This is a genomic window from Streptomyces sp. NPDC055099 (assembly GCF_053607685.1).
Genome location: NZ_JBSGUA010000009.1, coordinates 83358 through 196560, shown reverse-complemented (window position 1 = coordinate 196560; position 113203 = coordinate 83358). Strand labels below are relative to the sequence as shown.

At 69.0% G+C, this 113203-nt stretch carries 105 protein-coding genes, 1 tRNA gene and 2 pseudogenes (1 of these 108 running past the window's edge); 66 read left to right on the top strand and 42 right to left on the bottom strand.

What is annotated here, in order from left to right; all coding sequences use genetic code 11:
• Positions 1-156, bottom strand: partial view of a superoxide dismutase, Ni gene (sodN, locus tag ACWFRU_RS23090; protein WP_160507177.1) — the 5' portion only. It extends 240 nt beyond the left edge of the window; only the first 156 of its 396 coding nucleotides appear in the window; it begins with the start codon at positions 154-156; its stop codon lies beyond the left edge, outside the window.
• Positions 157-300: 144 nt separating this feature from the next.
• Between sodN and sodX the strand changes: the two genes are divergently transcribed.
• Complete coding sequence (gene sodX, locus ACWFRU_RS23085) at positions 301-741, top strand: nickel-type superoxide dismutase maturation protease (protein WP_453689762.1); 441 nt, start codon at positions 301-303, stop codon at positions 739-741.
• On the opposite strand, the gene ACWFRU_RS23080 is transcribed toward sodX, so the two are convergent.
• Positions 645-1274 (bottom strand): CGNR zinc finger domain-containing protein, encoded by a 630-nt coding sequence (locus ACWFRU_RS23080; protein WP_453689761.1) that lies wholly within the window; start codon positions 1272-1274, stop codon positions 645-647. The two genes, sodX and ACWFRU_RS23080, sit on opposite strands and share 97 nt — an antisense overlap.
• 104 nt (positions 1275-1378) lie before the next feature.
• Here ACWFRU_RS23080 and ACWFRU_RS23075 point away from each other — a divergent pair, with 104 nt between their 5' ends.
• Positions 1379-2140 carry a class I SAM-dependent methyltransferase gene (locus ACWFRU_RS23075; protein WP_453689759.1) on the top strand — a complete coding sequence of 254 codons (762 nt, stop codon included), beginning with the start codon at positions 1379-1381 and terminating at the stop codon, positions 2138-2140.
• A 62-nt stretch (positions 2141-2202) separates the two neighbouring features.
• Here ACWFRU_RS23075 and ACWFRU_RS23070 read toward each other — a convergent pair whose 3' ends face one another.
• Genes ACWFRU_RS23070 through ACWFRU_RS23060 form a run of 3 tightly spaced genes read right to left on the bottom strand, consistent with a single transcriptional unit; the run spans position 2203 to position 4904 of the window.
• Positions 2203-2955 carry an amino acid ABC transporter ATP-binding protein gene (locus tag ACWFRU_RS23070; protein WP_453689991.1) on the bottom strand — a complete coding sequence of 251 codons (753 nt, stop codon included), beginning with the start codon at positions 2953-2955 and terminating at the stop codon, positions 2203-2205.
• 11 nt (positions 2956-2966) lie between these two features.
• On the bottom strand, positions 2967-3905 hold the full coding sequence (locus tag ACWFRU_RS23065) for an amino acid ABC transporter permease (protein WP_453689757.1): 939 nt from the start codon (positions 3903-3905) through the stop codon (positions 2967-2969).
• Between the two features lie 36 nt (positions 3906-3941).
• Complete coding sequence (locus ACWFRU_RS23060; protein WP_453689755.1) at positions 3942-4904, bottom strand: ABC transporter substrate-binding protein; 963 nt, start codon at positions 4902-4904, stop codon at positions 3942-3944.
• 539 nt (positions 4905-5443) lie between these two features.
• Here ACWFRU_RS23060 and ACWFRU_RS23055 point away from each other — a divergent pair.
• The 4 genes from ACWFRU_RS23055 to ACWFRU_RS23040 all read left to right on the top strand — a co-directional run bounded on the left by ACWFRU_RS23055 (position 5444) and on the right by ACWFRU_RS23040 (position 8624).
• Positions 5444-6658 (top strand): NAD(P)-dependent malic enzyme, encoded by a 1215-nt coding sequence (locus ACWFRU_RS23055; RefSeq protein WP_363209222.1) that lies wholly within the window; start codon positions 5444-5446, stop codon positions 6656-6658.
• Positions 6659-6788: 130 nt separating this feature from the next.
• Positions 6789-7754, top strand: a complete 966-nt coding sequence (locus tag ACWFRU_RS23050) for a zinc-binding dehydrogenase (protein ID WP_453689752.1) — start codon at positions 6789-6791, stop codon at positions 7752-7754.
• Positions 7755-7809: 55 nt separating this feature from the next.
• The gene (locus ACWFRU_RS23045) at positions 7810-8019 is read left to right on the top strand and encodes a helix-turn-helix domain-containing protein (protein ID WP_361833496.1); all 210 of its coding nucleotides are present in this window, start codon (positions 7810-7812) and stop codon (positions 8017-8019) included.
• Positions 8019-8624 carry a Clp protease N-terminal domain-containing protein gene (locus tag ACWFRU_RS23040; protein ID WP_453689750.1) on the top strand — a complete coding sequence of 202 codons (606 nt, stop codon included), beginning with the start codon at positions 8019-8021 and terminating at the stop codon, positions 8622-8624. The genes ACWFRU_RS23045 and ACWFRU_RS23040 overlap by 1 nt, the downstream gene beginning before the upstream one ends.
• A gap of 27 nt (positions 8625-8651) precedes the next feature.
• Here the strand turns inward: ACWFRU_RS23040 and ACWFRU_RS23035 are convergent, their stop codons facing one another.
• Both ACWFRU_RS23035 and ACWFRU_RS23030 read right to left on the bottom strand, forming a co-directional pair.
• Entirely contained in the window at positions 8652-9758 is a 1107-nt protein-coding gene (locus ACWFRU_RS23035; RefSeq protein ID WP_453689748.1) for a helix-turn-helix transcriptional regulator, read from the bottom strand.
• 1 nt (position 9759) lies between these two features.
• Entirely contained in the window at positions 9760-10662 is a 903-nt protein-coding gene (locus ACWFRU_RS23030; protein WP_453689746.1) for a DUF4097 family beta strand repeat-containing protein, read from the bottom strand.
• Between the two features lie 199 nt (positions 10663-10861).
• Between ACWFRU_RS23030 and ACWFRU_RS23025 the strand changes: the two genes are divergently transcribed.
• Positions 10862-11689, top strand: a complete 828-nt coding sequence (locus tag ACWFRU_RS23025; protein WP_453689744.1) for a hypothetical protein — start codon at positions 10862-10864, stop codon at positions 11687-11689.
• Positions 11690-11740: 51 nt separating this feature from the next.
• Here the strand turns inward: ACWFRU_RS23025 and ACWFRU_RS23020 are convergent, their stop codons facing one another.
• The 5 genes from ACWFRU_RS23020 to ACWFRU_RS23000 form a co-directional block, all read right to left on the bottom strand.
• Positions 11741-11923 carry a DUF6104 family protein gene (locus tag ACWFRU_RS23020; protein WP_003961784.1) on the bottom strand — a complete coding sequence of 61 codons (183 nt, stop codon included), beginning with the start codon at positions 11921-11923 and terminating at the stop codon, positions 11741-11743.
• Positions 11924-12065: 142 nt separating this feature from the next.
• On the bottom strand, positions 12066-15896 hold the full coding sequence (locus ACWFRU_RS23015; protein WP_453689742.1) for a multifunctional oxoglutarate decarboxylase/oxoglutarate dehydrogenase thiamine pyrophosphate-binding subunit/dihydrolipoyllysine-residue succinyltransferase subunit: 3831 nt from the start codon (positions 15894-15896) through the stop codon (positions 12066-12068).
• A gap of 259 nt (positions 15897-16155) precedes the next feature.
• The gene (locus tag ACWFRU_RS23010) at positions 16156-17241 is read right to left on the bottom strand and encodes a HAMP domain-containing sensor histidine kinase (protein WP_363209229.1); all 1086 of its coding nucleotides are present in this window, start codon (positions 17239-17241) and stop codon (positions 16156-16158) included.
• Between the two features lie 13 nt (positions 17242-17254).
• On the bottom strand, positions 17255-17995 hold the full coding sequence (locus ACWFRU_RS23005) for a response regulator transcription factor (protein ID WP_055555160.1): 741 nt from the start codon (positions 17993-17995) through the stop codon (positions 17255-17257).
• Between the two features lie 65 nt (positions 17996-18060).
• Complete coding sequence (locus ACWFRU_RS23000) at positions 18061-18765, bottom strand: spermidine synthase (RefSeq protein ID WP_453689740.1); 705 nt, start codon at positions 18763-18765, stop codon at positions 18061-18063.
• A 164-nt stretch (positions 18766-18929) separates the two neighbouring features.
• Here ACWFRU_RS23000 and ACWFRU_RS22995 point away from each other — a divergent pair, with 164 nt between their 5' ends.
• Both ACWFRU_RS22995 and lon read left to right on the top strand, forming a co-directional pair.
• Positions 18930-19682 carry a rhomboid-like protein gene (locus ACWFRU_RS22995; RefSeq protein ID WP_453689738.1) on the top strand — a complete coding sequence of 251 codons (753 nt, stop codon included), beginning with the start codon at positions 18930-18932 and terminating at the stop codon, positions 19680-19682.
• Positions 19683-19795: 113 nt separating this feature from the next.
• Complete coding sequence (lon, locus tag ACWFRU_RS22990) at positions 19796-22219, top strand: endopeptidase La (RefSeq protein ID WP_453689736.1); 2424 nt, start codon at positions 19796-19798, stop codon at positions 22217-22219.
• A 71-nt stretch (positions 22220-22290) separates the two neighbouring features.
• On the opposite strand, the gene ACWFRU_RS22985 is transcribed toward lon, so the two are convergent.
• The gene (locus tag ACWFRU_RS22985) at positions 22291-23133 is read right to left on the bottom strand and encodes a lysozyme (RefSeq protein ID WP_453689734.1); all 843 of its coding nucleotides are present in this window, start codon (positions 23131-23133) and stop codon (positions 22291-22293) included.
• A 278-nt stretch (positions 23134-23411) separates the two neighbouring features.
• Between ACWFRU_RS22985 and ACWFRU_RS22980 the strand changes: the two genes are divergently transcribed.
• Positions 23412-23942: a MarR family winged helix-turn-helix transcriptional regulator gene (locus tag ACWFRU_RS22980; protein ID WP_453689732.1), complete on the top strand. Its 531-nt coding sequence runs from the start codon at positions 23412-23414 to the stop codon at positions 23940-23942.
• Between the two features lie 189 nt (positions 23943-24131).
• Here the strand turns inward: ACWFRU_RS22980 and ACWFRU_RS22975 are convergent, their stop codons facing one another.
• A complete protein-coding gene (locus ACWFRU_RS22975) occupies positions 24132-24977 on the bottom strand; it encodes a protein phosphatase 2C domain-containing protein (RefSeq protein ID WP_453689730.1) in 846 nt (281 codons plus the stop codon).
• Between the two features lie 356 nt (positions 24978-25333).
• Between ACWFRU_RS22975 and ACWFRU_RS22970 the strand changes: the two genes are divergently transcribed.
• Genes ACWFRU_RS22970 through ACWFRU_RS22950 form a run of 5 tightly spaced genes read left to right on the top strand, consistent with a single transcriptional unit; the run spans position 25334 to position 31028 of the window.
• Positions 25334-28201, top strand: coding sequence for a sensor histidine kinase (locus tag ACWFRU_RS22970; protein ID WP_453689728.1), 2868 nt, complete (start codon positions 25334-25336; stop codon positions 28199-28201).
• An 8-nt stretch (positions 28202-28209) separates the two neighbouring features.
• Positions 28210-28743 carry a roadblock/LC7 domain-containing protein gene (locus tag ACWFRU_RS22965; protein WP_453689990.1) on the top strand — a complete coding sequence of 178 codons (534 nt, stop codon included), beginning with the start codon at positions 28210-28212 and terminating at the stop codon, positions 28741-28743.
• Positions 28740-29144: a DUF742 domain-containing protein gene (locus ACWFRU_RS22960; RefSeq protein ID WP_453689727.1), complete on the top strand. Its 405-nt coding sequence runs from the start codon at positions 28740-28742 to the stop codon at positions 29142-29144. The genes ACWFRU_RS22965 and ACWFRU_RS22960 overlap by 4 nt, the downstream gene beginning before the upstream one ends.
• Positions 29125-29754, top strand: coding sequence for a GTP-binding protein (locus tag ACWFRU_RS22955; protein ID WP_365820479.1), 630 nt, complete (start codon positions 29125-29127; stop codon positions 29752-29754). Before ACWFRU_RS22960 ends, ACWFRU_RS22955 begins: the two co-directional genes overlap by 20 nt.
• A gap of 41 nt (positions 29755-29795) precedes the next feature.
• Positions 29796-31028, top strand: a complete 1233-nt coding sequence (locus ACWFRU_RS22950; protein WP_365820481.1) for a styrene monooxygenase/indole monooxygenase family protein — start codon at positions 29796-29798, stop codon at positions 31026-31028.
• Here the strand turns inward: ACWFRU_RS22950 and ACWFRU_RS22945 are convergent.
• The 4 genes from ACWFRU_RS22945 to ACWFRU_RS22930 all read right to left on the bottom strand — a co-directional run bounded on the left by ACWFRU_RS22945 (position 31025) and on the right by ACWFRU_RS22930 (position 34443).
• A complete protein-coding gene (locus ACWFRU_RS22945; protein ID WP_453689725.1) occupies positions 31025-32203 on the bottom strand; it encodes an NlpC/P60 family protein in 1179 nt (392 codons plus the stop codon). The two genes, ACWFRU_RS22950 and ACWFRU_RS22945, sit on opposite strands and share 4 nt — an antisense overlap.
• Before the next feature lie 183 nt (positions 32204-32386).
• Positions 32387-32671 (bottom strand): hypothetical protein, encoded by a 285-nt coding sequence (locus ACWFRU_RS22940; RefSeq protein WP_453689723.1) that lies wholly within the window; start codon positions 32669-32671, stop codon positions 32387-32389.
• Between the two features lie 33 nt (positions 32672-32704).
• Positions 32705-33433 carry a TetR/AcrR family transcriptional regulator gene (locus ACWFRU_RS22935; protein ID WP_453689721.1) on the bottom strand — a complete coding sequence of 243 codons (729 nt, stop codon included), beginning with the start codon at positions 33431-33433 and terminating at the stop codon, positions 32705-32707.
• 71 nt (positions 33434-33504) lie between these two features.
• Positions 33505-34443 carry an AurF N-oxygenase family protein gene (locus tag ACWFRU_RS22930; RefSeq protein ID WP_453689719.1) on the bottom strand — a complete coding sequence of 313 codons (939 nt, stop codon included), beginning with the start codon at positions 34441-34443 and terminating at the stop codon, positions 33505-33507.
• Between the two features lie 207 nt (positions 34444-34650).
• On the opposite strand from ACWFRU_RS22930, the gene ACWFRU_RS22925 reads away from it, so the two are divergent.
• Both ACWFRU_RS22925 and ACWFRU_RS22920 read left to right on the top strand, forming a co-directional pair.
• Positions 34651-35757, top strand: a complete 1107-nt coding sequence (locus tag ACWFRU_RS22925) for a ferritin-like domain-containing protein (RefSeq protein ID WP_453689718.1) — start codon at positions 34651-34653, stop codon at positions 35755-35757.
• 36 nt (positions 35758-35793) lie between these two features.
• Positions 35794-36699 (top strand): ADP-ribosylglycohydrolase family protein, encoded by a 906-nt coding sequence (locus tag ACWFRU_RS22920; protein WP_453689716.1) that lies wholly within the window; start codon positions 35794-35796, stop codon positions 36697-36699.
• 35 nt (positions 36700-36734) lie between these two features.
• Here the strand turns inward: ACWFRU_RS22920 and ACWFRU_RS22915 are convergent, their stop codons facing one another.
• From ACWFRU_RS22915 to ACWFRU_RS22890, 6 genes and pseudogenes are all read right to left on the bottom strand, one after another.
• Entirely contained in the window at positions 36735-38195 is a 1461-nt protein-coding gene (locus ACWFRU_RS22915) for a penicillin-binding transpeptidase domain-containing protein (RefSeq protein ID WP_453689714.1), read from the bottom strand.
• Positions 38192-39556, bottom strand: coding sequence for an FtsW/RodA/SpoVE family cell cycle protein (locus tag ACWFRU_RS22910; RefSeq protein WP_453689712.1), 1365 nt, complete (start codon positions 39554-39556; stop codon positions 38192-38194). The genes ACWFRU_RS22915 and ACWFRU_RS22910 overlap by 4 nt, the downstream gene beginning before the upstream one ends.
• A gap of 63 nt (positions 39557-39619) precedes the next feature.
• Complete coding sequence (locus ACWFRU_RS22905) at positions 39620-39982, bottom strand: SH3 domain-containing protein (RefSeq protein ID WP_453689710.1); 363 nt, start codon at positions 39980-39982, stop codon at positions 39620-39622.
• Between the two features lie 143 nt (positions 39983-40125).
• Positions 40126-41427 (bottom strand): ATP-binding protein, encoded by a 1302-nt coding sequence (locus ACWFRU_RS22900; protein ID WP_453689709.1) that lies wholly within the window; start codon positions 41425-41427, stop codon positions 40126-40128.
• On the bottom strand, positions 41424-42227 hold the full coding sequence (locus ACWFRU_RS22895; protein ID WP_453689707.1) for a hypothetical protein: 804 nt from the start codon (positions 42225-42227) through the stop codon (positions 41424-41426). Before ACWFRU_RS22895 ends, ACWFRU_RS22900 begins: the two co-directional genes overlap by 4 nt.
• Positions 42228-42327: 100 nt before the next feature.
• A pseudogene (locus tag ACWFRU_RS22890) lies at positions 42328-42576 on the bottom strand (sortase domain-containing protein); the annotation flags it as partial.
• A 134-nt stretch (positions 42577-42710) separates the two neighbouring features.
• On the opposite strand from ACWFRU_RS22890, the gene ACWFRU_RS22885 reads away from it, so the two are divergent.
• Entirely contained in the window at positions 42711-43514 is an 804-nt protein-coding gene (locus ACWFRU_RS22885; protein ID WP_453689705.1) for a nuclease-related domain-containing protein, read from the top strand.
• A gap of 24 nt (positions 43515-43538) precedes the next feature.
• Here the strand turns inward: ACWFRU_RS22885 and ACWFRU_RS22880 are convergent, their stop codons facing one another.
• Together ACWFRU_RS22880 and ligD are read right to left on the bottom strand one after the other, a co-directional pair.
• Positions 43539-43967 carry a DUF4440 domain-containing protein gene (locus tag ACWFRU_RS22880; RefSeq protein WP_453689703.1) on the bottom strand — a complete coding sequence of 143 codons (429 nt, stop codon included), beginning with the start codon at positions 43965-43967 and terminating at the stop codon, positions 43539-43541.
• Between the two features lie 101 nt (positions 43968-44068).
• Positions 44069-44974 (bottom strand): non-homologous end-joining DNA ligase, encoded by a 906-nt coding sequence (gene ligD, locus ACWFRU_RS22875; RefSeq protein WP_453689701.1) that lies wholly within the window; start codon positions 44972-44974, stop codon positions 44069-44071.
• A 69-nt stretch (positions 44975-45043) separates the two neighbouring features.
• Between ligD and ku the strand changes: the two genes are divergently transcribed.
• The 3 genes from ku to ACWFRU_RS22860 all read left to right on the top strand — a co-directional run bounded on the left by ku (position 45044) and on the right by ACWFRU_RS22860 (position 48146).
• Positions 45044-46174: a non-homologous end joining protein Ku gene (gene ku, locus ACWFRU_RS22870; protein ID WP_453689699.1), complete on the top strand. Its 1131-nt coding sequence runs from the start codon at positions 45044-45046 to the stop codon at positions 46172-46174.
• A gap of 80 nt (positions 46175-46254) precedes the next feature.
• Complete coding sequence (locus ACWFRU_RS22865; RefSeq protein ID WP_453689697.1) at positions 46255-46539, top strand: type B 50S ribosomal protein L31; 285 nt, start codon at positions 46255-46257, stop codon at positions 46537-46539.
• Positions 46540-46718: 179 nt separating this feature from the next.
• Positions 46719-48146 (top strand): DUF1254 domain-containing protein, encoded by a 1428-nt coding sequence (locus tag ACWFRU_RS22860; RefSeq protein WP_453689695.1) that lies wholly within the window; start codon positions 46719-46721, stop codon positions 48144-48146.
• Here ACWFRU_RS22860 and ACWFRU_RS22855 read toward each other — a convergent pair.
• The 4 genes from ACWFRU_RS22855 to ACWFRU_RS22840 form a co-directional block, all read right to left on the bottom strand.
• Positions 48143-48817 (bottom strand): Rv1733c family protein, encoded by a 675-nt coding sequence (locus ACWFRU_RS22855; protein ID WP_453689693.1) that lies wholly within the window; start codon positions 48815-48817, stop codon positions 48143-48145. The two genes, ACWFRU_RS22860 and ACWFRU_RS22855, sit on opposite strands and share 4 nt — an antisense overlap.
• A 70-nt stretch (positions 48818-48887) precedes the next feature.
• Positions 48888-49835, bottom strand: a complete 948-nt coding sequence (locus ACWFRU_RS22850) for a rod shape-determining protein (protein ID WP_453689691.1) — start codon at positions 49833-49835, stop codon at positions 48888-48890.
• Entirely contained in the window at positions 49832-50206 is a 375-nt protein-coding gene (locus tag ACWFRU_RS22845; protein WP_453689689.1) for a TraR/DksA family transcriptional regulator, read from the bottom strand. The genes ACWFRU_RS22850 and ACWFRU_RS22845 overlap by 4 nt, the downstream gene beginning before the upstream one ends.
• A gap of 96 nt (positions 50207-50302) precedes the next feature.
• Positions 50303-50593 (bottom strand): TraR/DksA family transcriptional regulator, encoded by a 291-nt coding sequence (locus ACWFRU_RS22840; RefSeq protein WP_453689687.1) that lies wholly within the window; start codon positions 50591-50593, stop codon positions 50303-50305.
• A 364-nt stretch (positions 50594-50957) separates the two neighbouring features.
• Here ACWFRU_RS22840 and ACWFRU_RS22835 point away from each other — a divergent pair, with 364 nt between their 5' ends.
• The 3 genes from ACWFRU_RS22835 to secD all read left to right on the top strand — a co-directional run bounded on the left by ACWFRU_RS22835 (position 50958) and on the right by secD (position 56687).
• Positions 50958-51959, top strand: a complete 1002-nt coding sequence (locus tag ACWFRU_RS22835; protein ID WP_453689685.1) for a HAMP domain-containing sensor histidine kinase — start codon at positions 50958-50960, stop codon at positions 51957-51959.
• On the top strand, positions 51949-52608 hold the full coding sequence (locus tag ACWFRU_RS22830; protein ID WP_453689683.1) for a response regulator: 660 nt from the start codon (positions 51949-51951) through the stop codon (positions 52606-52608). The genes ACWFRU_RS22835 and ACWFRU_RS22830 overlap by 11 nt, the downstream gene beginning before the upstream one ends.
• 1712 nt (positions 52609-54320) lie before the next feature.
• On the top strand, positions 54321-56687 hold the full coding sequence (secD, locus tag ACWFRU_RS22825; RefSeq protein WP_453689988.1) for a protein translocase subunit SecD: 2367 nt from the start codon (positions 54321-54323) through the stop codon (positions 56685-56687).
• Here secD and ACWFRU_RS22820 read toward each other — a convergent pair.
• Positions 56659-57237, bottom strand: coding sequence for a dihydrofolate reductase family protein (locus tag ACWFRU_RS22820; protein WP_453689681.1), 579 nt, complete (start codon positions 57235-57237; stop codon positions 56659-56661). The genes secD and ACWFRU_RS22820 overlap by 29 nt on opposite strands.
• Before the next feature lie 121 nt (positions 57238-57358).
• Positions 57359-57634: a hypothetical protein gene (locus ACWFRU_RS22815; protein ID WP_453689680.1), complete on the bottom strand. Its 276-nt coding sequence runs from the start codon at positions 57632-57634 to the stop codon at positions 57359-57361.
• A 429-nt stretch (positions 57635-58063) separates the two neighbouring features.
• On the opposite strand from ACWFRU_RS22815, the gene ACWFRU_RS22810 reads away from it, so the two are divergent.
• Entirely contained in the window at positions 58064-58990 is a 927-nt protein-coding gene (locus ACWFRU_RS22810; RefSeq protein WP_453689678.1) for a phosphotransferase family protein, read from the top strand.
• An 8-nt stretch (positions 58991-58998) separates the two neighbouring features.
• Here the strand turns inward: ACWFRU_RS22810 and ACWFRU_RS22805 are convergent, their stop codons facing one another.
• A complete protein-coding gene (locus ACWFRU_RS22805) occupies positions 58999-60246 on the bottom strand; it encodes a hypothetical protein (RefSeq protein ID WP_453689987.1) in 1248 nt (415 codons plus the stop codon).
• Positions 60247-60644: 398 nt separating this feature from the next.
• Between ACWFRU_RS22805 and ACWFRU_RS22800 the strand changes: the two genes are divergently transcribed.
• Genes ACWFRU_RS22800 through ACWFRU_RS22790 form a run of 3 tightly spaced genes read left to right on the top strand, consistent with a single transcriptional unit; the run spans position 60645 to position 61822 of the window.
• On the top strand, positions 60645-61196 hold the full coding sequence (locus tag ACWFRU_RS22800) for a bifunctional DNA primase/polymerase (protein WP_453689985.1): 552 nt from the start codon (positions 60645-60647) through the stop codon (positions 61194-61196).
• Positions 61186-61494, top strand: coding sequence for a hypothetical protein (locus ACWFRU_RS22795; protein WP_453689677.1), 309 nt, complete (start codon positions 61186-61188; stop codon positions 61492-61494). The genes ACWFRU_RS22800 and ACWFRU_RS22795 overlap by 11 nt, the downstream gene beginning before the upstream one ends.
• A gap of 4 nt (positions 61495-61498) precedes the next feature.
• Positions 61499-61822: a hypothetical protein gene (locus ACWFRU_RS22790; RefSeq protein ID WP_453689675.1), complete on the top strand. Its 324-nt coding sequence runs from the start codon at positions 61499-61501 to the stop codon at positions 61820-61822.
• 355 nt (positions 61823-62177) lie between these two features.
• On the opposite strand, the gene ACWFRU_RS22785 is transcribed toward ACWFRU_RS22790, so the two are convergent.
• Entirely contained in the window at positions 62178-65276 is a 3099-nt protein-coding gene (locus ACWFRU_RS22785; RefSeq protein ID WP_453689673.1) for a hypothetical protein, read from the bottom strand.
• Between the two features lie 1749 nt (positions 65277-67025).
• Positions 67026-67766 carry a GntR family transcriptional regulator gene (locus tag ACWFRU_RS22780; RefSeq protein ID WP_453689671.1) on the bottom strand — a complete coding sequence of 247 codons (741 nt, stop codon included), beginning with the start codon at positions 67764-67766 and terminating at the stop codon, positions 67026-67028.
• Positions 67767-67971: 205 nt separating this feature from the next.
• On the opposite strand from ACWFRU_RS22780, the gene ACWFRU_RS22775 reads away from it, so the two are divergent.
• The 7 genes and pseudogenes from ACWFRU_RS22775 to ACWFRU_RS22745 all read left to right on the top strand — a co-directional run bounded on the left by ACWFRU_RS22775 (position 67972) and on the right by ACWFRU_RS22745 (position 74406).
• Complete coding sequence (locus ACWFRU_RS22775) at positions 67972-68319, top strand: SCO3933 family regulatory protein (protein ID WP_453689669.1); 348 nt, start codon at positions 67972-67974, stop codon at positions 68317-68319.
• Positions 68319-69635, top strand: a complete 1317-nt coding sequence (locus ACWFRU_RS22770; RefSeq protein WP_453689667.1) for an FtsK/SpoIIIE domain-containing protein — start codon at positions 68319-68321, stop codon at positions 69633-69635. The genes ACWFRU_RS22775 and ACWFRU_RS22770 overlap by 1 nt, the downstream gene beginning before the upstream one ends.
• Positions 69636-69647: 12 nt before the next feature.
• Positions 69648-69842: a hypothetical protein gene (locus ACWFRU_RS22765; RefSeq protein WP_453689665.1), complete on the top strand. Its 195-nt coding sequence runs from the start codon at positions 69648-69650 to the stop codon at positions 69840-69842.
• Positions 69843-70014: 172 nt separating this feature from the next.
• Positions 70015-71593: pseudogene (locus tag ACWFRU_RS22760) on the top strand (replication initiator).
• Positions 71583-71795, top strand: coding sequence for a helix-turn-helix transcriptional regulator (locus tag ACWFRU_RS22755; RefSeq protein WP_453689664.1), 213 nt, complete (start codon positions 71583-71585; stop codon positions 71793-71795). Before ACWFRU_RS22760 ends, ACWFRU_RS22755 begins: the two are co-directional and overlap by 11 nt.
• Positions 71792-73162, top strand: coding sequence for a tyrosine-type recombinase/integrase (locus ACWFRU_RS22750; protein ID WP_453689662.1), 1371 nt, complete (start codon positions 71792-71794; stop codon positions 73160-73162). The genes ACWFRU_RS22755 and ACWFRU_RS22750 overlap by 4 nt, the downstream gene beginning before the upstream one ends.
• A 266-nt stretch (positions 73163-73428) precedes the next feature.
• Positions 73429-74406 (top strand): restriction endonuclease, encoded by a 978-nt coding sequence (locus tag ACWFRU_RS22745; RefSeq protein ID WP_453689660.1) that lies wholly within the window; start codon positions 73429-73431, stop codon positions 74404-74406.
• Between the two features lie 205 nt (positions 74407-74611).
• Here ACWFRU_RS22745 and ACWFRU_RS22740 read toward each other — a convergent pair.
• Positions 74612-74683 (bottom strand) — tRNA-Arg (locus tag ACWFRU_RS22740).
• Between the two features lie 212 nt (positions 74684-74895).
• Here ACWFRU_RS22740 and ACWFRU_RS22735 point away from each other — a divergent pair.
• From ACWFRU_RS22735 to ACWFRU_RS22610, 26 genes are all read left to right on the top strand, one after another.
• Complete coding sequence (locus ACWFRU_RS22735) at positions 74896-75396, top strand: response regulator (RefSeq protein WP_453689658.1); 501 nt, start codon at positions 74896-74898, stop codon at positions 75394-75396.
• 170 nt (positions 75397-75566) lie between these two features.
• Positions 75567-76775, top strand: a complete 1209-nt coding sequence (nrtL, locus tag ACWFRU_RS22730) for an ArgS-related anticodon-binding protein NrtL (protein WP_453689656.1) — start codon at positions 75567-75569, stop codon at positions 76773-76775.
• A gap of 20 nt (positions 76776-76795) precedes the next feature.
• Complete coding sequence (locus ACWFRU_RS22725; RefSeq protein WP_453689654.1) at positions 76796-76927, top strand: hypothetical protein; 132 nt, start codon at positions 76796-76798, stop codon at positions 76925-76927.
• Positions 76924-78315: a diaminopimelate decarboxylase gene (gene lysA / locus ACWFRU_RS22720; protein ID WP_453689653.1), complete on the top strand. Its 1392-nt coding sequence runs from the start codon at positions 76924-76926 to the stop codon at positions 78313-78315. Before ACWFRU_RS22725 ends, lysA begins: the two co-directional genes overlap by 4 nt.
• A 138-nt stretch (positions 78316-78453) precedes the next feature.
• Entirely contained in the window at positions 78454-79746 is a 1293-nt protein-coding gene (locus ACWFRU_RS22715) for a homoserine dehydrogenase (protein WP_453689651.1), read from the top strand.
• 6 nt (positions 79747-79752) lie between these two features.
• The gene (thrC, locus tag ACWFRU_RS22710; protein ID WP_363308191.1) at positions 79753-80811 is read left to right on the top strand and encodes a threonine synthase; all 1059 of its coding nucleotides are present in this window, start codon (positions 79753-79755) and stop codon (positions 80809-80811) included.
• A gap of 308 nt (positions 80812-81119) precedes the next feature.
• The gene (gene thrB, locus ACWFRU_RS22705; protein ID WP_453689649.1) at positions 81120-82037 is read left to right on the top strand and encodes a homoserine kinase; all 918 of its coding nucleotides are present in this window, start codon (positions 81120-81122) and stop codon (positions 82035-82037) included.
• 372 nt (positions 82038-82409) lie between these two features.
• Positions 82410-84473 (top strand): transcription termination factor Rho, encoded by a 2064-nt coding sequence (gene rho / locus ACWFRU_RS22700; protein ID WP_453689647.1) that lies wholly within the window; start codon positions 82410-82412, stop codon positions 84471-84473.
• A gap of 329 nt (positions 84474-84802) precedes the next feature.
• Positions 84803-85927: an LCP family protein gene (locus ACWFRU_RS22695; protein ID WP_453689645.1), complete on the top strand. Its 1125-nt coding sequence runs from the start codon at positions 84803-84805 to the stop codon at positions 85925-85927.
• Between the two features lie 149 nt (positions 85928-86076).
• Entirely contained in the window at positions 86077-86295 is a 219-nt protein-coding gene (gene rpmE, locus ACWFRU_RS22690) for a 50S ribosomal protein L31 (protein WP_363209283.1), read from the top strand.
• A gap of 135 nt (positions 86296-86430) precedes the next feature.
• Positions 86431-87507: a peptide chain release factor 1 gene (gene prfA, locus ACWFRU_RS22685; protein ID WP_453689642.1), complete on the top strand. Its 1077-nt coding sequence runs from the start codon at positions 86431-86433 to the stop codon at positions 87505-87507.
• 35 nt (positions 87508-87542) lie between these two features.
• Complete coding sequence (gene prmC, locus ACWFRU_RS22680; protein WP_361050016.1) at positions 87543-88388, top strand: peptide chain release factor N(5)-glutamine methyltransferase; 846 nt, start codon at positions 87543-87545, stop codon at positions 88386-88388.
• A 47-nt stretch (positions 88389-88435) separates the two neighbouring features.
• On the top strand, positions 88436-89083 hold the full coding sequence (locus tag ACWFRU_RS22675) for an L-threonylcarbamoyladenylate synthase (protein WP_363209285.1): 648 nt from the start codon (positions 88436-88438) through the stop codon (positions 89081-89083).
• A complete protein-coding gene (locus ACWFRU_RS22670) occupies positions 89080-89721 on the top strand; it encodes an arsenate reductase/protein-tyrosine-phosphatase family protein (protein WP_453689640.1) in 642 nt (213 codons plus the stop codon). Before ACWFRU_RS22675 ends, ACWFRU_RS22670 begins: the two co-directional genes overlap by 4 nt.
• A gap of 117 nt (positions 89722-89838) precedes the next feature.
• Entirely contained in the window at positions 89839-91110 is a 1272-nt protein-coding gene (locus ACWFRU_RS22665) for a serine hydroxymethyltransferase (protein WP_453689638.1), read from the top strand.
• 130 nt (positions 91111-91240) lie between these two features.
• On the top strand, positions 91241-92563 hold the full coding sequence (locus tag ACWFRU_RS22660; RefSeq protein ID WP_453689636.1) for an MraY family glycosyltransferase: 1323 nt from the start codon (positions 91241-91243) through the stop codon (positions 92561-92563).
• A gap of 260 nt (positions 92564-92823) precedes the next feature.
• Entirely contained in the window at positions 92824-93261 is a 438-nt protein-coding gene (locus ACWFRU_RS22655; protein WP_453689635.1) for a hypothetical protein, read from the top strand.
• A 276-nt stretch (positions 93262-93537) separates the two neighbouring features.
• A complete protein-coding gene (gene atpB, locus ACWFRU_RS22650) occupies positions 93538-94308 on the top strand; it encodes a F0F1 ATP synthase subunit A (protein ID WP_453689983.1) in 771 nt (256 codons plus the stop codon).
• 73 nt (positions 94309-94381) lie between these two features.
• Positions 94382-94627, top strand: a complete 246-nt coding sequence (gene atpE / locus ACWFRU_RS22645; RefSeq protein WP_453452208.1) for an ATP synthase F0 subunit C — start codon at positions 94382-94384, stop codon at positions 94625-94627.
• 41 nt (positions 94628-94668) lie between these two features.
• Positions 94669-95223: a F0F1 ATP synthase subunit B gene (locus ACWFRU_RS22640; RefSeq protein ID WP_365820563.1), complete on the top strand. Its 555-nt coding sequence runs from the start codon at positions 94669-94671 to the stop codon at positions 95221-95223.
• Positions 95220-96041, top strand: a complete 822-nt coding sequence (locus ACWFRU_RS22635) for a F0F1 ATP synthase subunit delta (RefSeq protein WP_453689633.1) — start codon at positions 95220-95222, stop codon at positions 96039-96041. Before ACWFRU_RS22640 ends, ACWFRU_RS22635 begins: the two co-directional genes overlap by 4 nt.
• A 127-nt stretch (positions 96042-96168) precedes the next feature.
• Positions 96169-97767 (top strand): F0F1 ATP synthase subunit alpha, encoded by a 1599-nt coding sequence (atpA, locus tag ACWFRU_RS22630; RefSeq protein WP_363209292.1) that lies wholly within the window; start codon positions 96169-96171, stop codon positions 97765-97767.
• Between the two features lie 20 nt (positions 97768-97787).
• Complete coding sequence (locus ACWFRU_RS22625) at positions 97788-98705, top strand: F0F1 ATP synthase subunit gamma (RefSeq protein WP_453689631.1); 918 nt, start codon at positions 97788-97790, stop codon at positions 98703-98705.
• Positions 98705-100147 (top strand): F0F1 ATP synthase subunit beta, encoded by a 1443-nt coding sequence (atpD, locus tag ACWFRU_RS22620; protein WP_453689629.1) that lies wholly within the window; start codon positions 98705-98707, stop codon positions 100145-100147. The genes ACWFRU_RS22625 and atpD overlap by 1 nt, the downstream gene beginning before the upstream one ends.
• 109 nt (positions 100148-100256) lie before the next feature.
• The gene (locus tag ACWFRU_RS22615; protein ID WP_453689627.1) at positions 100257-100631 is read left to right on the top strand and encodes a F0F1 ATP synthase subunit epsilon; all 375 of its coding nucleotides are present in this window, start codon (positions 100257-100259) and stop codon (positions 100629-100631) included.
• A gap of 130 nt (positions 100632-100761) precedes the next feature.
• Positions 100762-101211 (top strand): DUF2550 domain-containing protein, encoded by a 450-nt coding sequence (locus ACWFRU_RS22610; RefSeq protein WP_453689626.1) that lies wholly within the window; start codon positions 100762-100764, stop codon positions 101209-101211.
• A 125-nt stretch (positions 101212-101336) separates the two neighbouring features.
• Here ACWFRU_RS22610 and ACWFRU_RS22605 read toward each other — a convergent pair whose 3' ends face one another.
• The 3 genes from ACWFRU_RS22605 to ACWFRU_RS22595 form a co-directional block, all read right to left on the bottom strand.
• Complete coding sequence (locus ACWFRU_RS22605) at positions 101337-103172, bottom strand: glycosyl hydrolase family 18 protein (RefSeq protein WP_453689982.1); 1836 nt, start codon at positions 103170-103172, stop codon at positions 101337-101339.
• 192 nt (positions 103173-103364) lie between these two features.
• Positions 103365-104021, bottom strand: coding sequence for a response regulator (locus ACWFRU_RS22600; protein WP_453689625.1), 657 nt, complete (start codon positions 104019-104021; stop codon positions 103365-103367).
• Complete coding sequence (locus ACWFRU_RS22595; protein WP_453689623.1) at positions 104018-105208, bottom strand: sensor histidine kinase; 1191 nt, start codon at positions 105206-105208, stop codon at positions 104018-104020. Before ACWFRU_RS22595 ends, ACWFRU_RS22600 begins: the two co-directional genes overlap by 4 nt.
• A 153-nt stretch (positions 105209-105361) precedes the next feature.
• Between ACWFRU_RS22595 and ACWFRU_RS22590 the strand changes: the two genes are divergently transcribed.
• On the top strand, positions 105362-105937 hold the full coding sequence (locus tag ACWFRU_RS22590; RefSeq protein WP_453689621.1) for a hypothetical protein: 576 nt from the start codon (positions 105362-105364) through the stop codon (positions 105935-105937).
• On the opposite strand, the gene ACWFRU_RS22585 is transcribed toward ACWFRU_RS22590, so the two are convergent.
• From ACWFRU_RS22585 to ACWFRU_RS22575, 3 genes are read right to left on the bottom strand one after another with little or no spacing between them, the layout of a single operon-like run.
• Positions 105934-106506 carry a cob(I)yrinic acid a,c-diamide adenosyltransferase gene (locus tag ACWFRU_RS22585; RefSeq protein ID WP_453689619.1) on the bottom strand — a complete coding sequence of 191 codons (573 nt, stop codon included), beginning with the start codon at positions 106504-106506 and terminating at the stop codon, positions 105934-105936. The genes ACWFRU_RS22590 and ACWFRU_RS22585 overlap by 4 nt on opposite strands.
• A gap of 13 nt (positions 106507-106519) precedes the next feature.
• Positions 106520-107275 carry an ABC transporter permease gene (locus ACWFRU_RS22580; RefSeq protein ID WP_453689617.1) on the bottom strand — a complete coding sequence of 252 codons (756 nt, stop codon included), beginning with the start codon at positions 107273-107275 and terminating at the stop codon, positions 106520-106522.
• Positions 107276-107309: 34 nt separating this feature from the next.
• Positions 107310-108092 (bottom strand): ABC transporter ATP-binding protein, encoded by a 783-nt coding sequence (locus ACWFRU_RS22575; protein WP_453689615.1) that lies wholly within the window; start codon positions 108090-108092, stop codon positions 107310-107312.
• A gap of 101 nt (positions 108093-108193) precedes the next feature.
• Here ACWFRU_RS22575 and ACWFRU_RS22570 point away from each other — a divergent pair, with 101 nt between their 5' ends.
• The 4 genes from ACWFRU_RS22570 (at position 108194) to ACWFRU_RS22555 (ending at position 113060) form a co-directional block, all read left to right on the top strand.
• The gene (locus tag ACWFRU_RS22570) at positions 108194-108835 is read left to right on the top strand and encodes a TetR/AcrR family transcriptional regulator (protein ID WP_453689613.1); all 642 of its coding nucleotides are present in this window, start codon (positions 108194-108196) and stop codon (positions 108833-108835) included.
• A 203-nt stretch (positions 108836-109038) separates the two neighbouring features.
• Complete coding sequence (locus ACWFRU_RS22565; RefSeq protein ID WP_361049968.1) at positions 109039-109887, top strand: 3-hydroxyacyl-CoA dehydrogenase family protein; 849 nt, start codon at positions 109039-109041, stop codon at positions 109885-109887.
• 163 nt (positions 109888-110050) lie between these two features.
• Complete coding sequence (locus tag ACWFRU_RS22560; RefSeq protein WP_160507247.1) at positions 110051-110374, top strand: STAS domain-containing protein; 324 nt, start codon at positions 110051-110053, stop codon at positions 110372-110374.
• Positions 110375-110588: 214 nt separating this feature from the next.
• Positions 110589-113060, top strand: a complete 2472-nt coding sequence (locus ACWFRU_RS22555) for an ATP-binding protein (protein WP_453689611.1) — start codon at positions 110589-110591, stop codon at positions 113058-113060.
• Positions 113061-113203 lie beyond the last annotated feature (143 nt).

Sequence of the window (113203 nt, the reverse complement as noted above, 5' to 3'; positions counted from 1 at the left end):
CGTCTGGAACTGCGCGTCGTCGTTGGCGGCCATCTTCTCCTGGACGGCCTTGACCGACTCCGCCTCGATGCGGGCCTGGGCCGGGTCGTACACGCCGCAGGGGAGGTCGCAGTGGGCGCTGACCTTTACCTTGGGGGCAAACAGGCGGGAAAGCATGCAGCGGTCCTTCCTCGTGATCGTCTTCTCAGGTGGGACATTACTCCGTGAGAGACGGCTTTTCGCGAGTGCCCCCATGGGCTTAGGACAAAAGTCCGGGGTCAGACTGGGACTGGTGGAGGATCGGACCGGGGAGGTGCGGGGATGCCGGAGCTGTCGCAGGAGAGCGAACGCAGAAGGGCCGTGTTGCCGTGGGGCGCGGCCGAGGTGACCGGCCCTTCGATGGTGCCCACGCTGTACCACGGGGACCGTTTGGTGGTGCAGTGGGGCGCACGGGTCCGAGCGGGTGACGTGGTGGTGCTCCGCCATCCGTTCCAGCAGGACCTGTTGGTCGTCAAGCGGGCCGCCGAGCGGCGCGAGGGCGGCTGGTGGGTCCTCGGGGACAACACGTACGCGGGAGGGGACAGCACGGACTACGGCACGGTGCCCGAGGAACTCGTCCTGGGGAAGGTGTGGTTCCGCTACCGCCCGCCCCGGTTCGGCTCCGGTCAGCGCTCGCCGTTCACCCTGCTGCGCTGGGCCGTGTCGGCCGCGCGCCCCGTGCTGGCCGACCGCTCCGTCTCCAGACGCTTGCGGGCGCGGTAGGCGGCGACATTCGCGCGGGTCGCGCAGCGGTCCGAGCAGTAGCGCCGGGAGCGGTTCGTCGACGTGTCGAGATAGGCGTTGCGGCACGGCGCTGCCTCGCACAGTCCCAGGCGGTCCACTCCGTGCTCGGTGAGGTGGAAGGCCAGGCCCATCGCGGCGATCGCCGCGTAGCCGGACGTCGCGTTCGACGGGTGGTCGGCCAGGTGCATGTGCCACAGCGGGTTGCCGTCGTCGTCGCGATGGTCGTGGCCCGAGATCTGCGGGCTGACCGGGAACTCCATGAGCAGTGAGTTCAGCAGGTCGACCGCGAGGGTCTCGTCCCCGCCGTCGGCCGCCTCGAAGACCGCCCGGAGCCTGGCCCGCACCGAGCGGAAGCGGGTGACATCGGAGTCCGTGGCGCGCCGAGCCGCCTGCGCGTTGCCTCCGAACAGTTCGCGGACCGCCTCCACCGTCGTCAGCGTGTCCTTGTTGCGACCCGGCTCCTCGCTGTTGACCAGACGTACGGCGTAGTCCGAGTAATAGGCCAGTTCCACTTGTAGTCCTTACCGGGGCGGGCTATCTTCGTCAGGTGCGTGAGTAACGGTTGCGCGTGCTTCTAGGGTATTACGAGAGCGTATTACGTACGGGAGGGCTTCTCATGACGGAAACGGTGTCCACGGCCGACTGGCGCGCCTGGCAGGACAGCTGGGACCGGCAGCAGGAGTGGTATCTGCCCGACCGCGAGGAGCGGTTCAGGGTCATGCTGGACATGGTCGAGGCCGTGGTCGGCACCACACCGCGCGTCCTCGACCTCGCGTGCGGTACGGGGAGTATTACGGACCGGCTGCTCAAGAGGTTCCCGAACGCGGTCAGCACGGGCGTCGACCTCGACCCCGCGCTCCTGGCCATCGCCGAGGGCACCTTCGCCGGGGACGACCGCGTCACGTTCGTGACCGCCGACCTCAAGGACCCGGAGTGGACGGCCCAGCTCCCGTACGACTCGTACGACGCCGTCCTCACCGCCACCGCCCTGCACTGGCTGCACAGCGAGCCCCTCACCGCGCTCTACGGCCAGCTCGCGGGACTTGTCAGGGACGGCGGCGTCTTCCTGAACGCCGACCACATGCCCGACCCCGCCACGCCCCGCCTGAACGACGCCGACCGGGCCCAGCGGCACGCCCGCATGGACCGGGCCAAGGCCGAGGGCGCCCTGGACTGGCGTGACTGGTGGGACCTCGCCGCCAAGGACCCGGTGCTCGCGGGCCCCACCGCCAAGCGCTTCGAGATCTACGGCGAGCACGCGGACGGCGACACCCCCTCGCCCGAGTGGCACGCGCGGACACTGCGCGACGCGGGCTTCGGCGAGGCGCGGACCGTGTGGGCATCACCCTCGGACGCGATGGTCCTCGGCCTCAAGTAGCGGGAAAACGAAGGGGCGGTACGGATCGACGATCCGTACCGCCCCTTCGGCGTGCGTACGCGTTACAGGACCTTCGACAGGAAGGACTGCGTCCGCTCGTGCTGCGGGTTGGTCAGGACGTCGCGCGGGTTGCCGGACTCGACCACGACGCCCTCGTCCATGAAGACGAGGCTGTCGCCGACCTCGCGCGCGAAGCCCATCTCGTGCGTGACGACGACCATCGTCATGCCGGACTCCGCGAGGTCGCGCATGACGTCGAGGACGTCACCGACGAGCTCCGGGTCGAGCGCCGACGTCGGCTCGTCGAAGAGCATCAGCTTCGGCTCCATCGCGAGCGCGCGGGCGATGGCCACACGCTGCTGCTGGCCGCCCGAGAGCTGCGAGGGGTAGTTCTTCGCCTTGTCGGCGAGGCCGACGCGCTCCAGCAGCGACCCGGCGCGCTCCCGCGCCGCCGCCTTCGTCTCGCCCTTGACCTGGACCGGCGCCTCCATGACGTTCTCGAGGGCCGTCATGTGCGGGAAGAGGTTGAAGCGCTGGAAGACCATGCCGATGTCCCGGCGCTTGAGGGCGACTTCGCTGTCCTTGAGCTCGTACAGCTTGTCTCCCTTCTGCCGGTAGCCGACCAGTTCGCCGTCGACGTAGAGTCGGCCGGCGTTGATCTTCTCCAGGTGGTTGATGCAGCGCAGGAAGGTCGACTTGCCGGAGCCGGACGGGCCGATGAGGCAGAAGACCTCACCCGACTTGACCTCCAGGTCGATGCCCTTGAGGACCTCGACGTGGCCGAAGGACTTGTGGACGCCCTCGGACTTCACCATGGCGGTGGTCATCAGCGCACACCTCCCGCGCGGTTGCCGAGCGACAACATGTTGGCCTTGATCTTCTGGAACGGGGTGTCCGGCAGGGAGCGCGACGAACCGCGTGCGTAGTAACGCTCCAGGTAGTACTGACCGACGCTGAGGATCGACGTCATGATCAGGTACCAGCACGCGGCGAGCAGCAGGGTCTCCACCGTCGCGCCGGACGAGGTGCCGATGTCCTGGGCGTACCGCAGGAGCTCGTAGTACTGGACCGCCGCGACCAGCGACGTCGTCTTCAGCATGTTGATGACTTCGTTGCCCGTCGGCGGCACGACCACGCGCATCGCCTGCGGGAGCACGACCCGGCGCAGCGTCTTGCCGTGGCTCATGCCGAGCGCGTGCGAGGCCTCGGTCTGGCCCTCGTCGACCGAGAGCAGACCGGCACGGCAGATCTCCGCCATGTACGCGGCCTCGTTGAGACCGAGGCCCAGCAGCGCCGTCAGGAACGGCGTCATGAAGTCCGACCACTCGTCCTTGTAGACGGGGCCGAGGTTCACGTAGTCGAAGACGAAGCCGAGGTTGAACCAGACGAAGAGCTGGACCAGGACCGGCGTACCGCGGAAGAACCAGATGTAGAACCAGGCGATCGAGGAGGTCACCGGGTTCCTCGACATCCGCATCACCGAGAGGATGACGCCGCCGACCACGCCGATGAGCATCGACAGGGCGGTCAGGATCAGGGTCTCGCGGACGCCCTTGAGGATGCGGTCGTCGAAGAAGTTCTCGGGGATCGCGTTCCAGTTGATGTCGCCCTGGGAGAACGCGTAGACGATCGCGGCGAGCGCCGCGATGGCGACGACGGCGGCGACGTACCGGCCGTAGTGCCGGACCGGGATGGCCTTGATGGCCTCAGGGCGGGAGGACGGGGGTGTGTCCTCCGGCCCCTTCTTGGAGATGTCGGTTGTCACGGGAGTGGCCTTTCAGCGGCGAGACGTTTTACGCGGTCACTTGCCGCCGTTGATCTGGGCTTCCTTGACCGCGCCGTCCTCGACGCCCCACTTCGAGATGATCTTGTCGTACTCGCCGTTCTTGATGATCGCGTCGAGCGCGGCCTTGATCGCGTCACGCAGCTCGGGGTTCTTCTTGGAGATCGCGATGCCGTACGGAGCGGCCTCGACCTGCTCGCCGACCAGCTCGAAGTCCTTGCCGCCGCCCGAGGTCTTCACCGCGTACGCGGCGACCGGGAAGTCGGACGAGCCCGCGTCCGCGCCGCCGGAGCGCAGCCGGGTCTGGGCCTGCTGGTCGTTGTCGAAGGACTCGATGGTGATCTTCTTGCCGCTCTTGCACTTCTTCGACTCGGCCTTGGCCAGGTCGTGCGAGACGGTGCCGCGCTGGACGACGATCTTCTTGCCGCAGAGGTCGCTCCAGGTCTTGATGCCCTGGTCGTCGCCCTTCTTGGTGTAGATCGAGACACCGGCCGTGAAGTAGTCGACGAAGTCGACGCCGTCGCCGATCTTCTTGCCGGTCTCCTCGTCGACGCCTTCCTGGCGGTTCTTGGTGTCGGTCATGGCCGACATCGCGAGGTCGTAGCGCTTGGAGCGCAGACCGCCGAGCAGCGTGTCGAAGGTGCCGTTGTCGAACTGGAACTCCACCCCGAGCTGCTTGCCGAGGGCGGCGCCGAGGTCGGGGTCGATGCCGACGGTCTTGCCGGACTTGTCCTTGAACTCGACGGGCGGGTACGCGATGTCCGAACCGACCTTGATGACACCCGCGTCACGGATGTCCTTGGGGAGCTTGTCGGCGAGCGGCGCGTTGCTCACCTTCTCGCCGCCCTCGTCCTTGCTCTTGGTCTGGTCACCGCAGCCGGTCAGCAGCAGCGCGCCGGCGACCGCGATCGCGCCGACCGTGGCCATCCGGGACTTCGCGGACTTACCGGCGGTGGAACGACAAATGGAGCGTGCGGTCATGAGGGTCCTCCGGCGGATGAGGGAGTTGCCGAGCGGTCGTGCACACACCTTCGGGTGTCGCGACCTCGTGTGATGACGGCATCTTGCCATTCGGACCGTCCGATTCTGGGTGCCAGAGATGTCAAAATCGGATAACGGGTCGCCCGGTAACCCAGACAGGCCGGGACAACAGGGCCGTACCGGTCGGGAACGAAGTACCGCCATCTGAGATCTTCCGTGAATCTCGGGTGAATCTCGCGATGTGGACCGGTGACGGGCTCGCGACGAAAAACCGGGCATCCGCCCGTCTCCCGTTGTTGTCGGGCCACTACAACGGTCAAGGGCACCTCAGGTAACCAATCCCACTCGCCCAGGCCGAGCACCGTCAGGTAGAAAGGTGCGTTACACCCCTCATCCGGGGCCCAGAGCGCGTGTGCGGCGCGCTCGCGTGTCTGTACCTCCCTCCGCCGACAGGCGGGGAACAGGCGCGGTGCCCGCCCACTTCTCAACCAGGAGTGGACACCCTCAACTGATGATTTAAGACTTAAGGGGTAAGACAAGTGGCAGCGGAGATCGTCAATCCTCGCAGCGACAGCAATACGGGTCACGAAGGCGCTGAAGAGCCCTTCGATCCGGCGTTCGCGCTGCACCGTGGCGGCAAGATGGCCGTGCAGGCCACCGTGCCCGTGCGGGACAAGGACGACCTGTCCCTGGCGTACACGCCCGGCGTCGCGAAAGTGTGCACCGCGATCGCCGAGCAGCCGGAGCTGGTGAACGACTACACATGGAAGTCGAACGTCGTGGCCGTGGTCACCGACGGCACGGCCGTGCTCGGCCTCGGTGACATCGGCCCCGAGGCCTCCCTCCCCGTGATGGAGGGCAAGGCCATTCTTTTCAAGCAGTTCGGCGGCGTGGACGCGGTCCCGATCGCGCTCGCGACCACGGACGCGGACGAGATCGTCGAGACCGTGGTGCGGCTCGCGCCGTCCTTCGGAGGCGTCAACCTCGAGGACATCTCGGCCCCGCGCTGCTTCGAGATCGAGCGCAAGCTCCAGGAGCGGCTCGACATTCCGGTCTTCCACGACGACCAGCACGGCACGGCGGTCGTGACGCTCGCCGCGCTGCGGAACGCGGCACGGCTCACCGGGCGCACGCTCGGTGAGCTGCGTGCCGTGATCTCCGGTGCCGGTGCGGCCGGGGTCGCCATCGCCAAGTTCCTCCTCGAGGCGGGCCTCGGCGATGTGGCGGTCGCGGACCGCAAGGGCGTCGTGAGCCGGGACCGGGACGACCTCACCCCGGTCAAGCGTGAGCTCGCGGAGATCACCAACAAGGCCGGGCTCAGCGGTTCGCTGGAGAGCGCCCTCGCGGGTGCGGACGTGTTCATCGGCGTCTCGGGCGGCACCGTCCCCGAGCCCGCGGTCGCCTCCATGGCACCGAACTCGTTCGTGTTCGCCATGGCCAACCCGAACCCCGAGGTGCACCCCGACATCGCCCACAAGTACGCGGCCGTCGTCGCGACCGGGCGTTCGGACTACCCGAACCAGATCAACAACGTGCTCGCCTTCCCCGGCATCTTCGCGGGCGCGCTGCAGGTGCGGGCCTCGCGCATCACCGAGACGATGAAGATCGCCGCCGCTGAGGCACTGGCCGGCGTGGTGGGCGACGAGCTGTCCGCCGACTACGTGATCCCCTCGCCGTTCGACGAGAGGGTCGCTCCGGCGGTCACCGCGGCCGTCGCCGCTGCCGCGCGGGCCGAGGGCGTGGCTCGCCGCTGACCGGTGCGCCGCACGGTGTGACCCGCGCCCCCGTCTCGTACGCACGTGTTGCGTACGGGGCGGGGGCGCGGCGCGTGTCACAGTCGTGCGAGGTTACGTGCGGGTAGGCCGCACGCCTATCGTCTGCCACATGTTCGCTGCCTACGCCGCCCGCATCGACCGTGACCAGCCGCTCAACGGACTCGAGTTGGGGGAGCGTCCCGCCCCCGACCCCAGGCCCGGCTGGTCGACCGTTAACGTCCGGGCCGCCTCTCTCAACCACCACGACCTGTGGTCCCTGCGCGGGGTCGGGCTCACCGATGCCAGGCTGCCGATGATCCTCGGCTGTGACGCCGCGGGCATCGACGAGCACGGCAACGAGGTCGTCCTGCACTCCGTCATCGGCCAGACCGGCCATGGGGTGGGTCCCGCGGAGACCCGCTCCATCCTGACCGAGAAGTACCAGGGGACGTTCGCCGAGCAGGTCGCCGTCCCCACGTGGAATCTGCTGCCCAAGCCGAAGGAACTGTCGTTCGCCGAGGCGGCCTGCCTGCCGACCGCGTGGCTCACCGCGTACCGCATGCTCTTCACCAACGCCGGGGTGCGGCCCGGGGATTCGGTACTCGTCCAGGGCGCCGGTGGCGGTGTCGCGACGGCCGCGATCGTGCTCGGCAAGGCGGCGGGGCTGCGGGTCTTCGCCACGAGCCGCGACGAGGCCAAGCGGAAGCGGGCCCTGGAACTGGGCGCGGTGGAGGCCGTCGAGTCCGGCGCCCGCCTGCCGCAGCGGGTGGACGCCGTCATCGAGACGGTGGGGGCGGCGACCTGGTCGCACTCCGTCAAGTCCCTCAAGCCGGGCGGCACTCTGGTGATCTCGGGGGCGACCAGCGGTGACCGGCCCTCGCACGCGGAGCTGACCCGTGTCTTCTTCCTGGAGTTGAAGATCGTCGGTTCGACGATGGGGTCCAAGGACGAACTGGAGGACCTGCTGTCCTTCTGCGCGGCCACGGGCGTGCGTCCCGTCATCGACGAGGTGCTGCCGCTCGACCGGGCGCGCGAGGGCTTCGAGCGTCTGCAGTCCGGCGACCTCTTCGGGAAGATCGTGCTCGAAGCCGGCTGAGCCCGGATGTCAACATTGGTTGACAATGTCTCCCTGTCAACGTAAGTTGACGTGCATGACCGAAGCTACGGATCTCGCCGAGCGTGCGGGTGACCGTGACCCACGCGTCGGACTGCGGGCCGTCTCCGCGCTGCGGAGGCTGGTGGAGCAGTTGGAGGCCGTGCAGGTGCGCAGTGCGCGCCGGCAGGGCTGGTCGTGGCAGGGGATCGCCGCGGAGCTCGGAGTGAGCAGGCAGGCCGTGCACAAGAAGTACGGGAGGCAGTGATGTTCGAGCGGTTCACGAAGGACGCCCGCGCCGTCGTCAAGGGCGCGGTCGAGCATGCCGAGGGGGAGGGCGCCGCCTCCGTCGACGACGGGCACATGCTCCTCGCGCTGCTGGACCGCGAGGCGAGCCGGGCGTCCTTCGCCCTGGCCTCGCTCGGGGCCACGCGCCGCCGCGACTCGATCGAGGGCGCCCTGGGCGAGGCACGGCGCCGCGGGGGCCTCTCGCAGGCCGACACGGAGGCACTGGCGGGACTCGGCATCGACGTGTCCGAGATCGTCTCCCGGGTCGAAGAGACCCATGGCGCCGGTGCGTTGGCGGGCGGACGCGGGGCCGGGCGCTCCGGCCGGAGCTGGAGCGGGCACCGGCCGTTCACCCGCGAGGCCAAGGACACCCTGGTGAAGTCCCTGCGCATGGCCACCGCCCGCAGGGACCGGCAGATCGGCGACGAGCACATCCTGTTCGCCCTGACCGTCCGCCCCGGCATGGTCAGCGAGGTGCTCGCGGACCATGGCGTGACCCATGAGTCGGTGGAGCGGGTGCTGTACGGCTCCGGCAATGGCCCTGGCTCCGGTAGTGGCCCCGCCTCCGGCTCCGGCCCCGTGTAGGCGGCCGGTGGCCTCGGCGTCCCCGGGTCAGCCCTTCGGGGCGCGCAGTGTCGCGGCGATGTGGGCCGCCGCCGCCGACAAGTGACGGCGGGCGTCGCGCAGTTGGTCCTCCGTCACGCCGTGGTCCCTGGCGGCGTCGCGGATGTCGTCACGGAAGCGGTCCAGGAGGCGGTCCAGGTCCCGTGACGGGTTGCCGGTGGTGTCCTCCTGGGCCCACTCCGGGACGTACTCCGTGGGGACCCCGTCCTCCGGGGCGGCGGTGAACTTGGGCTCCTCGGCGGTGGAGCGCGGCTCCTTGCGGCCGAAGTCGCCGAAGTCCTTGCCCAGGTCCTTTCCGATGTCCTTGCCGAAGTCGCCGAACTCCTTCGCCAGTTCGGTCAGGCCCTCGCGGACCCCGGTCGGCCAGTCACCCCGGGTGAAGTGGTCCTGCACCTGGTCCTGGACGCGCCGCGCGATGCGCTGCACCTCCTCCTGAACCTGGGCGCGCGCCTTCTCCTGCGCGTCCTGGGCCTGGCGGCGGGCGCGCTGGGCGTCCTCGCGTGCCCTGCGGGTCTCGTCCTTCGCCCGCCGGGCCTGCTCCTTCCACTCCGTCCTGGCGCGCTTGAACTCCTCCTTGGCCTGGCGCCAGCCCTCCTTGTCGCCCCAGGAGCCGTCGAAGAAGTCCGAGGGATCGGGGAAGGGCCTGCCGGAGCCCGAGCCGGCGCCGGAGCCCGCCCCGCTCTTGCCCTCGGCCGCGCCGCCGGACGCGCGCGCCTCCTTGGCCGCCTCCCGCATCTCCCGGCGGAGCTCACCGGCCGCGCCCCGCACACCGTCCCGGATCTCCGCGGCGAGCTCGGCGACGGAGTCACGGATCTCCAGCTCCAGGTCGGCCAGCTCACCGCTGCGGTCGGCCAGTTCGGCGCGGCCCGCGTCCGTGATGGCGTACACCTTCCGGCCGCCTTCCGTGGTGTGGGTGACCAGGCCCTCGGCCTCCAGCTTCGCCAGGCGCGGGTACACCGTGCCCGCCGAAGGCGCGTACAGCCCCTGGAAGCGCTCCTCCAGGAGGCGGATCACCTCATAGCCGTGGCGCGGCGCCTCGTCCAGGAGCTTCAGCAGATACAGGCGCAGTCGGCCATGGGCGAACACGGGGGCCATCTCAGAGCACCTTCTTGTCGGTCGGGGCGGCGTCGTCGGTCGGGGGAGTGTCCTGGGGCGAGGCGGTCGGAGGCGCCTCGTCCGACGGCTCATCCTCCGCCGGCGGCCTGCGCAGCAGCGCGATGGACCCCGACACCGTCGTCGCCCTGAGCTTTCCGCTGCCCGATCCCAGGCGGCCGGTGATCTTCTTCGCCCCCCACTGGCCGCTGACCCGCAGATCCTCGAACGCGTTGGACACCGTGCCGCTCGCGGTGTTCGCCTCGACGTCCGTGTCCGTCGGATGGGGCAGCCGGATCGCTATCTCGCCCGAGACGTTCGTCAGGCCGATGTCGGCCGGGACGCCCGCCGGGTCGAGGTCCACGACCATCGAGCCGCTCACCGAGTCGGCCCGGACGGACGACCCCGCTCCCTCGAAGACCGTCAGATCGCCGGAGACCGAGTTGAAGCGCAGGTCGCCGGTGATGCCCTGGGCCTCCACGCTGCCCGAGACCGTGTCGGCGCGGATACGGCCCGAGAGGCCGACGAACGTCGTGTCCCCGGTGACCCCCTTGACCTCCGTGCTCCCCTCGATCCCCGTCACCACGGCGCCCGCCCCGACCACGCCCACCTCGACGCGGGTGCCCGCGGGGACGGCCAGGGAGACGACCGCGCTGCGGCGCCAGCCCTTGCGGTCGAGCCACTTGAGGAAGCCCTTCCAGGGCAGGTCGTCATAGGCCACGGTCAGCACGCCGTCGGCCTGCGTGACGGTCAGGGGCGGCCCCTCGATCTCGGAGACCTCGAGGCGGGCGGAAACTTCGTCGGTGCCCACGACGTTCACCGTTCCGTTGACCACGCGCACGTGGAGGGTCTTCACGGGGGCGTCGAACGTGAGCTTCTGGGGCTCGGCGACGGACCACTCTGACATCGGGCTGACCTCCTCGGCGGGCGGGGCTGCTGCGGACGGGGCGCTGCGGGCGGAGCTGCTGTGCACGGGAGGGCCGGAAGCCCGGAGGAACAACGCGCCATATCGCGTCTCTCCAACACACGATATATCGTGGTCACGGAAAGTCAAGACACCCTTGCTCCTCTGCGCCAAATATGGCGATTTGGCCTAGCGTGGGGCCATGTCGTCCGAAGCTTTCGAGCACGCCGCCGCCGGTGCGCTGCTGCTCTGCCGGGCCGAACCCGACGCGGTCGAGCCCGCCGCCCGCCTGTTGCGCGAACAACTGCTGCTCGCCCCGGCGGGGCGCGAGTGGAGCGTGCTCGTGCCCGAGGGCAAACCCTGGGTGCACGGAGACGAACCGGTCGACCGGGTGCTCACGGGCTGGGCCACCGCGCTCGCCGTCGGGGCGCCCTGGCCCGTACTCGCGCTGTGGTGGGACTCGGACCGCTCGGGCTGCACCCTGGCCGCGGGCTTCCGGCGCACCGTCGAGTACGTGTGGCTGGCGAACGGCACGCCCGTGGGCGAGGACGAGGCGCTGCGGACCTTCGCCGCCCGGCTCGGCCTCGACCCCGTCCTGGATCTGCAGGCCCTGGAGGCCCTGGGGCGCCCCGACACGGACTCCGACGCCCGCGCGCGGCTCCTGGGGCTGCTCGCCGTCCTCGCGCGGGCGGAGGTGGCACTCCCGGCCGGCCTCGGCCCCGGTGAACCCGCGGACCGGCTGCGCGCGGTGGCACGCGTGGCGCCGGGAGTACGGGAGGTCGAGTGGTCCGGGTGGCGGGACGCGGTGCGTGCGGAGCTGGACGTGGTCGAGCGGGGGCCCTTCGGCCCCTGGCTGCGGGGACCCCGGGCGCGCGCCCTCGCGGTGGCGCAGATCGCCGCGGGACTGCCGCTGGCGGCGTGGGCCGTGCGGCGGCGCAGCGGGGGCTGGGGCGTGGCCGGCGCGCTCCTGCTAATCCACGGCTCCCTGGGGCTTGCCTACGACAGGGTGCGGGCCGGTTCGGGCCGCTGACGCCGGGTCGCCGCGGGGCTGAGACCGGCGGATGACCTGCGGATGACGGGTCTACTCGTCCTCGTCCTCGTCGTCCAGGCGGGCCAGCCAGGTCGCCAGGCGCTCCACCGGGACCTCGAAGTCCGGGTTGAGGTCCACGAAGGTGCGGAGCTGCTCGGCGAGCCACTCGAAGGTGACTTCCTCCTCGCCGCGCCGCTTCTCCAGCTCCTCGATGCCACGGTCGGTGAAGTACAAGACAGGCTCCGCGTTCGGACGGTCGACGTGTTCTGGACGGAAGTCCAGGATAAGCCGGTACGCCGGTGGGCCCGGCCCCGGGTGACAAGCACTCGGGACCGGGCCCACCGCCGTACGAACCGCTCGGACGGACCGCTCAGGCCTAGGCCTCGAAGACCTCGCTCAGGAGCTGTTCCTGCTCCTGCTCGTGGCGCTTCTTCGAGCCGACCGCCGGGGACGAGCCGTGCGGCCGCGAGATGCGGCGCAGGCGCTCGCCGTGCGGGATGTCCGCGCCGACCGCCAGGTCCAGGTGGTCGATGAGGTTGAGGGCGATGAAGGGCCACGCGCCCTGGTTCGCCGGCTCCTCCTGCGCCCACAGGTACTTCTCGGCGTTCGGGTACTTCGCGATCTCCGCCTGGAGCTCGGCACCCGGCAGCGGGTACAGGCGCTCGATGCGGATGATCGCGGTGTCCGTGACCTCGCGCTTCTTCCGCTCGGCCTCGAGGTCGTAGTACAGCTTGCCCGCGCAGAAGACGACCTTGCGGACCGCCGACGCCTCGACCGTTTCGTCGCCGATGACCGGGCGGAAGCCACCCGTCGTGAACTCCTCCGTCTTCGAGGCCGCCGCCTTGAGGCGCAGCATCGACTTCGGGGTGAAGACCACCAGCGGCTTGTGGTGCGGGTTGTGCACCTGCCACCGCAGGAGGTGGAAGTAGTTCGACGGAAGGGTCGGCATCGCGACCGTCATGTTGTTCTGCGCGCACAGCTGGAGGAAGCGCTCGATGCGGGCGGAACTGTGGTCCGGTCCCTGGCCCTCGTAGCCGTGCGGCAGGAGCAGCGTGACGCCGGAGTGCTGGTTCCACTTCTGCTCGGCGGCCGAGATGTACTCGTCCACCACCGTCTGAGCGCCGTTGACGAAGTCACCGAACTGCGCTTCCCACATGACGAGCGACTCGGGACGGGCCAGCGAGTAGCCGTACTCGAAGCCCATCACCGCGTACTCGGAGAGCAGCGAGTCGTAGACGTTGTAGCGCGCCTGGTCCTCGGAGAGGTACTGGAGCGGCGTGAAGTCCTCGCCCGTCTCGCGGTCGATGAGGACCGCGTGGCGCTGACCGAACGTGCCACGACGCGAGTCCTGGCCCGACAGACGGACCGGCGTGCCCTCGAGAAGCAGCGAGCCGATGGCGAGGGTCTCGCCCATGCCCCAGTCGATCGTGCCTTCCTCGACCATCGACGCGCGGCGCTGCAGTTGCGGCAGCAGACGCGGGTGGACGGTGACCCGGTCGGGGATGTTGACCTGGGACTCGGCGATCCGCTTGACGACTTCCTGGGTGATCGACGTGTCGACGTTCACCGGGAACTCGGCCTCGGGGGCCGGGACCTCCGCCTCGGCGGGCTGCGAGATGGCCTCGCGGACCTCCGTGAAGACCTTCTCCAGCTGCCCCTGGAAGTCCTGCAGGGCCTGCTCGGCCTCTTCCAGGGTGATGTCGCCGCGACCGATGAGGGACTCGGTGTAGAGCTTGCGCACCGAGCGCTTCTTGTCGATCAGGTCGTACATCAGCGGCTGCGTGAACGCCGGGTTGTCCGACTCGTTGTGACCGCGGCGGCGGTAGCAGATGAGGTCGATCACGACGTCCTTGTTGAACGCCTGACGGAACTCGAAGGCGAGCCGCGCGATGCGGACGACGGCCTCGGGGTCGTCGCCGTTCACGTGGAAGATCGGCGCCTCGATCATGCGGGCCACGTCCGTGGCGTACATGGAGGAGCGCGACGACTCCGGGGCGGCGGTGAAGCCGACCTGGTTGTTGATGACGATGTGGACCGTGCCGCCCGTGCGGTAGCCGCGCAGCTGCGACATGTTGAGCGTCTCGGCGACCACACCCTGGCCCGCGAAGGCCGCGTCACCGTGCAGGGCGACCGGCAGGACCGTGAAGTCCGTGCCGCCCTTGTTGATGATGTCCTGCTTGGCGCGGGTGATGCCCTCGATGACCGGGTCGACCGTCTCCAGGTGGGACGGGTTCGCGGCGAGCGAGACCTTGATCTGCTCGCCGTCCAGGCCGGTGAAGGTGCCCTCGGCGCCCAGGTGGTACTTCACGTCGCCGGAGCCGTGCATGGACTTGGGGTCCATGTTGCCCTCGAACTCGCGGAAGATCTGGGCGTACGACTTGCCCACGATGTTCGCGAGGACGTTCAGCCGGCCGCGGTGGGCCATGCCGATGACGACCTCGTCCAGACGCGACTCGGCGGCGCTGTCGATGACGGCGTCGAGCAGCGGGATGACGGACTCGCCGCCCTCCAGGGAGAAGCGCTTCTGGCCGACGTACTTCGTCTGGAGGAACGTCTCGAAGGCCTCGGCGGCGTTCAGCCTGCGCAGGATGCGCAGCTGCTCCTCGCGCTCGGGCTTCGTGGCGTGCGTGCGCTCGATGCGGTCCTGGAGCCACTTGCGCTGCTTCGGGTCCTGGATGTGCATGAACTCGATGCCGGTGGTGCGGCAGTACGAGTCGCGCAGGACGCCGAGGACGTCGCGCAGCTTCATCATCGACTTGCCGGCGAAGCCGCCGACCGCGAACTCGCGCTCCAGGTCCCACAGGGTGAGGCCGTGCTCGGTGATGTCCAGGTCGGGGTGCTTGCGCTGCTTGTACTCCAGCGGGTCCGTGTCGGCCATGACGTGGCCGCGGACGCGGTAGGAGTGGATCAGCTCGAAGACGCGGGCGGCCTTCGTGACGTCGTCGTCGTGCGAGGCGTCGATGTCCTTGAGCCAGCGGACCGGCTCGTAGGGGATGCGCAGCGCCTTGAAGATCTCGTCGTAGAAGTCGTTCTCGCCGAGCAGCAGGTTCGCGACGATCCGCAGGAACTCGCCGGAGGCGGCGCCCTGGATCACCCGGTGGTCGTAGGTCGACGTGAGCGTCATGACCTTCGAGATGCCGAGCTTGTTCAGGGTGTCCTGGGAGGTGCCCTGGAACTCCGCGGGGTAGTCCATCGAGCCGACGCCCATGATGACCGACTGTCCGGGCATCAGGCGGGGGACCGAGTGGACGGTGCCGAGGCCGCCGGGGTTGGTCAGCGAGACCGTGACGCCGGTGAAGTCGTCCATGCCGAGCTTGCCGTCGCGGGCGCGCCGGACGATGTCCTCGTAGGCCTGCCAGAACTCGAAGAAGTTCAGCGTCTCGGCCTTCTTGATGCCCGCGACGACCAGCTGGCGGTCGCCGTTCGGCTTCACGAGGTCGATGGCGAGGCCGAAGTTGATGTGCTCCGGCTTGACCAGCGTCGGCTTGCCGTCCTTCTGCACGAAGGAGTAGTTCATCGACGGCATGGCCTTGATGGCCTGCACCATCGCGTACCCGATGAGGTGCGTGAAGGAGATCTTCCCGCCGCGGGCGCGCTTGAGGTGGTTGTTGATGACGATGCGGTTGTCGAAGAGCAGCTTCACCGGGACCGCGCGGACCGACGTCGCCGTCGGGACCTCCACGGAGGCGTTCATGTTCTTCGCGACCGCGGCGGCGGGGCCGCGCAGCGTCACGTACTCGGGCCCCTGGGCCTCGGCAGCGGGCTTGGCCGGCTCAGCTGCCTTGGCGGCAGCAGCCGCCGGCTTGGAGGAAGGGGTGCCTGCGGCGCTGCTTGCCGCCGCAGGCTTCGCCGCGGCGGGAGCGGCCTTCGGCGCGGCCGGGCTGCTCGCGGCAGGGGCCGCGGGGGCGGCGGGCGCGGCAGAGGCCGCGGGCTTCGCCGGTTCGGCGGGAGCACTGGTGTCCGCAGCCCCCGCGGCTGCGTCACCCGCCGGCTTGGCCGGGGCAGCGGCAGGTGACGCGCCCGCTCCCGGCTTGTAGTCGGCGAAGAAGTCCCACCAGGCTCGGTCGACCGAATTCGGGTCCTGGAGGTACTGCTGATAGATCTCGTCGACGAGCCACTCATTGGGACCGAAGGCAGCAGCAGGGCTCTTGCCTTGCCCGTCTTGGTCGGTCGAGATGCTCGAGCTACTGGGGGACTGTGACGACACGGCGGTAACCGCCCTCTTCCGCTTCACAAGGTGATGGACAGCGGGAATCAAGGCTACGCCTCCATCGCCGCCAGGTGCAGGCCGGGCCCGTCATCCGTCGCGTAAGTCACATTGGACGGATGGTTTCGGCGGCGTAATTGGCGGGAAACAAGCGAGGTTCCGGAACGCCGGATTGCCGCGCGGGCCCTGCCCTGCGCGGCGGCTTCACCCGGGCGCGCTTCCGATGCGCCCGCGAATCGCTTCAGTTTCGAACGATACGTCAACTTCGCAGTTCGGGCAGGCCCGGAAGGGTGACCTGGATGCGGCAGCCGCGAGGGGATTCGGCCACTCCGATGTGACCGCCGTGCAGATCGACCGCCCAGCGCGCGATGGCGAGCCCGAGTCCGGTGCCGCCGTCGCTGCCGGGTCCCTGCGGAGGCGTGTTGGCGTGGCTGCCGCGGTTGAAGCGCTCGAAGACCCGGTGCCACTCCGACTCCGGGATGCCGGGGCCCTCGTCGAGGACCTCCAGGTCGAGGGACTCGGGGTAGAGGCCGCGCCGGGCGCGCACGGTGACGCGGCCGTGCGGCGGGCTGTGCTTGACCGCGTTGTCGATGAGGTTCGCCACGACCTGGTGCAGGCGCTCGGCGTCCGCGTGCGCGGTCAGCTCGGGCGGCGTCACGTCCAGGTGCAGATGTACGTCCGTGCGCGTGTGGCTGCCGGAGCCCGACGCGATGCCCGCACGCGCGGAGGCCACCATGTTGGCCTCTTTGAGGACGCCCGACAGATAGGGCCACACCTCGAAGCGGCGGGCCCGCAGCGGTACGACGCCGTTGTCCAGGCGGGAGAGGTCGAGCAGCGTCTCCACGAGCCGCCCGAGGCGCTCCGTCTGCTTCAGGGCCGTACGCATGGTCTCCGGGTCGGCGGCGGACACTCCGTCCACGACGTTCTCCAGGACCGCGCGCAGTGCCGCGATGGGGGTGCGCAGTTCGTGCGAGACGTTGGCGACCAACTCCTTGCGCTGCTGGTCCTGGGCCTCCAGGTCGTCCGCCATGCGGTTGATCGTGGTGGCCACGTCGCCCAGCTCGTCACGGCGGTCGGCGCCGCGCACGCGGCGCGTGTAGTCGCCGTGCGAGACGGCGCGCGCGACGGAGTTCATCTCGTCGAGCGGCGCGGTGAGGCTGTGCGCCACGAACTGCGTGATCAGCAGGGTGGCGATCACAGAGAAGACGGTGATGAAGCGCAGCTCCGTCTCCGTCTTCATCGCCACCATCAGCAGACCCGTGGTGATGAAGACCGAGACGACCACCAGGGTGCCGAGCTTGGTCTTGATGGAGAACGGCCGCAGCCCGCCGAAGGGACCTGTCATCGGACGGCTCACCTCAGGGGGTCGGGGTCTCCAGGGCGTACCCGACGCCGTGCACCGTACGGATCCGCTCGGCGCCGATCTTCCGGCGCAGCGCCTTGATGTGGCTGTCGACGGTCCGGGTGCCCGACGCGTCCGCCCAGTCCCACACCTCGGCGAGCAGCTGCTCGCGCGAGAGCACCGCACGCGGCGTGTTGGCCAGGCAGACGAGCAGGTCGAACTCCGTCGGCGTCAGATGGACGTCCTCGCTGCGGACTCTGACCCGCCGCTGGGCGTGGTCGATCTCCAGCTCGCCGAGCCGCAGGATGCCGCTGCGCGGAGTGGTCGCGGCGAGCGCGGCCCGCTCGACCCTGCGCAGCAGGACGTGCACGCGGGCCGCGAGCTCCCGCATGGAGAACGGCTTGGTCATGTAGTCGTCCGCGCCGACACCGAGCCCGACCAGCATGTCCGTCTCGTCGTCGCGCGCCGTCAGCATGAGCACCGGCACCGGCCGCTGGGCCTGCACCCGGCGGCACACCTCAAGCCCGTCGAAGCCCGGCAGCATGATGTCCAGGATCAGCAGATCGGGCTGCCAAGCCTGTGCGGTGTCGACCGCCGACGGACCGTCGCCCGCCGTTTGCACTACGAAACCCTCGGCGCGTAGCCGGGCGGCGATGGCGTCGACGATCGTCGGGTCGTCCTCGACCACCAGAACCCGGCGCTGGGCGCCTGGCATCGCCGCCGTCGCACCGTTGTGGGAGGTGTGTGTCTGCTCCATCGCCCGCCCCTGACACTGATCGCTTGTGTTCGGTCAGCAGGGTACGGGTCGCGAAGGCACCTCGGCTACGCAGCCCTTACGCCGAGATGAACCACGTCGGGTACGCCTCGGGCAACGGGGATCTCTTCCGTCCGTACCGACTGGAACCCGGCATTCCGTAGAGCGAAGTCGAAAGCGGACGAGGGCTGGGCGGACCACACGGCGAGCACTCCGCCGGGGTTGAGGCGAGCCTGACAGGCCGCCAGACCGGCCGGAGAATAGAGGGAGTTGTTGTCCTCCGTCACCGTCCAGTCCGGCCCGTTGTCGATGTCCAGACAGAGCGCGTCGTACGTTCTCGGGGTGCCGTCAGGGGCGTCGGCGCCGGAGAGATGCGCCATCAGGTCTGTGTGCAGGATCTCCGTGCGCGGATCGGCGAGCGCGGCGCCGGAGAGCGCGGCCAGCGGGGCGTCCGTACCCGCGCGGTGCCAGTCGATGATGGCCTGCTCGCGCTCGACGACCGTGATGCGGCCCCAGCGCGGGTCGGCCGCCGCGTGGGCGAGGGAGAAGCCGACGCCCAGGCCGCCGATGAGCAGGTCGGGCTCCCGGGGATCGTCGAGGGCGTCGTACGCCGCGTCGACGAGCAGCCGCTCCGAGCGGCCGTCCGAAGTGTCCATCAGGAAACAGCCGTTGGCGATGATCTGCAGAAGCGCACCATGGCGCCGCAGTACGACTTCGCCGTACGGCCCCTCGCGCCGGTCGATGACGACGGGGGCGGTGGTGTGGGTTTGCATGGCGGTCAGGGTATGACCGCGGGGAGCGCGATTCGGGGCGGACGCGGACACGCGCTCCGGGGTTGCTGTGATTCGTGTCTCACGTGGTGCGGGTCGTGGCACGGGTCATAGACAGTGCCGGAAAGATCGACAAAGGGTGGACATGACGGAAGGAGCGTCTCACCTTGGACCCGAGCGCGTCGGCCGCCCCCACGGCGCCCGAGGAGACGGCCCCGCCCGGCCTGGACGGCATCCCGCGACAGCGGGACCGCGTGCCCCAGGTGATGGCCCCCGAGGTGGCGGCGCCGGGTCGGAGACCATGGGCCGCCGGTCTGTGGCGCGTCCTGCCGACCCCCACGGGTACGCCCTTCACGTTCGGCTACGCCGCGGTCCTCGCCCTGACGTCGCTCCTGACGCGGTACGCGGACCCGTCCCTGATCGCGGACCTGCACCGGCACTCCAGCACCGACGTCGCGCACCTGACGCAGCAGCCGCTGCTCGTCCTGGTGGCCAGCGCGCTGTGGATCGCGGGCGGCATCACGTCGCCGTACGCGATCGGCTTCCTGCTGGTCCTCACCGCCCTTGAGCGCCGCATCGGCGCGCTGCGCACGGCGGGCGTCTTCCTGCTCGGCCATGTCGTGGCCACCCTCGCGACCGAGGTCCCCGTCGGCCTCTCGGTCCTCGCGGGGCAGCTGCCCGACAGCTCCCTGCACCGCCTCGACTACGGCATCAGCTTCGGCGTCGCGGCGAGCGTCGGCGCGCTGGCCGGGCTCTTCAGGCCGTGGCTGCGGTGGCTGGTGCTCGCCGGCTTCGGCGGCATGCTGATCGACGACCTGATCGCGTTCACGGACCCGATGACCAACTGGGGCCACTTGCTGGCCCTGTCGATCGGCGTCGCCACGTGGCCGCTGGTGCGACGGTGGCGCCGGTCCGCCTGACGGACCCCGCGCATTCTGAAGTGATCGCTCACAGCGAACACCCCTTGGGGAACATTCAAGCACTCACAAGCATTGAGCCCACATAGCTCAACTTGAATGCCGAAGGGGAGATCATGACTACTGAGTCCGCCGAGTCGAAGCCGTCCACACCGTTGACACTGCCCGTGCTGCCGCTCGACGACGAGGTTGTCCTGCCCGGCATGGTGGTTCCGTTCGACCTGTCCGACACCGAGGTGCGCGCCGCGGTCGAGGCGGCCCAGGCCGCCGCCCGCTCCGAAGGGAGCAGCAAGCCGCAGGTCCTTCTTGTTCCGCGCATCGACGGGACGTACGCCGCGACCGGCGTCCTCGGCACCGTCGAGCAGGTCGGCCGCCTCTCCGACGGTGACCCCGGCGCCCTGATCCGCGGCCGTGGCCGCGTGCGGATCGGCGCCGGGACGACCGGACCCGGTGCCGCGCTCTGGGTGGAGGGCGTCAAGGTCGACGAGACCGTGCCCGACCCCCTTCCCGGCGCCGTCACCGAGCTGGTCAAGGAGTACAAGGCGCTCGCCACCAGCTGGCTCAAGAAGCGCGGAGCCTGGCAGGTCGTGGACCGCGTCACACAGATCGACGACGTCTCGGCCCTCGCCGACAACTCCGGATACTCGCCCTTCCTCACCACCGATCAGAAGATCGAGCTCCTGGAGACCGGCGACCCGGTCGCCCGCCTCAAGCTTGCCACCGAGCAGCTGCGCGAGCACCTCGCCGAGCAGGACGTCGCCGAGTCCATCGCCAAGGACGTCCAGGAAGGCGTCGACAAGCAGCAGCGCGAGTTCCTGCTGCGGCGCCAGCTCGACGCCGTGCGCAAGGAGCTGCGCGAGCTGAACGGCGAGAAGGACGGCGAGGAGTCCGAGGACTACCGCACCCGCGTCGAGGCCGCCGAGCTCCCCGAGAAGGTCCGCGAGGCCGCCCTCAAGGAGGTCGACAAGCTGGAGCGCGCGAGCGACCAGTCGCCCGAGGGCTCCTGGATCAGGACCTGGCTCGACACCGTCCTCGAACTGCCCTGGAACGAGCGCACCGAGGACGAGTACGACATCAAGGGCGCCCAGGAGATCCTGGACACCGAGCACGCGGGCCTGCAGGACGTGAAGGAGCGCATCACCGAGTACCTCGCGGTGCGCAAGCGCCGCGCCGACCGCGGCCTCGGGGTCGTCGGCGGCCGCCGGGGTGGCGCCGTGCTCGCCCTGGTCGGTCCTCCTGGCGTCGGAAAGACCAGCCTCGGCGAGTCCGTCGCGCACGCCATGGGCCGCAAGTTCGTGCGGGTCGCGCTCGGCGGCGTACGCGACGAGGCGGAGATCCGCGGTCACCGGCGTACGTACGTCGGGGCGCTGCCCGGACGGATCGTGCGCGCCATCAAGGAGGCCGGGTCCATGAACCCGGTCGTGCTCCTCGACGAGATCGACAAGGTGGGCTCCGACTTCCGGGGCGACCCGGCGGCCGCCCTCCTCGAAGTCCTCGACCCGGCGCAGAACCACACCTTCCGCGACCACTACCTGGAGGTCGAGCTCGACCTGAGCGACGTGGTGTTCCTGGCGACGGCGAACGTCCTGGAGTCCATCCCCGAGGCGCTGCTCGACCGCATGGAGCTGGTCAGGCTCGACGGCTACACCGAGGACGAGAAGGTCGTCATCGCCCGTGACCACCTGCTCCCGCGCCAGCTGGAGCGGGCCGGGCTCGGCACGGACGAGGTGACCCTGGACGAGAGCGCGCTGCGCAAGCTCGCGGGGGAGTACACCCGGGAAGCGGGCGTGCGGAACCTGGAGCGGTCCGTCGCGCGGCTGCTCCGCAAGGTCGCCGCACAGCACGAACTGGGCGAGCGGGAGCTGCCGTTCACCGTCGGCGAGGACGACCTGCGCGGTCTCATCGGACGCCCGCACCACGTGCCCGAGTCGGCGCAGGACCCGGCCGAGCGGCGCACGGCGGTACCGGGCGTGGCGACCGGGCTCGCGGTCACCGGCGCGGGCGGCGACGTCCTGTTCGTCGAGGCGTCGCTCGCCGATCCGGAGACGGGAGCCTCCGGGCTCACGCTCACCGGCCAGCTCGGCGACGTCATGAAGGAGTCGGCGCAGATCGCGCTGAGCTTCCTGCGCTCGCACGGCGCGGAGCTGGAGCTGCCCGTCGGCGACCTCAAGGAGCGCGGCGTGCACGTCCACTTCCCGGCGGGCGCCGTCCCCAAGGACGGGCCGAGCGCGGGCGTCACCCTGACGACCGCCCTCGCGTCGCTGCTCAGCGGCCGTCTGGTCCGTACGGATGTGGCCATGACCGGTGAGGTGTCGCTGACCGGGCGCGTCCTGCCGATCGGCGGCGTCAAGCAGAAGCTGCTCGCCGCGCACCGCGCCGGGATCACCACGGTGATCATCCCGAAGCGGAACGAGGCCGACCTGGACGACGTCCCGGCCGAGATCCTGGAGAAGCTCGACGTGCACCCGGTGACGGACGTCCGTCAGGTGCTCGAACTGGCCCTGACGGAGGCCGAGGTGAGGGTTCCGGCCGCCGCGTGACGGAGGAGGCCGGTGCGTGCGGGCCCGGGACCCCGAAAGGGGTTTCGGGCCCGCGTGCTCGGTGGGTCCGCTCAGCCGTTGGCGAGCGCGACGACCCTGTCGAGCGCGCCGTTGAACTTGTTGTGGTCCCCGACCGTCGGGCCCGTCGAGGTGTACTGCCACATCGTGTGGAAGCTCCATCCGGCGGGCAGCTCACCCGGCGAGGTGTTGTAACGCGCGATCCACAGCGGGTTGTTGACGGCGAAGCCGCCGTAGTTGCCGGTGCACTGCTTCCACCAGCTGGTGGCCGTGTAGATCACCGCGTGCCGGCCGGTGCGCGCCTTGTACTGGTTCAGGAAGTCCCGGATCCAGGTGACCATCGCGGACTGGGACTTGCCGAAGCAGGCCGCCCCGTACGGATTCCACTCGATGTCCAGCGCCCCCGGCAGCGTCTTGCCGTCGCGGGACCAGCCGCCGCCGTTGTCCACGAAGTAGTTGGCCTGGGCGGCGCCCGAGGAGGTGTCGGGCGTCGCGAAGTGGTAGGCGCCGCGGACCATGCCCACGTTGTACGAACCGTTGTACTGCTGGGCGAAGTACGGGTTCTTGTAGTACGTGCCCTCGGTCGCCTTGACGTAGGACCACTTCACGCCGCTGTTCCAGAGCGTCGACCAGGCGACGTTGCCCTGATGGCTGCTGACGTCGACGCCCTCGGTCTGTACGGCGTCGCCGCTGGGGGGCAGACTGCCCTGCCCGTCGTGCTCGATGACGCCCTGCCCCATGCGGGCGGAGCCGCGGGCGGGGGTGTCGTCGCCGCCGGCTGCCTGTGCGGCGCCCGGCAGGGTGAGGAGGAGGGAGAGGGCGGAGAGGACTGAGAGCAGGACTGCGGCCGCTGACCAGCGGGAGCGGCGGGGCGTTCCGGGTCTGTGCACGGGCATGTGCGTGCCTCCGTAGGCCTCGATTGAGCTCGTCGGAGCTCGTGGGGGGACCTGTCGACATGCTCCTGGTGTGAACATGTCACGAACGACGCTACGCACGTAGACCCGGGGCTGGGAAGGGGGTCAGATGTCTGCCGTTGGTCTACTCCAGCGGCGGTGTCCTCGGCGCGGGGTGTCGGGGCGTTGCGAAATACTGGTCGAGCTGCGGCGATGGGCCGACGCGGATGTCTGCCGCCGTGCGGGGCGGAAACTTCTCTGATCCGGAAAGAAAGCGTGCCATGGCTGCTGAAGTGCACGAGGGCGAGAATGACGGTGGAGCCGACGTGAACGACGGTGCGCCCGACGTGAACGACGGTGGGCCCGACGGGAACAGCGGGGTCGACCGCGAGTTCCTCTCCCTGGAGCGCGAGTTGACGCTGCTCCTGCGCCGGGCGCGTGCCTCGTCCGGCGAGATGGCGCGTCAGGTCCACCCCGACCTGGAGCCCGCCGCGTACGGACTCCTGGTCTGCCTCGACGACTCGGGCCCGCAGCGGGCCACCGACCTCGCCGCGTACATCGGCGTCGGCAAGGCGACGATGAGCCGCCAGTTGCGGGCCCTTGAGGAGCTGGGGCTCGTCGCCCGCGAGCCCGACCCGGCGGACGGGCGGGCCTGGCTGGTCCACCTCACGCGGGAGGGCGCCACGCGGTTCCGTACGGTGCGGGCGGGGCGGCGGGAGCGGTACGTGCGGAAGCTGGCCGGGTGGGACCGTACGGAGGTCGCGGAGCTTGCCCGCTTGCTGCGGCAGCTGAATGAGTCCCCGGAGTCTTGAGGGGTGGGGCGGGGTGGGGCGGGGCGGGGTGAGGCGTTGGTGGGGGCGCGATTCTGGCTGCGGGTGGGCTGTGGCTTGTCGCGCAGTTCCCCGCGCCCCTTGAGGGGTGTCCGTTCTCTGTTGTCTGCGGGTCGGGTGTGCTTGCTCGCGCAGTTCCCCGCGCCCCTTCCGGGCGCGCCCCCGGTTACCTCAGAACTCCGCGTACACCACTGCCGCGTCGTCGTGCAGCTTGCCCCGTGGGAACGTCGTGCCCTCGGGGTCCGCGCGCTCCAGTTCCCGTACCCGGTCCACCAGGCGCTGCGGGCCCTCCTTGCGCAGCAGCGCGAAGCACTCCGCCCAGTCGCCCTCCCGGAACGTCTCGACCCAGCGGCCGACGCCGTCCGTGAGGGCCGCCACCGCCGTCACCTCGGCGCGCGGCCACGTGCCGGTGACCGCGCGCGCGGCGGCCGACGGATCGGCGGCCGCGGTGAAGAAGCCGTCCTCCGCGTTCCGCAGGGCCTCGACGGCGGCGCCGTACGCCCGGCCCGCCTCCTCGCGCTCGGTGGTGCCGCGCGGCAGCGCGCGGACCGCGTCGCGCAGGGCGAGGATTCGCGGGGGCAGTTCCGCGAGGCGTTCGTCGAGCACCGGCGTGACGTGGCCGTCCGGGCCCGCCATCAGGAGCGCGGAGTCGGACAGGACGAGGTGCTCGACCCGCTCCTCGTCCCAACGCACCATAATCGCGGTCGCCTGAGGCGTACGCGGGTGAGAAAGGTCACAAGTCCGGGCGTGCGCCTCCGCGGTGCGCGCGATCGCCGCCGCGAGGATCTCGGAGAGCGTCATATCCCGCCGCGAAACGGACATTTCCCCCAGTGCGCCGCCGAGTCGCGCCGTGAACCAAGGGACGGAATGCAGACAGCCGTCGTCTCCGGCGGGCGGGGTCACCCCGTCCAGCAGGACGAGCGATCCGCCTTGTCCGGCCGCGGGAAGGATCACCGCCGCATAGTCCTCGTTGGGGCGCGCGGGGTCTCCGGGCTCGGTGGCGAGTTCGATACGCATTCGGTCAGTCTGCACGAGGCCTTCACAAGGCCGTGCGGAAGGCGCCGGACAACGGGGGTTGGCCCGGACCGGCAGGTCAGACGCCGGATTTCAGTCGGAATGATCGCTTCCGGCGGCGTGTGGCGGCGCATCCTGCCAAAGCCCGCCGTCGACGTCCAACCGGCGCACCGTGGCCGGGACTTTCGGCCCGCGGCGGAACTTGCTCGCCAACTCCCCGCCGATGTTCACTCCTTCGGGTGGCCAGGCATGTGATGCACGACTGCCACCCATCGGCACTGGAAGGGTCTGGAGCCGTACCGGGGGGCGCGTGTGTTGACGGATCGTCACCCGGGCCCATGGGCAGACGAAAAACAAGAATGCGAGCACCGGTGCAGAAGATGCGGCCTGGGCGCAAGGGCAAGCAGACGGCTCCCGAAGGGACCACGCCGGGCGCGACCACCCCTACGGAGCGTTCGCCCGAGCCCACAGCGGGAGAGAACCCCGAGCCCACAGCGGGAGTAAATCCCGAGCACGCGGCGGGAGAGCACACCGCCCCCGCGGTGACGCCTCCTGACGGCTCGAAGCCCGCCAAGCCCGTGAAGCCGGCCGCCTCCAAGCCCACCGCGCGCGTGCGCAACCGGCTGATCGTCGCCGTCGCCGTGGTGGCCGCCGCGATCGCCGGCGCCGGAGCGCCCGCCGTCGTCGCCGCCTCCGGGCAACTGAGCGACGCACAGGAGCTGGTGACCCTCGCCGAGCGCACCCAGGACGCGGTGTCCCTGGGCCACTCACTGGCCGACGAGCGCGACGAGGTCACCTCGTTCATCGCCGCGGGCCGCCCGCAGGGCAAGGGGCTCTCCGAAAGCCGCAGCGCCCGCGTGGACCGCCAGATCGAGGAGCTGCGCACGGCCGACGCCCCGGCCGCACTGCGCAAGGACCTCTCGGACATCGGGGCCGTGCGCAGAGCGGCGCTCACCGGCAAGAGCACCGCTCTCCAGGCCCACACGGCGTACTCGAACGTCATCACCGAACTGCACGGCCTCACCCGCGAACTCGCCGAGAAGACCCCGCCCCGCGCGGGCTCCGGGGCCTACGCCCTCGCCGACCTGGACCACGCCGTCGAACAGGCGGCGAGCGCCCGAGGGCTGCTCCTCGCCGCCCTCGCCGTCCCGCGCTCCACGGAGACGAGCACGAGCATCGACCCCGTGACCGGCCTTCCCACCACGGTGGTCGACGAGTCGCCCGCCGCAGGCAAGACCCGCGACGCCCTCAGCGCCGCCGGGCAGCAGGCCCACGTGCGCGCCCAGGCCTCCCTCGCCGACTTCCGGGACGCGGCCACGGACCGCGCCCGTACGACGTACGACTCGACGGTCACGGGCCACGAGGTGACCACGGCCGAGAAGTACCTCACGCGCCTCACCGACCAGCCCACGCTCTCCACCGCTGAGCTCGGCTTCGACGGCAAGAAGCTCGACGCCGCGCTCTCCGCCCGCATCGAGATGATGCGCGGCGCCGAGTCCGCGCTCACGGTGCAGCGCACCAAGAACCTCACCGACCTGCGCGACGACGACGTGACGGCGCTGGAGATCCGCGTCGCGCTCGTCGGCGTCACGCTGCTCGTCGCCGTCGGCGTCTCCATGGCCATGGCCCGCAGCCTGACCCGCCCGCTCGCCGTCCTGCGCATCGGCTCGGCCCGCCTCGCCCACGAGCCCGCGCCCCAGGAGCCGATCCGCTTCACGGGCCGCGACGACGAGTTCGCCCAGGTCGTACGGTCCGTCAACGCGCTGCACGAGCACGCGGCGGCCCTCACCGAGCGCCTCACCACGCTCGAAGCGGACCGCAAGCACCTCATCGGGCAGCGTCAGTCCATGGCCGACGAGCGCGAGAGGCTGCGCGCCGAACTGGCCGAGGCGGCCGCCCACTTGGAGCGGGTGCGGCAGTCCATCCACGGCACGTTCGTCAATCTGGCGCTGCGCACCCTCGGCCTGGTCGAGCGGCAGCTCGCCGTCATCGAGAACCTGGAGGACCGCGAGCAGGACCCGGACCGCCTCGCCACGCTCTTCAAGCTCGACCACTTCGCCACGGTCATGCGCCGCCACAGCGAGAACCTCCTGGTCCTCGCCGGCGCCGAGCACGGCCACCAGCACCCCGGCCCCGTCCCGCTGGTCGACGTCGTACGCGCCGCCGTCAGCGAGATCGAGCGGTACGAGCGGGTGCGCATCGCCACGCTGCCGCCGCACGCGCATGTCGCGGGCTTCGCCGCGGACGACATCAGCCACCTGGTCGCCGAGCTCCTGGAGAACGCGACCTCGTTCTCGCCGCCGGACGCCTCCGTGGAGGTCTCGGGCTGGCTCCTGGAGAGCGGCGAGGTCATGCTCTCCGTGCAGGACGAGGGCATAGGGGTCACCGAGGACCGCATGGAGGAGCTCAACTCCCGCCTCGCAGACTTCCGTCCCGACGACGCGTACGACCAGGAGAGCGGGGACGGGCTCGGGCTCGGCCTCTATGTCGTGGCCCGGCTCGCCGCGCGGCACGGGGCGCGGGTCCGGCTGCGCGAGCAGAAGCAGGGGGGCGTCGCGGCCGTCGTGGTCCTGCCGAAGGCGATCCTCGCCGCGGCACCCGCGGTGGGCGCTCCGCCGGTCGGCGTTCCGGTGGCAGGGGCCGCGCCCGCGGTGCATCTGCCCGGTTCGGAGGCCGAGGCGAACTCCAATGTGCTGCCGGGGCGTTCGGCGGGGTCCGCCGCGGTGGTGGCCACGCCTGCCGGTGAGGACCCGCTGATCACAGCTGCCGAGCGGACGGTGCGGGACGCGGAGGCCGCGCCCGAGGTTGCGGCGGAGGCCGAGCCGGACGCTGAGCCCGAGGTTTCGGCCGAGACGACCATGGAACTCGCGGTTCCGCCCGCCCCGGAGGAGCCGGAGACACCGGAACCCGAGGCTGCCGAAACCGCGACCGAAGCCGAGACCGCGCCCGAAGCCGAAGCCGAGCCCGAAGCCGAGCCCGCCCCCACCCCCAAGTGGGAGCGCGTCACCGACAAGGGGCTGCCCAAGCGCACGCCGAAGATCACCGCGCCCGGGCCCACCGTGCCCAAGGCGCGCAGCGGTTCCGTCGACGCCGAAGCGCTGCGCAAGCGTCTCGGGGGATTTCACCAGGGGGCCATCAGCGGCCGTCGCGACGTAGAGGCCGAGCTGACCGAACGTACCGAAGAGACCAAAAACATGGGGGACACAGTCGAGGAGGCAAGTAGTTGACTGCGCCCATGCGCTCGCCCAGTTCTTCCACCGGCAGCAAGTCCACCGGCAGCTCCACCGCCGGCGGCACCTCCGCCGGATTCGGACTGAGCAGTGAAGCCCGCAACCTGCACTGGCTGCTGACGAATCTCGTGGAGGAGGTGCCGGGGCTGCTCTCGGTCGCGGTGGTCTCCTCCGACGGCCTGCTGCTGCTCTCGTCCGACCCCGCGCGGAACGCCGAGCAGGTGGTGGACAACAGTTCGGGGCCCAAGGGCTCCAGCGCCGACCTCGCCACCATCGTGTCCGGCCTCGGCTCCCTCTGCATCGGCGCCGGAAAGCTGATGGACGCGGGAGCCGTGAAGCAGACCGTCGTCGCGATGGAGGAGGGCAGCCTCTTCGTCATGTCGATCAGTGACGGCTCGCTGCTCGGCGTGCATGCCACCCCGGACTGCGACATGAGCGTCGTCGCGTACCACATGGCGCTCTTCGTCGGCCGCGCCGGGCATGTCCTCACCCCCGAACTCCGCAGCGAGCTGCGCCAGTCGATGGAGAGCGTCCGATGAGCAGTAAGCCCGGCAAGCTGCCCCAGCGGGGCGGCGAACGCAAACCTGCCCGCGTCCGGCCCTATTCGCTCACCGGCGGACGCACCCGCTTCGGCCACGTCCTGCTCGTCGAGACGTTCGTGGCCGCCCTGGAGGCGCCCGAGGAGCGCCGAGAGCTGCCGCAGGGCAACGCCATCGCGCGGGTCATGCCGGAGATGCGGGCCATCGTCGAGATCTGCCGCCGCATGCGTACGGTCGCGGAGATCGCCGCGCTGCTGAAGATGCCGCTCGGTGTGGTCCGCGTCCTGCTCAGCGACCTCGCAGACCAGGGAAAGATCCGCGTGTACGGAACGGGCCACGGCCCGGGACAGCCGGACCGCGCACTGCTGGAAAGGGTGCTCAGTGGACTCCGCCGTCTCTGACCTCCGTATCCCGGGCCCCGACCCGGACGAGAACCTGCAAGCCTGGCAGACCGACCGCACCCGGGCCCCGATCGCGACGAAGATCGTGGTCGCGGGCGGGTTCGGCGTCGGCAAGACGACGCTGGTCACCGCCGTCTCCGAGATCACGCCCCTCCAGACGGAGGCGCTGATGACGCAGGCGAGCGAGGACACGGACGACCTCACGTCGACCCCGGACAAGACCACGACCACGGTCGCCATGGACTTCGGCCGGATCACGCTCGACGACGACCTCGTGCTCTACCTCTTCGGTACGCCGGGGCAGCAGCGCTTCTGGTTCATGTGGGACGACCTGGTGCGCGGCGCGATCGGCGCCGTCGTCCTCGCCGACACCCGCAGGCTCCCCGACTGCTTCCCGGCGCTCGACTACTTCGAGAGCTGCGGTCTGCCGTACATCGTCGCCGTCAACCACTTCGACGGCACCGAGGAGTTCGAGCCCGCGGACGTCCGTGAGGCGCTGACCATCCCGGCGCACATACCGGTGCTCATCATGGACGCGAGGCAGCGGATCTCGGTGATCGAGTCGCTGCTCTCGCTGGTCGGTCACGCCCTCGCAGCAACCCCCGAATAGCTTTAACCTTAAGCTTTTCAGCACGTAGGAGAAGACGCCGCATGCGGAAGATACTCGTCGTCGGAGCCGGTCAGGCCGGTCTCCAGATCGCTCTCGGACTCCAGTCGCAGGGGTACGAGGTCACCCTGATGTCCAACCGCACGGCGGACGAGGTCCGGTCCGGGCGTGTGATGTCCACGCAGTGCATGTTCCACACGGCGCTGCAGCACGAGCGCGACCTCCAGCTGAACTTCTGGGAGTCGCAGGCGCCGAAGATCGAGGGTCTGGGCGTCTCGGTCGCCGGGCCCGACTCCTCCCGCGTCATCGACTGGGTCGGCAAGCTGGACGGCTTCGCCCAGTCCGTCGACCAGCGCGTGAAGATGGCGGGCTGGATGGAGACGTTCGCGCAGCGGGGCGGCCAGCTGGTCATCCACGGCGCGGCGGTCTCCGACCTCGACTACTTCTCCCGCACGTACGACCTGGTGCTCGTCTCGGCGGGCAAGGGCGAGCTGGTCTCGATGTTCGAGCGCGACGCCTCGCGCTCCCCGTACGACACCCCGCAGCGGGCCCTGGCCGTCGCCTACGTCCACGGGATGGGCCCGCGGCCCGAGCACCCGGAGTTCGACGCGGTGCGGTGCAACCTCGTGCCGGGCGTCGGCGAACTCTTCGTCATGCCGACCTTCACCACGTCCGGGCGCGCGGACATCCTGTTCTGGGAGGGCGTCCCCGGCGGCCCGCTGGACGTCTTCCAGGGTGTCAAGGACCCCTCGGAGCACCTGGCGCTGACCCTCGAACTCCTCGAGAAGTACACGCCGTGGGAGTACGCGCGGGCCACCAAGGTCGAGCTGACGGACGCGGGCGGCACGCTGTCCGGCCGCTACGCCCCGACGGTGCGCAAGCCGATCGGCCGACTGCCCGGCGGCGGCGCCGTCCTCGGCGTCGCGGACGTGGTCGTCGCGAACGACCCGATCACCGGCCAGGGCTCCAACTCGGCGTCCAAGTGCGCTGCCGCGTACCTCTCCTCGATCGTCGAGCACGGCGACAAGCCGTTCGACGAGGAGTGGATGCAGTCCACGTTCGACCGCTACTGGGAGACGGCGCAGCACGTCACCAAGTGGACGAACGCGATGCTCTCGCCCCCGCCGGAGCACGTCCTGAACCTGATCGGCGCCGCAGGCCAACTCCAGCCGGCCGCGGACCGCTTCGCCAACGGCTTCAACGACCCGTCGGACTTCGAGAACTTCTTCTACGACCCGGAGAAGACGGGCGCGTACCTGGCGGGCCTCACGGGCTAGTCGGTACCCGGCGCGTCGGAACGCCCGTACCCCGCGTCCCCGCCCTTGCGTGCCCCCCGGGGCAGCTTCGGCGGGACGTAGTTCTTCATCGGCTTGGCCGAGGGGTCCGGGCGTACCGCGCCGAGCAGCGGGTTCGAGGCGATGGGGGAGACCTTCACCCGGCTTCCGGGGCGCGGCGCCTGGATCACCATGCCGTCGCCCAGGTAGAGCGCCACGTGCGTGGCCTTGGGGAAGTAGACGATCAGGTCGCCCGGGCGCAGTTTGCGGAGGGAGACCCGGCGTAGCTGGGCCCACTGTTCCTGTGAGGTGCGGGGGATGTCCTTGCCCGCCTTTGCCCATGCCTTGGACGTGAGGCCCGAGCAGTCGAAGGACTTGGGTCCCTCCGCGCCCCACTTGTAAGGCTTCCCGATCTGTTTCACGGCGTAGCCGAGCGCCGTCTCGCCCTTCCGCGAAGGCGCGCGGGTCGGTGCGGACCCAGGGGTCCCCGGTGACCCCGCGGTTCCGCTCAGCGAGCCCGAGTCCAGGAACTTCCGCTGCGCCTCCGCCATCCCCTCCTCCTCGGCCCGCGCGAGGTCCGCCAGTTGCTCCGTGCTCAGCGAGGCGAGCAGTTCCTCGACCTCCTTGAGCTGCCCCTTGACCGTGTCCCGTGCCTCCTTCTGGCGGGCCGCGAGGGTCAGTTGGGTCTTCAGGGCGCTCTTCGCCGTCGCCGCGAGCTCGGATGCCTTCTTCTCGCCGCCGGCCAGCCGCTCCACCGTCGCGGCGCGCTCCGCCGCCGCCCGCCCGATCACATGCCCCTGGTCGAGGGCCCGCTGCGGGTCGCGGGCCAGGAGGAGGCGTACGTAGGGGGAGATCTCCGTCGTGCCCTGGTACTGCTGGCGGGCGAAGCGGCCCGCCGCGCCCCGGCTGTCGCGGACCGAGGCGCGGGCCCGGGCCAGGCGCTTGTTGAGGCGGGTGACCTCGGCCCGCTGTTCCTTCAGCTTCTCCGCGGTCGCGTTGTACGTCTCCGTCGACTCCTCGGCCTTCCGGTACAGCTCCTGAAGGTCCTTCAGGAGCTCGGCCACCGGACGCTCGGTGGTGTCGTCCGGCTGTGGGACGGCGTACGCGGGGGAGGCGGGCGCCAGCAGCGCGCCGACCACCGCACCCGTACCGACCCATCGCAGCAACCTGCCTGACATGCCATCACCTCCGGCGCGCGGCGGCGGCTCCGCCCCGCACCGCGAGCATCAGCGGCCCCGGCGCGGCCCGCCTCCGGAAGGTGCGCGGGTTGGCGCAATGCGGTCACTCGTCCAGGGTCCGACGGCGCGCCACCCTTGCGGAGGCCGCGCTCACGCCGCGCTCACGCCGCGCTCACGCCGCGCTCAGGCCGCCCCGCCCGGCGTCGGCTTCGACCACGGCCACTTCAGACCGGGCCCTGCCTTGTCGCCCTCCGGGTCGTACTCGTACGTCCAGCCCTGGTGCAGGCCGAGCCGCTTGCCCCCGGCTTTGGCCACCCTGCGGTACACCAGCACGGTCGCCGGTCCGCCCGCCTCGTCCGGCACCGGGACCCGGTACACCTTCGGGGGGTGGCCGGTCGGGCCGAGCAGGATGGGCAGTACGCGGCCGTCCAGGGGGCCACCCACGAAAGGGGTGTCTTCGCTCTTCACCCGGCCAGTGTCACAGCAGCCGCCCGCCGCGCGTCACAGCAGGTGCGCCGCGTCGCTCACCACGGGCAGGACGCGCCGGGCGAGCGAGCCCGCGGGGCCGTCGGCGCTCTCCATGGCCAGTGCGGTGCGTACCGCCTCCGCGGTCTGCGGGTCGCGGCCTGCCGAGGCCACGAGAACCGCCATGAACTGCTCGACGAGCCAGTCCCGCAGCTCGTCCAGCGGCGGCTGCTTCTCCTCGTCCAGCCAGATCAGGGACGCCGCCTCGACGGAGGTGATCCACATCCGCACGGTCATCCGCAGCCGCGGGCCCGTGGCGCCGACGACCTCCAGGTGGGCGAGTATGTGCTCGGCGGCCGTCCTGCGCACCTCGTCGACTATGGCGGTGGTCCGCGACGTCTCCACGACGCTGCCGCCCTGGAGCAGCGCGCTGAACCCCGCGTCGTGCTGGTCCACGAAGGCGAGGTAGCGGTCGAGCGCGTTGGCGAGGCGCTGGGTGAGCGGGCCCTCGGGCGGCTCGGCGAAGCACTGCTCCAGCTCGTCGGCGGCGGAGCGCAGCGCGGCCTCGTACAACTGCTGCTTGCCGCCCGGGAAGTAGCGGTAGACGAGCGGCCGGGAGACTCCGGCCGCCTCCGCGACGTCGTCGAGGGAGACCTCGTCGGGTGCGCGCACCGCGAAGAGGGACAGGGCGGCCTCCTTGAGCTGCCGCTGCCGCTCTTCGACACTGAGGCGCCGGTACGCGCGGGTGGGAGCAGGCGAGGTCATGCCTCGCAGCGTATCCGCCCTTTCGAACAAGCGCCCCGGAACCCTGCGTACCCCCTTCGTTACGCCAGGAGTCAGGCCAGTAGTCCAGAGCTCTTCCACAGTCGCCGTCCGGCCCCCCGCAGCACCCCGATGTCGTCCAGGAAGTCCGTGAGGCGCTTGGCCCCGGTCTGCATGATCTCCCGGCGGTGCGCGCTCGCCTTGACCTGGGCCATGGCCTCGCGCTTGTCCAGGCCGACGTTCGTGTAGACCTCGGGGTTGATGAAGGCGACGGAGAAGACGCGGGCGAACTCACCCGAGGTGAGGCGGGTGAACTCCTGGGACCAGCGCGGTGCCGTCACCATCTGGCGGCGCAGCTCCTCACGGGCGTACCGCACATGGCGCGCCTCCTCCACGACGTGGATCCGCGTGACGCCGCGCACCAGGGTCTGGACGCGCTCGTCCGGGAACGTCAGGCGCTGCATCCAGTCGAGGATCTCCTCGCCGAGCAGCGTCGCCGTGAACGAACCGGGCGTCGTCGAGATGGTCTTGAAGAGGCGGCCCAGATTCCGGTGCACGGCGCTGACCGGGTAGTACGGGGTGTCCCCGCGGGTGATCAGGCGCGCGAACATCTTCGAGTGCCGGCACTCGTCCTCGATCTCGGTCAGGGCGTACCGCACGTGCGCGCTCGTGGCCGGCTTGTCGTAGATGTGCCGTACGAGCAGCTGCATGAGGATCAGCTCGAACCAGATGCCGAGCGAGGCGAGCGCGGCGGCCTCGTGCTGGGAGAGCGCGATGCGCTGCTCCTCGCTCATCCGCCGCCACATCGGCGTGCCGTACAGGGAGAGCAGCTCCGGGGGCCAGAACCACTTGCCCTCCTCGAAGGGCGCCTCCCAGTCCAGCTCCTTGTCGGGGTCGAAGGAGTGCTTGGCGGAGGAGTCGAGGAGCCGCTCGGCAACCTGTTCCCGGTCCTTGAGTGCCCCGAGCGCGTCCCGCAGCCCTTCGATCGCCGCGTCCTCCGTGGTGGTCGTCATGACTCTGCCCCTGCCTCGTCGTCAGAGTTACCGGCGGTCACGAATTATGAGACTGCTTGTCAGCAAGGGCGTCAATCCCTTGTGCGCGACTTGTTGACCCGACGTCTACGAACGTGTGAGCCTTCCAACTACCAATCGGTACAGAGCAGTCGAAAGCAGCACGGGGGGACTACGGAGAGAACGAGGCCACTTACCTAGGAGCCGTCAGTGTCCACGCATGAGCTCTACACGCACGCCCCGGACGGAAACATCTGGCAGATACCGGCGAACGGCGCGGCCCGCTTCAGCTGGGAGTACGACGAAGGCCGTGCCCGGCTGCTCGCCCTCTACCAGAAGGGCAAGGACAAGCAGTGGGACGGCGCCAAGCGCATCGCCTGGGATCTGGAGGTCGACCCGTACGACCCCCTGGGCACCCCCGACGAGTCCATGTCGCTCTACGGCACCCGTCACTGGGACAAGATGAACGACCGCGACAAGGGCGAGCTGCGCAAGCACTACGCCTCCTGGCAGTTCAGCCAGTTCCTGCACGGCGAGCAGGGCGCGATGGTCTGCGCGGCGCGCATCGTGGAGTCCGTGCCCGACCTGGACGCGAAGTTCTACTCCGCGACCCAGACCATGGACGAGGCGCGGCACGCCGAGGTCTACGGCCGCTTCCTGCACGACAAGATCGGGATGCTCTACCCGATCAACGACAACCTCCAGTCCCTGCTCGGCGACACCCTGCGCGACTCCCGCTGGGACATGCCCTACCTCGGCATGCAGGTCCTCATCGAGGGCCTCGCCCTCGCCGCCTTCGGCATGATCCGCGACACGACGGACAAGCCGCTGCCCAAGCAGATCCTCGCCTACGTCATGCAGGACGAGGCCCGGCACGTGGCCTTCGGCCGCATGGCGCTTCGGGACTACTACAAGCAGCTCTCCGACGCGGAACTGCGCGAGCGCGAGGAATTCGTCATCGAGGGCTGCTACTTGATGCGTGACCGGCTGCGCGGCGTCGAGGTCCTGGAGAACTTCGGCATCCCGAAGGCGGAGGCCGAGGAGTGCAGCGAGAACTCCGAGTTCCTCGCCCTCTTCCGGCAGTTGCTCTTCAGCCGCATCGTGCCGTGCGTCAAGGACATCGGCCTGTGGGGCAAGCGCCTCCAGGAGGCGTACGTCGACATGGGCGTCTTCGAGATGGGCAACGCCAACCTCGATCAGCTGATGGCCCAGGACGAGGAGATCGCCGAGAAACTGGACGCGGAACGGTTCGCGGCGGAGGAGGGCGAACGGGTCGCGGAGGTCGAGGAGATGATCGCCGCCGGCGACGGAAAATAGGTCACAGGGCGTCGTCCCGCACGGCAGCATGAGCCCATGACTTCCGTGACCTCCGCTTCGGCCGACCGCGCCGCCGCCCGCCGGAGCCTCGAAGGGCTCGCCCTCGGCGACGCCTTCGGCGAGCGGTGGTTCCCGCTCTTCCGGGCGCCGCGCGTCGCGTACACGCAGATCCGTGCGCGCCAGATGCCCGAGGAGCCGCGCTGGCACTGGACCGACGACACCGCGATGGCGCTCGGCGTGCAGCGGGTTCTCGACCAGTACGGGGAGATCCGCCCGACGGAACTCGCCGGGGCGTTCGCGCTGCTGTACGACGCCGACTCGGGGCGCGGGTACGGCAGCGGCATGCACGAGCTGCTGCCCCGGCTCGTCGAGGAGCCGCAGCGCTGGCCGGAGCTCGCGCGCGAGCTCTTCGACGGGCAGGGCAGCCTCGGCAACGGAGCGGCGATGCGGGTCGCGCCGCTCGGCGCGTGGTTCTCCGGCGACCTCGAACGCGCGGCGGCGCAGGCCGCGCTGTCGGCCCAGGTCACACACGCGCACCCCGAGGGCATCGCGGGCGCGGTGGCCGTGGCCGTGGCGGCCGCGCTCTCCGCACGCGAGGAGCTGACCCTGGCCGCGGTCGCGGAGCGCACCCCGCCCGGAGAGGTCCGCGAGGGCGTGCTGCGCGCGGCTTCCCTGTCCTTCGACACCGAGCCGTGGAAGGCGGCGGACGAACTCGGCAACGGTCAGCGCATCCGGGCCACGGACACCGTTCCGTTCGCCCTCTGGTCGGCCGCGCGGCACCACGACGACCTGGTCGCGGCGCTGTGGACCACGGCCGAGGGGCTCGGTGACGTGGACACCACGTGCGCGATCACCGGCGGCGTGGTCGGCGCGCGCACGGGAGTCGGCGCGGTCCCGGAGGCCTGGCTGCGCCGGAGGGAAGCGCTGCCGGGAGCCGAGTGACACCAGGCGTCCGCGCCCGGGGCGCGGGCCTCCGTTCAGGAACCCGCGAGCACCGCCTCCATCACCGCCTTCGCGACCGGCGCCGCGCTGCCGCCCCCGCTGATGTCACCCCGGTCGGCCGCCGCGTCCTCCACCACCACCGCCACCGCGACCGATGGCTGGGCCTCGCCGGATTTCTGCGCCCAGGAGATGAACCAGGCGTACGGCGTGCCGGTGTTGTCGATGCCGTGCTGGGCCGTGCCCGTCTTGCCGCCGACCGTCGCGCCGGGGATCGCCGCGTTGCCGCCGGTCCCCTCCTCGACGACGTCGGTCATCATCTCCCGCAGTTGCATGGCCGTGGCCGGGTTCATGGCCTGGTGGAGGGAGCTGGTGCCGGTGTTGCGCACCACGTCGCCGTCGTCGGTCGTGGTCTCGTCCACCAGGTGCGGGGACTGGAGCTGGCCGTTGTTCGCGACCGCCGCCGAGACCATCGCCATCTGCAGCGGTGTGGCCCGCGTGTCGAACTGGCCGATCGAGGAGAGCGCGAGCTGCGCCTTGTCCATCGTCGTGTCGAAGTTGCTCGCCGCCACCGACGACGGGATCTTCAGGCCACTGTCGTTGAAGCCGAAGTTCTTCGCCGTGTCCAGCATGTCGCCGAGACCGGTGTCCACGCCCAGCTTGGCGAAGACCGTGTTGCAGGACCACTCGAAGGCGTAGCGGAGAGGTGCGTTCTTGCAGCCCTCGACCTCGTTCGTCAGCTGCGTGCTCGTGCCGGGCAGCGTGTAGGGGGTGGGCGACTTGGTGGCGGCGTCCAGGTCCGTGACCGTGCCGGAGTCCAGCGCGGCCGCCGCCGTCACCACCTTGAACGTCGACCCCGGCGGGTACGTCTGGCGGATCGCCCGGTTCAGCATCGGCTTGTCCGCGCTGCCGTTCAGCGACGCCCAGGACCTCGCCACCGTATCGCTGGTGCCGGAGAGCCGCTCGGGGTCGTACGAGGGGGTGCTGACCAGGGCGAGGATCTTCCCGGTCGACGGCTCGATCGCGGCGACCGCGCCCTTCTTGCCGCCGAGGCCCGCGTACGCGGCCTGCTGCGCGGCGGCCCTGATGGTGGTCCGCACCATGCCGCCGGGGTTCTGCGCGCGGGTGATGTCGTTCCACAGGGGGAGCGGGGCGAGCATCGGGTCGGTGCCGGAGAGGATGTCGTCCTCGGCGTTCTCCAGGAGGGTCGTGCCGTAGACCTGCGAGGCGTACCCGGTCACCGGGGCGTACAACGGGCCGTTCTTGTACGTCCGTTCGTAGCGGAGCTGCTCGCCGGTGTCCTTGGAGCCGGTGACCGCGCGTCCGTCGACCATGATGTCGCCGCGCGGCTGGTCGAAGCGTGCGATGGCCTGGCGGCGGTTGGCGGGGTTCTCGTCGAAGTGCTCGGACTGGACGACCTGGACGCGGGTGGCGTTCACCAGCAGGGCAATCAGGAGCAGCGCGCAGAACGCGGCGGCGTGCCGGATGTACCGCGTCACGCGTCCTCCCTGGGAGGCCCCACCGGCTGGCTCCGCGCCGAGTCGCTGACCCTGATGAGCAGCGCCACGATGATCCAGTTGGTGACGACCGACGAGCCGCCCTGCGCGAGGAACGGCATCGCCATGCCGGTCAGCGGGATCAGCCCCGTCACCCCGCCCGCGATCACGAACACCTGGAGCGCGACGATCGAGGCGAGCCCCACCGCGAGCAGCCGCCCGAACGCGTCCCGCAGCGCGAGCCCCGCCCGGTAGCCGCGCTCCACCAGGAGCGCGTAGAGCAGGAAGATCGCCGCGAGCCCCGCGAGGCCGAGTTCCTCGCCCGCCGTCGCCAGGATGAAGTCGGACTTGGCGGCGAACCCGATGAGGATGGAGTGGCCGAGCCCGAGCCCGGTCCCGAGCATCCCGCCGGCCGCGAACGCGAAGAGGGACTGGGCCAGTTGGTTGGGTCCCTCGCCCGCGTCGATGGAGGCGAAGGGGTGCAGCCAGTCCTCGACCCGGCTGTGCACGTGGGGTTCGAGTGAGCCGACCGTGTACGCGCCGACGGCGGCAAGCACCAGGCCGACCGCGATCCAGCCGGTGCGCCCGGTGGCCACGTACAGCAGGATCACGAAGAGCCCGAAGAAGAGCAGCGAGGTGCCGAGATCGCGCTCCAGGACGAGGACGCCGACGCTGAGCAGCCAGATCGCGACGATCGGCCCGAGCACACGGCCGGTCGGCAGCTGGAGCTTCGTCAGCTTCCAGACCGTACGGCCGGTGTAGGCGAGCGCGTTGCGGTTGGCGGACAGATAGCTGGCGAAGAAGATCGCGAGCAGGATCTTCGCGAACTCGCCGGGCTGGATGGAGAATCCGCCGACCCTGATCCAGATGCGGGCGCCGTTCACGGCCGGGAAGAAGATCGGCACGATCATCAGGACCAGGGCGGCGACGACACAGATGTACGCGTACCGCTGGAGCACCCGGTGGTCGCGCAGGAAGAGCACGACGGCGATGAAGAGCGCCACGCCGACGGTGGACCAGACGAGTTGCGTGGGCGCCGCCTCGTCGCCCGGAGTCTCCAGGTCGAGCCGGTAGATCAGGACGAGCCCCAGGCCGTTGAGGAGCACGGCGATCGGCAGGAGCAGCGGGTCGGCGTAGGGCGCGCGGAAGCGGACCGCGAGATGCGCAAGGAGCGCGAGCACGCCGAGCCCGGCGCCGTAACCGGCGGCGCCGGGCGGGACGGTGCCGTTCTTGGCGAGGCCGACGTCGCAGTAGCCGTAGACCGAGAGCAGGACGGCCACGACGATCAGTGCGACCTCGGTGCCACGGCGCCGGGGCACGCGAACGGCGGGTACGGAGGGGGGCGCCGTCGCTGTTCCGGTCATGCCCGGAACGTAGCAAGCGATAGGCCCCAATGTCCGCTTATGTCACCGTGTGCTTGTGGTGCGTCAGCACCAGCGCGGGGCGGGCCCGATGTTGGCGATGTAGTGCGCGGCACCCCACGCCCAGGTCCCGTTGGTGAGCAGGTACCAGCGGTTGTTGCCGGAGACGTGGTCACCGGTCGTCTTGCAGTAGATGGTGACGACCTTGCCGTACGGCACGCTGCGGATCACCTTGGCGCCCCGGTGCGGGGAGGTGCGGAGCAGCAGGCCGGACTTGGCGATGACGCGGCCCTTGTAGGTGCGCGGGTGGCCGCTGGTGCCGCTGTCGTCGGCCGCGACGGCGGGGCCGGTGAGGGTGCAGGCGGCGAGCGCGCCGCCGGCGACGAGTATGCCGAGCCGGGTGCCGATTGCGGTGGACCGAAGGGACATGGGGTCTCCTCTGGAAAGCGCGGATGCGATACGGCCCGCGAGTCCCTGGAGCTCAAGCCCCTGAAGCATGGGTCATAGGCCGCAATTCACACTAAAATCGGCACGCTGGGCGCGCAAAAGGTCACACGGCGTCAGACCGCCGCTCAGACCGCCCCGTCGGCGCCCCCGCAACCGCCTTCCGCGGTCTCCTCGTACGGCAGCGTCAGCGTCGCCACCGCCCCGCCGTCCGGCGCGTTGGCGAACGTGAGGCGGGCGCCGAGCACCGCCGTCTGGCCCAACGCGATCGTCAGTCCGAGCCCGTGGCCCCTGGTCGTGCCCTCCGTGCGGAACCGCTGCGGGCCGTGCGCCACCAGGTAGTCCGGGTAACCGTCGCCGTGGTCGCGCACCGAGAGCATGGGCCCGTCGACGGTCAGCACGACGGGCCCGCGCCCGTGCTTGTCCGCGTTGGCGATGAGATTCCCGAGCACCCGCTCCAGGCGCCGCCGGTCGGTCACCACGCAGACGTCGCGTACGACGACCAGCTCGGCGTCGACACCCGAACCCCGCACGGCGCGCTCGGCCAGTGGGGCGAGATGGTGGTCGTCCAGCTCCACGCGCTCGCTCTTCGCGTCGAGGCGGGAGATCTCCAGGAGGTCCTCGGTGAGGGTGCGCAGCGCGGCCACCCGGTCGCGCACCAGCTCCGTCGGGCGGCCCGGCGGCAGCAGCTCGGCCGCCGCGTGCAGACCGGTCAGCGGGGTGCGCAGCTCGTGCGCCACATCCGCGGTGAACCGCTGCTCGCTCTGCAGCTTGCCCTGTATCGAGGACGCCATCGTGTCGAGCGCGCCGGAGACCGCGGCCACCTCGTCCTGGCTGCGCGAGGGCTCACGGGTGCGCGGGTCGTTCACGCGGGCGTCGAGGTCGCCCGCGCTGATCCGGCGGGCCACCGTCGCCGTCTGGTGCAGGCGCCGCGTCACGCGGGTCACGGAGAACGCCCCGACCAGGAGCGTCGCCCCGATGGCAAGCACCGAGGAGCCGAGGATCGCCCGGTCGAGTCCGTCGATGGTGCGGGCCCCCTGGGCGTAGTCGACCCGGACGGCGATGGCGCGCCGGTCCGAGGCGGGCCCCGCGGCCCACATCGTCGGCCGGGAGTCCTGCGCGGCGACCATCGTCCCGCGCTCCCCGCCCACCGCGAGATCCCGCAGCCGCTCGGGAAGGCCCTCGGGGTCGATCCCCGCGCCGGGGCCCAGGTCGTCGCCCGCCTCGAACGCCTTGGTGGCGTCGTCGAGCCGGGTGAGGGCGTGGTCGCGGGCCTGGCCCACGGTCTGGTTGGTCACCGAGACGTGCACGAGCGCGCCGAGCAGCGCGGCGAGCGCGCAGCACATGACGGTGATGAAGACCCCGGCCTTCCAGGTCAGGGTCGCCGTCCAGGCGGGGAGCCGCGGTCCGCGCGGCAGTCGGTGACTCATCGGTCCCCGCCCGAAGACGCACTCGGGGACGTGCCTGGAGAGGCACTCGGTGAATCACTGGGGGAGGGCACGGGGCGGCTGCTCCCCGCGGGCTCCGGCTTGCGCGACGGCTTGCCCTTCGGCGCGTTCGGGGAGCGCACGATCTCGTCGGTCGTCGGGAGCATGGACTTCTGGTGGGAGTCCCAGGACCAGACGGTGCGGTACTCGTACCCCGGCATGCCCGAGACGGCGCGGACGATCACCTCGTGGCCCGCCAGCTCGACCCCGAGCACCGCGTCCCCCATCTCCATGATCTGCGTCAACTGCCGCTTCTCCATGGCGTAGGCGCGTATGTCGAGGTTCTCGGCGTGCCCGCGGGCCAGCTTGATGCCGATGATGAGGTCGTCCCTGCCGTCACCGGTGAGGTCGCGGTAGTAGGCCTTCAGGACGGGGCACTCGGCGTCGTCGGCGTCCTTGGTGTCGCACGCGTCGAGCTTCTCGGCCGTCTGCTTGTAGACCGCGTCCGAACGGCTGTACATCCCCGGGTTCTCGTCGAAGTCGGCCTTGGCGACCGTCACCGGGTTCACCTTGTGCAGGTCGCCGCCCGGTACGTCCACGCCCTTGACCGGCAGGCTCTCGATCGTGCCGTAGTCCTCGGCGGGCGCCGACGGGGGCGGCAGCTTCGGCCATAGGCGGGTGGGGGCCTCGGCGGTGGGCGTGGAGCCTGCGCCGCGCAGGTCGCCGGGGTCGCCACAGCCGCCGGCCAGCAGGACGGCGGGCAGCACGAGTCCTGCGGCGAGCGCGAGACGGCTCCGGTGCACTGCACTCCTGCCTGCCGGTGGAGCGGCCCGGGGGTGCTCCGCTGCGGCGCGAGGTTCGGTTGCGGCGCCGCGGAGCCCGGGTCCCGTTGCCCGGGTCCGGCTACGGCGCGAGGTCGGCGTAGAGAATGATGTTGTCGGTGCGGTGACCGTCCTTGATCGGGCCGCCACAGGTCAGCAGGCGCAGCTCGGGCGGGTCGGTCGTCCCATACACCTTATGGGTGGCGAAGTTCTTTTTGTCCACCTGTCCAATCTCGCGCACCTCGAACGTCGCCGTACTCCCGTCCGCTCGAGGCACCGAGATCGTGTCCCCCATTCTCACCTTTCCCACGTGCCGCATCAGCGCGGGCCCCTCACGGTCGAGAGCGAGCGCGCCGCGAGCGCCGTCAAGAGTGGCTCAACTTCTCTCCGAGGCACCCAGGTTCATGCCTGGTTCTTGCCCAGGGCATGTCCTTGCTGCTCCCATGGTCCGTGGGGTGATGGTGCATGAGCGGACTGCGCGTCATACCGGCCTGGCGGCACGGACAGGAGCGGCTGTACGTCTGCCGCGCGGACGGCAGGAACGTGGCGTGGTACGAGAGGGAGTCGTCCCGCGTGACCCTCCTCGCCGACGATCACAGGGAAGCGGTCCTGCGCGCCCTCGCCCCCTTCATCACGGGTGGCGTCTCGATCGGCCCCCCGCCCGTCCCCACCCCCGCCGAACTGGCCCGCCTCGCCCTCCACCCGGACGACGACCTCGCACCGAACCGCCCCGGCGAGGCCCTCCTGATCGCCCTGGACCGCGAACCGGCCCCCGCCCGCAGGCTGCGCGCCGACCCGCGGCAGCGGGCACTCACCGCCGAGCAGGCGATCGGCGAGGTGCTCGACGGGCTCGAAGGCGCGGGCTGGCGCACCCTGCACTCGGTGCCGCTGCCGGGCGGCGCCCGCATCCACCACCTCCTGATCGGCCCCGGCGGTCTGTTCAGCGTCCACACGCTCCCCGCCCGCAAGCAGCGGGTGCGCGTCGCCGACCCGATGGTCACGGTCGGCCGCGCGGACCCGCGTCCACTCCTGAGGGAGATCCGCGCCGACGCCGACCGGGCGTCCTTCGCGCTGACCGCCGAGATCCGCCCGGTCCTCGCCCTCTCAGGGGCGACGGACCTCGACGTGACGGCCCCGCCGCGCGAGGTGCGGATCGTGCGCGACGGGGAGGTGTCGGCCCTGGCGGGCATCGGCGGCGTACTGAAACCGGCCGATGTGGAGGCCCTGCACGCGATGGCCCGCGACCGTCACACGTGGCTGCGCGCGTAACCGGCCCGGCTTGCAAGAGGTTTCCTAGAGGTTGTCGCCCCAGCCGCCCTGGATCATGGTCTGGAACGCCCAGGCCCCGCCCCGCTTCAGCAGGATGTCGGCGTACCGCAGCCGCTGCGTCTCGCCGTTCGCGGTCATCACCGAGTCGGTGAAGACGACGGCCATCGCGGGGGAGAGGAAGACGGGCGTGCGCGTGGACTCGAAGGTGATGTCCTCGCTCCCGTCGCCCATCACCTGCGTCATGGTCGCGATGAACTGCTCCCGGCTCCACTGCGCGGACCGCGCGTCGCCCCCGGAGTCGTCACTCACCAGATTGAGCGGGAAGACGGCCAGATCGGCCATGCGCTCCACGTCGCGCTTGGCGCTGTGCGCGTCGTACTCGGCGAACCAGGCGGCCAGGCTCGCGCGGTCCTCGTCGGTCGCGACGTATTCGGTCTCGGGCAGAACGGTCATGTGGGCTCCTCGGCGGCTCGGGTGCTTAATCAAGTTTGACTACGCGAATAAAGGTATGCTCGGTTCGCGCGCTAGTCAAACTTGATTAGCTGTGACGCCGGTCACCGTGCGGGCGCGCCCGGAGCATGCGGGAGCGGGCGGCCCTGGTCGGGGTCGGTGAGCGGGCCCAGCAGGTCCCCGTACCGCTTGAGGCGGGGCGCGATGTCGGCGGCCAGGAAGACGAGGTCCGCCGGGTCGTCGCATCCCTCGACCTCCTCCCAGGTCACGGGCGCGGAGACCGTCGGTTCCCGGCGGGCACGCAGGGTGTAGGGGGTGGCGGTGGTCTTCGCCGCGGCGTTCTGGCTGAAGTCGACGAAGACCTTGCGGGGGCGCAGGCTGCGGGTCATCCGGTGGACGACCAGGTCGGGCAGCTCGGCCTCGGCTTCCTGGGCGAGTGCCTTCGCGTACGCGGTGACCTGCTCGGAGGGCGTCGGCTCCAAGGGGCAGAGCAGATGCAGGCCCTTGGAGCCCGAGGTCTTCGCGTAGACGTCCAGGCCGTCCGCCTGGAGGCGCTCGCGCAGCCAGAGGCCCGCCCGGCAGCACTCGACGACGGTGGCGGGCGGCCCGGGGTCCAGATCGAGCACGAGCCGGTCGGCCATGGCGGGCGCGTCCGCCTGCCATTGGGGGGTGTGGAACTCGGTCACGAGATTGCCCGCCCACATCAGGCTCGCCAGGTCGTTCACGACGACCTGCCGGGTGTTGCCGTCCGAGCGCCGCACCTCGGCCGTGTGCACCCAGTCGGGGGTGCCCGGGGGCACGTTCTTGGCGAAGAACTGCTGGCCGTCGGGTCCGTCCGGGAAGCGGAGGAAGGAGAGGGGCCGGTTGCGGAGATGGGGGAGCAGGGCGTCGGCCGTGCTGGCGTAGTAGTGCAGCATCTCGCCCTTGGTGAAGCCGGATGCGGAGTAGAGGACCTTGTCGAGATTGCTGAGGGACAGCCGCCGCCCCTCCACCTCGGTGATCGGCGTCATACGATGAGAATCCCACGAATGTGGATGAATCACCCTGAAACGGTGCTCGGCTGCTGAGAGGTGCCTGACGTGCGATCCATATGGAACGGTGCGATCTCGTTCGGCTTGGTCAGCATCCCGATCAAGCTCATGAACGCCACCGAGAACCACTCGGTGTCCTTCCGGCAGATCCACACGGAGGACGGCGGCCGGGTCCGCTACCGCAAGGTGTGCGAGCTGGAGGAGCGGGAGGTGACGTCCGACGAGATCGGCAAGGGGTACGAGGACCCGGACGGCTCGGTCATCCCGATCACCGACGAGGACCTGGCGGCCCTGCCGCTCCCGACGGCCAAGACGATCGAGATCGTGGCCTTCGTGCCGGCGGGCGGGGTCGACCCGATGCAGATGGACACGGCCTACTACCTGTCGGCCAACGGGGTGTCCGCCACCAAGCCGTACACGCTGCTGCGGGAGGCGCTGAAGCGGAGCGAGAAGGTGGCGATCGCGCGGTACGCCCTACGGGGGCGGGAGCGGCTGGGGATGCTGCGTGTCGTGGACGACGTGATCGCGATGCACGCCCTGCTGTGGCCGGACGAGATCCGGGAGCCGGACGGCGTGGCCCCGGACACCCAGGTCAAGGTCAGGGACGCGGAACTCGATCTGGCGGACGCCCTGATGGACACGCTGGGCGAGGTCGACGTCTCCACGCTCCACGACGACTACCGCGCGGCGCTGGAGGAACTCCTCACCGCCAAGGCCGAGGGCACGAGCCCCGCGCCGCCGTCCACCGACGCCGACTCCGGCGGGGGCAAGGTGATCGACCTGGTGTCGGCGCTGGAGAAGAGCGTGCGCGCGGCGAAGACGGCGCGGGGTGACGACGGGTCGGTGGCGGAGGTGACGCCGCTGGACCGGGGTACGCGGAAGAAGGCCGCGACCGCGTCGAAGCGGACGGCCTCGTCGAAGCGGACGGCCTCATCGTCGGCCGCCTCGTCCGGGCGGGCGAAGACGACCCCGAAGGATGTGGGCGGCAAGAAGTCGACGGCGAAGAAGGCGACGGGCGCGGCGGCGAAGAAGACGACGGCGAGGAAGTCGACGTCGAAGACGGCGAGTACGGCCAAGGCGAGCACGGCCAAGGCGAGCACGTCCAAGGCAAACGCGAGTACGGCGGCGAAGAAGGCCCCCGCGAAGAAGGCGGCCACGAGGAACCGGGCCCGGGCTTAGGGCGGGGCTGACGGCGGCGCCGTAGCTCGCGTGGCGTCCTCGGGGTCGCCGTCGTCTCCGCGCGCGGGGAACCTGGAGGCATGACCCAGGACAAGGACAGCAACTACCGGCCCGTCGTCTTCCGGGACCGTTCGGCGGGCTACGCCTTCCTCACCCGCTCCACCGCCGAGAGCGACCAGACCATCGAGTGGGACGACGGCGAGACGTACCCACTGGTGGAGGTGGAGATCTCCTCCGAGAGCCACCCCTTCTACACGGGCCGCGCCCGGGTCGTGGACTCCGAGGGCCAGGTCGCCAAGTTCGAGCGCCGCTACGGGGACGAGGCGCAGCCGGGTGGGGCGGGTGGGGCGGGTGCGGCGGAGTGATCCGTGGCCGCCGCCACGCCAGGCCGCGCCACGCCGCGTGTGCGGCAGGTGCGGCAGGTGCGGCAGGAGTGGCAGGAGGGACAGGTCGGCCCGACGATGGCCCTAGAACCTTGATCACGAACGACGAACGAGTTTGATCACGAACGACGGACGAGTTTGATCACGAGAAGGCGGCGGGCATGACCGACGGCACGACCGATCTCCAGGCGCTGGCGGCCGAGGCGTACATCTACGGCCACCCGATGGTGCTCAACCTCGACAGAGTCGACCGCGTCTCCCGCAACGGCATGGGCTCCGTGCCTCCCGCCCCGTTCAACGAGTTCAGCCACGGCAGCGGGCCCGCGGGTCCGGAGGCCCAGCCGACGAGCGCCGACCCGGGCCTTGCCCTTGACACCGACTCCGCTCCTCAGGCCACCGACCCCGACACGATCTGCTCCCTGGCGCAGCTGGACCTCTCCGGCGGCGCCCTGCTCCTGACCGTCCCGGACACCGGCGGCCGCTACTACGTCCTGCAGTTCGTGGACGCCTGGACCAACAACTTCGCCTACGTGGGCCGCCGCGCCACCGGCACCGGCGAGGCCAGCTACCTGCTCACGCCCCCCGGCTGGGACGAGGAGGTCCCGCTGGGTGCCACCCGGATCGCCGTGCCGACAGAGATGGCGACGATCGTCGGACGGTGGGCGTGCACGGGTCCGGATGACGTGGCGGCGGTACGGGAACTCCAGGAGGACACACTCCTGGAGCCGTACTGGACGGCATCCGGCGAGCCCCACGGGCTGCCGACCCACACGTACGTCCCCGACGGTGAGCCGGAGATCCTCTTCTACGAGAAACTGCGGGCCCGCATGGCCGCCTTCCCGCCCGCGCAGCCCGACCTCGCGTATCAGCAACGGTTCGCGCCACTGGGCCTGTTGGACGCGCAGAGCCCGTACACGCAGCCCGAACCGGACCTCGCCGAAGCGCTGCGCGCGGGCTTCGCGGCGGGCAAGGAGCGGGTCGAGCGGGAGACCGCGGCCGGGGGCGGCCGGCAGCAGAACGGCTGGCAACTCGCGTACCACGCCTACGACTACAACGCCGACCACTTCGAGACCGGCGCGCTCAAGGACCCCCAATGGATCTGCGCCGACCGGGAGTTGGGCCGCCTGCTGCGCGCCACCTCGGCGCAGACCGCGCTCTGGGGCACGCACGGCTACGAAGCGGCGTACGCGCTGGCGTCGGACGACGCCGACGGCCGGCCGCTGGAGGGCGAGCAGTCATACACCCTGCGCTTCGAGAAGCCGCCGCCGGTGGACGCGTTCTGGTCGGTGACGATGTACGGCCAGCCGGACCGGCACTCGGTCGCCGACCCGGCCGAGCGCGACTCCACCGGCGACCGCCACTCCATCGATGACCGCCGCTCGATTGGTGACCGCACCCCGGGCCTGGCTTACGACGACGACGGCTCCCTCACTCTCCACCTCCAGCCACAACGTCCCGCCGACGACAAGACGGCAGCGAACTGGCTGCCCACTCCGGAGGGCCGCTTCCGCCCGATCCTGCGCATGTACACGCCCCGCGACGCGGTCTTCGACGGAACGTACGAGCTGCCGCCGATCCGCCGGGCCTAAAGCTTCTTGGCTGCGGCCCAATCCGCGTCCCACCGCGCCAGGTTGATCCGCTCGAGCCTGCGGTGGGCGCAGGCGTACGCGGCGGCGCCGAGGAGTGGGACGGCGATGGCGGCCATGACGGCGTAGCCCACGGTGTGGTCGCGGACCTCGTCGTCGGTGAGGGGCGGCCCGGTGAGCTTCCCCTCGTCACTCACCCATACGCGGATGGCGCTCCCCGCGGGCAGGGCGGGCTCGACGTCCTTCTGCGCAGTACGGGTGTCTCCGTGACGGTCGGTGAAGCGGACGGTGACCGGGTACTGGACGTTCCTCGACTCGACCGACCCGGGTTCGGGGTGGCGGGGCGCGTCGTGGACGAGTACGGCGGTGGTGCGGTGCCGGGTGTCGGCCTGATGCCGGGCGATCTGTTCGGTGTGGCGGCGGACCGCGTCGCCGACCAGGACGACGGCGGCCGGGGTGGCGGTCAGGACGACCAGGAACAGGCCGACGGCGATCCATGCCTGTACGAGGTCGGTGCGCCGACGCAGGGGGTTGCGCCGCAGGCGCCACAGGAGGGGACGGGGACGGGGGAGGAGGCGGGCACGGGCGTGGGAATGGGGGTGGGGGTGGGGGTCGGGCTGGTGGGGGTCTTGTGCTTCGGGGGGCGGTTGCGCCGGGGGGATGGGGCCGGCCACGGGGGCTCCTTGGTCGTCGGGGTCCTTGGGGTCCTTGGGCGTCGGGATGTTCTTGGTTTTTTGAGGTGGGCTAGTCGGGGTGGGCCCTGCTGGGATGGGCCCTGCTGGGGTGGGCGTGCGCGGCCCCGAGGAGTTTCGCGGCACCGCGGACCGCTGCGGTGTGCGGTGCGGGCACGGGCTGGACGGGAGCGTGCAGCTCGCCGGCGAGGCAGTAACTGATGCCGGGCAGCAGCGCGCCGCCGCCGGCGAGCAGCGCTCCCCGCCGGAGGGCTTCGCCGGTCCGGGAGGTGCGGTCCTGTTCGAGCATCGCGGTCACCATCGCGACGACGGAGGCGGTGATCGGGGAGTGCGGTGACGGTGGCGGTTTCAGTGATGGGGACGGTGGCGGCGATGGGGCCGGTGACAGGGGTGGGGCCGTCGGGCCGTCCACGTCGCTGGTCCCCAGGGCGGTGTGCCGGGCGTCGACCACATCGCCGTCGCAGAGCAGGGCGACCTCGGTGAGATGGGCGCCGATGTCGACGACGAGCAGGGGGCGGCTCAGATCGGCGTCCACGGCCGTGGCCACGGCTCGCGCGGTGGAGATCGTGAGGACGGTGCGCGGGCGGAGGACCTCGACGGCGACGCGGGCCGCGGCCCGGTAGGCGACCCCGCCGAGGACGGGCGCGGTCAGGATGAGCAGGGGACGCCCGAAGCGGGGCAGCCGGTGGCCGAGCAGCCGGTCGAGCATCAGGGCGGTCCCGGGGGTGTCGACGATGGCGCCGCGCCGGACGGGGTGGACGGTACCGCCGCCGGTGAAGGTCACCGTGGGCACGTCGAGGATCATCCGCCGCCCGGACGTCCAGGCGCGGGTCCGCGCACTGCCGAGATCGAGGGCGATGCCGGAACACCGGCGGCACCAGGGCCATGAGCGGTGCCGACCCGCTAGAGGAGTGGGGGAGCGGTCGGGGACGGGGACGGGAGAGCGGTCGGGGCCGGGGAAGCGGTCGGGGACGGGGAAGCGGTCGGGTGTGACGGTCATCGATCGGCTCCTCGGACCTGCTGGCAGCGTGCGCAGTAGCGGGCTTGCGGCACGATCATCAGGCGCTCGCGGTCGATGGGGTGCCGGCAGAGGTGGCAGGCGCCGTAGTCGCCGCGGGCCATGCGGCCCAGGGCGGCCTCGACGTCGGCGAGGACCATGCGGGCGGAGGCGGAGAGCTTGATGCGGACCTCGGTCCGGGACGCGCTCTGCCGGTCGAGGAGCGCGTCCGCGCGGGTCAGCGCGGGGGCGGAGAGCTGCTGCAACTGCTCGCGGCGGAAGAGGAACTGCTCGCGGAGGTTCTCGCTCAGGGCGGCGAGGTCCTCGGGCGACAGGTGCGTACCGCGGTCGTCGATGATCTGGTGGTTCACCACTTCACCCCTCGGGCAGGGCGGGAGAGTCGGAGAGCGGAAGAGTCGGAGGGCGGGAGAGTCAAGGGGCGGGCGGGTGCCGTGCCGTGCCGTCGCCGGTCAGCCGCTCCTGCGCTGGCAGGGAACGCAGAACCGCGTGTAGGGCAGGATTTCCAGGCGCTCGTCCGGGATGGGCTTGGCGCAGGTGGGGCAGGTTCCGTAGCTGCCGTCGCGGACGCGGGCGAGGGCGGCCTCGATCTCCTTGAGGACCCGCTCGATGGTGTCCTTCTGCGCCAGCATCACCTGCTCCTCGGCCTCGTGCCCGGCCCCGTCGACGGCCCGAATGGCCTGCAACTGGGTCAGCCGGGAATCTCGTTCGTGTTCCAGGCGCAGGTGCGCGTCGTGCGACATGGCGGTTCCTTCTTCTGGCTTCCGGTGGGGCAGCCACCAGGCGGGCGGCGCGTATATGGCCCCACCGTCGCCGGTACGGGACGTAAAGCCCATCGGGCGCGGTACCCATCTACGGCGGTTCGGGAGGTCCATCCCGGCGAGGGAGGGTCCATGCGCACGTCCATGCGCAGGTCCATGCGCAGGTCCCTGGCCGGTTCCATGGGCAGGCCGAGGTGAGGAAATGGGCATTGGACCCCATCGACGGAGAGAACGGGAGCAGGCAGGCTGGACGGAGGACGGGCGAAGATCGACCCGGAAAGTTCGGCCCGGAAGTTCGGCCCGGAAGATCAACCCGGCAGAGTGAGCAAAAGAGAGGCACCACCCGTTGTCCCTGTTCTGGCGGATCTTCGCGCTCAACGCGGTGGTGCTGGGAAGTGCCACCGCGCTGCTGCTGTGGGCGCCGGTGACGGTCTCCGTGCCGGTGGTGCTGACGGAGGCGATCATCCTCGTGGCCGGCCTGGGCGTGATGCTGGTCGCCAACGCGGCCCTCCTGCGGATCGGCCTCGCCCCGCTGGAACGGCTCACCCGCCTGATGACCACGGTCGACCTGCTGCGCCCCGGGCACCGCCTGCCGGAGCAGGGCAGAGGAGAGACCGCCGAACTGATCCGCACGTTCAACGCCATGCTCGAACGGCTGGAGCAGGAACGGGCCGCCAGCAGCGCGCGCGTGCTCCTTGCACAGGAATCGGAACGGCGCCGTATCGCGCAGGAGCTCCACGACGAGGTCGGCCAGACGATGACCGCGGTCCTGCTGGCCCTCAAACGGGCATCGGACGCGGCGGACGAACCCCTGCGCGATGAGCTGCGGCAGGCGCAGGAGATCACGCGGGGCAGCCTGGACGAAGTACGCCGCCTGGTGCGCAGGCTGCGGCCGGGCGTGCTGGACGACCTCGGCCTGATCAGCGCGCTGACCTCGCTGACCACGGAGTTCGCCACACACGCCGGGCTACGAGTGGTACGCCGCTTCGACTCATCGCTGCCGCCCCTGGATCAGCAGACGGAACTGGTTCTGTACCGGGTGGCGCAGGAGGCCCTGACGAACGCGGCCCGCCACGCGGAGGCGGACCGGGTCGAGGTGAGCCTGACCAGGACGGACGGCGCGGTGGTGCTGTCCGTGACGGACGACGGCCGGGGGACGGGGGTGGCCCACGAGGGGGCGGGAATCCGGGGGATGCGGGAACGGGCGCTGTTCATCGGGGCGAAGCTGGAGGTCACGCCGGGCCCGGGGCCCGCGGGCACGGAGGTAAGGCTGAGAGTCCCGACCTCGGACGCCTCCGGGGCTCCTTCGAAAAGCACCGACGCCTACGAGGACCACGATGACCATTGAGCCGCCGATCCGCATCCTCCTGGCCGACGACCACGCGCTGGTACGTCGCGGGGTGCGGCTCATCCTGGACGGCGAGCCGGATCTCCAGGTGGTCGCCGAGGCGGGAGACGGCGCGGAGGCCATCGCCCTGGCCCGCACGAACGAGGTCGACCTGGCGGTACTGGACATCGCGATGCCCCGGATGACCGGTCTGCAGGCCGCGCGTGAACTGGCGGCGCTGAAGCCGGGCGTACGCGTGCTGATGCTGACGATGCACGACAACGAGCAGTACTTCTTCCAGGCGCTGAAGGCGGGCGCGAGCGGATACGTGCTGAAGTCGGTGGCGGACCGGGACTTGGTGGCCGCCTGCCGGGCGGCGATGCGGGACGAGCCGTTCCTCTACCCGGGCGCGGTCACCGCATTGATCCGCAACTACCTCGACCGGGTCCGCCAGGGCGAAGAACCGCCGGACCAGGTGCTGACGGCGAGGGAGGAGGAGGTGCTGAAACTCGTGGCCGAGGGCCATTCGTCGAAGGAGATCGCGGAAATGCTGTTCATCAGCATCAAGACGGTCCACAGACACCGAGCGAACCTGCTGCACAAACTGGGCCTACGCAACCGCCTGGAACTAACGCGCTACGCAATCAGAGCAGGCCTGATCGAACCCTGACCCCAACTCCACGATCCCCAGAACCTGATGGTCCCCGTGAGCCCCCGGCCCTGACGGCTCCCACGAGCCCCTGGCCCTGACGGCTCCCACGAGCCCCTGGCCCTGACGGCTCCCACGAGCCCCTGGCCCTGACACCTCCCACGAGCCCCTGACCCTGACGGCCCTTGTTCCCAAGCCCTCCGGGACCTGAGGGACCAACGAGCCTCAAGACCCGACGGACCCCGTAAGCCCCCTGCACCTGACCGCTCCCAAGCCCTCCAAGACCTGACGGATCCCACAAGCCCCAAGTCCAGACGAACCCTACGAGCCCCCAAGATCTGACGGCCCGCACGCTCTCCGAGCCCGGACGGACTGCACGAGCCCCGAGACCCCGCCTGACCCCACGTACCACCCCAAAACCTGAGTGCCCCTGCCCAGCCACGGCCCTGACCGAGTTTGCCCAGCCACTGTTTCGACCGGCCCCGCCCACTCACCGCCCTGACCGAGTTTGCCCAGCCACCGCTCCGACCGGCCCCGCCCACTCACCGCCTGTCCGGTGCCGCCCGCCCGGGGCGCTCCGCGTGCCGAACAGGGCAACGAGCTAAGGCCGCCCAACCTGCCCGACCTGCTTGATGCACCCCCACCCGCCGCCCTGCAACCTTTGCCCTCCACCCGCTCCCACCAGACCGCCTCAAGGCCCAGCCGCCACTCCCCGGCCGGGCCTTGAGGCCTAGAACGCACGTCGGCCACCACCAACGCCACCACCAACACGAAGAGGGGGACGGCCCGTGGCACGCTCACCGCACACGGCCCCGCGCCCCCAAGCCCCGCGCCCTCACGTCCCGCGCCCCCACACCCCGCGTCCGGTAGCACTGCTAGCCGTGCTACTAGCCGTACTGCTCGCGGTTCTGACCGCCCTGCTGGCACCCCCCGAGCAAGGCAGCAGCACACACGCACCCGCACCGGTCAGTACCGCGGCCCTGCTCAGCGCGCCGCACGCAGATGATGCGAGCGCACCCGCATCCACCGCCGTATCCACCGCCGCGTCCGCCCTCAGCGCGCCGCGCGCGGACGATGCGAGCGCACCCGCATCCACCGCCGTATCCACCGCCGCGTCCGCCCTCAGCGCGCCGCGCGCGGACGATGCGAACGCACCCGCATCCACCGCCGCATCCACCGCCACGTCCGCCCTCAGCCCTCCGCGCGCGGACGATGCGAACGCACCCGCATCCACCGCCGTATCCACCGCCACGTCCGCCCTCAGCCCTCCGCGCGCAGACGACGCGGACCCCGCAGCCTTCAGCGCCGCGACCCGCGGCCAACGCGACATCACCGGCGAGCGCCCATCACCGCCACCCCCCGTCACCCCCACCACGCACCGCACAACTGCGGCCCTGGCCCACTTCGCATGGGCACCTCCGGCGGCGCCACGTCCGCCCGCATCCCTGCAAGCAGCGGGCCCACCCGGCGTACGCGCACCACCCCCACCTCCCGGCACCTAACACCTTCATCCCCGTTGACCGCGGCCATTGCCCTGGCCGCGGTGTGCCTGCCGGAGGCCCACTGTGCACCGCCCACCCTCGCGCCCCGACGCGAACCACCCCCCAAACCCGCACGAGAACCGCCCCCCGAACCCAGACGCAAAGAAAACCCAACGCGCCCCCACCCCGCACCCCGCACGCCGATCCACCACCAACCCCCCACGCCACCGCTCCACCCCCCGCCCCCAACTCATCAGAGCCCTACTGGCCCTAGCCGCAGTAGCCGTATCCCTCTACGTAGCCCTGACCGTGCCCGTCCACCTAGGGCTCGACCTGCGCGGCGGCACGCAACTAGTACTGGAAACCCGGCCCACCTCCACCTCCACCTCCACCCAGAAGCCCTCCACCTCCGAGACAGACAAGGAGGCCACGGACCGCACCGCGGAGGTACTGCGCGGCCGTATCGACGCGCTAGGTGTCGCCGAGCCCACCATCGCCCGCTCCGGGGACAACCGGATCGTCGTTGAACTGCCCGGTGCCCAGGACCCCACCAAGGCGGCGGACATGCTCGGCCGCACAGCCGAACTCACCTTCCACCAAGTGACCGGCGCAGCAGAGGAAGGCCCAGCAAAGGAAGGCGCAACAAAGGAAGGTCCAGCAGAGGAAGGTCCAGCAGAGAAACCCAACGGCACCACGCTGCCCGACGAGACAGGCACCCCCTTGCACCTTGAGGCAGCCTCACTCACAGGCAAGCAGGTCGAGAAGGCAATCAACCGCTTCGACCAGCAGGCCGGCGCCGGTTGGCACGTAACCGTCGACTTCAAGGGACCAGGGCGCGACGCCTGGGCCCGCCTGACGGGCGAAGCCGCCTGCCACCCGGCAGGCGACCCGGCCCGCAGGGTCGCCATCGTCCTGGACGGCAAGATCATCTCCTCGCCGCAGGTAGACCCCTCGGTCACCTGCCGCTCCGGAATCAGCGGCGGCTCGACGAACATCACGGGCTCATTCAGCGACAGCGAGGCCCGCGAACTGGCCCTGCTGATCAGCGGGGGCGCCCTCCCCGTACCGGTGGAGATCATCGAGCAGCGCACGGTAGGCGCCAGCCTCGGCGCCCAGGCCATCACGGCCAGCATCTGGGCCGCGGCCATCGGCACCACGCTGACCGCACTCTTCATCATCGCCGTCTACCGACTCATGGGCGCCCTCGCCACCGTGGCCCTGGCCGCCTACGGCCTGATCTCCTACGCCATCCTCGCCGCACTCGGCGCCACCCTCACGCTCCCCGGCCTCGCCGGCTTCGTGCTGGCCATCGGCATGGCGGTCGACGCCAACGTCCTCGTCTTCGAACGCGCCCGCGAGGAGTACGCGGCCCGGGACCGCCCGACCCCCCGTTCAACCTTGACCGCAGGATTCCGCAACGCGTTCAGCGCGATCGCGGACTCCAACATCACCACGCTCATCGCCGCGGGCCTGCTCTTCTTCCTCGCATCAGGGCCGGTACGAGGCTTCGGCGTCACGTTGGGCATCGGCGTCCTGGCCTCGATGTTCAGTGCCCTGGTCATCACCCGCGCCCTGGCCGACTACGCCGCGGCACGCCCCGCCCTACGCCGCCGCCCCGCCCTGACCGGCATCGCGGGCATCGGCACGATCCGAGCCCACCTGACTCGCGCGAATCCCAACTTGATGCGCCACCCCCGCAGATGGCTGGCAGCTTCCGCAGCCGCGCTGATCCTGGCGATCACCGGAATCGCCTCACAGGGCCTGAACTTCGGCATCGAATTCACGGGTGGCCGCGTAATGGAATACGCCACCGAGACCCCCATCGCCCCGGAAAAAGCCCGAACAGCCCTGACGCAGGCAGGCTTCCCGAAGACGGTAATCCAAACAACAGACGCCCCCAATCCCCCCACGACACCTAACACCCCCACCTCCACCACCCCCACCCACCACCTGACAATCCGCACCCCCACCCTGACGAACGCCCAGGCAGAGAAGATCACCACCACGATCGGCACCCTGACCGACACACCACCCACAAAACTCCGAGACGAATCGATCGGCCCCAGCCTCGGCAAGGAACTACGTCAGGGCGCCCTGATCGCCCTCGCGGTGGCGCTGGCCGCGCAACTCGCGTACTTGGCGGCCAGATTCCGCTGGCTACTGGGCACAGCCGCAGTAGCAGCCCTGGCGCATGACGTGGTCATCCTCGTCGGCATCTTCGCGTGGCTGGGCAAACCGATAGACGGCATCTTCCTGGCCGCGCTCCTGACGGTGATCGGCTATTCGGTAAACGACTCAGTGGTGGTTTTCGACAGAATAAGAGAACTAACAAAGAAGACCACAACCACGCCCAAAGCCCCCCACCCCCAAACTGCAACCCCCTACGCCCGCACAACCAACAAGGCGCTACTGCAAACCCTGCCCCGCACCATCAACACAGGAATGGGAGCAGCATTCATCCTCACGGCGCTGGCAACGCTGGGAGGCGCCCCTCTGACGGACTTCGCCCTGGCACTCTTGATCGGCCTGGCGGTGGGCACCTACTCCTCCATGTTCACGGCGGCCCCCCTGGCCGTAGAACTAAAAACCCTCAGCCATGCAAGGAGGGCCGATAAATGAACTCGTGAGTACGACCGTCGAGCACCCGGCTTTCGATCAACTCAAGATCGAAGTCGTCCGCACCCCGGAAGATCGGGTCCAGCCCGCTCCGACCGGTGATCACGGGAAAGAGCGTGACCTGGACCCGATCGACCAGGCCGGCGGCCATCAACGCCCGGTTCATCGACAGGCTGCCGTGCGAGCGCAACGGCACGGCGGACTCCTCCTTGAGCCGGGCGACGACATCAACGGCGTCACCGCTCGCAACGGTCGCATCCGCCCAGTCGAGAGGCTCCTCCAAGCTGCTGGACACCACAGTCGCCGGCAGATTGATCATCCGCGTGACCCACGGATCACGTACCTCGGACTCCTCGGTACTGGCAGCCAACATCTGAGAGAAGGCGCGATACGTATTAGCCCCAAAGACCATCCGCTGATCCTCGCGATAAAGACCAAGGCGATGATCGAGAAGCTCGGGCCCTTGCTTACCCCAGTACCCGGTCCAGTCACCACTGGCGGCCCCAAAGCCATCAAGGCTGGTGAAGACGTCGAAGGTGTAGGTAACGGCCATGATGATCCCCAATGCTCTGACAGACCGAACAGATCACCAATACAGACCCCCCACTCCAACAAAACTAATCGCCCCAACGGCACCCTGAAGCCGCGAATCACAAGCCCCCAGCAGTCGCACCTCACCCCCCAGCCACGCGCCGCCCCCGCTCGGCGGCGCGTAACAAGGCCTGCGCCACGAGCTCGGCATCTCCGGGACTCAAAAAGATCTCATCAGCGCACAACACCGCCAGCCGCACGGTGCCGTCCAACAAATTCGTGGCGACATCGACCTCCACACCACTCCCGCTGACATCGCCGACGCTCAGTTCCAGATCACTGCTGTAGGCACTCACACCCAAGAGCATGCCGCCCGACAAGAGCGTGCCGTGGCCCGACGGCAGGACGGGCGAAGTCACGATCCTCGTGACCGTCTATCGACGCGGCTCCCTGGAACTGCTGCGCCAGCATCTGACGAGCGGCCCGAGCCCCTTCACGTCACGCCTCTGCCGGCGTCGCGTTCGCGGCCTCCATCGACACCTCGCGACAACCGGGCTTCACGCGGTCATGCGACGGCTGCGACCCACGGCTGCATCCGCCTCCAGATACGCGAAGACCCCACCCTCAGCGTTTCCGCTGATGACGGGGTCTTGGGCACCTACTACAAGGTGCCCCCGGCAGGATTCGAACCTGCGCACACGGCTCCGGAGCCCAGATGAGACGGTGATCGTGTTGCGGTTCTGACCTGCGAGGGAGCGTCTGGGACGGGTCTCGCTGAGCAAGGTCATTACGCCCCTATTACGTGGGCGGCCTGTCGAGCCGTGAGTGTCCGCCGTAAGGTCGGAGACATGATCTCGGGCAGCGGCGAGGGCCAGGACGGCGGTACGGAGTTCACGGCGGAGGGCGTCGAGATCGTTCTCCGCGAGGCGTGCAAGAAGGTCGAACTGGACTCGACAGGCGCCGAGTTGCTGCGCTTGGGGTCGAACGCTGTCTATCGCTTGGCGTCGTCGCCGCTCATCGTTCGCGTCGCGCGCGACCTGGCGGTTCTGACGGAGATGGAGCGGGTCGTGGACGTGGCTCGGTGGCTGGAGAGGGAGAACTTCCCGGCCACGCGAGTGCCAGCCCGGATTGAGCAGCCGCTGACTGTAGGCGGCCGGGTGGTGACCTTCTGGGAGAGCGCGCAGGAGCAGGAGGAGTACGCCACGGTTGGCGAGCTTGCTGACCTGCTGCGGCGCCTGCACTGGCTAGAGGAACCTGAAACGCTGGGCCTGCCGTACTTCGATCCGCTGGCAAAGCTGCGGGCTTCGTTTGAGGGCCTCGACGGGGTCACGGTGGAGGATCACGCGTTCTTGCGGGAACGAGCCGGGAAGCTCGCGAAGGAGTACGACCGGCTGGACTTCGTCCTCCCCTTCGGGATGATCCACGGAGACGCGAACATCGGAAACGTGCTTCGTCACAGTGACGGTCACGCCGTGTTGATCGACCTCGATGGCTTAGCGCTCGCCCCGCGCGAGTGGGACCTGATCCTGACCGCGATCTATTACGAGCGGTATGGCTGGCACACGAAAGCTGAGTACGCCGAGTTCGTCCACCGGTACGGCTTCGACCTGATGAACTGGCCGGGGTACGAGGTCCTGGCCGACCTGCGCGAGCTGATGATGGTGGTCTGGCTCGGCCACCAGGCGGCCACGAATGAACGGTCCGCCGCGGAGTTCGCCTGGCGAGTGCAGTCGCTGCGTACCGGTGAGGGCCGTGATCAGTGGCAGCCCTTCTGAACTCGCGGTCAGTGGTCAGCCCCTGCGCCGGCGGCAACCCACAGCCTGTGTTCGCGGGCTTGGTCATGGAGGTCGCGTACGGTCGCGCCGCCATCGACTCGCGCAAGATCGCGTCGGAACTCTGCCAGGTAGCTCACGCACCGGGCTGACTTGAGCTGTTCGCCGAGGTCGAGCGCGTCCAGGGCTACGCGGCAGGCTTCCTCAACATCCCCGGCTCGTAAGTGGGCATCCGCGAGGACCATGGTCGCGAAGAAGTCGCTCCGTACGTGGCTGCCACTCATCGCGTTCTCGGCGTGCGCGACGGCCTGACGGGCGCTGTTCACGTCGCGGAAGCAGTGAGCGGCCTCGGCGGCGAGTTCGGCCTCATCGAAGTAGCTGATCCACTCTGGCTCGTCGTCGTGGTTGCGGCTCTCCAAGGCCTTGGTCGCTGCAGTGAGCGCGGTCTCGCAGGCACGGACGTCGCCGGTTCTCGCCAGCGCGCGAGCCTCCATGGCGTGGAACTGGGCGCGAAGCGTTGGCGTGGCGACGGGGGAGATGCCCATGAGGGCGGCGCGTGCCAGGGTCGCGGCCTGAGTGAAGCGTCCGAGGAACGTGGCCTGGTGGCTCATGGCCGACAGGATGCTCCCGGCGAGCCGGCGGTCATTGGCGTCTTGCGCCAGACGGAGCGCCTGGAGAAAGTACCGCTGAGCGAGGCCGTGATGGCATGCGTCGTAAGACATCCAACCGGCGAGGAGCGTCGCCTCGGCGACGGTGGAGTACAAGGATCGGCCGACGGGTTCGGTGTACTGGCCGCGCAGAAGCGGGACCACTTCACGGCTGAGGTACTGCACGACCGCATGCCTCGCGTGATCCCCACCAAAGCGGTCGTCAAGCTGAGCGAACATGTCTGCGGTGGTCTTGATGGCGGCAACGTCGCCCAGACCGACCCGCACACTGTCCCGCGGCTGCTGGGCAGTCGATGGCTCAGGGGCCACCAACCACCGCAACGACGCCTCGCTCCACGCCGGCTCGGACGGCTCGGCCTGGAGCAGAGGTTCGTAGCCGTTGAGGTCAGCGCGCCACAACTGCCCCACGGCCGTGATTGCCGCATCGGGACTGGCTGGATAGCTCGCGTCTAGGAGAGCCGCATCGTGGCTAGTTCCGTGGTTGAGCCCGAGCTCCGCAGCGCTCATGCCGTAGACGTCGCACAGCAGAGGTCCATAGAAATCGTCCGGCGTGCTGTGGCCGTTCTCCCAGCTGGCAATGCGCCGCTTCACGCTTGCGTCGGAGGGAAGTTGGTGGCCCCGGCGCGTGGCTGCCTGGCGTATCTCGCGTACCAACCGCGGCTGACTCCAGCCCAGTCTGGCCCGTGCCTCACCGAGGCGAATGCTGGTCGACTGCATTGATGACGTGGCTGTTCCCTCCCCGCGCGTGCGCCGGTACGACAACTCAGTCTCACCACCGAATGTACGCGCAGGTAATCCCCTCGCGCCGGAAGTGGCAGGAGATCCTTTCTGCTTGGGGGACGACAGGGGGTGACGGCCAGGCGCATGCCTCGTCATCCCCCGTCCCCTCTCGTCATCTGCCCTGGTCAGGGTCCTGGCCTGGAGTCTGGACGCACGGCAGCACCGATGCTGCTGACTCAGTCAGACCGAGGTGAGATGACGTGCAGAGGATGACCAGGAGGGGCGTCGAGTGGCTCTCCGCCGCTGCCGACGATCCAGTGATGTGCCGGGCGGTCTGGGAGGACGACCCCCGTACCCCGTGCATGCTGCCGACCGGTCGTCTCTTCGACGTGGTGACGATAGAGCAGAACACCGGACTGGAGACCTTCGACCAACTCTTGCGCCGGGGAATGCCGTTCGGCCCCGTCATTGCCGACCACAAGGCCCGACGGGTGGGCTTTCTGCTCAACTCCCGCAGCGAAGAAGCCTTCGCGGACTTCCTCGCACGGGAGACTCAGACGCCGCCCGACTACCGTTACTTGAGCCTCGGCTCCGTCGTCGTGGTCCCCGGTCCCATGCCTCTGTCGGGAGACCGCTACCAGTGGCTCCGCGCGCCAGTACGCCGCCCTGAGGCCAATCCGCTACGTCCGGTCGCTCTGGCAACCATGCTCGTCGCCGCATCCGAACTGCTGGCACGGGTCGACCGGTACGGCGAGAAGTACCCCTCGCCGGCTGCCGTGCACATGGCCGCTCCCGAGAGGTCGGCGTCCGATGTGGGATGAACCACGCGAGCACCAGGACGCCGCCCAGTGGTCCCCCTTGGACAGCGAGGGCTGGTACGCAGCCCGAAACGCGACGAGTGCTCTACGGGATGTCCTGACCGCTGCGGGCATGGAGAAGGACTTCCCCTACCTGCGAGCCGACCTCAACGCCTTCGGCCATGGACTGATCGAACTCGGCAGAGTCTCACCGGCAACGGCGGAACGCCTGGCTGAACTACTTCGACTCGCGCTGACGAGCGGGACGAGCAGCAACAGCGACACCGACGAATGCAGCGAAGAGCGGACGCGAGAGGACTGACGCTATGACCGACCGGCGAGGAGTCGTTGCCAAGCGTGCCGAGGACTTGATGCCAGGCGTCCCCTACGTCCGCGGCTGGACTCAGGCCAGGCGCAGCGCCGACCTGCTGGCTACGCAACTCACAGACCTGGGCCTGGAGTCCGACTTCCCTGGCTTCACGGCTGACGTGAACGTCTTCGGCGACGGTCTGGTACGTTTCGGCACGATACGTCCGGAGGCCGCGCTACTCCTGGCTGAGCTGATCGCGACGGGCCTCGCCGCGGAGGCGGCCGGCTCCACGGCTCCAGCGTGTTCAACCGATCCCCACCGGCAAGCGTCTGCTGCCTGACCAACCGGCACCCTGACTGTTGTGGTCCGAGCGTGCTCCCGTGACTGGCCGGTTCCTGGCTCCGTGCGGCCCCGCTCCGGGCAGACCGTCGTGCGGGGCTGTTGCTATAAAGAGCGGCGCTTGCGCCGCCGTTGGCTCCGCCGCCCGGCCGGGACCGGCGCCCCAGCGCCGCAGCCCGGACGAGCGGCAGAGCCAACCGAGAGGCTGCATGAGCTGAGTGTCAGGAGACAGACGAACGCCGCTATAGGAGAGAGGCCGGGTATGACGACTGGGGCCCTGCGGCTCTCGTTGTTAGCCGTACTGAGCGACCGAACGGACTAGGGCCAGCCTGGCGGATCGCGTCACCGTAGCCACGTTATTCCGGGGGTTGCTGTGCTGTCCGAAGGAACTCATCCGCCATGACAGAGACGACGTTCGGTTCAAGGCGCACTAGCGCCGCGAGGCAGATTTGCCAATGCCCAATGGTTAGCGCCTGAGCGAGGAGGCGGCGAGCTTCGTTAGACCGTAGTCCAGACGTTAGAGATGTAAGCACACGAGCCTGCTCAGGCGGATAGGAAATTCCATGCGAAACTTCTTCAGCGTGGTCAATTTCACCGATACTTGCGTAACCTTGGGCAACCATACTAAGCGCTTGCGCTTGCAAGATGGGGTAGGTTATGGAGCGGGCAATACATTTGACTTTCTCCAGCTCCCCCAATTGTGCTCCAGCCTGCACAATTGCAAGAAGGGCCTTCGCCTTCTTCTGTGACTCAGGAATTGAAGCAATAATCTTTTGTGCTTGATCGATTTCGCCAGAGCTGGCGGCCGCGACCGCGATAGAAGATAGGGCCTTCTGCTGCATGGGAGATCTAGTGATGGACCGAGCGATAGCTTCGGATCGATCCAAGTATCCTGCAGCGCCAACCCGTTGCGCTATGTGAGCGACCAGTTGGTCTCTATAGGTCAGACTGTCGATCGTATTGGAAATCTTGATAGCTTGGTCAAAGAAATTTGTTGCTGCGTTCAATTCGCCGAGCTGAACCAATTCCTCCCCTACGGACGCAAATGCCTTAGCCCGCAGTTGCACATTCCCGATGGAGCCGATACATTTCGCCGACCATTCGAGATTACCGGTCGCTGCCACGGCGCACGCGATAGCGACCAATGATTTGAACTGGCGGTAGGGGTGGTCTATTTGGAGAGCCGCCCTTTCTGCAGCGAGGAAGTCTCCAGAACTTAGCTCCGTCCGCACTTCTTCCGGGAAAATGGGCTGTTTAGACTCATCGATTCTGGCATCTTTGGCGACGCGAATCAAATCCAATTTCTCAACCCCTGATTTGGCTCGCGCCAAAGTCTCCAGGGCTTTTGCTTTCCTCGTCGCCTCGCGAATCGCCTTAGCGATTTCATCAGCCTTCTCAAAGTCTCCGATGGTGACGGCTATCGCTGCTACGAGTGAAAGGGTTTTATCTTGTTGTGACTCGTCAGTGAATGACGCAGCGATAACCATCGCGCGATTTAGATCGCCCGATCGCGCTATAGCCTCCGCAACAACGGTCAATGCCCGTTCTCGCTGAGGTAGATCAGAAATTTCCTGAGCAATTCTTTCTGCTCGGTTGACGTCACCGGCTGCGGCTACCGCCTGTGAGAGTGCAGCGAGCCCTTTGACCGTTTGCGAGAGGCTACTAATTGATCGCGCGGTAACCTCTGCATCGACTGCTATCTTCTCGGCTTGATGCTTGTAGCCAGCCGATGCCAGCCCAGACGCAAGAGCCGCCAGCGCTTTTACCCGCCGAGTTGGGCTCGTAACCTCACGAGCGATTCTCTCTGCGCGGTCTGGGCTATTGGACATAGCTGTCACGCGTGCGATGGCGGCCAGGACATCTTCACGATCGGATGACTTATTAATTGTGCCGACAAGTCGCGCGGCGGATTCTAGCGTTGCAGCGGCCTCTCTCTGTCGTCCGATGCCGGCTTCCGCATGAGCAACAGATACAAGTGTCCACGCTTGTCGGCTTGGATTCTTGATAGCGCGAGCTGTTGCCTCAGCTATTCTAATGGTCCTAATAGCCCTGCGCTGATCTCCGCCGAGACTCTCGGCCCGAGCTGCAACGGATAGGGCTTGTGCCCGCTCAGATCTGCTCCCAATTGAGGAGGCAATCTTGCGACTAGATTTCACATCACCTGCATTGGCCGCTTCCGTGGCAACAGCCAACAAGGCCAGCGCGCGTTCGGACCAGGTAGGAATCTTCTGGGCAATAATATTGGCGCGGCTTGTATTTCCTGCAGACGCTGTGGCGCGTGCGATTGCGACTAGCGCATGGGCCTGGCGCGGTGTATCGGTCAGTGAACTGACTGCTATCTCAGCCCGCTCGATTAGGTCCCGCGCTCGCACTGGATCCCCAGATTCCGCAGCGGCACGTGCGACCACTGCGGTGGCATGAGCATACTCATACTCATCGGTTATATCACCCAAAGCGCTCTCGGCCTGGTTGCTAATTGCTTTAGCCTGGGGGAGATTTCCGCCCGCAGCTACCTCCCGAGCTACCGCGGCCAGTGCTTGAACACGACGAGATGGTGTGGTGATCGACCGAGCCAACGCTTCCGCACGGCTGGCTCGCCCGAGTTGCACCCAGACCCCGGGTAGATTTGCAGGAATATTATCGTTCCGTGCGGAGAGTCTGTCTCGGTGAATGGCGAGTCGACCTATAGCGAAAAGGTCCGGGTTGGTCTGACTGCCGATGATTTCCTGAGTTATTGTGATCTCGGCGAGTGCGCTAGTGTCTCCGCCAATGATGTCAAGCATTCGATCATGGCGATCTGGATCTGTAGCACACACAAGCATGCGTGTCTGATCGCCCATAGCCTGCAGAAGTTTGAAGTAGCCTCGTAGCAAGTACTCTGGTGTATCGGAGGGCCAACGCCCTCTACGGTACTTGTCAGCCCAGTTGTAGAGTTTCTCCCGGTAGGATTCAAGTCGCTTTATACCGAGGAAATTGGTTGCTTGCTGCTGGAGATCCTCGTGGCCCAGCATATAGATAGTGTCAGGCCGCCAACGCGCGGCCCGTGATGTGAAGGTTCGACCGGACACTGCACTAAGATGATTCTCAATTTCCCAGGCTGATAGTCCTGTCAGGTAAGCCAGGTCAGCCTCAGATAGTCCGCCTCCAGCAGCGGTCAATAGTCCGAGCAAGTCCAACTCGGTCGCATTCCCATGAAAAAGTCGCTTAAGTTCGCGTTCTGCATCTTGGCGTACTACTTCGGCATGCGGGGAAAATCTCAGCGAGCGGATTATTGCTTGTCGTCGCAATGGGTGATCGTCAGGAACGTCAGCAGGAATTGGTGGATTGGGCCTGCTGGCCACGATAACGCGCATGTCGGCAGGCGGTGTCATGGGAAGTGTCGCGGCGATACTATGAGTGTCAGGCCCGGCAGTAACTCCTTGGTCTTCATCAAGGCCATCAACGATCAAGATCAAGCGTTCTCCTCTTTGCCTGCAAATGTTGGCTGCGCGCTCTAGTGAGCCAAGTAGGTGTGCTTCTCGGGTGGCATCGGTGAGCAGAGGAGGCATTGGCTCGCCGAGTATTTCTAGAAGCTGCTCAAGTACAACATCGGAGAATGCAACGCGATCGGCTTGGCCCGCTAGGCGAGCAGTGATGAAGAACGAAACTATACGGATTCCGGTGGGGGGATTCAATGTAAATGATGACAGTAGTGCTGACTTGCCGGCCCACGCCTTGGCTCTCCACCACAAGTATCGCTTTGAGCTAGTGGCTGTGCAAAAGTCTGAAAGGTATTTCAGTTCGTGTTGTCGGCCCAGCAATTGGTCAGGGGCAATTCTGCGGACCTGCGATGCGTAATTTGAACGAACGGGAGGGCTAAAATGATCTGCGATATCACCTGTGCTTCCGAGGGCTTCACTGGCACGTCTCGGCGCCCCGTAATTATTGGCGGGAATGGTGTTGGCCTGCAGCTTCGATAGGGGGAACCCCTTCAGATCTCGGAGAAGTGTTTTCTCATCCTTCGTCGCGGCTGCGGGTGCATATCGACCTGAGAGCTCACAAAGTCGACTGAAGAGCTGATCTGCTGCAGCGGATGTTCCGGCTGCTGTCGTCTGTCGTAGTCGACTGACGGCCTGCGTTCGATCGGTTTCGTCGGTTCCTTCTAGGCGGATTTCCCTTAGGCGCAGAGCTCCCAGTAGGCGCCAAGTAAGCCAACTTACTGATGCGGCTTTAGTGTCTATTTCTACGCTCTTTGAGGCGACGGCGACAACCTTCTCGAACTGTCGTAGTCTTTCTTGAACCTTTCTGGTTGTGCGCCCGGCGCGATCTACCTCCGCGCGGAATTGAGCTTCGTCCGGAACGTCTCTCGCGATTGCGGCCAATTCTCGCATTTGCCGAACATGAATATTTGGGCTAGCGACAACCAAAGCTAGCCTCCATGCACCTGATGTAACCTCCGCTGTGTGTTGTTGCAGAAGCTGAAGGTAGGAGCCAACGAGACTCACTGTTGAGGGGTCACTGGGTATGAACGACGGATCGCGCCGGACACCTATAGATGCCCTATGTTCCGATCCATCACCTGAGTTTCCACTCACAACGAGATCGTCGACAGGGCTAAAAGAGCTTGCTTGGAAAGTGATCCTGCGTGGGGTGACATCATCGCCCAGTTCGGTTAAAGGGTCACCAGTCAGGAGATGGCTCAGGAGAAGCGCTCCATAGCGATGCTCCAGTACAGTTCCGCCGCCGCCCGTTGAATACGGGCTTGCCGCTTTCGACTCGCCGTGGGTCTGGGAACCGTTTCGCACAAGTTCATATTACGGCTTGGCGGGTGGAACTTGTAGGACTATGTGCAACTTGCACCACATCACGCGCGGTGATCTAGGGAGGCGAACAGGCCGACCCTGCCTTGTTGGCGGCCACGCTTGCTTCGGTTTGCAAGCACGGTTCTCCCCTGAGCCATCGCGAACCGCCACGCACGTCTCCAGCAACCCCGGACCGGCCTCAGCCAGGCCTCCTGATTGCGTCGGGGGCCCACTGGATGGATGTTGACCTGCTCCTCAGCCTGGACGGATTGCTTCCTCATGCGACTGCCCGCCCTGATGGCTGGAGAGCGTCGGAGCGATGGCGGAGGCATGCCGAGGCGGCCCGTGGCCCGCCAGCATGCGGCCTGCGCAAGCGGGCCGCCTTGAAGCAGTAGAGAAAGTCTGAGCCAACTGGGCTGTCTGTTACAGCCTGAAGGACAGTTCCAGGTCGTCGCCGGGGAGGTGGAACTCCTCCAGTGCGAGTGGCTTCTCTGCGGCCGTCAGCGTCACGCGGACGATGTGCAGCAGCGGGACGCCCTCTGCGAGGCGTAGTGCCTGGGCCTGGTCCGGGAGTGGCATGCGCGTGCGGATGTACTCCGTGAAGTGGAGCTCGTGGCCCAGTTCGGCGAGTGCCGCGTAGAGCTCCGGGGCCGGCGGGGGCGCTTCCTCTTCGTACTTGGTGTCGACCAGGACGGAGAACGGCACGTAGGTGCGGTGGAGTTGGCGGAGGCGGCCGTGATCGGCGGTCTGCAACGCGTCGTACGTGAACATCGGCTCGCCCGGCGGGATGCGCAACAGGTCGGCGAGCGCGAGCGGGGCATCCGTCCGCGTGGCTACGGAGGGTTCCGCGTTGGCCCATCGGATGCCGTCGGCCTCGACGTAGCCCCCGTCCGCGGTACGGCGTACGCCTCGGGGGCGCGTGTGGCTCGGGCGGCTGTGAGGCGAGCGGGCAAAGGTGCCTCGACCCATGATGACCTCTACGAGACCTGATGCCCTTAGCTCCGTGAGGCCCTGACGGACCGTGGGGCGCGTCACGCCGAACTGCTTGGCCAACGACTCCTCTGAGGGGAGTGGCTGGCCGGCGGGATAGGTGCCGTTCAGGATGCCTTCGCGCAGGTAGTCGGCGATCTGCCGGTACTTCGGCTGCGTGTTCTGCGGCGACATTCGGCCCCTCCGTGACAGCGGTCTTCTGCTCGCTTCTTCCAGCGCTGGAACGACATCTTCCAGCGCTGGAAGAAGCGTCCCCCATCGCAAGGCGGTTGACAACCCGTACTACGGGTCGCCACTCTGGACTCGCAACCCGTACTACGGGTTGTAAAGCAGCCCGAAGGATTGGCCTGAGGGCGCAAGGGATGAGGAGTCCAGACAAGTGGCAAGCCTTCCGATCGACACCGCGAAGTTCACGGGGATCATCTGCGCCGTTCCCCCTGCTCCGCGGATCGCCAACCGAGAGACCGGTCAGCTCCGTGTGGACCGGGACACGGGCAAGACGGTTTTCCAGGTCGGCCTGTGCCTGATGGCGGGCACGTCGGCCGACGTCATCACCGTGAACGTGCCTGGTGAACCCAGCGGCGTGCAGCTCGGTGTCCCCGTGGCCGTCAGGGACTTGATCGCCACGCCGTGGGAGAACGAGGGGCGACACGGAATCTCCTTCCGCGCGACGGAGATTCGGCCCCTGAACACCCCGGCTCCGGCCGGAAAGGGGGCCGGGCAGTGATGAACCTGGCCTCCACCGCCTCGGCCGGGGCGACCTGGCCGAACTGGTTACTGGTGGTGGCCGCAGTGCTGGTGTCGGGTCTGCTTCTCGCAGGCCCGGCCCTGCGCCGCCGCTACCCCGTGGCCTGGTGGTTCTTATTCGGGTTCCCGGTCACGTGCTGCCGCGTCATCCGCACATGGCGGCCGTTGATGGCCGGGTGCGGCCTGGCCGTGAGTCGTCGACCTGCTCTGACGGTGGTGTCCGGGCTCGTCGGTAAGGGGGCTCCACCACCACAACCGTTGGTGCCCCGGTTCGGGCTCGTGCGGCCTACTGCGGGCGGCTTCTGGCTGCTGGTTCGCCTTCTTCCGGGGCAGGTACCGGAGGACTTCGTCAAGGCAGCACCTGCCATGTCTGAAGCCTGGGAGGTGCACTCGGTCCGGGTGGCTTCCCGAGAGCCGGGGACCGTTCAGATCACGGCCTCGGTTACTGATCCACTCGCCTACCCCCGCATACCGAAGCAGCGCGGGCCCGCCCACCTTCTCAGCGTGGCTGTAGGTGCGTTGGAGACCGGTGCCGCGTGGGTGATCGACCTGCGGCGTGTGCCGCACTGGCTGATCGTCGGCGCAACCCGGTCCGGCAAGTCCACGCTGATCAATGCGCTCGTGGCGGGCCTGGCCCCGCAGCCTGTCGCGCTGGTCGGCGTCGACTGCAAGGGCGGCATGGAACTGTCGCTTTACGAACCGAGGCTGTCAGCGCTCGCGACCAACCGTGAGCAGGCGGTCAGGCTCCTGGCCGCGCTGGTTGATCTCACCCTCGACCGTATGACCGTCTGTCGTGCGGCGCGTGTACGGAACATCTGGGGCCTGCCGGAGCAGGCTCGGCCGGTCCCGGTGGTCGTCATCGTCGACGAGATCGCTGAGTTGTTCCTAGTCGCGAGTCGAAACGAGAAAGACGAAGCCCATGCGGCCGGGACCGCACTGATCCGGCTGGCCCAACTCGGTGCAGCACTCGGGGTGTTCCTCGTCGTCGCCGGCCAACGCGTCGGCTCGGACCTCGGGCCAGGCGTCACGGCGCTGCGTGCCCAACTCGGTGGCCGTGTCTGCCACCGCGTCGCCGACCCCGGCACGGCAGAGATGGCCCTCGGTGACCTCAACCCAGACGCGCTCAAGGCAGCCCAAGCAATTACGCCGGAGCAAGCCGGTACCGCGGTGTTGGCCTCCGGCGACGGCTGGGAGCGTGCGCGCTCTCACCTGGTCGACGAAGCGGAGGCGGAAGCCATCGCGGCCGAGTTCGCGCACCTGACCCCGCGCCTTCCCGAACTCCTGGACGCGAAGTGAAAGGGGACTGCCGTGCTCGTGTCTGCTTCGGCGGTGCTGCTGCTCGGCCTGCTGATCTGGTTCCTGCTGCACATCCGGTACCTGCGCCGGACCGACCTGCTGCTCTGCGGAGCCTTCGGCTTCCTGCTCGCCCGGACGACTGCCGCGCCCGTTGTGACGACGGTTCTCGACGGCCTGGGCGCCTTCCTCGGGCAACTCCGCTTCTGACGCATCACGTACGGCCCGGACTCGACAAGGCCTGTACGACGGGCTCCCGACGGGGCGCGAAGTCGCCAAACCCGACCCCGTTAGGAACCCACCCCATCCGCCACGTGAGCAGTGAAAGGAGCACCCTCACTTTGTCCACCGCGCATCGTCCGCGCAAATCTCCTCTGCCCGAATGCGAGCTGAGGGACAAGGAACACCCGACCTGTGTCGGGCGGGAACAAGTTGTTCTCGTCGGACTCGACGGCTTCGAACGCTGGCTCTGCCCGGCGCACGCTGCCGCTGTCTGGCTCACCGATCCGACACTTCGCTTCAGTGCGAAGACTCGGCCGCAAGGAATCTCTGCCGTTATGGGGCACGCGTTCGGCGGCGGTGGTCGTCAATGACCACGCCTCCTGCCACCCTGCCGAAAGCTGTCTCTGCGCTGATCGATAGGGCAACGGAACCGGATTTCGCGGCCTGGCGGCGCCAGATCGTCCGCCTCGGCGGCTGCACGAACCCGATCCACCTCGTCGGCAGCGCAACGGTCGTCGATGCGTCGACCGGTGAGGCCCTGCTCTCGTACGGCTCGGATGTCTACGGCGGTCGACTGCTCACCGCATGTGGCAACCGCCGGGCAACGGTCTGCCCGACCTGCGCCCGTGTGTACTGGGCGGACACGTACCAACTGATCCGTGCCGGACTGATCGGCGGCAAGAACGTGGGGGAGGGGGTCGGCGAGCACCCTCGGGTGTTCGCCACCCTCACCGCTCCCGGATTCGGCCCTGTTCACACTCGTCGAGAACGAGATGGCCAGGTAAGAGCCTGCCGACCCCGTAAGAGAGGGGAAGCCTGCCCGCACGGCACGCCTGCTGGTTGCCATGCGCGGCACGCGGACGGTGATCCGCAGCTCGGTGAGCCGCTCTGCCCCCGGTGCTACGACTACGCCGGAGCCGTTCTCTGGCAAGCGCACTCCGGCCGACTCTGGCACCGCTTTGCTCTGGAGCTTCGCCGTGAGCTGGCCAGGAGGGGCGGGCTGTCCCGTGGCGAGATCGCCGACATGCTTCGTCTGTCGTACGCCAAAGTCGCGGAGTATCAGCGGCGCGGGCTGATCCACTTCCATGCCGTCATTCGCCTGGACGGTCCGGAGGGCCCGAGCTCGCCACCTCCCGCCTGGGCAACGACCGCGCTGCTCTCGGACGCCGTCGGCCGCGCGATCGAGAGGGTGGGTCTCGCCGCTCCCGGTCGGGACGTCATCGGGTCACGTGTGCTGCGGTTCGGCGACCAGATCGACGTACGTCCTATCTCTGCCTTCGGGGCGGGGGAGCGGCTTACCTCCGCGGCCGTGGCCGGTTACATCGCCAAGTACGCGACGAAGGGAGCCGAGGCCGCCGGCGCGGTGGACGGCCGCATTCACGGGGCTCGGGGACCTGGTCCTGCTGCCTGTACGTGCCCACGTGCTCCGCATGATCAGTACGTGTTGGTGGCTCGGCGGCTTGCCCGATTTCGAACCGCTCGGCTTACGGCGCTGGGCGCACATGCTCGGCTACGGCGGTCACTTCTCCAGCAAGTCGCGCCGATACTCCACGACCCTGACCGCACTCCGTCAGGCTCGCGCAGAACATCGCGCGGAGGAGCAGCGAGCCGGCCTTGGCGTCGGCCCACGGCCAACCGTCACGGTCGGCCAGTGGCGCTACGCCGGGCGCGGTTACTCCCCGGAGGCGGCGCTCCTGGCTGCCTCGGTGCGGGAGGGTGGTGCTTCCCATGGCGCGTGACACGCGTGCGAAGTCGGCCGACCTCCTCACCGTGCGGCAAGTGCTCGACGAACTGGGCGGCATCTCCCGACGCACCTTCTACCGCTGGCGGGAGCTCCGCATCGCGCCAGCGTGCATACGGCTGCCGAACGGTGAGCTGCGGGTCCGTCGTGACGTGCTCAACGAATGGTTGGCGGAGCGTGCGGAAGGGGCCGCCTCGTGAAGTCGTACAAGGTCGTCATCTGGAAGCTGAGCATCAACCGTTCCGCGAAGAAACCGACCTACCTCGTTCGCTGGTCCGTGGACGGCGAGCCGTTTCACGAGTCGCACAAGACGAAGGCTCTAGCGGACCGTTTCAGGGCCAAGCTTCTCCGAGCCGCTGACAAGGGCGAGCCATTCGACACAGTCACTGGTCTGCCCGACTCGCTTCGCGGCGGGAAGGCGGCGCTGTCGTTCCTCGACCTGGCGCGGAGGTACGTGGAAGCGCGTTGGGCGGAAGCGTCCGCGAAGCAACGGGACAGCGTGACCGATGCTCTGGCGACAGTCGTTCCCCTCCTCGTCAAGCCCGGGAGAGGTCGGCCCGCTCCCGAGGTGCTGCGGAGGGCGCTGCGCTCGTATGTCCTGCCGGTTCCCCGCCGGGAGCGGGAGCGACCGGAGGAGATCGCGGCGGCTGTGCGGTGGATCGAAAAGACCTCGCTTCCCGTGGGGGAGCTACAGGAGATCGCCCGTGTACACGAGCTGATCGACGGGTTGGGGCGGAGGCTGGACGGCAAGCCTGCCGCGACCCAGACGTATCGTCGACGCAGGGCGGTCGTCTTCAACGTGCTTGAGTACGCGGTGGAGTTGGAGTACCTGTCGTCCAACCCGCTGAGCCGTGTGCGCCGGAAGCGGGGGAAGCGGGCGGTGCAGGAGGTTGATCGTCGAGTGGTGGTCAATCCGCGCCAGGTGCGAGAGCTGCTCACGGCCCTCACGTACGTAGGCGGCTGGGACCGCGCGAGCGGCCGACGACTGAAGGCGTTCTTCGGCTGCCTGTACTACGCGGCCATGCGGCCAGGCGAGGCCCTTGGGCTCCGTCGCTCCGCCTGCACGCTTCCGGCGTCCGGCTGGGGTCGTATCGAGCTGACAGAGACTCGCCCCACGGCTGGGAAGGCGTGGACAGACTCCGGGGAGACACACGATCGGCGTGGCCTGAAGCAGCGGGCTCACGGTGCGGTGCGCATCGTGCCGGTACCTCCTCCGCTGGTGAGACTGCTCCTTGAGCACCTGAAGGAGTTCGGTACGGCCCCAGACGGTCGGTTGTTCTCCAGTGAGCGGGGCAACGTGATCGCAGCCTCGTCGTACTCCCGCGCCTGGAAGCAGGCTCGGGAACTGGCGCTCGTCCCGCACCAGGTGTCTTCGGTGCTGGCCTTCCGCCCGTACGACCTCCGTCACGCGGGCGTCTCCCAGTGGCTCAACTCCGGTGTGCCCGCCCCGGAGGTGGCGGCCCGCGCAGGCCACTCCGTGGACGTGCTGCTCAAGATTTACGCCAAGTGCATTGACGGTCAGGAGACCGAGATGAACGAACGAATTATGCGAGGTCTGAGTGACTGAGGGATAGCCCACGTCATCGCAGTAGATGGCGCCAAAGCTTCGGCTGAAAGAGGTCCCTGACGTGGTTGGGGGCCTCAAGCGTTTGGTGCCTTCGTCTCGATGGCGCAGTCGAAAGGACGCTACGTCATCTAACCTGACTTAGTTGATGAGTTCGGGCATCTGCGGCGTCTCTTGCTGCCAGTCTTTTGGATCAAGAAGGATCTTGCGGCCAGTGAGTCCAGCCGGCCCGAGGGGAATCGCTAGATGGACTCGGGGCGAGGATCGCGATGACACAGAATGATGCCTACCACTGGCCTCCGGAGCTGATGGAGCTATTGGTAGACACGATCCCCTTGCTGTGTCGCAGCAAGGTTGCCGTGCTCGACTTCCTGCGAGGTGCGGGGGTGAGTGAGGACCTGTTGTGCGGCTTCCGCCGACAGCTCCAACAGGATCCGTCAACGGTCAACAAATACAAGATTGTCAGGTCCGTCCTCCCCCGCTTGAACGAGCAAGGCGACCGTGGCCTCGGTGCGAGGCGGTTGCTGTTGCGCCGAGTCGCTGAGTTCGAGGACTTCTCCACGTGCTGGCCCGATGATCAACTCAAGGCCAAGGGTCTTGTGGCCGATGTCCGCAGGCTGGTCAACGTCAAGGACTCCTTTACGCGCTTGCAGCAGGAGAACGATCTGCAACGCCGAAACGATCACCTGGAGCGTCAAGCGACACGGGATGCGAAGGCTGCTCAAGCAGAGAAACGTCGCCAACGCGTCAAAGCACTGCGTGAGGAGCTAAACGCCGTTATCCGCATGGGTGACCCCCAACGACGCGGAACTGCCTTGGAGTCGCTGCTAAACAGAATCTTCGCTGCTGAGGGGCTGTCTGTGCGTGAGGCATTCGCGCTGCGGGATGAGGGCGGGCAGGTAACCGAGCAGATAGACGGTGTCGTCGAGCTGGACGGGGCTCCGTACCTCGTTGAGGTTAAGTACTGGGCTGACGTGCTCGGCAAGGGGCCTGTTGCTGAGCACCTCGTTCGGGTCTACGGCAGAGCCGAAGTGCGTGGCCTGATGATCTCTGCCTCGGGCTTCACGCAGCCAGCCGTAGACGAGTGCCGTCGCGTCCTGGCCCAGCGCGTCGTCGTTCTTGGGGAGCTGCGTGAACTCGTGATGGCGCTGGAACAAGAGCGGCCTCTGGATGAGTGGCTCCGGGAGAAGGTGCGGAGAGCCATGGTCGATCGCGAACCGCTCGCTATCTACGGTGTCCACTTCTGACGCGGCGACCACTCAGTGGGTTTCGCCGCTACGAGGGTGCTTCATGGCCCGTCTGAGCTGGGGTGTAGCCCACCAAGATCATTACGTCGACATTACGTGATCACTGGCAAACGGCTGCTTCTAGCGGCGTCCGCCTGCACATACGCCAAGACCCCGTCCTCAGCGAAACCGCTGATGGCGGGGTCTTCGGACACCTACTACAAGGTGCCCCCGGCAGGATTCGAACCTGCGCACACGGCTCCGGAGGCCGTTGCTCTATCCCCTGAGCTACGGGGGCGTGTCGGCCGGTTTGCGCGGCGACGTGTAGAACCCTACCAGCTCCTAACGGCTCCCCATGAACAGGTATTTCCGCACTCCGTGGCCGTGAGGGCGGGCGCTTGCGCACCCTGCGTCCCAGAGGCACCCCTGGGTCCGTCGCGCGGTCCCCCGTGCGGGGCGGAAGTGGGGAAAACCCGGACGCGGTGGTGGGCGCGGACCTACTCTCGAGTTGTGTCAGGCGTGTCAGGCCGCGTGCTTGTTGTGGACGACAACAAGGTCATCCGGCAGCTGATCAGGGTCAACCTCGAGCTGGAGGGCTTCGAGGTCGTGACCGCGGCTGATGGTGCCGAATGCCTGGACGTGGTCGACCAGGTCAGACCCGATGTCGTCACGCTCGACGTGGTCATGCCCCGCCTCGACGGGCTGCGTACCGCCGCTCGGCTGCGGTCCGATCCGCGGACGCGTGATCTGCCCGTCGTCATTGTCAGTGCCTGTACTCAGTACGAGGTGGAGAGCGGGCTCGAGGTCGGCGTGGACGCCTTCCTGGCCAAGCCCTTCGAACCCTCCGAACTCCTCGGCATCGTAAGGCAGTTGATGGAGAACGGCAGGCGTGGTGGGGCCCCGGCTGGCGGGGCCGTGAGTGGTGGGACCGCGAGTGGCGGCGGGGCGCTCAGCGGTGAGTTCGGCACTGCCGCCGGTGAAGCCGAGCGCGCGGGCCGCCCCAGCGGCTGAGCCCGATTGGTTCGGCGGCGTCCCCGGCCAGTCGGGGCGGTGACGGCCGGCCCCGAGCGGCTTGGCCTTCTCCGCTTGGCCCCGCGCGTCCTCGGCCCCGGCGTCCACATCCCGGACCATCGGGGAAACCAAGTCGCGTCCCCACCCCCCTCCTCCCATACGCTTGACCCGTGACCCCCGTCGAGCTCTCCCGCACCGTGCTGCGCGCCATGCGTCGCGCCGTCGATGACGGCGAGCTCGGCGGCCTCGGCGAGCTCAGTGGCCCTGGCGAGACGAGTGGCGGTGCCCCCTTGCGGGTCCTCGTCGAGCGGCCCCGGCCCGGTGGGTGCGGGGATTACGCCACCAACGTCGCCCTGCAGATCGCCCGCGCCGCCGGGCGTTCGCCCCGGCAGGTCGCCGAGGTGCTCTCCCCGCGGCTCGCCATGGAGCCCGGCATCGCGGCCGTCGACATCACCGGGCCCGGGTTCATCAACATCACCCTCGATCGGGGCGGCCCTCTCACCGGCCGCCCCGGCAGCAGCGCCCTCGGCCCGGGCAGCAGCGCCCTCGGCCCCAGCAGCGCCACCCTCGTACGCGACATCCTCGCTCTCGGCGCCCACTACGGCCACGTCCCCCCGGACCCAGCCGATAGCCCCACCCACGCTCACGCCCACACCCATCTCACCCCGCACGCCCCCCTCACCCTCCACTTCCCCCGCGAACCCCGCGCCGCCGTTCTCGCCGACTCCCTCCGCCGCATCCTCCGCACCCAGGGCATCCCCGTCCGCCTCACCTGCGACGAAGCCCCCGGCGACGAACCCCCCACCAACGAACCCCCCACCAACGAAGCCCTCGGCGTACCCGTAGACGCCCACGGAAAGCCCCCGGCAGACGCCGAGATCCTCCGGCCCCACCCCGCCCCCACCAGCCTCACCCCCCTCGGGCCCGACGCCACCCGCTGGGCCTTTCTCAGTTGCGCCGGGCACGATCGGCCCCGTGTCGGTGACGAGCTCCTGGTCCAGCGCCCGAGTAACCCCCTCTTCCGTGTGCGGTACGCCCACTCCCGCGTCCGTGCCCTCACGCGCAACGCCGCCGCCCTCGGTTTCAGCGCCGAGCCCGGTGACATAACCGGGCCGGAGACGTGGGATCTGCTCGACGCGCTCGTCGACCATCCCCGCATCCTCGCCGCGGCCGCCAGGCACCGTGCGCCCGATCGGCTTGCCCGGCATCTCGTCGTCATCGCGGATGCCTTCCTCGCCTTTCAGCCCGACGTCCTGCCGCTCGGTGACGAGAAACCCTTGGCCGCCCACCGCGCCCGGCTCGCGCTCGCCGAAGCCGCCGGGACGGTGCTCGCCGGCGGCCTGTCCCTGCTCGGCATCAATGCCCCCGAGTACTTGTGACACGTAGAGACGCGACTGACGTGACGGACGTGACTGACGTGACGGACATCGACGCAGCGGCCGACGCGCCACGTATCGACGACGCGCCACACATCGACGCCGCGCCCGCCGCGCCCCACGTGACCGAAGTGAGAGAGACGACCGCGACATGAGCCGTTCCGCACACCCCGCCGGGCCCCGCCACGCCGACGTGCTGCCCGAAGGGCACTACACCGCCCCGGCCGACGACCTGAACTCCCTCGACCCGAAGGTCTGGTCCCAGACCGTCGGGCGCAGCGCCGACGGCGTCGTCACCGTCGGCGGCATCGAGGTGACCCGGCTGGCCGAGGAGTTCGGCACCCCCGCCTACTTCCTCGACGAGGCCGACTTCCGCGCCCGCTGCCACGCCTGGCGCGGCGCCTTCGGCTCGGCCGCCGACGTCTTCTACGCCGGGAAGGCCTTCCTCTCGCGCGCCATCGTGAGGTGGCTGCACGAGGAGGGGCTGAATCTCGATGTGTGCAGTGGTGGTGAGCTCGCCACCGCTCTCGCCGCCGGCATGCCCGCCGACCGCATCGCCTTCCACGGCAACAACAAGACCGAAGAGGAGATCGAGCGGGCGATCGAAGCCGGTGTTGGACGTATCGTCCTCGACTCGTTCCAGGAGATCGTGCGCGTCGCGCACATCGCCGACCGGCTCGGCGTCCGTCAGCGCGTGCAGATCCGCGTGACCGTCGGCGTCGAGGCGCACACGCATGAATTCATCGCCACCGCCCACGAGGACCAGAAGTTCGGCATCGCCCTCGCCGGGGGACAGGCCGCCGAAGCCGTGCGCAGGGCCCTGCAGCTCGACGGGCTCGAGCTGATCGGCGTGCACTCGCACATCGGGTCGCAGATCTTCGACATGGCCGGGTTCGAGGTCAGTGCCCGGCGCGTCGTCCAGTTGCTCGCCGAGGTGCGGGACGAGCACGGCGTCGAGCTTCCCGAGATCGACCTCGGCGGTGGTCTCGGCATCGCCTACACCTCCGAGGACGACCCCCGCGAGCCGCACGAGATCGCCAAGGCGCTGAGCGAGATCGTCACGCGCGAGTGCGAGGCCGCGAACCTCCGCACTCCCCGTATCTCCGTCGAGCCCGGCCGTGCCATCGTCGGGCCCACCGCCTTCACCCTGTACGAGGTCGGCACCGTCAAGCCCCTCGAAGGACTGCGTACGTACGTCTCCGTCGACGGCGGCATGTCCGACAACATCCGTACGGCTCTCTACGACGCCGAGTACAGCGTCGCGCTCGTCTCGCGTGAGTCCGACGCCGAACCCATGCTCGTGCGCGTCGTCGGCAAGCACTGCGAGAGCGGGGACATCGTGGTGAAGGACGCGTTCCTTCCGGCGGACCTCGCGCCGGGCGACCTGATCGCCGTGCCCGCGACCGGCGCGTACTGCCGCTCCATGGCGAGCAACTACAACCACGCCCTGCGTCCGCCGGTCGTCGCCGTGCGGGACGGCGAGGCGCGGGTCATCGTCCGGCGCGAGACGGAGGAAGATCTTCTGCGCCTGGATGTCGGCTGAGGAAATACCGGCCGAGGAACAACGTCTGGCAGAGTATCGGCCAGTGAAATAGATGTCTCACCATCCGGACCGTGGACGGAAACCGCGATCCGGTGGGCGAGACTGGTCCCACTGTAGATGTATGAGAAGTGAGGTCGGATGATGCGTACGCGTCCGCTGAAGGTGGCGCTGCTGGGCTGTGGGGTTGTCGGCTCAGAGGTGGCGCGCATCATGACGACGCACGCCGACGACCTCACGGCCAGGATCGGCGCCCCGGTGGAGCTCGCCGGGGTCGCCGTCCGTCGCCCGTCGAAGGTGCGTGAGGGAATCGATCCTTCCCTCATCACCACCGACGCGACCGCACTGGTCAAACGCGGGGACATCGACGTCATCGTCGAGGTGATCGGCGGCATCGAGCCCGCCAGGACCCTGATCACCACCGCTTTCGAGCACGGCGCCTCCGTCGTCTCCGCCAACAAGGCGCTCATCGCGCAGGACGGCGCCGCGCTGCACGCCGCCGCCGAGGAGCACGGGCGGGATCTCTACTACGAGGCCGCCGTCGCCGGTGCCATTCCGCTGATCCGGCCGCTGCGCGAGTCCCTGGTCGGCGACAAGGTGAACCGCGTTCTCGGGATCGTGAACGGGACCACCAACTTCATCCTCGATGCCATGGACACCACCGGCGCCGGCTACCAGGAAGCCCTCGACGAGGCCACCGCGCTCGGGTACGCCGAAGCCGACCCGACCGCCGACGTCGAAGGCTTCGACGCCGCCGCCAAGGCCGCGATCCTCGCCGGTATCGCCTTCCACACGCGCGTGCGTCTCGACGACGTCTACCGCGAGGGCATGACCGAGGTGACGGCCGCCGACTTCGCGTCCGCGAAGCGCATGGGCTGCACCATCAAGCTCCTCGCCATCTGTGAGAGGGCCGCCGACGGCGGGTCCGTCACCGCGCGCGTGCACCCCGCGATGATTCCGCTCAGCCACCCGCTGGCGTCGGTCCGCGAGGCGTACAACGCCGTGTTCGTGGAAGCGGAGGCCGCGGGTCAGCTCATGTTCTACGGGCCCGGCGCGGGCGGCGCCCCCACCGCGTCGGCCGTGCTCGGCGACCTCGTCGCCGTCTGCCGCAACAAGCTCGGCGAGGCCACCGGGCCCGGCGAGTCCGCGTACACCCAGCTGCCCGTGAGCTCCATGGGCGAGGTCGTCACGCGGTATCACATCAGCCTCGACGTAGCCGACAAGCCGGGTGTCCTCGCCCAGGTCGCGACGGTCTTCGCCGAGCACGGCGTATCGATCGATACGGTCCGTCAGACGGGCAAGGACGGCGAGGCCTCCCTCGTCGTCGTCACCCACCGCGCGCCCGACGCCGCCCTCACCGGCACCGTCGAGGCGCTGCGGAATCTCGACACCGTGCGTGGTGTCGCCAGCATCATGCGGGTTGAAGGGGAGTAGGCAGCAATGACCCACCAATGGCGCGGAATCATCGAGGAGTACCGGGATCGTCTTCCCGTCTCCGACACGACGCCGGTCGTGACGCTCCGCGAGGGCGGCACGCCACTCGTGCCCGCGCAGGTGCTCTCCGAGCGCACGGGCTGCGAGGTGCATCTCAAGGTCGAGGGCGCCAACCCGACCGGGTCCTTCAAGGACCGCGGCATGACGATGGCGATCACGAAGGCCAAGGAGGAGGGCGCCAAGGCCGTCATCTGCGCCTCCACCGGCAACACGTCGGCCTCGGCCGCCGCCTATGCCGTACGCGCCGGGATGGTCTGCGCCGTCCTCGTGCCGCAGGGCAAGATCGCGCTCGGCAAGATGGGCCAGGCGCTCGTCTACGGCTCGAAGATCCTCCAGGTCGACGGCAACTTCGACGACTGCCTGAACCTCGCCCGCGCCCTCAGCGAGAACTACCCGGTGGCGCTGGTCAATTCGGTCAACCCGTTCCGTATCGAGGGCCAGAAGACCGCCTCGTTCGAGATCGTCGACGCGCTCGGTGACGCGCCCGACATCCACGTGCTCCCGGTGGGCAACGCGGGCAACATCACGGCCTACTGGAAGGGCTACAAGGAGTACGCCGCCGACTCGGTCTCGACGCGCACTCCTCGTATGTGGGGCTTCCAGGCCTCCGGTTCCGCGCCCATCGTGCGCGGCGAGATCGTCAAGGACCCGTCGACCATCGCCACCGCGATTCGCATCGGCAACCCCGCGTCGTGGCAGTACGCCCTCGACGCGCGCGACGAGTCGGACGGCTTCATCGACGAGGTGACGGACCGTGAGATCCTGCGCGCCTACAAGCTGTTGGCGTCCCAGGAGGGTGTCTTCGTCGAGCCGGCGTCGGCCGCTTCCGTCGCCGGTCTGCTGAAGGCGGCCGAGCAGGGCAAGGTCGACAAGGGGCAGCGCATCGTCTGCACCGTCACCGGCAACGGCCTCAAGGACCCCGACTGGGCCGTCGCCGGCGCACCGCAGCCGGTCACGGTGCCGGTCGACTCGGCCGCCGCGGCCGAGCGCCTGGGTCTGGCGTAGCCGAATTTGGTCTGGCGCGAGCGTCCCGGATCTGGCATAACCGTCCCGGTCCTGGATAACCGCAGCCTGACGGCGGGCATAACCACCTGGAAAACCCGCAACTCCGCATAGGGGGTGCACAGGGGGCTTACGACACGCATCGTGCGCCTCCTGTGCGCCCTATGTCGCCACAGAACCTTCCTTCGATAGGCTGTACCGAACCCGCCCCGCCGCATATGCCGCGGTGCTGCCGCAGAGCGGCCTTCGGGTAGTGCCTCATCACGTGGCAAGTCCTCAAAAGATCGCAGCTCAAGGAGAGTCATCGAGCGATGGCCGGTCCCGCGTTCCGCGCCGCCGCCGTCCGGGTGCGCGTCCCCGCCACCAGCGCCAACCTCGGCCCGGGCTTCGACGCCCTCGGCCTGTCGCTGGGTCTGTACGACGACGTCGTCGTACGGGTGGCCGACACCGGACTGAACATCGACATCGCAGGTGAGGGCAGCGAGACGCTCCCACGCGACGAGTCGCATCTGTTGGTACGTTCCCTGCGCACCGCCTTCGACCTGCTCGGCGGACAGCCGCGCGGGCTCGAAATCGTCTGTGCCAACCGCATTCCGCACGGCCGGGGCCTCGGCTCCTCGTCCGCCGCCATCTGCGCGGGCATCGTCGCCGCGCGCGCCGTGACGATAGGCGGCGACGCCCGGCTCGACGACAACGCGCTGCTCGAACTCGCCACCGAGATCGAGGGCCACCCCGACAACGTCGCCGCCTGTCTGCTCGGCGGCTTCACGCTCTCCTGGATGGACGGGGGAGCGGCGCGGGCGATCCGGATGGACCCCGCCGACTCCGTCGTTCCGGTGGTCTTCGTACCGGGAAAGCCCGTCCTGACCGAGACCGCGCGCGGTCTGCTCCCGCGCACCGTCCCGCACGTCGACGCCGCCGCCAACGCGGGCCGGGCCGCACTGCTCGTAGAGGCCCTGACCAGGCGCCCCGAGCTGCTGCTCCCCGCCACCGAGGACCGGCTCCACCAGGACTACCGCGCACCCGCCATGCCCGAGAGCGCCGCCCTGGTCGAGCGCCTGCGCGCGGACGGTGTGCCAGCGATGATCTCCGGCGCGGGACCCACGGTCCTCGCGCTGGCCGACGAGAGTGCGGCGGACAAGGTCGCACGCCTTGCCGGCGAGGGCTGGGCGGCCAACCGCCTGGCGCTCGACGCGTCCGGCGCGAGCGTGTTGCCGCTTGCGCCCTGACACCCGTTAGCCGGTTACAAGAGGGGGAATGTTTGTTGGATCCGGTAGTGTTAACCTCAAGTCTGCACCCGACCCCACCATGGCGAGGTGCTTCGTGTCCCCGTCCGGGACATCAATCCTTCCGGGAGCCTCCCAAACTGCTCTGTGCCTCGCACTGAGCGGTGCCGAGCACGCTCCGGAACCGGCGTGACCGAGCCGAGTGACACCGCACCTCAGTGGCACCTCACCGGGACTCGCCATCACCAGTGAATTCTTCCGCCGCGCGTTGGCGGACCACCGCCCCGGCACGGTCCACACACCAAAGGACCTCCGGACAGCACAACCGGTCGCCGAGCCAGACAGGCCGACGTCCGCTCCAGGGAAGGACCCTTCGTGAGCGACACCACCGATCTGATGGGCGTGACTGCCGACACGCCCGCCACGGACGCCTCTGCGGCGCCTGCCACCGGTGCTTCGGCCGGGTCCCGGCGGCGCCGCGGCACCGGCCTCGATGGCATGGTGCTGGCGGAACTGCAGCAGGTCGCATCCGGCCTCGGTATCAAGGGCACCGCGCGGATGCGCAAGAGCCAGCTGATCGAGGTCATCAAGGAGGCGCAGGCCGGAGGGGGAGCCTCCGCCAAGAGCGCCGCGCCCGCCTCCTCCGCGGACACCGAGACGAAGCCCAAGCGCCGGGCCACCTCGAAGGCCCGGACGGGCGAGGACACCGCCGCGAACGCGGCGAGCTCGGACAAGGCCGCCAAGGCGAGCAAGGCCGACAAGGCCGAGCAGCCGGCCAAGGCCGACGACGCCGCCCAGCAGCAGATCGACATCCCGGGCCAGCCCGCGGGTGCCGACAAGGGTGAGCGCCGTCGTCGCCGTGCCACCGCCGACGCGGGCAGCCCCGAGACGGTCACCGCCGAGGCGAAGAGCGAGCCGAGGAACGACGCCAAGAGCGAGGCCAAGGCGGACGCGCCGTCCGAGGCCAAGGGCGACGGCTCCGGCGACAACAACGCCGACGGCCGCCGTGACCGCCGTGACCGCCAGGGCCGTGGCCGCGACCGCGACCGCCGTGGCAACAAGGGCGACGAGCAGCAGGGCGGCAACCGCCAGCAGGGCGGCGGCCGTCAGGACCGCCAGGACCGCGGCGACCGCCAGGACCGTCAGCAGCGGGACCAGCGCGACAACGGACCGCAGGACGACTTCGACGACGAGGCGGGTGGCCGTCGCGGCCGCCGCGGCCGTTACCGCGACCGCCGTGGCCGTCGTGGGCGCGACGAGTTCGGCGGCGCGAGCGAGCCGCACGTCGCCGACGACGACGTACTGATCCCCGTCGCGGGCATCCTGGACATCCTCGACAACTACGCGTTCATCCGTACGTCGGGCTACCTCCCGGGTCCGAACGACGTGTACGTGTCGCTCGCCCAGGTCCGCAAGAACGGTCTGCGCAAGGGTGACCACATCACCGGCGCCGTCCGTCAGCCCAAGGACGGCGAGCGCCGCGAGAAGTTCAACGCGCTCGTCCGCCTCGACTCGGCGAACGGCATGGCGGCCGAATCCGGGCGCGGGCGACCGGAGTTCAACAAGCTGACGCCCCTTTACCCCCAGGACCGGCTCCGTCTGGAGACCGACCCGGGCGTGCTCACCACCCGCATCATCGACCTCGTGTCGCCGATCGGTAAGGGCCAGCGCGGTCTGATCGTGGCTCCGCCGAAGACCGGCAAGACCATGATCATGCAGGCGGTCGCGAACGCGATCACCACGAACAGCCCCGAGTGCCACCTGATGGTCGTCCTGGTCGACGAGCGTCCGGAAGAGGTCACCGACATGCAGCGGTCGGTGAAGGGCGAGGTCATCTCCTCGACCTTCGACCGTCCGGCCGAGGACCACACCACGGTCGCCGAGCTCGCCATCGAGCGCGCCAAGCGTCTCGTGGAGCTGGGTCACGACGTGGTCGTGCTGCTCGACTCGATCACCCGCCTGGGCCGTGCGTACAACCTGGCGGCCCCGGCCTCCGGCCGCATCCTGTCCGGTGGTGTCGACTCGACCGCGCTCTACCCGCCGAAGCGCTTCTTCGGTGCGGCGCGCAACATCGAGGACGGCGGCTCGCTGACCATCCTCGCCACCGCGCTCGTCGACACCGGTTCGCGCATGGACGAGGTGATCTTCGAGGAGTTCAAGGGCACCGGCAACATGGAGCTCAAGCTCGACCGGAAGCTCTCCGACAAGCGCATCTTCCCGGCGGTGGACGTCGACGCGTCCTCCACCCGCAAGGAAGAGATCCTGCTCAACAGCGAAGAGCTGGCGATCGTCTGGAAGCTGCGCCGGGTGCTGCACGCGCTCGACTCGCAGCAGGCCATCGAGCTGCTTCTCGACAAGATGAAGCAGACGAAGTCGAACGCCGAGTTCCTCATGCAGATCGCGAAGACGACCCCGACGCCGGGCAACGGCAACGACTAGTCGCCGCACCATCGCGAAGGGCCGCCCCCGTCATCCGACGGGGGCGGCCCTTTCTGTGTCGCAGGGGGCGCGTGACGAGCGCGTAATGACCTTGGCCACACGTCTAAGAGATCCTTATGGTCACGGGCAGTAGCCCCGTGCCCGGAGAAACCGCAGGTGAGAGGCTATAAGGGTGGGAAAGGAGTGCACGATGGGTCACAAGTGCGCGCCGGGGCGCTCACAAATCGCTGTGCAACCCTTCTTTCGGTTTCCACGTCTGACTAGTGACGCCAGACCACGCCTGACCCTGAAAGCAGGGGGTAACCGACCCGACGAGGACTGAGGAGCACATGACCGACGAGAGCGCACCCGCGGCGGATCCGGCACCGAAGCGCGCCCGGGGTGGTGGCGGTCGGCGTCGCAAGCCGCGCGAGAAGCGCAGCAAGGTCCTCGTCGTCACCGCGTGGACCGCGGCGTCGGTGGTCGTCATCGGCGGTGCGGGCCTCGGCTTCGTGTACTTCAAGCTCAACGGCAACATCAAGGGCGTCGACATCAACGCGGCGCTCGGCACGGACCGCCCGCAGGACGTCGACAACGGCTCGCAGGACATCCTCGTCCTCGGCTCGGACTCCCGCTCCGGCGACAACGCCAAGTACGGCAAGGACGAGGGCGCCGCCCGCTCCGACACGGCGATGGTCGTGCACGTGAACAAGGGCCACAAGACGGCCAGCGTCGTCTCCATACCCCGCGACACCCTCATATCCCGGCCCGAGTGCCAGACGGACGACGGCAAGACGGACCCGGGCGGACAGCGGCAGATGTTCAACACGGCGTACGAGGTCGGTGGCCCCGCCTGCGCCGTCAAGACCGTGGAGAAGATGTCCGGCATCCGGATGGACCACTACGTCGAGGTGGACTTCTCCGGCTTCAAGAAGCTCATCAACACCCTCGGCGGCGTCGAGATCACCACCAAGAAGGCGATCAACGACAAGGACAGCCACCTCAATCTCAAGGCCGGCACGCACCAGCTCACCGGCGAGCAGGCCCTCGGCCTGGTCCGCACCCGGCACGGCGTCGGCGACGGCAGCGACCTCGGCCGCATCCAGCTCCAGCAGGCCTTCATCAAGGCCCTGATCAACCAGGTCAAGGACGTCGGCGTCTTCAGCAACCCGAAGAAGCTCTACGACCTGGCGAACGACGCGACCAGCGCCATCACCACCGACTCCGACCTGAACGACGTCAAGAGCCTCGCGGGCTTCGCGGGCGGCCTCAAGGGCATCGGCGCGGGCGACATGAAGATGGTCACGATGCCCGTCCAGTACGACCCGGCGGACCCCAACCGCGTCCTGCCCCTGGAGAAGGCCGACCAGCAGGTCTGGGACGCGCTCAAGGCCGACAAGCCCATTCCCAAGTCCGCCACCAAGAAGTCCGCGGGCGACAAGGGCGACGCCAGCGACGTGGTGACCAGCGACTAGCGGTCCCCCGAGCCCGCCGGGGAATAGAACAGGACCCACCCCGGTTTGGGCAGATGCGACCAGTCCTGGCAGACTGGTACGTCGGCCCCGGTTCACGTACGAGCAATCAGCGCGTACGACCCGGCGCCCTCCCGAAACTAGGAGACACCTTGAAGCGCGACATCCACCCCGAGTACTTCGAGACCCAGGTCAGCTGCACCTGCGGCGCGGAGTTCACCACCCGCAGCACGATCTCCAGCGGCACCGTCCGTGCCGAGGTCTGCTCCGAGTGCCACCCGTTCTACACGGGCAAGCAGAAGATCCTCGACACCGGTGGCCGCGTGGCCCGCTTCGAGGCCCGCTTCGGCAAGGCTGCAGCCAACAAGTAGCGAGCCACTGCGCCGGTCTTCGGCCGCCCCCGGGAGGGGGCGGTTGGGACCGGCGCTTTGCCGTCTGATCGCAGCAGCCACCTTCGCGTAGAACCCTTGCGCAGTACCTTCGCGTAGAAAACTCAGGAGACCCCGATGTTCGAGGCGGTCGAGGAACTGATCGGCGAGCACGCCGATCTGGAGACGAAGCTCGCGGACCCCTCGGTCCACGCCGACCAGGCCAACGCGCGCAAGCTCAACAAGCGCTACGCCGAGCTGACCCCGATCGTCTCGACGTACCGCGCCTGGAAGCAGACCGGCGACGACATCGCGACGGCCCGTGAACTGGCCGCGGAGGACCCGGAGTTCGCCGCGGAGGTCAAGGAGCTGGACAAGCAGCGCGAGGAGCTCACCGAGAAGCTGCGGCTTCTGCTGGTGCCCCGCGACCCCAGCGACGACAAGGACGTCATCCTCGAGGTGAAGGCGGGCGCGGGCGGCGACGAGTCGGCGCTCTTCGCCGGCGACCTCCTGCGCATGTATCTGCGGTACGCGGAGCGCGTGGGCTGGAAGACCGAGATCATCGACGCCACCGAGTCCGAGCTCGGCGGCTACAAGGACGTCCAGGTCGCCGTGAAGACCAAGGGCGGCAACGGCGCGACCGAGCCCGGTCAGGGCGTCTGGGCGCGGCTGAAGTACGAGGGCGGCGTGCACCGCGTGCAGCGCGTCCCGTCCACCGAGTCCCAGGGGCGGATCCACACCTCCGCGGCCGGTGTCCTCGTGACGCCCGAGGCCGAGGAGGTCGACGTCGAGATCCACGCGAACGACCTGCGCATCGACGTCTACCGCTCGTCGGGCCCCGGCGGCCAGTCCGTCAACACGACCGACTCCGCGGTGCGCATCACGCACCTGCCCACCGGCGTCGTGGCCTCCTGCCAGAACGAGAAGAGCCAGCTCCAGAACAAGGAGCAGGCGATGCGTATTCTGCGCTCCAGGCTTCTCGCCGCGGCTCAGGAGGAAGCGGAGAAGGAGGCGGCGGACGCCCGGCGCAGCCAGGTCCGAACCGTCGACCGCTCCGAGAAGATCCGGACGTACAACTACCCGGAAAACCGGATCTCGGACCACCGTGTCGGCTTCAAGGCGTACAACTTGGACCAGGTGCTCGACGGAGACCTCGACGCGGTCATCCAGGCCTGCGTCGACGCGGACTCCGCAGCCAAGCTCGCGGCCGCGTAAGCACCCGACAACCGCACTGCCCCCGGAGGACCAGCGTGAACCTGCTGCTCGCGGAAGTGGCTCAGGCCACCCAGCGGCTGGCCGACGCCGGCGTGCCCTCGCCGCGCAACGACGCGGAGGAGCTCGCGGCCTTCGTGCACGGCGTGAAGCGGGGCGAGCTGCACTCCGTCAAGGACTCGGACTTCGACGCCCGCTACTGGGAGACGATCGCGCGCCGTGAGGCCCGCGAGCCGCTCCAGCACATCACCGGGCGCGCGTTTTTCCGCTACCTCGAACTTCAGGTCGGGCCCGGTGTCTTCGTCCCGCGGCCCGAGACCGAGTCCGTCGTGGGGTGGGCCATAGACGCGGTGCGCGCGATGGACGTCGTCGAGCCGCTCATCGTCGACCTCTGCACGGGCTCCGGGGCCATCGCGCTGGCCATGGCGCAGGAGGTCCCGCGCTCGCGCGTGCACGCCGTGGAGCTCTCCGAGGACGCCCTGAAGTGGACGCGGAAGAACGTCGAGGGGTCCAGGGTCAAGCTCTCCCAGGGCGACGCGCGTGACGCCCTGCCGGAGCTCGACGGCCAGGTCGACCTCCTCATCTCGAACCCTCCGTACATCCCGCTCACCGAGTGGGAGTACGTCGCTCCGGAAGCCCGTGACTACGACCCGGAGCTGTCGCTCTTCTCCGGCGAGGACGGTCTCGACCTGATCCGCGGCATCGAGCGCACCGCCCACCGTCTGCTGCGGCCCGGCGGTGTCGTCGTCATCGAGCACGCGGACACCCAGGGCGGCCAGGTGCCGTGGATCTTCACCGAGGAGCGGGGCTGGGCCGACGCGGCCGATCACCCCGACCTCAACAACAGGCCGAGGTTCGCGACCGCCCGCAAGGCGATGCCGTGAACCCCACCACTTCAAGCCAGCAGTACGTGTACGAGGAGGCCCGCTAGATGGCACGGCGATACGACACCAATGACGCGACCGACCGTACGACCGGTCTGCGCGAGGCCGCGTCGGCCGTCCGCCGTGGCGAGCTGGTCGTGCTGCCCACCGACACCGTCTACGGGATCGGTGCCGACGCCTTCACGCCGGAGGCGTGCGCCGACCTGCTCGACGCCAAGGGCCGTGGCCGCAACATGCCCACGCCTGTCCTCATCGGCTCCCCGAACACGCTGCACGGCCTGGTCACCGACTTCTCCGAGTCGGCCTGGGAGCTCGTCGACGCCTTCTGGCCCGGGGCCCTGACCCTGGTCGCCAAGCAGCAGCCGTCGCTCCAGTGGGACCTCGGGGACACCCGCGGGACCGTCGCGATCCGGATGCCGCTGCACCCCGTCGCCATCGAACTGCTCACCGAGGTCGGCCCCATGGCGGTCTCCTCGGCGAACCTCACGGGACACCCGTCCCCCGAGGACTGCGACGCCGCGCAGGAGATGCTCGGCGACTCCGTCTCCGTGTACCTGGACGGCGGCCCGACGCCGGGCATCGTCCCCTCCTCGATCGTGGACGTCACCGGGCAGGTTCCGGTGCTGCTGCGCGCGGGCGCCCTGACCGCGGAGGAGCTCCGCAAGGTGGTACCCGACCTCGAGGTGGCGAATTGACAGCCCCTGAGACGGGGCGTGGCATAGCGGCTTATCCCGATTCGTTCCGCATCCTCCACGTCAGCACCGGCAATGTGTGCCGCTCGCCGATCACTGAGCGGCTGACCAGGCATGCCCTGGCCGACCGCCTGGGTGATCCCTTCACCGGCGGCCTGATCGTGGAGAGCGCGGGCACGTGGGGGCACGAGGGCGCCCCCATGGAGACCAACGCCGAGGCGGTGCTCGCCGACTTCGGCGCGGACGCCTCCGGCTTCAAGGGGCGCGAGCTCCTCGACGAGCACGTCATCCGCGCCGACCTCGTCCTGACGGCCACCCGGGACCACCGGGCGCAGGTCATCTCGATGGGCCACTCGGCGGGGCTGCGCACGTTCACGCTCAAGGAGTTCACGCGGCTCGTGCGGGCCATAGACCCGGCGACGCTGCCGCACCCCGACGGGGGAGTGGTGGAGCGCGCCAGAGCCCTCGTGCGGGCCGCCGCGGCGCTGCGGGGCTGGCTCCTGGCGCCCACGGCCGAGGCCGACGAGGTGTACGACCCCTACGGGGCGCCGCTGCCGTTCTTCCGCTCGGTGGGCGACGAGATCCACGAGGCGCTCGATCCGGTGGTGACGGCGCTGACGGGCGTGCGGGCCAAGGCGTAAACCTTTCTCTGCGCCCCTGGTCTTCTCTGCGCCTCTGGTCGCGCGACGCCGCGCGGGCTCCGTGGGGCGGGCCTACATTGGAGGGACCCGCACCCCTCGCGAGGCCCGGAGCCCAAGATGCCGGTCAGCACCGCACCCACCGCCGCCCCGTCGGCCCCCGCTGACTTCGACGCGCTCCGCCGCGCGGACCCCCAGATGGCGGAGGTCCTCCTCGCCGAGCAGGACCGGCAGGCGTCCGGCCTCCAGCTCATCGCCGCGGAGAACTTCACCTCGCCCGCGGTGCTCGCCGCCCTGGGCTCCCCGCTCGCCAACAAGTACGCCGAGGGATACCCCGGCGCCCGTCACCACGCCGGCTGCGAGCTGGTGGACGTCGCCGAGCGCATCGCCGTCGAGCGCGCCAAGGCCCTCTTCGGCGCCGAGCACGCCAATGTGCAGCCGCACTCCGGCTCCTCCGCGGTCCTCGCCGCATACGCCGCCCTGCTGCGCCCCGGCGACACCGTCCTCGCCATGGGCCTGCCGTACGGCGGCCACCTCACGCACGGCTCACCCTCCAACTTCTCGGGCCGCTGGTTCGACTTCGTGGGCTACGGCGTCAACGCGGAAACCGGCCTCATCGACTACGAAGAGGTTCGCGCCCTGGCCCGCGCGCACCAGCCGAAGGCGATCGTCTGCGGCTCCATCGCCTACCCCCGGCACATCGACTACGCGGCGTTCCGCGACATCACCGACGACGTCGGCGCGTACCTCATCGCCGACGCCGCCCACCCGATCGGCCTGATCGCCGGGGGAGCGGCCCCCAGCCCCGTGCCGTACGCCGACGTCGTCTGCGCCACGACCCACAAGGTGCTCCGCGGCCCGCGCGGCGGCCTGATCCTGTGCGGCACCGAGCTCGCTTCGCGCATCGACCGGGCGGTGTTCCCCTTCACACAGGGCGGCGCGCAGATGCACACGATCGCCGCCAAGGCGGTCGCGTTCGGCGAGGCGGAAACCCCGGCCTTCACCGCGTACGCCCATCGGGTCGTCGCGAACGCGCGGGTCCTCGCCCAGGCGCTGGCCACCGCGGGCTGCGAGATCACCACCGGAGGAACGGACACGCACCTGATCCTGGCCGACCCCGCGCCCCTGGGCGTCGACGCGCACACCGCCCGCGGCAGACTCGCCGCCCACGGCCTCGTCCTCGACACCTGCGCCCTGCCCTACGCCGACGGCCGCGGCCTGCGCCTCGGCACCGCGGCCGTCAGCACGCAGGGCATGGGCGACGGCGAGATGGTGCGCATCGCCGGCCTCTTCGCCGCCGCGGTCCGCGACCCATCCACAGAGCCGAACGACTCGAAAGTACGAGAGGAAGTGCGGGAACTGGTGGGCAGATTTCCGCCGTATACCGCCTAGGTCGGGGTAGCGGCGTCAGGGGAAGGCGCGTACTCGTGCAACCATCGTCGCTACCCGGTAGTCCCCGACCATATGCACGCAGAGCTAGGGTGTGGGGCTGAGATGGCCAGCGATACCTGTGGGGAAGCCCGTGCGTGAATACCTGCTGACGCTCTGCATCACGGCCGCGGTGACTTACCTGCTGACCGGCCCGGTGCGGAAGTTCGCGATCGTGGCCGGCGCCATGCCGGAGATCCGCGCCCGCGACGTGCACCGGGAGCCCACGCCCCGGCTCGGCGGTATCGCGATGTTCTTCGGGTTGTGCGCCGGACTCCTCGTCGCCGACCACCTGCCGAATCTCAACGACGTCTTCGAGCGGTCCAACGAACCGCGCGCGCTGCTCTCCGGCGCCGCGCTGATCTGGCTGATCGGTGTCCTCGACGACAAGTTCGAGATCGACGCCCTGATCAAGCTGGGCGGCCAGATGATCGCCGCCGGTGTCATGGTCCTCCAGGGCCTGACGATCCTGTGGATCCCGGTCCCGGGTTACGGCATGGTGCTCCTCGACCAGGGCCAGGGCACGCTCCTGACGGTCGCGCTCGTCGTCATCACCATCAACGCCGTGAACTTCGTGGACGGCCTCGACGGCCTCGCCGCGGGCATGGTCTGCATCGCGGCCACGGCGTTCTTCCTCTACGCCTACCGCATCTGGTACGGCTACGGCATCGAGGCCGCGGCCCCCGCCACGCTCTTCGCCGCGATCCTGATGGGCATGTGCCTGGGCTTCCTGCCGCACAACCTCCATCCCGCCCGCATCTTCATGGGGGACTCCGGCTCGATGCTGATCGGCCTGGTGCTCGCGGCGGGCGCGATCTCCGCCACGGGTCAGATCGACGGCGACGCCCTGAGCCTGAACTTCGGGGGCACCCGCGACGCCACCCACGCGATGCTCCCGGTCTTCATCCCGCTCCTGATGCCGCTGACGATCATCGCGATCCCGTTCGCCGACCTGGTCCTCGCGATCGTGCGGCGCACGTGGAACGGCAAGTCGCCGTTCGCCGCCGACCGCGGCCACCTGCACCACCGTCTCCTCGAGATCGGCCACTCCCACAGCCGCGCGGTGCTGATCATGTACTTCTGGTCGGCGCTGATCGGCTTCGGCACGGTGGCGTACTCGGTCCACTCGGCCAGCATGTGGATCCTGCTCGTCATCGTCGCCCTGAGCGCGGTGGGCCTCGTACTGCTGATGCTGCCGAGGTTCAGGCCGCACATCCCGCGCTGGGCGGAGTCCTTCGTGCCGCCGCGTTACCGGCGGCGCAGGGGAGCCGCGACGGACGCCGCGGCGGACGGGACAGACGCAACGGACGAGGCCGCGGACGATCGTCCTCCGGTCGGGTCCGGCGTCAACGGAGCGACGGCCGTCGGCACCCGCTCACACTTCGAGGACCGGCACAAGGCCGAGTCGTCGAGTTGACGGCGGTCGGCAAACTCGCCCAATACCAGACAAGTTGCCGCGCCGCGTGCACATACGCGCGGATTAACTCTCATGTGTGACGGCGAGCACACCTAGCAGGTAAAGACCTCATCAAATAGTTTGTGATACCGTTCACGAAACCAGGGGATAGAGCCGAAGGACCGTAGTGCGACGGTCCATTGGCCCGAGGGACACTCTCGACCCCGGACTACGCTCGTCCATGACGACACCCTGCCCCCATCAGTAAGCGGAGCGCCGCCATGCCGTCTCAAGACACCCGAACTCTCCTGCAGTCCGCCGTGCCCACTGCTGCCGTCGGCGCGATCGTCGCGTTGGTGAGTGGTGTGGTCGCGGGTGGCAAGGGGGCTCTCGGGGCTGTCATCGGCACCGCGGTGGTCATCGCCTTCATGGGGCTCGGAATGTTCGTCCTGCAGCGGACGGCGAAATCGCTTCCGCAGTTGTTTCAGGCGATGGGCATGATGCTCTACGTCGCCCAACTTCTGCTGCTCCTCATCTTCATGGGCCTGTTCAAGGACACCACGCTCTTCAATCCGAAGGCCTTCGCCGCCGCGCTCGTCGTGGCGACCGTCGTGTGGATGGCCTCGCAGGCTCGTGCGCACATGAAGGCCAAGATCCTTTACGTTGAACCCGACTCCGCGCAGAACGACAAGCCGGAGAAGTCGGGGTCCTCGACGTGAAGGGTAGGGCCGGGATAAATGCGCGTTCGAGATGCTGCTATCGTCCGGTGCCAACTGCGGCACTGCCGGCGCGGGCATCTGAGCTGACGCCTGCACGATCGCGAGGCTCGATGCCTGAACGCCGCGCCCACATCCGAAACACCAGTCTGGTGCCGAATCGCGGCTGCGCGCCGCGCCGACACGACAACGAGGTTGCCGTACCTATGCGTCACGCCGAAGGAGCCCGCGGTGAGTGCTGACCAAACTGAGCTCGCCTTTGACTGGAGCTGTCGGATCATGTCCGACAACGGCTGTGGCTTCCCGGCTCCGGGCCTGCACTCGTTCCTCTTCAAGCCGATCTTCGAGGTCGGCGGGTTCGAGTTCAACAAGGTCATGCTGCTCGCCCTGCTGACCACGCTTGTCGTCGTCACCTTCTTCTACGCCGCCTTCGGCAAGGCGAAGGTCGTCCCCGGCAAGCTGCAGATGGCAGCCGAGGCCGGATACGACTTCGTGCGCCGCGGGATCGTCTACGAGACGATGGGCAAGAAGGACGGCGAGAAGTTCGTCCCCCTCATGGTCTCGCTGTTCTTCTTCATCTGGATCATGAACATCTGGTCGGTCATTCCGCTGACCCAGTTCCCGGTGTCCTCGATCTTCGCGTACCCCGTGGTCCTCGCGCTCATCGTGTACTTCATCTGGGTGCCGCTCACCTTCAAGAAGCACGGCTTCGTCGGTGGCTGGAAGAACATCACCGGCTACGACAACTCGCTGGGCCCGATCAAGTGGCTCGTGTCGTTCATCGAGTTCTTCTCGAACCTGCTTGTGCGTCCCTTCACGCACGCGGTGCGACTCTTCGCCAACATGTTCGCCGGTCACCTGATGCTGGTGATGTTCACCGTCGCCTCCTGGTACCTGCTGAACAGCTGGATGATCCCGGCCGCCGGTGTCTCGTTCGTGATGACCATGGCCATGATCCTCTTCGAGCTCTTCGTGCAGGCCGTTCAGGCGTACGTCTTCGTGCTGCTTGCCTGCTCGTACATTCAGGGCGCTCTCGCCGAGCACCACTGAGCCCCTCCGCAAGTCCCCCTAAGCGCCCGGTGGCCAACCCCCACCGGTCCATGAAAGAGAAGGAAGTAACGGCATGTCCGCGACTCTCGAACTCGCCGCCGTCTCCGGTGACCTCAAGGCCCTCGGCTCCATCGGTTACGGTCTCGCCGCGATCGGCCCCGGCATCGGTGTTGGCATCGTCTTCGGTAAGGGCACCGAGGCCCTGGCCCGTCAGCCCGAAGCCGCTGGTCTGATCCGTGCCAACCAGATCCTTGGTTTCGCCTTCTGTGAGGCGCTCGCCCTCATCGGCATCGTCATGCCGTTCGTCTACGGCTCCTGATCGCCAAAGACGATTAGCCCCGTTCGACGAAAGGCAATGATGTGATCGCCAACCTGGTACAGCTGGCGGCCGAGCACGCGGAGGAGCAGAACCCGCTCATTCCGCCGGGCCCCGAGCTGCTCGTGGGCACCATCGCCTTCGCCATCGTCTTCTTCTTCTTCTGGAAGAAGCTCCTCCCGAACATCAACAAGGTTCTGGACGAGCGCCGGGAGGCGATCGAAGGCGGTATCGAGAAGGCCGAGGCCGCTCAGACCGAGGCCCAGAGCGTGCTCGAGCAGTACAAGGCTCAGCTCGCCGAGGCACGGCACGAGGCCGCGCGTCTGCGCCAGGAGGCGCAGGAGCAGGGCGCCCAGCTCATCGCTGAGATGCGTGCCGAAGGCCAGCGTCAGCGCGAGGAGATCGTGGCCGCCGGTCACGCGCAGCTCGCCGCCGACCGCAAGGCCGCCGCGCAGTCGCTGCGTCAGGACGTGGGCCAGCTGGCCACCGACCTGGCCGGCAAGCTCGTCGGTGAGTCCCTCGAGGACTCCGCCCGGCAGAGCCGCACCATCGACCGTTTCCTCGACGAGCTCGAGGAGAAGGCCGAGGCGGCTCGATGACAGCGCACGGAGCCAGCCGCGAGGCCCTCGCGGCCGCGCGAGAGCGTCTCGACGCGCTGACCGACAACACCTCGGTGAACGTACGGCAGCTCGCGGACGAGCTGGCCTCGGTCACGGCGCTGCTGCACCGCGAGGTGTCGCTGCGCCGGGTCCTGACCGACCCGTCGCAGTCCGGTGAGGCCAAGGCGGAGCTCGCCGGGCGGCTGCTCGGCGGGCAGGTGGGCGGCGAGACCGCCGACCTGGTGGCCGGCCTGGTCCGCTCGCGCTGGTCGCAGTCGCGTGACCTGGTGGACGCCCTTGAGGAGCTCACCAACCTCGCCGAGCTGACCGGTGCGCAGAAGGCGGGCGCGCTGGACGACGTCGAGGACGAGCTGTTCCGGTTCGGCCGGATCGTCTCCTCGAACACCGGGCTCCGGTCCGCGCTGACCGACCGCGCCGCCTCGGGTGCCGCCAAGAGCGAGCTGCTGCGCAGCCTGCTCGGTGGCCGGGCCAACGAGGTCACGGAGCGGCTCGTCGAGCGCCTCGTGACCGCGCCCCGTGGACGTAGCCTGGAGTCGGGACTCGAGTCCCTCTCCAAGCTGGCCGCGGACCGCCGCAACCGGATGGTCGCCGTCGTCACTTCCGCTGTGCCGCTCTCGGACCAGCAGAAGCAGCGCCTCGGTGCCGCCCTCGCGAAGGTCTACGGCCGCCAGATGCACCTGAACCTCGACGTGGACCCCGCGGTCCTCGGCGGGATCACGGTGCAGGTCGGCGACGAGATCATCAACGGCAGCATCGCGGACCGCCTCGAGGACGCACACCGCCGCATGGCGCGCTAGCAGTAACGCAAGACGTTGTAATTACGGCCCTAGTTGGGCCGTGCAGAGGATTCACCTCTTACTTGGGGGGAGTCCCCAGACCCCCAAAGTGAAACTTCGGGCCCAACAAGGAGAGCAGGGAACCCAGATGGCGGAGCTCACGATCCGGCCGGAGGAGATCCGGGACGCACTGGAGAACTTTGTCCAGGCGTACAAGCCGGACGCGGCCTCGCGCGAGGAGGTCGGTTCGGTCACCGTTGCCGGTGACGGTATCGCGAAGGTCGAGGGCCTCCCCTCGGCCATGGCCAACGAGCTGCTGAAGTTCGAGGACGGCACCCTCGGTCTCGCCCTCAACCTTGAGGAGCGCGAGATCGGCGCCGTCGTCCTCGGCGAGTTCAGCGGCATCGAAGAGGGCCAGCCGGTCACCCGTACCGGCGAGGTCCTGTCCGTCGCGGTCGGCGAGGGCTACCTCGGCCGTGTCGTCGACCCGCTCGGCGCCCCGATCGACGGCCTCGGCGAGATCGAGACGTCCGGCCGCCGCGCCCTCGAGCTGCAGGCCCCCACGGTCATGGACCGCAAGTCGGTCCACGAGCCGATGGAGACCGGCTACAAGGCCGTCGACGCCATGACCCCGATCGGCCGTGGCCAGCGTCAGCTGATCATCGGCGACCGCCAGACGGGCAAGACCGCCCTGGCCGTCGACACGATCATCAACCAGCGCGACAACTGGCGCTCGGGCGACGTGAACAAGCAGGTGCGCTGCATCTACGTCGCCGTCGGTCAGAAGGGCTCCACCATCGCCTCCGTGCGCGGTGCCCTCGAAGAGGCCGGCGCGCTTGAGTACACGACCATCGTCGCCGCCCCGGCGTCCGACCCGGCGGGCTTCAAGTACCTGGCGCCCTACACCGGTTCGGCCATCGGCCAGCAGTGGATGTACGAGGGCAAGCACGTCCTCATCATCTTCGACGACCTCTCGAAGCAGGCCGACGCCTACCGCGCCGTGTCCCTGCTGCTCCGTCGCCCGCCGGGGCGCGAGGCCTACCCGGGTGACGTCTTCTACCTGCACTCGCGTCTGCTCGAGCGCTGCGCGAAGCTCTCGGACGAGATGGGCAAGGGCTCGATGACGGGTCTCCCGATCGTCGAGACCAAGGCGAACGACGTGTCGGCGTTCATTCCGACCAACGTCATCTCCATCACCGACGGTCAGTGCTTCCTGGAGTCCGACCTGTTCAACGCCGGTCAGCGTCCGGCCCTGAACGTCGGTATCTCGGTCTCCCGTGTCGGTGGCTCCGCCCAGCACAAGGCGATCCGCCAGGTCTCCGGCCGTCTGCGCGTGGACCTCGCCCAGTACCGCGAGCTGGAGGCGTTCGCCGCCTTCGGTTCCGACCTGGACGCCGCGTCGAAGGCCTCCCTCGAGCGCGGTCAGCGGATGGTCGAGCTGCTCAAGCAGGCTCAGTACCAGCCGATGGCCACCGAGGACCAGGTCATCTCCATCTGGGCCGGCACCACGGGCCGCATGGACGAGGTCCCGGTCGTCGACATCCGGCGCTTCGAGCGTGAGCTGCTCGAGTACCTGCACCGCAAGGAGCAGGGCCTGATGACCTCCATCAAGGAGGGCGGCAAGATGTCCGACGACACGATCACGGCCATCGCCGACGCCGTCGCCGAGTTCAAGAAGCAGTTCGAGACCTCGGACGGCAAGCTGCTCGGCGAGGACGCTCCGGCCGCCGTCGACGCGTCCAAGTGACGACGGAAGGGACCTGACTCATGGGAGCCCAGCTCCGGGTCTACAAGCGTCGCATCAAATCCGTCACCGCGACCAAGAAGATCACCAAGGCGATGGAGATGATCGCCGCCTCGCGTGTCGTCAAGGCACAGCGCAAGGTGACCGCCTCCACTCCGTACGCGACCGAGCTGACCCGCGCGGTCACCGCGGTGGCCACGGGTGCGAACGACAAGCACCCGCTGACCACCGAGGCCGAGGCTCCGACCCGGGCCGCTGTCCTGCTCCTCTCGAGCGACCGCGGTCTGGCCGGCGCCTTCAACTCCAACGCCATCAAGGGTGCGGAGAAGCTCACGGAGAAGTTGAAGGGCGAGGGCAAGGAGGTCGACACGTACATCGTCGGCCGCCGTGGCATCGCGCACTACAACTTCCGTGAGCGGAAGATCTCCGGGCAGTGGACGGGCTTCACCGATGCCCCTTCCTACGCGGACGCCAAGGAGATCGCCGCACCCCTGATCGAGGCCATCGAGAAGGACACGGCCGAGGGCGGCGTGGATGAACTCCACATCGTCTACACCGAGTTCATCTCGATGATGACGCAGGAGGCGACCGGTTCCCGGCTGCTCCCGCTGAGCCTCGACAAGGTCGCGGAAGAGGCGGGCAAGACGGACGAGGCCCGTCCGCTGTACGACTTCGAGCCGTCGGCGGAGGACGTCCTCGACGCCCTTCTGCCGCGCTACGTCGAGAGCCGTATCTACAACGCGCTGCTCCAGTCGGCTGCTTCCAAGCACGCCGCCACGCGCCGCGCGATGAAGTCGGCGACCGACAACGCGGGTGACCTGATCAACGCTCTCACCCGTTCTGCCAACGCGGCCCGCCAGGCCGAAATCACCCAGGAAATCAGCGAGATCGTCGGTGGCTCCAGTGCCCTGGCCGACGCTTCCGCGGGGAGTGACAAGTAATGACGACCACTGTTGATACGGCCGTTGCCACGGGCCGCGTCGCCCGGGTGATCGGCCCGGTCGTCGACGTGGAGTTCCCCGTCGACGCGATGCCGGACATCTACAACGCGCTTCACGTCGAGGTGGCCGACCCGGCCAAGGACGGCGAGAAGAAGACGCTGACGCTCGAGGTCGCCCAGCACCTCGGCGACGGCATCGTCCGCGCCATCTCGATGCAGCCCACCGACGGTCTGGTCCGCCAGGCCGCGGTGACCGACACGGGCACGGGCATCACCGTCCCCGTCGGTGACATCACCAAGGGCAAGGTGTTCAACACCCTCGGCGCGATCCTGAACGAGCCGGAGGCCGAGGCCCAGGTCACCGAGCGCTGGCCGATCCACCGCAAGGCCCCGGCCTTCGACCAGCTCGAGTCCAAGACCGAGATGTTCGAGACCGGCCTGAAGGTCGTCGACCTTCTCACCCCGTACGTCAAGGGTGGAAAGATCGGTCTGTTCGGTGGAGCGGGCGTCGGCAAGACCGTCCTCATCCAGGAAATGATCATGCGTGTGGCCAAGCTGCACGAGGGCGTTTCCGTGTTCGCCGGTGTCGGCGAGCGCACCCGTGAGGGCAACGACCTCATCGACGAGATGGAAGAGTCGGGCGTTCTGGACAAGACCGCCCTGGTCTTCGGCCAGATGGACGAGCCGCCGGGCACGCGTCTTCGCGTCGCCCTCGCCGGTCTGACCATGGCGGAGTACTTCCGCGATGTGCAGAAGCAGGACGTGCTGTTCTTCATCGACAACATCTTCCGCTTCACGCAGGCCGGTTCCGAGGTCTCGACCCTGCTCGGCCGTATGCCCTCCGCGGTGGGCTACCAGCCGAACCTGGCCGACGAGATGGGCCTCCTCCAGGAGCGCATCACCTCGACGCGTGGTCACTCGATCACCTCGATGCAGGCGATCTACGTCCCCGCGGACGACCTCACCGACCCGGCCCCGGCCACGACCTTCGCGCACCTCGACGCGACGACCGTGCTGTCGCGTCCGATCTCGGAGAAGGGCATCTACCCGGCGGTGGACCCGCTGGACTCGACGTCCCGCATCCTGGACCCCCGCTACATCGCGCAGGACCACTACGACGCCGCCATGCGCGTCAAGGGAATCCTGCAGAAGTACAAGGACCTCCAGGACATCATCGCGATTCTCGGCATCGACGAGCTCAGCGAAGAGGACAAGCTGGTCGTTCAGCGTGCCCGTCGTGTCGAGCGCTTCCTGTCGCAGAACACGCACGCCGCCAAGCAGTTCACCGGTCTCGACGGTTCGGACGTGCCGCTCGACGAGTCGATCGCGGCGTTCAACGCGATCATCGACGGCGACTACGACCACTTCCCCGAGCAGGCGTTCTTCATGTGCGGTGGCATCGAGGACCTGAAGGCGAAGGCCAAGGAGCTCGGCGTCTCCTGAGTCCGTGACTCACGGGAGGGGTGGGCGAGTCCCGCCCCTCCCGGTACGCCCACTAGAATTTGACCCAACACCCGGCGAAGCCGCCGGGTGGTGACCCGAGGAGCCACCCTTGGCTGCTGAGCTGCATGTCGAGCTGGTCGCCGCGGACCGCAGTGTCTGGTCCGGCGAGGCCACCCTGGTCGTCGCGCGCACCACGTCCGGCGACATCGGCATCATGCCCGGTCACCAGCCGCTGCTCGGTGTGCTGGAGTCGGGCCCGGTGACCATTCGTACGAGTGACGGCAACACTGTCGTCGCCGCCGTCCACGGAGGATTTGTCTCCTTCGCGGACAACAAGCTGTCACTGCTTGCTGAGATCGTCGAGCTGTCGGACGAGATCGATGTCCAGCGTGCGGAGCGGGCGCTCGAGCGCGCGAAGGCGGAGGCCGACGCCTCTGCCGAGCGTCGCGCGGACGTCCGACTGCGGGCGGTGTCGTCGCGCTGAAACCGGCGCGACGGCGTTTGACGTGACTCAGCCGCGGCCAGGTCCGGAGCAATCCGGACCGGGTCGCGGCTGAGGCAATGCGGGTGCAATTCTGTTGGTCCGTTACGTAGAGGCGAGGAGGTCGGTGCCGATGATCCTCACTCTGCTCGTGTGCGGACTCGTGTTGGTCGTGCTGGTGTTGTTGGGGCTCTTCGTCTTCGGGCTGCGGCGCCGGCTCATCCAGCGCTCCGGCGGCACCTTCGACTGCAGCCTGCGCTGGAACGCCCCGGAGAAGGGCGACACCTCCGGCAAGGGCTGGGGGTACGGGGTCGCCCGCTACAACGGCGACCGGATCGAGTGGTACCGCGTCTTCTCGTACGCTCCCCGTCCTCGCCGGACCCTGGAGCGCTCGGCCATCGAGGTCGTCGACCGTCGCGCGCCGGACGGCGAGGAGGAGCTCGCGCTGCTCTCCGACGCGATCGTCCTCGGCTGCCTGCACCGCGGCGTCCGCCTGGAGCTGGCGATGGGCGAGGACGCGCTGACGGGGTTCCTGGCGTGGCTGGAGGCAGCGCCTCCGGGGCAACGGGTCAACGTGGCGTAGCGCCCGAAGGGGCGCGAGGAACTGCGCGACCAGCCACCTACGGCCCGCGGACAAAAGAACAAGCAAGAAGCCGGGGAGAACAGGGGGCGTACCTGTTCTCCCCGGCTTCGTCTATGCGGGACGGACTACTTCAGACCGTCATTGATGGCAGACACGAGCTCACCGTTGGTGGTGTCACCACTGAACTCCCAGAAGAACGCGCCGCCGAGGCCCTGCTGCTTCGACCAGGCCATCTTGCTCTTGACCGTGGCCGGGGTGTCGTAGGACCACCAGTTGTTGCCGCAGTGGGCGTAGGCCGTGCCGGCGATGGTGCCGTTCGCGGGGCAGGAGTTCTTCAGGACCTTGTAGTCCTCGATGCCCGCCTCGTACGTGCCCTGCGCGGCGCCCGTCGCCGTGCCGCCGGGCTCCTTCTGTGTGACGCCGGTCCAGCCGCGGCCGTAGAAGCCGATGCCGAGCAGGAGCTTGGCGGCGGGTACGCCCTTCGCCTTCAGCTTCGATATCGCGTCGGCGGAGTTGAAGCCGTCCTGCGGGATGCCGGGGTAGGAGGTGAGCGGCGAGTGCGGGGCCGTCGGGCCCTTGGCCGCCCAGGCGCCGAAGAAGTCGTACGTCATGACGTTGAACCAGTCGGCGTACTGCGAGGCGCCGCCGTAGTCGGCCGCGTCGATCTTGCCGCCGCTGGAGGCGTCAGCCGTGATCGCCGCGGTGACGAGGGCGTCCTTGCCGAACTCGTTGCGGAACGCCTGCATCATGTTCTTCATCGACGCGGGACCGCTGGTGTCACAGGTCAGGCCGCAGGCGTTGGGGTACTCCCAGTCCAGGTCGATGCCGTCGAAGACGTCGGCCCAGCGCGGGTCCTCCACGAGGTCGTGGCAGGACTTGGCGAAGGCCGCCGGGTTCTTCATGGCGTCGGTGAAGCCGCCGGACCAGGTCCAGCCGCCGAAGGACCACAGGACCTTGATGTTCGGGTGCTTGGCCTTGAGCTTGCGCAGCTGGTTGAAGTTGCCGCGCAGGGGCTGGTCCCAGGTGTCGGCCTTGCCGTCGACGGACTGGTCGGCGGTGTAGGCCTTGTCGTAGTCGGCGTAGGCGTCGCCGATCGTGCACTTGCCGCCCTGGACGTTGCCGAAGGCGTAGTTGATGTGCGTGATCTTGGAGGCGGAGGCCGAGGTGTCGATGTTCTTCACGTGGTAGTTGCGGCCGTAGACGCCCCACTGGGTGAAGTAACCGAGCTTGACCTTGTCACCGGGCCCTGGACCCGGGTCGGTGGTGCCGGTCGTGCGCACCTTGACGGCGCCGGAGGCCGGTCCCGTCTGGTCGGCGGTGTCGCGGGCCTGGACCGTGTACGAGTAGTCGGTGCCCTTGCTGAGGCCGCTGTCGGCGTACGAGGTGCCGGTCACCGTGGCGACCTTGGAGCCGTCGCGCAGGACGTCGTAGTTCTTGACTCCCTTGTCGTCGGTGGCCGCCTTCCAGGCGAGCTTCACCGAGGTGTCGGTGATGTCGGACGCGGTGGGGGTGCCGGGTGCCGAGGGCGCCTCGTCGCCGGGGACGCTGCCGCCGTCACAACTGGCGCCGTTGAGCGTGCAGTTGGAGGGGGAGCCGGAGCCCGAGCCGTTGAACCCGAAGGAGACGGAGGCGCCGGGGGCGAGCGTCCCGTTCCAGCCGAGGTTCTTGGCGGTCCAGTGGTTGCCGGAGTTGGTGACGGTGGCGTCCCAGGCGGAGGTCACCTTCGTGCCGGTGGGGAAGTCCCACTCGACGTTCCAGGAGCTGATGGTGGTGGTGCCGGTGTTCTTGACGGTCCACTTGCCCTCGAAGCCGCTGCCCCAGTCCTGGGTCTTGGCGTACGTGGCGGTGGCCGCGGGGGCGGCTTCCGGCGCGGCTTCGGCGGGACCGCCGAGTGCGACCAGGGTGGCGAGCGGGAGCAGCAGGGTGGTGAGGCCTGCCACGGCTCTGTGTCTGAAGCGCAAGGTGCGCAAGGTGTGCTCCTCGGGTGAGATCCGGGGGTCATAGGGGGTGGATCCCTGCGCCGCCCGTGAGCACGTGGAACACGTGGGGGGAGTGCTCACCGCAGTGCGGTGAGAATAGAAAGGTCTGGACCAGCGGTCAAGAGGTCTGAACCATTGGCCGGATCGCGCCGGTCGGGCGCACCGGAGCCGGGCTCATACACCCAACTCCTGCGCGAGTACGGCGGCTTGGACCCTGCTGCGCAGCTCCAGCTTGGCGAGCAGTCGGCTGACGTGCGTCTTCACCGTCGCCTCCGCCATGTCCAGGCGGCCCGCGATCTCCGCGTTCGAGAGGCCTTCGCCCAGACACGCGAGCACCTCGCGCTCGCGGCGGGTGAGGGTGTCGAGGATGGCGGGATCGGGCCCGTTCTCGCGGCGCACGGGCTTCATCGTTTTCGGGGCGGCGAACTCGGCGATCAGCCGCCGGGTGACGGCCGGGGCGATCAGCCCTTCGCCGCGGCCGACCGCGCGGACCGCCTCCAGGAGGTCCTTGGCCTCGGTGTTCTTCAGGAGGAAGCCGGAGGCGCCCGCCCGCAGTGCGCCGAAGACGTACTCGTCGAGGTCGAAGGTGGTCAGGACGAGCACGTCCGCGAGACCGTCGGCGACGACCTGGCGGGTCGCCGAGACCCCGTCGAGGCGCGGCATCTGGATGTCCATGAGCACCAGATCGGGCCTCAGTTCACGGGCGAGCGCCACCGCCTCCTCGCCGTCCGACGCCTCGCCGACCACCTCGATGTCCGGCGCGCTGCGCAGGATCAGGACGAGTCCCGCCCGTACGGCGGACTGGTCCTCGGCGACGAGCACTCGGATCATGGGGTGGCTCCTTGGTCTGCGGGGTCGACGGGAAGGGTGGCACGGACGTCCCAGACCTTGCCGTCCGCGGTGGCGACGGGGCCCGACTCGAAGGTGCCGCCGAGCAGTTCGGTGCGTTCGCGCATGCCGACGAGACCGGCTCCGGAGCCGGGGGCGCGGGGTCCGGCGGGGGAGTCGTAAGGGCTGGTCACCTGGACGTCGAGGGAGCGGGGGCCCTGGGTGAGGGTCACCGTGACCAGGCCGGGCGAGGCGTGCTTGAGGGCGTTGGTCAAAGACTCCTGCACGATGCGGTACGCGGCGAGTTCGACGGGGGCGGGGAGCTTGGGGCCCTCCGGCTCGCGACCGTCGTCGAGGGTGACGTCCAGACCATTGGTGCGGGCGCCCGCGATCAGGGAGCCGAGGCCGTCCAGGGTGGGCGCGACCGTCGGCTCCAGGTCGTCGCCGGCGTCCCGCAGGATGCCGATGAGGCGGCGCATCTCGGCCAGGCCCTCGACGCTGTTCTCGCGGATGACGGCGAGGGCGTCGCGGGTGGTCTTCGGGTCGTCGAGGGAGAGCGCGGCCGTGGAGTGGATGGCGATCGCCGAGAGGTGGTTGGCGACCATGTCGTGCAGCTCGCGGGCCATCCGTGCGCGTTCGGCGGTGATGGCCTGTACGCGGTCCATCTCGGCGAGCAGCGCGGTCTGTTCGGCCCGCAGCTTGGCCGCAGCGGTGGCCTCACGGTGGTTGCGCACCAGGACGCCGGTGGCCGCGGGACCGAACGAGACGATGCCGCTCGCCACGCCGATGAGCACCGCTTCCGGCTCCTGCCACCACGCGAGCAAGCCGACCGTGAGCACCACCGTGATCGCACCCGTGGTGAGCGGGATGCGGCGGGCCGAGGCCGGTGTCCCGTACACGACGGCCGCGTACATGATGTCCGTGAACATCAGGACCGACGCGAGGTTGCCCGCCGTGAACTGGTCGAAGGTCAGCGCGAGGGTGGCGATGATCAAGGCGGTCCGCGGCATGCTCTGGCGCAGCAGCTCGACTCCGCCCAGGACGAAGAGCGGGATCAGCGACCAGTTGAGGCCGAGCAGCCGGTCCGTCTGCATCGGCAGCCCGAGCCCCCACAGCGCGAGCCCGGCGAGCACGCTGCCCACGGCGATCTGTACGTCGACGCGGTGCGGGCGAGGGAGGGACAGGGCCATGTGTCCATCCAACACGGCACGGGGTGGCCATGCCTGATCCTGAGGGAGGAACCGCGCGCTACATCGAAGGATGCAGTCCCGCTTCGTCATTGCCGACGATGATCCGCGGCCGGTCCGCGGGGAGCCTGGAAGGGTGACCGAGAGGAGCGAACCGTGATCGTCACGCTGATCATCATCTGTGAGGTCGGATTCTGGGTACTGCTGGCCGCCGGCCTCGCCCTGCGCTACGCGGCGAAGATGCCGCGCGCGAGCATCGCCGTACTGCTCTGCGAGCCGGTCCTTGAGGTCGTCCTCTTCGTCGTCACCGCGATCGACCTGAAGAACGGCGCGGAGCCGGACTGGAAGCACGGCCTGGCCGCCGTCTACATCGGCTACTCCATCGCGCTGGGCCACTACACGATCAAGTGGGTGGACGTCCGCGTCGCCCACCGCTTCGCGGGCGGCCCGCCGCCCAGCACCCCGAAATACGGCGTCCGCCGCGCGATCCACGAGTGGAAGATCGCCGCGCGGTGGATCGCCGCGGCCCTGATCGCCATGGCTCTGCTCCAGGGCGCGATCTGGTACGTGGACGAGGGCAACACCGAGTCGCTGCGGGGATGGCAGGTGCGCATGCTCTGGGTGATCGGGATCAACGTGATCATCGCGGGGTCGTACACGCTGTTCCCGAAGAAGTCACCGGCGGTGGAGTCCGCGAAGGACGACCGCCCGAGCTCCCTCAGCAAGCTCTAACGCTCGCCGCCCGGCACCCACAGCACGTCGCCGATGTCCTTGTTCGCCGTGCGGGCCAGGATGAAGAGCAGGTCGGAGAGGCGGTTCAGATACGTGGCGGTCAGGGGGTTCATGGCTTTGCCGTGGACCTCGAAGGCCGCCCACGTCGACCGCTCGGCCCGCCGCACGACGGTGCACGCCTGGTGCAGCAGCGCCGCGCCCGGCGTGCCCCCCGGCAGGATGAAGCTGCGCAGCTTCTCCAGCTCCCCGTTGAAGCGGTCGCAGTCCGCCTCCAGCTTGTCGACGTAGTACTGCTCGACGCGCAGCGGCGGGTACTCCGGGTTCTCGGCGACCGGCGTCGAAAGGTCGGCGCCCACGTCGAAGAGGTCGTTCTGGACCCGGACCAGGACCTTCACGACCTCTTCGTCGAGCTGACCGAGGGCGATCGCCGTGCCGATCGCGGCGTTGGCCTCGTTAGTATCGGCGTACGCCGAGATCCGAGGATCGGTCTTGGCGGTCCGGCTCATGTCGCCGAGGGCCGTCGTGCCCTTGTCGCCGGTCCTGGTGTAGATGCGCGTCAGATTGACCATGGGGCCAGCCTAGTTACGCGCCCGCCTTCCGGAAGACACGTGTGCCGACCGTCACGGACCCGAGCGCGAGCGCCGCCGCCGTCAGGACGCCGTACAGCATCGCCGTGCTCGCGTAATCGCCCACGTAGCCGGCCCGCACCGCGTCCACGAGATAGCGGAACGGCATGAAGTGCGAGAGCACGTCCAGCCAGCCCGGCGCGAGCGCCATCGGCAGCATCAGACCGGAGAGCAGCATCGAGGGCATGCTGACCGCGTTGATCACGGGGCCGAACTCGTGCGGCTTGGAGACGAGCAGCGCGAGCGCGTACGACAGCGACGCGAGGACGACCGTCAGGATCCCCACGAAGGCGAAGCCGATCAGGATGCCGGCGAGCGGCGCCCGCAGCCCCATGGCCACGGCCGCCAGAACCAGCAGCACTGCCTGGAAGACGAAGAGCGCGGCGTCGCGAAGGACCCGCCCCAGCAGCAGCGCGAGCCGGCTGACCGGCGTCACCCGCATCCGCTCCACCACGCCGAACTGCTTCTCGATGATGATCGCGAATCCGCTGTACGAGGCGCCGAACAGGCCGAGTTGAAGCAGCAGGCCCGGCACGAGCACCTGCCAGGAGTCACCGCGCGAGCCGAGCGGCAGGTCGGTCAGGAGCGGGCCGAAGAAGAGCAGGTAGAGCAGCGGCATCAGGACGCCGAAGAGGATCTGGAACTTGGAGCGCAGGGTCTGGCGGGCGTACCGCCCGAAGATCAGCGCGGTGTCGGAGAGAAACGCAGACATGGTGAGGTCCTTGGGGCCTTGAAATTCCGGGGATTCAGACGGCGACCGGCGCCGTGTCCTTGGGGGTGAGGTCGCGCCCGGTGACGGCGAGGAACGTGTCCTGGAGCGAGGCGTCGATGGAGCCCCCGTACCGGAGCTTGAGCGCGCTCGGTGTGCCTTCGGCGACCACGACGCCCTTGTCGATGACGACGAGGCGGTCGCAGAGGGCGTCGGCCTCGTCGAGGTAGTGCGTGGTCAGGACGACCGTGGTGCCGTGCTCGTCGCGCAGCCGCCGCACCAGCGCCCACAGGTCGGCCCTGCTGCCGGGGTCGAGCCCCGTGGTCGGCTCGTCGAGGAAGAGCACCTCGGGCCGGTGCATGAGCCCCATGGCGATGTCGAGGCGCCGCCGCTGGCCGCCGGAGAGGGTCGCGCACTTGCGGTCCAGGAGGTCGGTGAGGTCCAGGTCCGCGGCCAACTCCTGCGCGCGGGTGACGGCTTGGGGCTTGGTGAGGCGGTAGAGGCGCCCCTGGGTGACCAGTTCCTCGCGTACGGAGATGTTCAGGTCGACGCCGCCGGACTGCGCCACGTACCCGATCCTGCGCCGTACGGCGGCCGGGTCGCGGGCCAGGTCGCGGCCCGCGACGGTGGCGGCGCCGCCGGTGGGGGCGAGGAGCGTGGTGAGCATGCGCAGCGTCGTCGTCTTGCCCGCGCCGTTCGGTCCGAGGAAGCCGAGGATCTCGCCGGGGGCGACGGTCAGGTCGATGCCGCGCACGGCTTCGACGGTGCCGCGCTTGGTCCGGAAGGTCTGGGCGAGCCCGGCCGTGCTGATGATTGCCATGGCGACCACAAAAACAGAGTCGCTTGAATTTTGCAATCACACCAAGTTTTGCGACGGCCCAACTTTTCAGTCGCCCTAGCCAGTGGCCGTAGGGTGAGGTCATGGCTGAAGGACTCAGGGAGCGCAAGAAGCGGCAGACGAAGCAGCGGATCTCCGACATCGCGACGGGGCTCTTCCTGGAGCACGGCTTCGTCACGGTGACCGTCGCGGACGTCGCCCAGGCCGCTGACGTCTCGGTGAACACCGTCTACAACTACTTCCCGGTCAAGGAGGACCTCTTCCTCGACCGGGGCGAGGCCGTCGTCGACCGGCTCTCCGGGTACGTACGCGGCCGTCGCGTGGGGGAGTCCGCTGCCGCCGCCGTCCTGCGCGAGCTGCGCTCGGACGTGGAGGGCGTGTCGCCCTCCATCGGTCTGTTCACGGGCTGGGCCGACTTCATGAAGGTCATCACCGAGGCCCACGGCCTGCGCTCGCGGCTCTGGGAGATCCAGCAGGAGGCGCTCGACCACCTCAAGAAGACCCTCGCCGAGGAGATGAGGGCCGCCGACGACGACCCGATGCCCGGCCTGATCGCGGGTCAGCTCTCGTGGGTCCACGGGACGCTCATGGCGTGGATCGGTGACGAGATGACCAAGTGCCGCAAACCCGCTGAAGTGTCCCGTGAGGCCCTCGTGCTGCTCGACGAGATGGAGGACCTGCTCGGCGAGAAGGTCCTCAACTACGCGGTGCGCGACGCCGAATGAGGCGTACCAGTGTGATGTCCGTCATTGAAGATGGGCACTTTGGGCCGAAGGGCCTCGTTGAGGGGTGGTGGTCGGGTGACGGGCGGGCGTGACGCGCGTTACTTCGCGGCCACAGTCGCGCTCGCGACCGCTAATGTCCGCCGGAAGGGCTTGCGTAAACAGCGTGTAAGCCAGGCGTGATAAGCGGTAGGGGAGTCGTAACAGTGGCACGGAAGCTCGCCGTCATCGGAGCCGGACTCATGGGGTCCGGCATCGCACAGGTCTCCGCCCAGGCGGGCTGGGACGTCGTCCTGCGGGATGTCACCGATGAGGCCCTGACCCGTGGCACCGACGGGATCAAGGCGTCGTACGACAAGTTCGTGAGCAAGGGCAAGCTCGCCGCCGAGGACGCCGAGGCGGCGCTCGGGCGCATCACGACGAGCACCGACATGGACGCCGTCGCCGACGCGGACATCGTCGTCGAGGCCGTCTTCGAGAAGCTCGAGGTCAAGCACGAGATCTTCCGCACGCTCGACAAGATCGTGCGCGAGGACGCCGTGCTCGCGTCGAACACCTCTGCCATCCCGATCACGAAGATCGCGGCCGTGACGGAGCGTCCGGAACGCGTCGTGGGCGCCCACTTCTTCTCGCCGGTGCCGATGATGCAGCTGTGCGAGCTGGTGCGCGGCTACAAGACCAGCGACGAAACCCTCGCCCGTACGCGTGAGTTCGCCGAGTCCGTCGGCAAGACCTGCATCGTCGTGAACCGGGACGTCGCGGGGTTCGTGACGACCCGTCTGATCTCGGCGCTCGTCGTCGAGGCCGCCAAGCTCTACGAGTCGGGCGTCGCCACCGCCGAGGACATCGACATCGCGTGCAAGCTCGGCTTCGGGCACGCCATGGGACCGCTCGCGACCGCCGACCTGACGGGCGTCGACATCCTGCTGCACGCCACGAGCAACATCTACACGGAGTCCCAGGACGAGAAGTTCGCGCCGCCCGAGCTGATGCGCCGGATGGTTGACGCCGGTGACATCGGACGCAAGAGCGGGCAGGGCTTCTACAAGCACTGACGTCTGTTTACTCCTCCGCGGGGTCACCCCTCGGAGTGAATTCGGTATCGGTTCGCTTACAGACGGCAACTTCCTTGCCCATGCGGCAGTCAGTTGCAGTGACATACGCAGACGCCGTACGGAACAGACGTCACACGAAACTCAGCACTCTCGGGGAGCGCATATGCACATCAGGGGCGACCAGGCCCAGCTGGTCGTCGGGGGACGCCTCGACGTACGCAGCGCGGCGGACGCCCGAACGGTCCTGCACTCGGCCGTCGACGACGGAGCCGGTGACCTGGTGCTCGACCTGTCCGAACTCGACTCGTGGGACGCCACGGGACTCGGCGTCATCATGGGCGCGCACCGGCGCGCGGGACGGTGTGGACGCCGGCTCGTGCTCCGCAGTGTGCCGCCGCAGATGCAGCGCCTGCTCGTGGCGACCCGGCTGCACAGAATCCTTGCCATCGAAGGCGGCATCGGGGTCGAATCACTTCCCCGTGTGTGAGGCACGTCTCGCGCACAATCCTCACGAAGCTGTGACGTCTCGGACGGCGCGGTACCCCGCCCGTTCATAGATACTGAGCGAAGGTCTAGGGTTCGGTCGCCCACCGTCATGACGAGACAGACGCCCGAGCGGGGGCACCGGACCAGAAGCGACAGCGCAGTGTGCACAAGGCCGGAGGGGGCTGTGTACACCACGCATCTGGGGGGCTTTGACCATGGACCCGATGAACCGGGGACCGGAAGAGTACGGCCATGACGGCATCAACGACGACGATTCGGCGCGTCCCGTGCGTCCACCGCGTGATCCTCTGACACCAGACTTCGGACAGCCCGCGCCCGCGCTCGCCCGCACCGTGCAGCTCGTCTCGGGCGACTTCCTGCTCACCGTGAACCCGGTCGACGGCAGCGAGATCGAACCCTGCCCGCCCGGCGAGCTGCCCGCACGCCCCGTCAAGCGCACCGCGGCCGAGCGCGCCGAGGTGCGCCGCGCCTCGGCGCCGCCCGTGCCGCCGGGACCCGCACTGCCCCGGCTGCCGCTCCTGGAGCGCCAGGAGGAGCGCGAGCGGCTCGTGCGCCTCCTCGCACGCGGGCGCTCGGTGCGCCTCACCGGCCCCGCGGGCTCGGGGCGCACGTCGCTCCTGAACGCCGTCGCGGAAGACTGCGCGGACCTCGCCCCGGACGGCGTCGTACGGCTCTCCGGGGCCCACAAGACGCCCGCGGACCTGCTCCACGACCTCTTCGCCACGGTCTACAACGCCCCGCTGCACCGCCCCGACCGCGCCCTGCTGCTCGAACTCGTCCACGACATCGGCGCCGTCGTCGTCCTGGACGACCTGGAGTTCGGCGCCGCGGCCCTGGAAGAGCTCCTCGACGCCACTCCCGAGTGCGCCTTCCTGATCTCCGCGACCCCCGACGTCGCGGCGCCGTCGCCCGACTCGCACCTCGAAGAGGTCTTCCTCGGCGGCCTCGGCCGCAGCGGCGGCCTGGAACTCCTGGAGCGCGCCGTCGGCCGCGTCCTGACGGACGACGAGGCGAGCTGGGCGGGCGACCTCTGGTTCGAGTCGGAGGGGCTGCCCCTGCGCTTCGTCCAGGCGGGCGCCCTGCTGCGCCAGCGCGACCAGCTGCGCGCCGACCCGAACGCCTTCGACGAGTACGGCTACTACGCCGAGGGACCGGTCGACGCGCCCTTCGACGCCGAGAGCCACGACGTGCCGCTGCCCTCGCTCGCCGACGGCGCGGCGCCCGCGGTGCTGCTCGCCTCCCGCCTGAGCCCGTCGGCGCGCACCACACTGCGGTTCGCCGTCGCGCTCGGCGGGGAACTGCCGCACCAGGCGCATCTGCCCGCTCTCGTGGGGGACACCCACGCGGACGCGGCCCTCGCCGAGCTGGTCTCCACCGCGCTCGTCACCCCCGTCGGCTCGCACTACCGGCTCGCCGCCGGAGTGCGTACGCAACTGGAGGCCGCCGGGTACGCGGACGACACCGCCGAGCGCGCACAGGGCGCCGCCCAGCACTACGCCTGGTGGGCCGGGCACCCCTCGGTCGGCCCGGAGCGGGTCGTCGCCGAGGCGGACGCCGTGCTCGCGGCGCTCGGCGTCCTGGTGGCGGGGCAGTCCGCGTCGGGGGCTCCGGCCGGCGGCGAGGAGAGCGCCGCGGTGCTGCTCGCCCGTACGGTCGCGCCCGCCTTCGCGGGAGGGCTCGACTGGGGCGCCTGGGAGCGTGCCCTGCGCGCGGGCCAGGAGGCCGCACGGACCGCGGGCGAGGTCGCCGAAGAGGCGTACTTCCACCATGAGCTCGGCATCCTCGCGCTCTGCGGCGGACAGCTCGACCGGGCCCGCGTCGAGCTGGAGGCCTCCGTCGGCCTGCGCGGCGCGCTCGCCGACAAGCGGGGCATGATCGCGGGCCGCAGGGCCCTCGCCCTGGTCGCCGACCGCTCGGGCGGCCTGATCCCGGGCGCGAGCCCGGCTGCGGGCGAAGAGATGCCCGACGCGCGCCACGACGAATCGGCGTCGCCCCCCGGCGGCGTACCGGCGGCGTTCGCGCTGCCCACACCGCCTCCCGAGCCCGAGACCCTGGTCACCCGCAACGCCTCGCCCGCGGTGGGATCGGGCCCGGCTCCGACCCGGCGCTCCATCGTCAACGGCACCCGGCGCAACCTCGTGGCGGCGGGCGCGGGAGCCCTCCTCGCCGCGGTGCTCGGCACGGTCGTGACCCTCGGCGCGACGTCGGACGGGAACGACAACCCGCCGGACAAGGTCAAGACCGAGCAGTCGGCGAGCGAGGACCAGGACGACGACGGCCTGACCGCCGACAAGCCGGCCAAGGACTCGACGAGCCGCCCGGACAGCGACGGCCCCGACAACATCCCGGGCACCGCCGACGACGGCACCCCGAGCGAGAGCGGCGACCCGTCGGACAAGCCGAGCGACAGCGGCAAGCCGTCCGACGACACCTCGGACAAGCCGTCCGACAAGCCCACGGACAAGCCGACCACCAAGCCGCCCACGACGAAGCCGCCGACGACCAAGCCGCCGACCACGAAGCCGCCCACGACCAAGCCGCCGACGACCCCGCCGCCGACCACCACGCCGCCGAGCACGGACCCGACGCCGGACCCGCCGTCGTCCCCGGACACGTCGGACTCGGCGAGCGGAACCGTGAGCAGCGACCCGGCGTCGACGATCTGACACGCGTACGAAGTCGTTCGAAGTCGTACGAAGAGGGGGGGGGGGGGGCCCCGCCCCCCGCCCCCCCACGGTACGAGAAAAAAACCACAAAAAAGTGAGGTAAAAAAAAAAACAGACCACCCGACACAAAAAAAAATAGGGGT

Excerpts from the sequence above, each read along its gene's own strand:
- sodX (WP_453689762.1), top strand. The coding sequence starts at position 301 with ATGCCGGAGCTGTCGCAGGAGAGCGAACGCAGAAGGGCCGTGTTGCCG.
- ACWFRU_RS22770 (WP_453689667.1), top strand. The coding sequence starts at position 68,319 with ATGAACCTGGCCTCCACCGCCTCGGCCGGGGCGACCTGGCCGAACTGG.
- ACWFRU_RS22580 (WP_453689617.1), bottom strand. The coding sequence starts at position 107,275 with ATGTCTGCGTTTCTCTCCGACACCGCGCTGATCTTCGGGCGGTACGCC.
- ACWFRU_RS22910 (WP_453689712.1), bottom strand. The coding sequence starts at position 39,556 with ATGACCGGAACAGCGACGGCGCCCCCCTCCGTACCCGCCGTTCGCGTG.
- ACWFRU_RS23025 (WP_453689744.1), top strand. The coding sequence starts at position 10,862 with ATGTCGTCCGAAGCTTTCGAGCACGCCGCCGCCGGTGCGCTGCTGCTC.
- ACWFRU_RS22715 (WP_453689651.1), top strand. The coding sequence starts at position 78,454 with ATGATGCGTACGCGTCCGCTGAAGGTGGCGCTGCTGGGCTGTGGGGTT.
- ACWFRU_RS22695 (WP_453689645.1), top strand. The coding sequence starts at position 84,803 with ATGACCGACGAGAGCGCACCCGCGGCGGATCCGGCACCGAAGCGCGCC.
- ACWFRU_RS22675 (WP_363209285.1), top strand. The coding sequence starts at position 88,436 with ATGGCACGGCGATACGACACCAATGACGCGACCGACCGTACGACCGGT.
- ACWFRU_RS23075 (WP_453689759.1), top strand. The coding sequence starts at position 1,379 with ATGACGGAAACGGTGTCCACGGCCGACTGGCGCGCCTGGCAGGACAGC.
- ACWFRU_RS22570 (WP_453689613.1), top strand. The coding sequence starts at position 108,194 with ATGGCTGAAGGACTCAGGGAGCGCAAGAAGCGGCAGACGAAGCAGCGG.
- ACWFRU_RS23060 (WP_453689755.1), bottom strand. The coding sequence starts at position 4,904 with ATGACCGCACGCTCCATTTGTCGTTCCACCGCCGGTAAGTCCGCGAAG.
- atpB (WP_453689983.1), top strand. The coding sequence starts at position 93,538 with ATGTCCGACAACGGCTGTGGCTTCCCGGCTCCGGGCCTGCACTCGTTC.
- ACWFRU_RS22800 (WP_453689985.1), top strand. The coding sequence starts at position 60,645 with ATGACCAGGAGGGGCGTCGAGTGGCTCTCCGCCGCTGCCGACGATCCA.
- ACWFRU_RS22610 (WP_453689626.1), top strand. The coding sequence starts at position 100,762 with ATGATCCTCACTCTGCTCGTGTGCGGACTCGTGTTGGTCGTGCTGGTG.
- ACWFRU_RS22930 (WP_453689719.1), bottom strand. The coding sequence starts at position 34,443 with ATGACGACCACCACGGAGGACGCGGCGATCGAAGGGCTGCGGGACGCG.
- ACWFRU_RS22635 (WP_453689633.1), top strand. The coding sequence starts at position 95,220 with ATGACAGCGCACGGAGCCAGCCGCGAGGCCCTCGCGGCCGCGCGAGAG.
- ACWFRU_RS22965 (WP_453689990.1), top strand. The coding sequence starts at position 28,210 with ATGCGCTCGCCCAGTTCTTCCACCGGCAGCAAGTCCACCGGCAGCTCC.
- ACWFRU_RS22975 (WP_453689730.1), bottom strand. The coding sequence starts at position 24,977 with ATGCGTATCGAACTCGCCACCGAGCCCGGAGACCCCGCGCGCCCCAAC.
- ACWFRU_RS22880 (WP_453689703.1), bottom strand. The coding sequence starts at position 43,967 with ATGACCGTTCTGCCCGAGACCGAATACGTCGCGACCGACGAGGACCGC.
- atpE (WP_453452208.1), top strand. The coding sequence starts at position 94,382 with ATGTCCGCGACTCTCGAACTCGCCGCCGTCTCCGGTGACCTCAAGGCC.
- ACWFRU_RS22560 (WP_160507247.1), top strand. The coding sequence starts at position 110,051 with ATGCACATCAGGGGCGACCAGGCCCAGCTGGTCGTCGGGGGACGCCTC.
- ACWFRU_RS22935 (WP_453689721.1), bottom strand. The coding sequence starts at position 33,433 with ATGACCTCGCCTGCTCCCACCCGCGCGTACCGGCGCCTCAGTGTCGAA.
- atpA (WP_363209292.1), top strand. The coding sequence starts at position 96,169 with ATGGCGGAGCTCACGATCCGGCCGGAGGAGATCCGGGACGCACTGGAG.
- ACWFRU_RS22555 (WP_453689611.1), top strand. The coding sequence starts at position 110,589 with ATGGACCCGATGAACCGGGGACCGGAAGAGTACGGCCATGACGGCATC.
- ACWFRU_RS22575 (WP_453689615.1), bottom strand. The coding sequence starts at position 108,092 with ATGGCAATCATCAGCACGGCCGGGCTCGCCCAGACCTTCCGGACCAAG.
- ACWFRU_RS22950 (WP_365820481.1), top strand. The coding sequence starts at position 29,796 with ATGCGGAAGATACTCGTCGTCGGAGCCGGTCAGGCCGGTCTCCAGATC.
- ACWFRU_RS23005 (WP_055555160.1), bottom strand. The coding sequence starts at position 17,995 with ATGGAGCAGACACACACCTCCCACAACGGTGCGACGGCGGCGATGCCA.
- ACWFRU_RS22985 (WP_453689734.1), bottom strand. The coding sequence starts at position 23,133 with ATGCCCGTGCACAGACCCGGAACGCCCCGCCGCTCCCGCTGGTCAGCG.
- ACWFRU_RS22665 (WP_453689638.1), top strand. The coding sequence starts at position 89,839 with ATGCCGGTCAGCACCGCACCCACCGCCGCCCCGTCGGCCCCCGCTGAC.
- ACWFRU_RS22780 (WP_453689671.1), bottom strand. The coding sequence starts at position 67,766 with ATGTCGCCGCAGAACACGCAGCCGAAGTACCGGCAGATCGCCGACTAC.
- ACWFRU_RS23070 (WP_453689991.1), bottom strand. The coding sequence starts at position 2,955 with ATGGTGAAGTCCGAGGGCGTCCACAAGTCCTTCGGCCACGTCGAGGTC.
- ACWFRU_RS23040 (WP_453689750.1), top strand. The coding sequence starts at position 8,019 with ATGTTCGAGCGGTTCACGAAGGACGCCCGCGCCGTCGTCAAGGGCGCG.
- ACWFRU_RS23010 (WP_363209229.1), bottom strand. The coding sequence starts at position 17,241 with ATGACAGGTCCCTTCGGCGGGCTGCGGCCGTTCTCCATCAAGACCAAG.
- ACWFRU_RS22655 (WP_453689635.1), top strand. The coding sequence starts at position 92,824 with ATGCCGTCTCAAGACACCCGAACTCTCCTGCAGTCCGCCGTGCCCACT.
- ACWFRU_RS22585 (WP_453689619.1), bottom strand. The coding sequence starts at position 106,506 with ATGGTCAATCTGACGCGCATCTACACCAGGACCGGCGACAAGGGCACG.
- ACWFRU_RS23030 (WP_453689746.1), bottom strand. The coding sequence starts at position 10,662 with ATGTCAGAGTGGTCCGTCGCCGAGCCCCAGAAGCTCACGTTCGACGCC.
- ACWFRU_RS22745 (WP_453689660.1), top strand. The coding sequence starts at position 73,429 with ATGACACAGAATGATGCCTACCACTGGCCTCCGGAGCTGATGGAGCTA.
- ACWFRU_RS23035 (WP_453689748.1), bottom strand. The coding sequence starts at position 9,758 with ATGGCCCCCGTGTTCGCCCATGGCCGACTGCGCCTGTATCTGCTGAAG.
- ACWFRU_RS22830 (WP_453689683.1), top strand. The coding sequence starts at position 51,949 with ATGACCATTGAGCCGCCGATCCGCATCCTCCTGGCCGACGACCACGCG.
- ACWFRU_RS22865 (WP_453689697.1), top strand. The coding sequence starts at position 46,255 with ATGACCCAGGACAAGGACAGCAACTACCGGCCCGTCGTCTTCCGGGAC.
- ACWFRU_RS23050 (WP_453689752.1), top strand. The coding sequence starts at position 6,789 with ATGTTCGCTGCCTACGCCGCCCGCATCGACCGTGACCAGCCGCTCAAC.
- ACWFRU_RS22920 (WP_453689716.1), top strand. The coding sequence starts at position 35,794 with ATGACTTCCGTGACCTCCGCTTCGGCCGACCGCGCCGCCGCCCGCCGG.
- ACWFRU_RS22885 (WP_453689705.1), top strand. The coding sequence starts at position 42,711 with ATGAGCGGACTGCGCGTCATACCGGCCTGGCGGCACGGACAGGAGCGG.
- ACWFRU_RS22905 (WP_453689710.1), bottom strand. The coding sequence starts at position 39,982 with ATGTCCCTTCGGTCCACCGCAATCGGCACCCGGCTCGGCATACTCGTC.
- lysA (WP_453689653.1), top strand. The coding sequence starts at position 76,924 with ATGAGCCGTTCCGCACACCCCGCCGGGCCCCGCCACGCCGACGTGCTG.
- ACWFRU_RS22810 (WP_453689678.1), top strand. The coding sequence starts at position 58,064 with ATGATCTCGGGCAGCGGCGAGGGCCAGGACGGCGGTACGGAGTTCACG.
- ACWFRU_RS23045 (WP_361833496.1), top strand. The coding sequence starts at position 7,810 with ATGACCGAAGCTACGGATCTCGCCGAGCGTGCGGGTGACCGTGACCCA.
- ACWFRU_RS22595 (WP_453689623.1), bottom strand. The coding sequence starts at position 105,208 with ATGGCCCTGTCCCTCCCTCGCCCGCACCGCGTCGACGTACAGATCGCC.
- atpD (WP_453689629.1), top strand. The coding sequence starts at position 98,705 with ATGACGACCACTGTTGATACGGCCGTTGCCACGGGCCGCGTCGCCCGG.
- ACWFRU_RS22795 (WP_453689677.1), top strand. The coding sequence starts at position 61,186 with ATGTGGGATGAACCACGCGAGCACCAGGACGCCGCCCAGTGGTCCCCC.
- ACWFRU_RS22970 (WP_453689728.1), top strand. The coding sequence starts at position 25,334 with ATGCGAGCACCGGTGCAGAAGATGCGGCCTGGGCGCAAGGGCAAGCAG.
- lon (WP_453689736.1), top strand. The coding sequence starts at position 19,796 with ATGACTACTGAGTCCGCCGAGTCGAAGCCGTCCACACCGTTGACACTG.
- ACWFRU_RS22755 (WP_453689664.1), top strand. The coding sequence starts at position 71,583 with ATGGCGCGTGACACGCGTGCGAAGTCGGCCGACCTCCTCACCGTGCGG.
- ACWFRU_RS22625 (WP_453689631.1), top strand. The coding sequence starts at position 97,788 with ATGGGAGCCCAGCTCCGGGTCTACAAGCGTCGCATCAAATCCGTCACC.
- ACWFRU_RS22860 (WP_453689695.1), top strand. The coding sequence starts at position 46,719 with ATGACCGACGGCACGACCGATCTCCAGGCGCTGGCGGCCGAGGCGTAC.
- ACWFRU_RS22980 (WP_453689732.1), top strand. The coding sequence starts at position 23,412 with ATGGCTGCTGAAGTGCACGAGGGCGAGAATGACGGTGGAGCCGACGTG.
- ACWFRU_RS22960 (WP_453689727.1), top strand. The coding sequence starts at position 28,740 with ATGAGCAGTAAGCCCGGCAAGCTGCCCCAGCGGGGCGGCGAACGCAAA.
- ACWFRU_RS22600 (WP_453689625.1), bottom strand. The coding sequence starts at position 104,021 with ATGATCCGAGTGCTCGTCGCCGAGGACCAGTCCGCCGTACGGGCGGGA.
- ACWFRU_RS22820 (WP_453689681.1), bottom strand. The coding sequence starts at position 57,237 with ATGGCCGTTACCTACACCTTCGACGTCTTCACCAGCCTTGATGGCTTT.
- ACWFRU_RS22850 (WP_453689691.1), bottom strand. The coding sequence starts at position 49,835 with ATGACCGTCACACCCGACCGCTTCCCCGTCCCCGACCGCTTCCCCGGC.
- ACWFRU_RS22945 (WP_453689725.1), bottom strand. The coding sequence starts at position 32,203 with ATGTCAGGCAGGTTGCTGCGATGGGTCGGTACGGGTGCGGTGGTCGGC.
- prfA (WP_453689642.1), top strand. The coding sequence starts at position 86,431 with ATGTTCGAGGCGGTCGAGGAACTGATCGGCGAGCACGCCGATCTGGAG.
- ACWFRU_RS22790 (WP_453689675.1), top strand. The coding sequence starts at position 61,499 with ATGACCGACCGGCGAGGAGTCGTTGCCAAGCGTGCCGAGGACTTGATG.
- ligD (WP_453689701.1), bottom strand. The coding sequence starts at position 44,974 with ATGACGCCGATCACCGAGGTGGAGGGGCGGCGGCTGTCCCTCAGCAAT.
- ACWFRU_RS22900 (WP_453689709.1), bottom strand. The coding sequence starts at position 41,427 with ATGAGTCACCGACTGCCGCGCGGACCGCGGCTCCCCGCCTGGACGGCG.
- thrB (WP_453689649.1), top strand. The coding sequence starts at position 81,120 with ATGGCCGGTCCCGCGTTCCGCGCCGCCGCCGTCCGGGTGCGCGTCCCC.
- ACWFRU_RS22840 (WP_453689687.1), bottom strand. The coding sequence starts at position 50,593 with ATGTCGCACGACGCGCACCTGCGCCTGGAACACGAACGAGATTCCCGG.
- thrC (WP_363308191.1), top strand. The coding sequence starts at position 79,753 with ATGACCCACCAATGGCGCGGAATCATCGAGGAGTACCGGGATCGTCTT.
- ACWFRU_RS23000 (WP_453689740.1), bottom strand. The coding sequence starts at position 18,765 with ATGCAAACCCACACCACCGCCCCCGTCGTCATCGACCGGCGCGAGGGG.